The organism is Litchfieldella qijiaojingensis, assembly GCF_014651875.1.
Classification (GTDB): Bacteria; Pseudomonadota; Gammaproteobacteria; order Pseudomonadales; family Halomonadaceae; genus Litchfieldella; species Litchfieldella qijiaojingensis.
Genome location: NZ_BMXS01000019.1, coordinates 1 through 83,976 on the forward strand (window position 1 = coordinate 1; position 83,976 = coordinate 83,976).

Consider the following 83,976-nt stretch of genomic DNA (forward strand, 5'->3'; position numbering starts at 1 on the left):
GGCGACCTACGACGAAGTGGCGACGCAGATCACGCTGCTGACCCATTCGGCCCCGGACGCCGCCGTGGACGCGGGAGGCTCCATCACCGAAGACCTCTACGAAGCCCTGATCCGGCGCGGCTACAGCCTCGAGGACGCCACGGCCATTCTCGCTGACGAAGCGTTCCAGGATCAGGTGCTGGCCAGCATGAAGACCATCGCCGAGGTGAGCGGCCCGCTCATGGACAGCGAGACACCCCCGGAAGCGGACGCGTCAGCGCCTGAGGACGCCGCCCCATCCGACGTTTATTACGATGACCAGGGCCTGCCGGTGGTGGAGCTAAAGACCATTGTCGTGATCGGCGAGCGGTCTCCGGAGAAGACCCCGGCGCAAGTGGTGCTGCGGGGCGCTTCCGATATCAACGCCTACCTGGAGGCACACCCGGCGCAGCGGCAGATCGTTGAGATTGGTCTGGCGGTGGCCCAGGGGCCGAAGGGCGTGATCGAGCTGCTGGTGAGCAAGGCGATAGAGCATTCCTCATTTGGAAAGAAGATTGCCGAGGCAACCTATGAAGGCGGAAAGTTGCTTGCCGAATGGGTGGAAGACCGCTATCTGTCGGTCGACCGCTTCGAAGATGATCGCCACCTGATTGGCGGTGGCGTCTTCGCGGCGGGTATTGTCGCGGGTGGAATCACCCCCGGTGGGAAGAGAGGGGGCGGAGAGCACGCAGGGGGGCATGCCCCGGATATAGGAGCGCCTCATCTCAGGAACCCGGATTCACCTTACTACGTGAGAATTGACCCGGCTCATCCAGGTCAACCCGATCCAGCATATTCGGTTGATACTTCCACGTTTGCGAGTGGAGCCACGACTGCAAACGGTGGTATCAGAAACAGCCGCGCGTTTTGGAATGCCTGGGCTGAGAAGCCAAATGCTGCTCTGAGCCAATCAAACAAGGATTTGATTGCTAGCGGTCGATCTCCTAAAGTTGACAATGACTGGATCCGCGCTTTTCCGGAACATGCTCCTTACAAGGATCAAACTTTGGTTCATCACCACATGGACTATGGGAAACATGCTATTCCGTTACCAAGCCAAGTCCATGCAAATTCACCGGGGTTTGGCGTTTGGCATCCACCAAATTGAGAACCAACATGCTGAAAAATATTCACGAGGTCCTTGAGTATTATCGGGCCCTAGCAAACCGTCCATCTGGGTTTCCGGCCACTCTACTTGAATCGAGAGCGGAACCTTTGGATTTGCAGTCATCGGGCTTGGGGCTGCCGGAGAGTTACATAGATTTTGTGCAGCGATACAAGGTTGAGGAAGTCTCGGTGGGGATGTTGGAGCTTATGCCAATTCCCTCTGACGATATAATCGAGACAATTCGACAGCTGAATGGCGATCAAAAAAGCCCTTATGTTAGTGAGCAGTATGTTCATGTCGCCAACTTCGAAGGTGATCTAGTGTTGCTCGTGAAGGGCGAAGACTATCATGATGATGGAAGGGTTTTTTTTCGCGACATCTCGTCTGGATATTTTCGTGAACCCGTTTGTCTCGCAAATGGATTTGAAGATTTTATCGTCATAGCTGCCAATCTTGATCAGCGGTCACTTGAAGGCCTTGATGCAGAAGCCGAGGTTTTTACTGATATCGCAAAGATTGTTAACCCCGCTTTGTCTGACGATGGGCAAAAATGCTGGGGCCGAATTTGCGAAATGTTCACCTGATATTGTGACCCTTTGCTATAGGGAAAATGCGGATTCTGCATCTGGCGGTGCCGCTGATGGTCACCTGAACCCGTGAGATTGGTGCCATTAATCCTGGTGGCCTCAATGACCAAGTGCAACACCTGACCCATCAGGTATCGTGCCGCCATGACGCATTGCAATCGCGACCTCACCGCGATCTTTAACAATTGATTCGTTTGTATCTTACCGAGACCCGCAGCCGTCAGAGCAGCCTGTCGGCTACGGATTCTCGGTGCGATGCACAAAAGCGTGCAAGACACCAGCGACGCCGCCATCATGCGGGCCGGCGATGATCTGCCCATCATCGAAGCCACGGAGCAGAGTACCAGCGATCACGAGGAAACCCACGGCAAGGCCGAGGCCACCCTGGTAGCCTAGCAGGCTGCGGCCGGGGCGGCCTCGGCTTCGAGCTATGCCTTCGGCTTCAATGCCGGCATCCAGGCCGATATTCAGGCCAGCCAGTCGACCACCGAAGCGCACGAGACCCGCTCGGTCGGCTCCACGACATCGACATCCTGGCCAGCCGGGACAGCGCCACCCAGCGCACCGACACCGAAAGCGGCGAACTGACCGCCGCGGTGACACTGTTCGGCGCCACCAGCGGCGCCACCCTGAACCTCTCCTACGAGCGCGACCGGGCCCGTGACCGGGCGGTGAACTACACCAACAGCGAAGTGCATGCCGACCGGTTGACCATCGACTCGGTGGGCGACACCAACCTCATCGGTGGCACGGTCCGGGCGGAGCAGGACCTGCAAGCCCGGATCGGCGGTGACCTTGTCATCGCCTCGCGCCAGAACCGCAGCAGTGGCGGCAGCGCCGGGTATGGCGTCAGTGCAGGGATCAGTCTGGGCCAGTCCGAAGGCGGTGAAGCCGACGCGCTGTCGGATCCCAATGGAAACAGCAGCAGTGCCCGGCACGACCCCGGCGACCTCGACACGGTCACGGGCGTCAGCGGCGGGGCGAGCCAGCATCGCGGCAGCTACGTCAACAGCGACACCGTGGTCAGCAGCCTGACCTCCGGCGGCACGGCGGACATCGATGTCGAGGGCAACACCCATCTGTCCGGCAGTACTCTGGCGACGGTGGACGAGCAAGGCAATGACCTGGGCCAGCTCAATCTCACCACCGGCTCGCTGAGCTACGACCACCTGACAATACGCACCACAGCCGGCAGAGCAGCGCAGGCGTATCCACCAACGTGGGGCTTGGTGCCACGCCCTCGGAGTCCGGCGTGCAGGAGGGGGCCGACGGCCCGAGCATCAATACCAGCCGGATCACCACCACCTACGGCAGCAGCGACCAGCGAAGCGTGACCCTGGCCACCCTGGGGCAGGGCGATATCCAAATCGCCGACCCCGAGGCCGGCGACGACCCGAGTGGCCTCAACCGCGACACCACCCACGACTGGGGCGACAACCCCGACCGCCCGTGGGCGAGGGAGCGCGTCGATGAGCGCACCACCACCCAGGTCGGCAGCCAACTGAGCAGCGGCGGTGACACCGACCTCGGCGCCGGACGCGACGTGCGCCTGACCGCCAGCGAGATCGACAGTGGCGCCGGCCTGGCCATCGAGGCGGGCAACGACATCGTCCTCGGCGCCGCCGAGAACATCAGCCAAACCCAGACGCGTACCGGGCCATTCCGCCGCTCGCAAACCCGCACCGTCGAACAAGCCGGCAGCGAACTGAAGGCCAGGGAAGACGTCGCCCTCCAGGCGCAGCGTCACATCACCGCCATCGCCAGCCGCGCCGAGGCGGCCGGCAACCTGGCGCTCGACGCCGGTGGCGACCTCACCCTGGCCTCGGCGGCCAACGTTCGCCACCACGAATCCCACACCGCCACCACCGACTGGATCAGCCGCCGGGTGCGCCAGCAGGGCAGCGAACTGCTGGCCGGCAAGAACCTCACGATGCGCAGCGGGCGCGATCTGCGCCTGATCGCCAGCGAGGCCAAGGCCGGCGACGACGCCTTCCTGATCGCCGGTCGCGACGTCGAACTGCTCGCCGCCAACGACCAGGACTACTCCCTCTACGAAAAGGAAGAGAGCGGCCTGTTCAGCAGCAGTTACCGGCGCGACGAGATCAACGACATTCGCGCCGTGGGCAGCCACCTCGAGAGCGGTAATGATCTCACCGTGGCCAGCGGCGTCGATCAACGCTACCAAGGCGCTCGCCTCGAAGCCGGCAACGACCTGACCCTGGCCAGCGGCGGTGCCATTCACTTCGAAGCCGCCAGCGACGTCCACACCGAATCCCACGAAGAGCGCAGCGGCAATTTCGCCTGGCAATCGTCGCGGGGCGAAGGGCGCACCGACGAAACCCTGCGCCAGAGCCAACTGATCGCCAAGGGCAACCTCGTCATCCAGGCCGCCGACGGCATCGTCGCCGAGGTGCCCGAGATCAACGCACAAACCGTCAGCCAGACCATCGACGCCATGGTCGAAGCCGACCCCGACCTCGCCTGGCTCAAGGAGATGGAGGAACGCGGCGACATCGACTGGCGGCGGGTCAAGGAAATCCACGACAGCTGGGAGTACGAGCAATCCGGGCTCGGCGCCGGTGCCATATTGGTCATCGCGATCGTCGCCTCGGTATTCGTGGGACCGGCCGCCGCCGGCATGCTCGGGGCCACCGGTGCCACGGGCGCGGCGGTCAGTGCCGCGGTGTCCTCACTGGCCACCACCGCCACTGTGAGCGCGGTCAACAACCGCGGCGATCTGGGCGATGTGTTCGACGACACCTTCTCCAGCGACAGCCTGCGCGGCGCGGCCACCGCCGCCGTCAGCGCCGGGGTCACCAAGGGCGTGATGGGCGATACCACCAACACCGCCGGCCTGGACCTCGGTAACGCCGGCGACATCGCCCGCTTCGCCGGCCAGCGCGCCTCGCAAATGGCCATCAACGCCAGCGTCAGCACCGCCATCGAAGGCGGCAGCCTGAGCGACAACCTCGAGGCCGGCCTCGACGGCGTACTGACCGAAGTGGTCGCCGCCGTACTGTTCGACGCCATAGGCGACTATGCCCATGAGCAAGAATGGGCGGAGGGAGACCTCGAGAAAATCGCCCTGCACGCCCTGGCCGGTGGCGCCGTCGCCGAAGCCACGGGCAGCGACTTCCGAACCGGCGCCCTGGCCGCCGGCGCCAACGAAGCGCTGGTGGACCACCTGGCCGAACTGGTCGACAACGACCCGCAACTGCTGGTCGCCGCCTCGCAGATCACCGGCATCATCGCCGCCGAACTGACGGACGGCGATGTGAATCAAGGTGCCGAAATCGCGGGGTATTCGACGCAGTACAACCGCCAAGCGCACGCCCATGAGAAAGAGGTCGCTCAAAAACTTGCTGAGCAAAGTGATGGTGAATACACAGCTGAAGAAATTGAGCAAGCTCTGCGCGGAATGTTTAACGATGAGCTGGGAGAGTCGCCGGGGTCTAACGTCGTGGTGGATCTGCACGACCTTGATGCCATTGATGCCAGCTACTATGACTTCGGCGGTGAATGGCTCGCCACCCCTGGGGGCGACGGTAACACCCGTTATCTCGTCCAGATGGTACCGGCAGATACGCCGCCGGAACTGGTTGCCTACATCATCGAGCAGACAGGGGGAGAATCGTCTCCCTATCGTGCGATGGTAGCTCCTACTCCGAGCCCTCGTCCCGAGCCCAAACTGCGCTTCCCGGGCAGTATCGCCATGGCGGCAGGGCTACCCTACAACCTCAATCAGACCGATAGCCGGCCATGGGCGGAGATCAAACAAGGCCAGGAAGCACTCACCCGTGGTATCGCCAGCCTGGCGTCACTCCCGGTGACGGGTGGTTATGCGGCAGCCACCCTGACGGCTCGTGCAGCGGCAGGGCTGTTTGCCACTGGCGCCGGTTTCGACGCATTGGGCCAGTATGCGCAAGGAGGTGAATACCGCCCCGGCCAGACGCTGATGGCCGGCATCACCGCCATGGGTTATGGACCACTGGCAGGTGGGGGGATACTGGGCAATGCCGCTGTGGGTGCTGTTGCAGGGGGGACGAGCACCGCTGCTAATAACTGGGTGTATGACGAGGATAAGTCTGTTCGCTGGGGAGCAACTGTCGGCGCGGTAGCTGGTGGGGCTGGTACGTGGTTCGGTGATCGCATTAAAGGGGTGGCATCATATATACCGTCCCAAGTCAGCGTGCCGTATTTCCAAACCCCGGCAACATTCAGTGTACCCCTGCCATCGGCTGATACTATTGGTAACACGGCACAAGCTGTAATCAGTAACGCACCTGCCTTGTTGCCAGGTGTCGACAATGAGGAGCGACAATAATGGCGGCACGAGATATGACGTGGCCGGGTTTTTTTAAGCGCCAAGCTAAATATACGTTGGGCATTTGTGCAGTTTTCCTTTTTTTCTGGAATAGCGTGGCTATTGGAGAGTGGGTGTATGCCCTGTTCGGCGGCGAGCTGAGAGGTTATGGCCCAGGACAGCAGCGCTGGCATCGTGTATGGGCTGTGGGATTCGTGGGTATGTATCTATTCGGATCCCTGCTTGACTTTATCGGCGTTTGGTATTGGCAAAAATATCCAGAAAAGAGGCGTCAACTGGAAGAGGGTGACAAGCAGAGGCAAGAAGAGCGGAAAGATGAGAAGACCTATGAGGCCCAAAATTCACCAATGCGCGCCTCCTTTATCGAACCAACTGCTGCAGGCGATATCGTGCATCGCGCTGAGTTGAGTAAGACGGAGCAGGGTTATACGTTGCAGCTGAGCCAAGCGGGGCAGGATGTTCAGCAGGGTGACCGCATAGAGAAGTATGAGTCTGAGCAGGCGGTGAAGCAGTATCTTGAGCAAAATACCCCGTTTCGATGGGGCGATTTTGTTACTCCAGTCGCTATTGAGCAGAACCGCCAGGCGAATGAAGAAATACCACCGATCGGTTTGCTGATGGATAAGCTTGGGCTCTCCGGGATCTTCGGGTCGTTATTGAGCACTATCTTAGTGATCAAACTCGTGCCCGCATTAACAGAAGACGGGATGAATGATGTGTTGAGAAGTTTTGTCATCGTGCTCGCTGCGGTGTTTGGCTGGTGGGTAGGAAGGCAATGTTCACGGCTGTTCAAGCAGAAGTGAACGGTAAGGCAATGGAAGGCAGCCTAGCCAGCGGCGGCGACCTGACCCTGGCCAGCGGCGGCGCCATCCACTTCGAAGCCGCCAGCATTTCCACACCGAAGCCCACGAGAAGAGCAGCGGCAACTTTGCCTTGCAATCGTCACGAGTCGAGAGGCGTACCGACGAGACCCGTCGGTAGCATGGGATGTTGATCAGCTTCAAGTTGAGAAGTAAATATTGCAGCCGTCTCATGGGAGAGATCTGAAAGATAGGAGTTGATTTGTTGGAGTATCAAAGGAGATGATGAATTCTGGTTGGGGGGTTGCATCATGGCTATTGAGGGATGATATGAAGCAGGTGATAAGACGTATTAATGTCTCGGGCAATGACCCAAGAATCGAATTTGGCTGAAAATTTGCTGATTGCAATTTTTCTCAAGGATGTAGGTTGTGATCAATAATTTAAAGCATCCTTACTGGCGGGTGGTTATTGGCTTCACGCTTTGCCCCGCTGTTGTGGTACTATTCATGATGAGTTCTGTAATGTTTCTTGGGCTGCTGTTTGAACAGGACTTGCGTGATGGCTGGTGGGAGACTTTTGGTGGACTGCCAGTGATCCTGGCTATCGCCTCATTGACAGCGCTTTATCTCTTTGGTGTGCCAGCCTTTCTCCTTTCACTACTATATGCTTTGATTAAGCTCAGGAAATCTCTTCAGGCTTATCTAATCACTTTTATTGCTGGCGGCTCTGGAGCTCAAATATGGACTTTGTTGCCTGTCACGACAGCGAGCATTGATGAGGGATTATTTAGATTTCCTGGTACATTCTTCATGGGAGCTGTTTCTTCATTGGTTATGGCTTTTGTCGTCTTGCCAAAGCGTTTTCAAAAGAACTTGACCAAAGGGTAAATTGCTGGTTTGTGGGGCCCATTTTTCTTGCTGATCATGGTTTTTCTCATTCTTAAAAAGTGCTACTTCATGGGTGAGAGTTCATTTTAGAGTAGCCCGGCTGTGGGAAGAGCAAACGCATCGCTTCACACTGGTTTTTAACAACTGCATTTCTTTGTCTTGCATCAGTAATTGTGGATATCGCTTTGTAGTCCAGATATCGAAGGTCCCGGGTCTGATCATCCTAATAGTCAGGCCTCATCGATGGAGCTTGGAGCATCACAACCGGCCCACCGGCGGCCTGCGCGGCAACCTTAAGTCAGACCTGGGGGAAGTCGAGAAATAGCTTATGTAACGGCGTCTTTTCTCATGGATGTGCCGGATTGTCAGTTTATGTAATAGTAGCTTTGCCAATATTTTATTGATGCTTGGCCGCAGAAACTGAGTGCAACACCTTACCGGATTGGTCAGGTGTTGCCCGGTAGCCTCAGACGGGGAAGCCGTGGTGGGTACCGTCAGGCAGTTCTACATCCAGACGGACTTTCCCGCCGATGGCCTCAACGTAACGCTTGATGGAGCTCAAGCGCAGGTCTTGACCGCCTTTCTCCATACCGGCAACGGTCGGTTGCCTGACGCCCATGGCCTCAGCCATCTCCGCTTGCGTCATCTCGACCAGATGGCGAATTTCCGAGAGGCGGAGATCCAACAACATCGCATCGGCTTTCGCCTTGGCGCGATTGACGAGTTCAGGGTTCTCATTGGCGATGAGTTGGTCCAGTGTGCGAGCCATAGCTTTCACCTCATTTCAGTGATTCCAGGTGGGCAGCGTATTCCCGGTCTGCCACTGGGATCATGTCATCATAGAAACGCTTGTTGCCTGTCTTGTCGCCGGCACACAGTAGGATACCTGTCCGCCGAGGATCGAATGCGAAGAAGGCCCTCAGAGGCCGGCCCTGACTCTGAATCCTCAACTCCTTCATGTTGCGATACTGCGAGTCATTCACGGTATCAGCATGAGGGCGAGGCAACATTGGCCCTCTTTCCTGAAGCATCAAGATCGCCGCAAGTACGTTTTCTCGGTCAATCTCCTCCAATGAGAAGTACCACTCTTCAAAAGTCTCGGTCTGTTCTATCGACCACATTGGATCATCCTTGGATTATAGGCTAAAGCCTATATAGGTCAAGCCCTATTGTCAAGCCTTGAGTAGTCACCAAGCTGAAGCCGGTGGCTCGCTGATATTGGTGGGGTGCGGCGAGGCTTATTCCCTCGCCTCCAGTCCTTCCTGAACCGCCCATACCGCCGCTTCGACCCGCGAGCGTAGGTTGAGCTTCTTGAGCAGGTGCTTGACGTGCACCTTGACGGTGCCTTCGGTGATATCGAGCTTGCGGGCAATCAGTTTGTTGGAGAGCCCCGCCGCGAGTTCGCGGAGGATCTCGCGTTCACGTTGGGTCAGGCTGTGAATGTCCGGCGCTGCCGGCGCCGAGCGTTGCTGGCGCAGAGCTTCGGCGAGCAGTGCGGTGAGGTTCTCGCTGATCACCATGCGGCCCAGGGCGGCCTGGCGCAGTTGGCGCACCATGTCGTCGGGCTCCATGTCCTTGAGCAGATAGCCATCGGCACCGGCTTGCAGGGCGGCGACCACGTCCTCTTCGTTGTCGGAGACGGTGAACATCACGATGCGACCGGCGAAGTTGGCCTCGCGCAGCCGCTTGAGGGTCTCGATGCCGTCGATGCCCGGCATGTTGAGGTCGAGCAGCACCAGGTCGGGTTCGAGCTCTGCCGCCAGGCGAATCCCCACCTCGGGTTCGCCGGCTTCGCCCACCAGTACGAGGTCGTCTTCCAGCTCCAGCAACTGTTTGACGCCACGGCGCAGCAGCGGGTGGTCGTCGATGATCAGGATGCTTGCCGGCGTATCTCGCTCTGATATGGCCATGGGTCAGGTCCTGTTCCCTTCGGTGATGGTCACGGGCTTTTCTTCCGCCTGCGTGATGGGTTGCTGGGCGATCAGGCGCGCGGTCTGCGGCACGAAGGTTAGCGCCACTCGAGTGCCGCCGACCTCGCGGTTGCCCACCTGGAGTTCGCCGCCCAGGGTGTGGGCGCGGTCGCGCATGATCACCAGGCCATAATGCTGCGGCGGCGAGTGGCCGTTGGCAAGGCCAATACCGTCGTCCTCGATGCGTACCTGTAGCCGGGCATCGGCGAAACGTACCGTGACCGCCGCCCAGTGAGCCTGGGCGTGCTTGTGGGTGTTGGCCAGTGCCTCGCGCACGATCTGCAGCACATGGATCTCTTCGTTGGGGTTGAGCAGATGTGGTGGCACGTCGTAGTCGAGCTCTACCGGAGTCGTCATGCGTTCGGCGAACTCCTCGGTAGTCTGACGTAGTGCCGCCTGCAGGCCCGGCGTCTCGAGTTTGAGACGGAAGGTGGTCAGCAGTTCGCGTAGCTGGCGATAGGCACTATTGAGCCCGGTACGCAGCTCATCGAGCACCTCGGCCTGGGTCTCGTGGGGAATCTGCTTGGCCTGCATGCGCTCGAGCCGTGCCACTTGCATCTTCAGGTAGGAGAGCGATTGCGCCAGGGAGTCGTGCAACTCGCGGGCGATGATGGTGCGCTCGTTCATCAACGACACCTGCTGCTGCTCCTCGATGCGCCGTTGCAGGTAGATCGCCGTAGCCAACTGGTCGGATAGCGCGTTGAGCAGCCGTCGTGTGCTGTCGCTGAGGCCCTTGGCCTTGGAATAACGGATTTCCAGGGTGCCGAGCAGTTCGTCACCGACGCTTACCGGCAGCAGCAGGCACTCTGCGTCGGGACCTTGTTCGATCTGGAGCGGCCGGGGATCGATCAGGCAGGCGTAACAATCGTGGTCGCGGCAGTATTCAGGACGGGTTGCCGAGTGGGTGGCGAGGATCGGGATTTGGCGTTCGTCCTGAGGGTCGTTGAGCGACAGCCGGATGGGGCCGATATCCAGCAACGATTCCAGGTCGCGCAGCATGGGCGCCGCACTGGCGCACAGGTCGTTGCCGCCGCCATACAGGGTGCGGCTGCCGTCATGGAGAATCTGCATCGCTCGGTTGCTGCGTTCGAGCTCCTGCTTCTTGCGCGATACGCGCTCTTCGAGCTCGGCATAGCTGGTGGCCAGCTCCTCGGCCATGGTGTCGAAGGTGCGCCCCAGCAGCGCCAGTTCGTCGCTGCCCTGCATGCGGGTGCGATGATGAAAGTTGCGGTGCGCCGCCTCGCGAGCCAGTACCACCAGTTGGCGCAGTGGGGCGACCAGGTTGTGGCGGATATCGTAGAGCACGATGGCCACCACCACCGCAGTCAGCGCCAGGAACAGTATCTGTAGCAGGCTGAGCAGGCGGATCTTCGATTCGCTGTTTTGCTCCAGTAGCGTCACCAGCGCATCGATGTCGCCGACCAGGCTGTCCAGGGTGGCGCTGAGAGTCGCGGTCCGTACATCGTCTCCCTCGATGGCCGCATTGACCTGCGGGGCCAGCTCCTCGTCCCATCGGCCATGAATCAGCCGGTATTGGCGCTGCAGGGCATGATCTTCGGCCCCGGGAATGCTGGCGGTCAGTTCGGGGCTATCGAGACGCTGGGTGAAGCGCTCGGCCAGGCGCATGACCTGGTCGCGCTGTTCGTTGCCGGGTTGCTGCTCGTAACGTTGCAGTGCGGCAACGATCTGGTAGGTGTTCATGCGCAGCGAGCCGGCCATGTTGATGGCGGCGGCATCGCCACGACTGCCACTGGCCACTGCCATGGTCACCACGATGCTGACCAGCGCCATCAGACTGATGGCCAGCAGCGACGCGGTGATACGCGCGACCAGGGAACGTTGCAGGAGTTTCATCGAGCCTGGAGGCCCCTCCGGGGGCGGATATTATGAAGCGTTTGACTATAGCCTAGGCCGGAAGTAGCGGATGTACCTCGAAGGTAATACCCCCGATGCCCTTTTGACGGCATTGACCCCGCAATCGAGAATTTCTCAGGAAACGCTGAAGAAATCGACGAGCGGCATCAAGCACAAGGCGCCCGGCGCACAGGAACCGGAGCATATGGGGGTATATGTGAGGATTCCGCGCACCGCGCAACGCAGTGATTGAGTCGCGCAGGCATTTATTCAGTGTTTTCCCTGTAATTGTCTCACGAGATTTATTTGCCATGATCCCCACTTCGGGAGCCGCCTTGCCCGCTCCGAGCCTTGGTTATCGGCCATTGGTGGTCATCCTGTTGTCACCACTGGCTTTCGCACTGGTATTCGCCTGCTGGACCATCTTCGCCGTGCTCGGGGTCGAACTGCGTAGCACCTTGGGCCTCGGTGAGCTGGCCTTTGCCGGGTTGCTGGCGAGTCCTATGCTCAGCGGTGCCTTGGTCAGCTTGCTTGCAGCACGGCTGGCCGAGCGTGTGGGCGGGCGCCGGGTGATGATCGCCTGTCTGTGGCTGGTGTGCCCCTTCCTGTGGTGGATCGGTCAGGCTCAGCATTATATCGAGTTCCTGCTGGCCGGGGCTGGCCTGGGGCTGGGTGCTGGCACGCTGGTGGCGGGCCTGGTGCGGGTGGCGACCTGGGGGCCGTCACGGCATGCCGGCCTGGCGCTCGGGCTGTATGGTGCCGGGATGCTGGGTGCCGGATTGAGCTACCTGCTGTTGCCCTTGGTCAGTCAGGCCTATGGCTGGCGCCTGGCCCCTACGCTCTATCTATTGCTCATCGTGATAGTGGCGTTGCTGCTATGGCTGTTCGCCGACGATTCGCCATCCATGGCGCCATCCCGTGAGCTAAGCCCACGTCACCGACAATGGATGCCACCCCGTTGGGCAGCCTGGCGGTTGGCTTTCTATTACAGCTTCTTCTTCGGTGCCTTCGTGGCGTTGGCGCTGTGGCTGCCGGGCTATCTCTCCGCGCAATACCACCTGCCGCTGGCCAGTGCCGCGCTATGGTCGCTGGCTTTCACCCTGTCCGGCGGGCTCGGCCAGATCGTTGGAGGAGCACTGGCCGACTGGCGCGACTTCCGCAGCCTGCGCTGGTGGGTCGGGCTGTGGGTGCTGGCTTGCCTGTTCTGGCTCTCCTACCCCAGCTTCTCGATCAATATCCAGGGTGTGAAGGACGATCTGGCCTTCAGCTTCCATATGCCGCTGTGGGGGTTCGTCGCCCTGCTGGTGAGCATGGGACTGGCCATGGGGATCGGCAAGGGCAGCCTGATGCGCATGATCCATCGCGAGCATGCCGACGACATGGCCCGCGTAGGCGGGCTGGCGCTGGCTCTGGGCGGGCTGTTCGCCGCCATGCTGCCGTTGATGTTCGCCCTTGGCGACACCTGGGTCGGCATCCGTACCGCCGGTTTCATGTTCCTCTATGCGGCGCTTGGCGTGTGCCTGCTGGTGATGCTATGGGAGCAACTCTACGCGATGGACTCGCACAGCACCTGAAGAGGTATATTCCCTCGTAACAGGGGGCTCTATCCCCTTGGTGGTAGACCCCGGGTATATGGAGGTAACCGGGCAGTAATTCGCCGATCGATCTCCCAGAATCCTCATCAGGAGCCGCCTCGAGCGGTCGCCCATTTGATGAGGAGCCTGGAGATCGACCATGAGTCATTTCATTGACCGGCTGAATTTCTTTCGCAAGACCCGCGAGCCATTCGCCAACGATCATGGTGAGGTTCGTGATGAATCCCGTGCCTGGGAAGACGGCTACCGTGCACGTTGGCAACACGACAAGATCGTGCGCAGCACCCACGGGGTGAACTGTACCGGCTCGTGCAGCTGGAAGATCTACGTCAAGAACGGCCTGGTCACCTGGGAAACCCAGCAGACCGACTACCCGCGTACCCGCCCCGACCTGCCCAACCATGAGCCGCGTGGTTGCCCACGAGGGGCCAGCTATTCCTGGTACCTGTACAGCGCCAACCGCTTAAAGCATCCGATGATCCGCAAGCCGCTGCTGGCGCTGTGGCGCGAGGCAATCAAGGCCAACCCGGACCCGGTGGACGCCTGGGCGTCGATCGTCGAGGACCCGACCAAGACCAAGCAGTACAAGCGTGCCCGCGGCATGGGCGGCTTCGTGCGAGCCGACTGGGACGAGCTCAACGAGCTGATCGCCGCTTCCAACGTCTATACCGCCAAGCAGTATGGCCCCGATCGCATCATCGGCTTCTCGCCGATTCCGGCCATGTCGATGGTGAGCTACGCCGCCGGTAGCCGCTACCTGTCGCTGATCGGCGGTGTGTGCATGAGTTTCTACGACTGGTACTGCGATCTGCCGCCGGCCTCACCGATGACCTGGGGCGAGCAGACCGACGTGCCTGAATCCGCCGATTGGTATAACTCCGGCTACATCATCGCCTGGGGCTCCAACGTGCCCCAGACCCGCACCCCCGACGCGCACTTCTTCACTGAAGTGCGCTACAAGGGCACCAAAACGGTGTCCGTGACTCCGGACTATGCCGAGGTCTCCAAGCTGACCGACGAATGGCTCTCCGCCAAGCAGGGCACCGATGCCGCGCTGGCCATGGCCATGGGCCACGTCATTCTCAAGCAGTTCCACCTAGAGGCGCCCAGCGCTTACTTCACCGACTACGTGCGGCGCTATACCGACATGCCGTTTCTGGTCGAGCTCGAGAGGCGCGACGACGGCAGCTTCGTCCCCGGCAAGCAACTGCGTGCCAGCGACTTCGCAGCGAGCCTCGGTCAGGACAACAACCCCGAGTGGAAGACCGTCGCCTGGGACGAGACCCGTGATCAACTGGTGGTACCGCGTGGCTCGATCGGTTTCCGTTGGGGTGAAAAGAGCGGTGAGGAGGGCAAGTGGAACCTCGAGCCGCGCGACGCTGACGGTGAGGAAATCAAGCCGCTGCTGACCCTGGCCGGGAAGCATGACGACGTGGCCAAGGTGGCTTTCCCCTATTTCGGTGGCATTGCCCACGAGCACTTCGATCATGTGGCGGGAGACGAGCTGCTGTACCACAGCCTGCCCGCCAAGCGCTTGACCAAGGCCGATGGCAGTGAGGTGCTGGCGGTCACCGTGTTTGACCTGATGTGCGCTAACTACGGCATCGACCGTGGCTTCGGTGAAGAGGGTGAGGACGACGGCGCCACTTCCTTCGACCAGATCCGCCCGTATACCCCGGCCTGGCAGGAGAAGATCACCGGCGTGCCCGCCGAGCAGTGCATCCGTATCGCCCGCGAGTTTGCCGACAACGCCGACAAGACTCGCGGTCGCAGCATGATCATCGTCGGTGCCGGCATGAACCACTGGTACCACATGGACATGAACTACCGTGGCCTGATCAACATGCTGGTGATGTGCGGCTGCATCGGCCAGAGCGGTGGTGGCTGGGCCCACTACGTGGGCCAGGAGAAGCTGCGCCCGCAGACCGGCTGGCAACCGCTGGCATTCGGTCTTGACTGGACGCGTCCGCCGCGTCACATGAACTCCACCTCGTTCTTCTACAACCACTCCAGCCAGTGGCGCTACGAGAAGTTGGATATCAAGGAGATCCTCTCGCCGCTGGCCAATCCAGCCGACTACAGCGGTAGCCTGATCGATTTCAACGTGCGTTCCGAGCGCATGGGCTGGCTGCCATCCGCGCCGCAGCTCGGCACCAATCCGCTGCGCCTGGCCAAGGCCGCCGAGGCGGCCAACATGACCACCGCCGATTACGTGGTTGCCCAACTCAAGAGCGGTGAATTGCGCTTTGCCGCGGAAGATCCGGACAACCCGCGGAACTTCCCGCGCAACATGTTCATCTGGCGTTCCAACCTGCTGGGCAGCTCCGGCAAGGGCCACGAGTACATGCTCAAGTACCTGCTGGGCACCCGTCACGGCATCCAGGGTAAGGACCTGGGCGTCGAGGGCGGTCGAAAGCCGGAGGAGGTGGTGTGGCACGACGACGCGCCAGAAGGCAAGTTGGATCTGCTGGTGACCCTGGACTTCCGCATGTCCACCACCTGCCTCTACTCGGACATCGTGCTGCCCACGGCGACCTGGTACGAGAAGGACGACCTCAACACCTCCGACATGCACCCCTTCATCCACCCGCTGACCGCTGCCACCGATCCGGCCTGGGAGTCGCGCAGCGACTGGGAGATCTACAAGGGCATCGCCAAGGCCTTCTCCGAGGTTTGCGTGGGGCACCTGGGCGAGGAGACCGACCTGGTCACCCTGCCGCATCAGCACGACTCGCCCGCCGAGCTGGCCCAGCCCGAGGTCAAGGACTGGAAGAAAGGCGAGTGCGAGCCGATCCCCGGCAAGACCATGCCGGCGCTGATCGAGATCAAGCGGGACTACCCGGCCACCTACGAGCGCTTCACTTCGCTCGGCCCGGCACTGGGCAAGCTCGGCAACGGTGGCAAGGGCATCAGTTGGAACACCGACAGCGAGATCGAGCTGCTCGGCAAGCTCAACTACGTCAAGCAGGAAGGTCCGGCCAAGGGCCGCCCGAAGATCGAGACGGCCATCGACGCCGCCGAGGTGATCCTGTCGCTGGCCCCGGAAACCAACGGTCAGGTAGCGGTCAAGGCGTGGGGCGCGCTGTCGAAGATCACCGGGCGCGACCACACCCACCTGGCCGTCAACAAGGAAGAGGAGAAGATCCGTTTCCGCGATGTGGTCGCCCAGCCGCGCAAGATCATCTCCAGCCCGACCTGGTCCGGCCTCGAGGACGAGCACGTCTCCTACAACGCTGGCTACACCAACGTCCACGAACTGATTCCGTGGCGCACGGTGAGTGGCCGCCAGCAGTTCTACCAGGACCATCCCTGGATGCGCGCCTTCGGTGAAAGCCTGCTGGTCTACCGTCCGCCCATCGACACCAAGGCGCTGGCCGGGGTGCAGGTGGAATCCAACGGTAACCCGGAGAAAGCCTTGAACTGGATTACCCCGCACCAGAAGTGGGGCATCCACTCCACCTACAGCGACAACCTGTTGATGCTGACCCTCAACCGCGGCGGTCCGGTGGTATGGCTCTCGGAGGACGACGCCGCCGAGATCGGCGTCGAGGACAACGACTGGATCGAGCTCTACAACGCCAACGGCGCCATTGCCGCCCGCGCGGTGGTCAGCCAGCGGGTCAAGAACGGCATGGCGATGATGTACCACGCCCAGGAGCGCAACGTAAATGTGCCCGGTTCTGAGATCTCCGGTACCCGTGGTGGTATCCACAACTCGGTGACGCGCGTGTGTCCCAAGCCGACCCACATGATCGGCGGCTATGCGCAACTCGCTTACAGCTTTAACTACTACGGAACGGTCGGCTCCAACCGCGACGAGTTCGTCATGGTGCGCAAGATGAAGCGTATCGACTGGCTGGACGGTGAGGGCAATGACACCGTACAGGAGGCCGTGAAATGAAGATCCGTTCACAGGTAGGCATGGTCCTCAATCTCGACAAGTGCATCGGTTGTCACACATGTTCGGTGACCTGCAAGAACGTCTGGACCAGTCGCGAGGGCGTGGAGTACGCCTGGTTCAACAACGTCGAGACCAAGCCTGGCGTCGGTTTCCCCAAAGAGTGGGAGAACCAGCAGAAGTGGAAGGGGGGCTGGTTGCGTCGCAAAGATGGCAAGATCGAGCCGCGCATCGGCGGCAAGTGGCGAGTGTTGGCGAACATCTTCGCCAACCCCGATCTGCCCGAGATCGACGACTACTACGAGCCGTTTGATTTCGACTACCAGCATCTGCACACCGCCAAACAAAGCGAGCATCAGCCGGTGGCGCGTCCGCGTTCGCTGATCTCCGGCCAGCGCATGAACAAGATCGAATGGGGCCCGAACTGGGAGGAGATCCTCGGCACCGAGTTCGCCAAGCGCCGCAAGGATGCCAACTTCGAACAGGTCCAGGCCGATATCTATGGCCAGTTCGAGAACACCTTCATGATGTACCTGCCGCGACTGTGCGAGCACTGCCTCAACCCGACGTGCGTGGCGTCGTGCCCGAGTGGCGCGATCTACAAGCGCGAAGAAGACGGCATCGTGCTGATCGACCAGGACAAGTGTCGTGGCTGGCGGATGTGCATCTCCGGCTGTCCGTACAAGAAGATCTACTACAACTGGAAGACCGGCAAATCCGAGAAGTGCATCTTCTGCTACCCGCGCATCGAGGCCGGTCAGCCGACCGTGTGCTCCGAGACCTGCGTGGGCCGCATCCGCTACCTCGGTGTGCTGCTCTACGACGCCGACCGTATCGAGGAAGTGGCCAGCTCCGCCGACGAGCGCGATCTCTATCACCGCCAATGCGAGATATTCCTCGATCCGCACGACCCGAAGGTGATCGCCCAAGCGAAGCAGAATGGCATCCCCGACAGCGTGATCAAGGCCGCTCAGGCGTCGCCAGTCTACAAAATGGCCATCGACTGGGGGCTGGCGCTGCCGCTGCATCCCGAATACCGCACCCTGCCGATGGTGTGGTACGTACCGCCGCTGTCACCGATCCAGTCCGCGGCGGAAGCCGGTCACGTCGAATATGACGGCGTGCTGCCCAAGATCGAATCGTTGCGTATCCCGGTGAAGTACCTGGCCAACCTGCTCACCGCCGGCGAGGAGGAGCCCGTGGTGCTGGCACTCAAGCGCCTGATGGCGATGCGCCTCTACATGCGCGGCAAGCACGTCGAAGGCCAGGCCGACACCAGCGTGCTGGAGGCCGTGGGCCTGAGCGAAGCCCAGGTGGAGGAAATGTACCGCTACCTGGCCATCGCCAACTACGAGGACCGCTTCGTGATTCCCACCAGTCATCGCGAGATGGCCACCGAAGCCTTCCCCGAGCGCGGCGGCTGCGGTTTCAGCTTCGGCAACGGCTGCCATGGCGGTGACAGCGAAGCGAGCCTGTTCGGTGGCCGCAAGCAGACCACCAGGCTGGTGCAGCCGGTCGACGTCTACGATCCCCATGCTAAGAGCGAGGTTCGGCGCGATAACGAGAGTGAGGAGGCGAATCATGGCTGAGGTGGCACTGCAAATCGAACCCGTCGGCATGCGCAGCCTGCGCGTGCTGGCCCGCCTGCTCGACTACCCGACACCTGAGCTGCAGGAAGCGGCGGGCGACATGATCGAGATCATCGATGCCGAGCGTCGCTGGTCCGCGGCACTGCGCACCGAGCTGATGGCCTGGTGCCAGCGCATCGCGGAAGCCGATCTGCTCGAGCTGCAGGCCACCTACGTGGCTCAGTTCGACAAGGGGCGAGCAACCTCGTTATTGCTGTTCGAGCACGTTCACGGCGAATCGCGCGATCGCGGCCAGGCCATGGTAGACCTGCTTGCCGAGTACGAGGGCGCCGGCTTCGAACTCGACGCTCGCGAACTGCCCGACTACCTGCCGCTGTTCCTGGAGTTCCTCTCCACCCGCTCGGAGACCGAGATCGCCCGCTGGCTGGGCGAGATCCGCCATATCCTGGCGTTGCTTGCCGCACGGCTGGAAGAGCGCGAGGCCGGGCATGCCCTGGTGCCGCTGGCCTTGCTGGCGCTGATCGGTGCCGAAGGCGATGTCGAGGCCCACCGTCCGCAGGTCAAGGAAGAGGCCCCGGACAATACCCCCGAGGCGCTGGATGCGGTGTGGGAAGAGGAGGCGGTGCGTTTCTCGGCCGCTTCCGACCAGGATTGCGCGCTGCAGTCCGCCGAGGGGCGGCGGCTGGCCGAGCGCAAACGGGCAACCCAGGGCGAAGCGGTGCGCATTCTCGAACCCGCCAGCTCCGCTCAGAACATTAACGGAGACCTGCCATGAACTACCTCAACTCACTACTGTTCGGGCTCTATCCCTATCTTGCCGGTAGTGTCTTCCTGATCGGCAGCCTGCTGCGCTTCGACCACGGCCAGTACGGCTGGAAGACCGGTTCCAGCCAGCTACTGTCGTCGAAACATATGCGCCTGGCCAGCAACCTGTTCCATATCGGTATCATCACCATCTTCTTCGGCCACCTGGTGGGGCTTCTGACGCCGCACTGGGTCTATGCACCGTTCATGAGCGCCGGTACCAAGCAAGTGATCGCCATCGTGGTTGGCGGCATCGCCGGGGTGATGTGCCTGATCGGTGGCGCCATGTTGTTCCACCGCCGCCTGACCAATGCCCGCGTGCGCGCCTCGTCCAGCCCCATGGATACCCTGATTATCGGCCTGCTGGTGGTACAGGTGACACTGGGCCTCGCGACCATCATTCCGGCGCTCGGTCACCTCGATGGTGGCGTGATGATCCGGCTCGCTCATTGGGCCCAGTCCATCGTGTTCTTCCAGGGCGGCGCCGCAGCGCATCTGGAAGGCATCGGCTGGATCTACAAGCTGCACATCCTGGTCGGCCTGACCATCGTGCTGGTGTTCCCGTTCACCCGCCTGGTGCATGTGTGGAGCGTGCCGCTTGGTTATGTGACGCGTCGTTATCAAATTGTCCGCCGCCGGGCCTGAAACTGGGCAGCAAGGGGCAACGGGCTTTTCCGGCGACAGGTCTACGAGGGGGCGCTGTGAACCCCTCCATGGGCGCTACTTTTGCCATCCATGGCAAAAGACCCCCTCTGCGACCTGTCTCCGGCGCCCTTACGAGTCAGCACATGCGCGCCAAGGAGCCATCACTATGCAAATGATCGATATCGAGCAGATCCCGGCGGGCATCACCCCTCCGCCCATCCGGGTCGGCGATAGCACAATCGCTGAGGAAGCCATCGCCCGCGAGATGCAGTATCACCCGGCGGACAGTGCCGGCAACGCCCAGCTCAAGGCGGCCCGCGCGTTGGTGGTGCGCGAACTGTTGCGCCAGCGCGCCACAGAGCTCGGTCTCGACGTGACGGGAGAGGAGGAAACCGACCTGGCGATCGCCGCGCTGCTCGAAAGGGAGCTGGACGTTCCTGAGCCTAGCGACGACGACTGCCGCCGTTTCCATGCCGCCGCGCCGACCCGTTTCAGTGAGCCTGACCGGATACGAGTACGTCATGTACTGCTGGCCGCCGCTCCTGACGATGCTGAGGCTCGCGACGCCCAGTATCGGCTTGGCCAGGAACTGATCGAGGCGCTCAGGACGGCGCCCGAGCGTTTTACCGAATTCGCCCAACGCCATAGCGCCTGCCCATCGAAGGACGAGGGTGGTGAGCTGGGCTGGCTGACACCGGGCCAGACCGTCGCCGAACTCGATCGTGCACTTCAGCATCTGTCCGAAGGCCTGCACGAGCGGCCATTGGCATCCCGCTACGGCTGGCATGTGGTCATCATCGACGAGCGCCGCGAGGTGCATGAACTGCCCTTCGAACAGGTTGCCGAGCGAGTTCGCCATACCCTGCGTGAACAGGCCACTCGCCGCGCCCTGCGCCACTATCTGCTGGCGCTCGAGGCCCGAATTGGTGTCGACGGTATCGTTCTCGATGAAGATGCCGATGGCTCACTCATGCAATAGGACATCCCTATGGCCCATGTTCATGCAGACGCACCCTTCGTGCCGCTCGGTATCGCCGTGCTGACCGTTTCCGACACTCGCGGTTTCGACGAGGACGGGCAGCGGTGATCTGCTTGCAGCGCGGCTGATCGAGGCGGCCACGCCGGTCGAGGGAGTGCAGTGTTGCGCAATGCATTCCTGCCCAATGCCCAGTTCGGCGGTTGAACCGACTCATCCATCTCAAGGGAGGCAAGATGCCCAGTAAGCCGAATGAGATCGATAAACGTCAGCACCGCAAGCCACGCACCCTGGTGTATTCCTGCTCGGGGTGCTCCGATGTCGCGCAACTGGCCAATGAAGTGGCACTGCGCCTCGATCATGGCGGTGTCGCCGAGATGTCGTGCATCACCGGGGTGGGCGGTGGCGTTCCCGGCCTGGTGCGCTTGGCGCGCTCAGGGCGCCCGATTGTCGCCATCGACGGCTGCCAGATGCACTGTGCCAGCCATTGCCTGGCCAACGCCGGCGTCACCCCCACTGAACACGTCAAGCTTTACGAACAGGGCCTGCGCAAGCGCAAGGGCAGGCTGTACGACGAGGTGACCATCGAAACGGTCACCAAGGGTGTCGGTGAACTGATCGCGCGGCTGCCCATCGATACGGACGTCGAGATCGAGTGAATGCGCTCATCGGCGCCATGGACCATAAGCCCGAGCGCCATCACTTCACCACCGACGGCGACGTGCAGGTGGTTCGATTCATGAACTGACGGGAGGCTAGGTAACAAACGGTCTAGCATCCTCTTGTGTCGTTGACGTTGCCGAGTTGTATCGCTAAAGTATGAACCAACAACACCCCCCACGCTTCCCGTAAGATCAGCGCACCATGGGGGGTTACTTTTTGTGTGGCCTATGAAATACGACAAACCTGCTCTGACCTATGTTGAACAACTTGCCCGGCTCAAGCAGCGTGGTATGCAAGTGGGCGACGAGCCCAGAGCCCTTCATTATCTCGCTCATTTGAATTACTACCGGCTCGCTGCGTATTGGCTCCCCTTTGAAGAAGATCATGATAGCCATCGGTTCAGGCAAGGCGCGTGTTTCGAAACCATACTCGACCACTACCTATTCGACCGGGAGCTGAGGTTACTGTTACTCGATGCCATTGAGCGAGTCGAAGTCTCGGTGCGCGGTCATTTTGCATATCAAATCGGTCGTCGACACGGCGCCCACTCACTGTTGCAAAGTAATCTCTTCAAGGACAGCGGGAGATGGTGTTACCGCAATGGACTTGCTGGGCTATTACGTGACGTGCAAAACAATCGCGAAATCTTCATCAAACATTTTCGCGATCAATATGAAGAGCCGTTGCCGCCTATCTGGGCTGTCGTTGAAATCATGAGCTTCGGTCAACTCTCCAAATGGATGGATCATTTGGCACACCGAGAAGACCGTAATGCCATTTCGCGGGTTTATGGCCTGGATGAGCGGTTGCTGATCTCCTTTCTGCATCACCTCAGTGTCGTGCGTAACCACTGTGCTCACCATGCTCGGTTGTGGAATCGGGAGTTGGCGGTCAAATTTGTGTTGCCACGTGATCCCAAGGAACTCGGAGAAAGCCTGGTTTCCTTGCCTGGTGAATCCCGTCAGCGGCGGCTCTATAACACCTTGACGATGCTGGCCTATCTACTTGATTGCATTAGCAGAAACCATCACTTTCGGCAACGATTGGCAGAGCTCATGGAGCGTTATGCCATAGATGTTGGCTGGATGGGTTTCCCTGAAGATTGGCAGAACCGGCCGCTTTGGAGCCATTGACGTCGAATCCTGTCCGTTGCTTGGCGATAATGTCGTGTCTATATGGATAAGGAAATCACGATGCTCAACCAACGCGCCCTGGCGTACCTGGGCGAAGTGATTCGGCGCGGGTCGCTGCGCAAGGCGGCGGCCTATCTGGACATCGATGCGTCGGCGGTCAGCCGGCAATTGAAGGGTCTCGAGGAGTGCCTTGGGGTAGCCGTGCTCGAGCGTCATGGCAATGGCGTGCGCGCGACGCAGGCGGGCCGGCTGCTGGTCGAGCACTACCATGCCCAGCGCACCGCCGAGGAAGCCGTGCTGTCGCAGCTCATGGCCTTGCAGGGGCTGGAGCGTGGCGAGGTGCGCATTGCGGTGGGTGAGGGCTTCATCGCCGATCTCATCTCCGCGCCGTTGCAGTCGTTCATGGCCGCCTTTCCGGGCATCGAGCTCGAGGTGCTGATGGCTGGTGTCAACGAGGCGATATCGCTGGTCAAGGATAGCGAAGTCGACTTGGCCTTGTTGTACGCTCCGCCGGTCGACCCTCTGCTGCATCCCCATGTCGAGACCCGCCAGCCGCTGGATCTGATCGTACCGCCCGAGCATCCGCTACTGGCGCTCGGGCGACCGGTGACGTTGGCCGACCTGACGACCTGGCCACTGGGACTGATGGATAACTGCTTCGGCATGCGCCAGATGGTCAACCTTGTGGCCCAACAGGAGCGGGTGCATCTCCAGGCCCGGCTGCGCACCAACTCGGTGGCGGTGCTCAAGAACTTTGTGCGCTCTGGAATCGGCGTGACCTTCATGCCTGAGTTGACGGTGATGGAGGAGATCCGCCAGGGAGATATTCGCGTGTTGCCCATGGCACACCAGGCCTTGAATGGCGCACGGGCGCAAATCGTGAGTCGCGGAGGGCGTGAGCTGACGGTGGCGGCCCAGGCTTGCGTCGATCATCTGCGCCGGGGCATGCGTTTCTTCAACGCCGACTCGCCGCGTCTGCTGGATGCTCAGGGTGTTGCATTAAAGGCAACATAAGTGGGATTGCATAGTCAACGGCGCAATAGTTAGCCTGCTTGCTGCAAAGTCCTAATGAGTAGCGGAGATCTCCGCACCACGGGTCGACAACAATAAGGAGTTCCTATCCATGTCACCGACTTCCCGTTTTCCACTCAAGACACTGGCGTCGGCGTGCCTGCTGAGTGCCGTCTCCCTGGCCGGCACCTCCCAGGCGGCGACCACCGTCAACCTTAGTTACAATGGGGCGCCCGATCCCGACAAGAACGCCGTGCATGTCTTCGCTACCAACCTCAAGGAACTGGTGGAGGAGAAGACCGGCGGCGAGATCGAGCTGAAGCTTTATCCCAACAGCATGCTGGGCGAGGAACAGGAGCGCATGGAGCAGACCATGAACTCCCCGAGCCTCAACGTGGCGTCTTTCGCCGGGATGTCGCCGCTGGTGCCCGAGGTTTTCGTCAGCGCCATTCCGTTCCTGTTCGAGGACTTCGAGGATGCGCGTGAGTTCTTCGACGAAGGCGAGTATTGGCAGGAGGTCGAGAATGCCCTGCGCGAACGCACCGGCATCGAACTGCTGGCGGTAGTCGAGGAAGGCGGCTTCCTGGCCTTCACCAACAACCAGAAGCCGATCCATTCGCCGACCGACTTCGAAGGCTTGCGCTTCCGCGCCATGGACCCCAGCCAGGTAGCGCTCTACGAGGCCTTCGGCGCCTCGGGTACACCGATCCCCTGGACCGAGGTCTACATGGCACTGCGCACCGGGGTGGCCGATGGCCAGATGAACCCGCCGATGTACATCATCCTCGGCAGCCTTTACGAAGTGCAGGACTACCTGACCCTGGCCAACATCCAGTACTCCGACCAGTTCCTGGTCGGCAACGGCATGATGATCGACGGCTGGGACGAGGACACTCGCGAAGCCTTCCTGGAGGCGGTCGCCGAGGCCAACGTCATGGCCCGTGAGCACAATGAGGCGAAGGTGGACGAACGCATTGCCTATCTCGAAGAGCAGGGCATGGAAGTCATCCGCCCCTCCGGCGAGGACTTGACGGCGTTCCGAGAGCAAGGCCAGCCAGCCTATCTCGACTGGCTCACCGAGGAGCAGGGCATCGACCAGCGTTGGATCGACATGGCGCTGCAGGATGCCGGTATGGTGCAGCTGGCTGAGTGATTCCTAATATCGGCAGGGGTTCTCCCTGCCGAGTTTCCGATGATTTCGTGGATGCCGATATGAGTTCGCTTCGCTCGCGGGTGCTGGCGGTTAGCCGTCCTGTGTCGCTGTTCGTCGCCAGTGCACTGCTGCTGATCAATCTGGCCGTGATCCTGTACGGCGTGTTCATGCGCTACCTGGCGGGTGGCGCGCCGATCTGGACGGATGAACTGGCACGCTTCCTGATCATCGGCAGCGTGATGCTCGCGGCAGGCGCGGTATGGGTGGAAGGCGGCCATATGCGCGTTGCCTTGATCGAGCGCCTGTTGCCCACTCCATTGTGCCGGCTGCTCCGTCTCTACCAGTGGCTGCTGACGCTGTGCCTGGTCATCGCCGGGGCGATCTTCAGTTATCGCTATGCCCAATCGGTGTCGATGTTCACTACGTCGGGGCTGGGCATCAGCCGCACCTTGCCGATGCTGTCGCTACCAGTCGGCTTCGGTCTTCTGGCCTGGCAGGCGCTATGGTACGGGCCGGCGCCGCTGCCGTCCCAGGCGGAGGAGGCCGTATGACGTTGACCATGCTCGCGGTCTTTCTCGCGCACGTACTGCTGGGGTTGCCGCTATTCCTGGCCTTGTTGGTCACGGCGGCGGTCGGCTTTCTGTTCGTCGATTTGGCGATGCTGCCGCGCATGATGCCGCAGCAGTTCTTTGGCGGCATCAATGTGTTCTCGCTGATGGCGATTCCGCTGTTCATTCTGGCCGGCAACCTGATGAACGCCAGTGGCCTGACCGAGCGACTGATGGGCCTGGCGCGGTTGATGGTGGGGCACCTGCGTGGCGGCATGGGGCATGTCAACGTGGTATCGAGCGTATTCTTCGCCGGGGTCAACGGCTCGGCGGTAGCCGATACCTCGGCGCTGGGCTCGTTACTGGTACCCTCGATGCGCAAGGAGGGCTATTCGACAGCCTTCGCAGCCGGGCTGACGGCTGGCAGTTCGCTGATCGGGCCGATCATCCCGCCGAGCATCTTCATGATCCTGTATGCCTCGCTGACCAATACTTCGGTCGGCGACCTGTTCCTGGGGGGCGTGATCCCGGGCCTGATCCTGGGGCTTGCATTCATGGCCATGAATGCCTGGTATGCCTGGCGCAAGGGGATGGCGACACGCGGGCAATGGCCCTCCCTCGGCGAACTGGGCATGGCTGTAGTCGGGGCGTTACCGGCGCTGATCGCGCCGTTCATCATCGTCGCTGGCATCGTGATGGGTTTTGTCACGCCGACCGAGTCGGGGGCGCTGACCGCGCTCTATGTCGCCCTGTGCGGTGTGCTGCTGGGTCAGTTGCGGCTGGCGGACTTCTGGGAGGCGGTCATCGTCACCACGCGGCTGACGTCGGCGATCTTCCTGATCATGGCCGCCGCGGCGACGATCAGTTGGCTACTCTCTTATGCCCAGGTGCCGACACAGTTCGTATCGCTGCTTGCGCCGTATGTCGAGCAGCCGGTACTGGTCCTGCTGCTACTGAGTGCCATCACCTTCGTCACTGGCATGTTCATGGAAGAGGTCTCGGCGCTGATGCTGTTGACACCGATCTTCTCGCCGGTGGCGATGATGGCCGGCATCGACCCGGTGCACCTCGGCATCATCATCACCCTCAATATCACCATTGCCCTGATTACGCCGCCGATGGGTGCCTGCGTGTTCGTCGCCGCGGCAGTCAGCCGGCTCGAGATCACGGCGCTGTTCCGCACCATCTGGCCGTTCGTGCTGATGGCGTTGCTGGTGCTATTTCTGCTGATCCTGTTTCCCGGCCTGACGCTGTGGTTGCCCACGGTGCTCGGCTAGGCTCTATGTACGACTGCCTTGGAATTCCCGCATGACCTTGTCCGACTCTCATCTTGGCGCTTGGGCCAAGACATCGATCCCCCACCTCGCCGAGCCGTGCTGGGACGATCTGAGCCGCCTGCCGATCGAGCCCAGCGACGAGCCGCTGGTGCCGATGAGCCTGGCACCGGAACCGGTCAAGGTGTTTCCCGCCTATGCCCGGCTGGGCATCCCCGGCGCGGTACCGGAGTGCTACGTTCGCGAAAGCGTCTACCGGCGCTTGCTGGCGGTGGCCCGGGCGCTACCGGATGGCATTGGTCTGGTGGTGCTGGATGGATGGCGCCCTTGGCGGGTGCAGCAGTACCTGTTCGATACCCTGTACGAGACCATCCACACCCACCGCCCCGAATTCGACGAGGAAACGCTTCTCGAGCGTACCCGCGAATTCGTCTCGGTGCCCAGCCGCGATCCGTTGGCGCCGAGCCCGCACCTCACCGGTGGGGCGGTGGACGTGACGCTATGCGACGCAGACGGTCTGATGCTGGATATGGGTTCATTGTTCGACGAGGCGAGCCCCGCCTCGCACAGCGACTATCTCGAGCGGTTGGAGAACCTCGACGAACACCAGCGTCATGCTCGCGACCATCGCCGGCTGCTCTATAACGCCATGCATGCCGAAGGCTTCACCAACCTGCCCAGCGAGTGGTGGCACTACGACTACGGCGATCAGCTGTGGGCCTATTATGGTGGCCATGACCGGGCGCTTTACGGGCCCACCGAGCTCGACACTATCGAAAGCCGCTGGCGGCGACAGTTGTAGTGGTCAATCAAGCCGATGTCAGAGTCTATCTCTGCATTCATGCAAAGTAGGCTTTCACATGTTGCCAATGTTTCTTCATCGGTGAACAGGCTACAGTCACAGACATGTAGCAAGGCAAGGGTGTGAAGGCACTCACTTTGCCGCTGCGAATCGGGCAACTGCGCATCGGGGAGGTGCACCATGTTCTATACAGGAGACCCTGATCTACAGGCGATTGAACGGAGCAACCTGCAATTGCGTGCCAAGGCGTTCGCTAGTCTGTTGCCTTGGTTGGCACGTAATACCGCCGCGTTGATGAGGTGGTTGTCCCATGTCACGGCGAGGTCGCTCGCACTACCTACCGCAATGGGTCAAGCAGCGGTTCCAACCCGTTATGGTCGATCTCGTGCATTAGTTGCAGTAGTTGGCCGATCTCGCCGGGCGGGAAGCCTTCCCGGGCGAACCAGTTGAGGTAGGATCCGGGCAGATCAGCGATCAGCCGGCCTTCGTATTTGCCGAACGGCATCTTGCGGGTGACCAGCTTCTTCAAGTCTTCGGGGGCCATGTGCCGCGCTCCTTTGCCGTGTTGTTCCATGGTGTCATCGCACCTGTCTTGGTCGCCATTACTCTACGGTGCCAGGCTGCGAACCGGCAACTCTGTTAATGTGATGTGATCGGGTAGCGAAGGAGAGCCGACATGGGCAAGACGTCACATAATGGGGCGCTGGATGAGGCGGACGATCCCTACTTGTGGCTCGAGGAGGTTAACGGCGAGCAGGCGCTGGAGTGGGTCAAGGCACGAAATGCGGTGGCCCAGACTCGACTGGAAGCCGCCGCCGATTTCGAGTCGCTACGCAGCGACCTGCTAGCCATCCTTGATTCCGATGATAGGATCCCCTTCGTCGCCAAACGCGGCGAGTACTACTACAACTTCTGGCAGGACAAGGATCATCCACGAGGCCTGTGGCGGCGCACCACACCGGACGAGTACCGCAAGCCGCAGCCTGAGTGGGAAACCTTGATCGACCTCGATGCCCTCAATGCCGCCGAGGGTGAGAATTGGGTGTGGCACGGTGCTCATTGCCTCAAGCCACGAGACCCGGACGAGCCCTACCGGCACTGCCTGATTTCATTATCGCGGGGTGGTGCCGACGCCGACGTGACCCGAGAGTTCGATCTCGTCGACAAGCGCTGGGTCGACGACGGCTTCTTCCGCGCCGAGGCCAAGGGAGCGCTGAGCTGGATCGACAAGGACACCGTTTATGTCTATACCGATTTCGGCGAGGGCTCGCTGACCGCGTCGGGTTATCCGCGCATCGTCAAGGAGTGGCGGCGCGGCACACCGTTGAGTGCGGCGACCACGGTCTACACGGGCGAGCCGGATGACATGTCCATCGGCGCCATGCGCGATCACACCCGTGGCTACGAGCGAGACTTCGTCGTTCGTTCACGGGCCTTCTACGACAATGAACTCTACCTGCGCGCCGAGGATGACACACTACTCAAGATCGAGGTGCCCAACTCGGCCCGCAAGCAGGTGCATCGGCACTGGCTGATCCTGGAATTGCGCGAGCCCTGGAGTGTCACGGGCGAGACCTATCCTGCCGGGGCGCTGCTGGCGGCAGATTTCGATGCCTTCATGGCTGGTGAGCGTGAGTTCCGGGTGCTGTTCGAGCCCAGCGAGACCACCTCGCTGGCGGCCACCACCTGGACTCGAAATCATTTCATCCTCAACGTCCTGGATAACGTCAAGAACCGGCTGTATGTGCTTACCCCTGGAGATGGGGAGTGGGCGCAAGAGCCGCTTGCCGGTGCTCCCGGGATCGGAACGGTGAGTGTGAGTGCGGTGGATGACGAGGAATCCGACGACTATTTCATGATCGTCACCGACTATCTCACGCCGACCACACTGTTTTATGGGAGGGTCGGCGAAGCACCGCATAAGCTCAAGTCGGCCCCGGCGTTCTTCGAGGCCGAGGGACTGGCTGTCAGCCAGCATTTCGCCACCAGCCGGGATGGTACTCGTGTGCCGTACTTCATGGTGGCCAGAAAAGACATCAAGGCCGATGGCAAGAACCCGACGCTGCTTTATGGCTATGGTGGCTTCGAGATCTCGCTGACGCCCGGCTACAGCGGTGGGGTCGGTCGGGGCTGGCTCAGCCAGGGTGGCGTCTATGTGGTCGCCAATATCCGCGGCGGCGGCGAATATGGCCCGCGTTGGCACCGCGCCGCGCTCAAGGCCGAGCGCCACAAGGCCTACGAGGACTTCGCCGCGGTCGCCGAGGACCTGATCGCGCGCGGCATCACCTCGCCCAGGCATTTGGGCATCCAGGGCGGCTCCAACGGCGGTTTGCTGGTGGGCAACATGCTGGTGACTTATCCACAACTGTTCGGTGCCGTGGTCTGCCAGGTGCCGCTACTCGATATGCGCCGCTACCACCGCTTGCTGGCCGGTGCCTCGTGGATGGCCGAATACGGCGATCCCGACAGCGACGACTGGCATTTCCTGAGCCACTATTCGCCCTATCACAATCTCTATGCCGAAGCGGATTATCCACCGCTACTGCTGCTGACCAGCACGCGCGACGACCGCGTCCACCCCGGCCATGCACGCAAGATGATGGCGCGCATGAGCGAGCAGGGGCATCGGGTGCTCTATTACGAGAACATCGAGGGTGGCCACGGCGGGGCGGCCGACAACCGCCAGCAGGCTTACATGCAGGCGCTGGCCTATACCTTCCTCAGGCAGGCACTGTTCCCGCGACGCCCTATTCGTAGGTGACCACCAGGAAGGCCAGTAGCTCGTCATCGCTGTCGTTCTCGATGGTGTGTTCCTGGTCTGCGTGATAGTGCGCCGAATCCCCCGCGGCCAAGTGGCATGCGTTGTCGCCGGCAATGATCCGGGCACTGCCCCGGCTAATGGTCAATAATTCTCGAGTACCCTCGAAATGCGGCGCACTGTGCAGGCTGGCATGAGGCGCGATGCGCAGTTCGTAGAACTCGACATGCTTCTCGAGGTGAAGCGGCGAAAGGGTGCGGATGCGGCACTCGTGATCATCGCGGAACAGGTGAGTGGTGTCGTTGCCGCGTATCACCTCGATGCTGGAGGTGGTCCAGGGCTGGTCGACCAAGTCGCCAATGCTCAGTCCGAAGGCCTGGGCTATGCGCAAGGTCACCGCGAGGGTGGGATTGGCACGTCCCCGTTCGATCTGGCTAAGCATCGAGCGGCTGACCCCGCAGGCGGACGCCAGCTGGTCCAGGGTCAGGCCCCGTTTCTTGCGCAGCTCGATAACGCGATCGCACAGCAACTGACCGCCGCCATCCTCCTGTCTCGATGGTGTCTTGGTCACTCGGGCCCCTCCGTTAAAATCCAATATAGTGGATAAATTTCCTGCATAGGGGATTTTCTACTATGCTGGAATTTCTTCCTTTATGGTAAACGCCCAGGCAGGGATTACCAGCGAAGAGGCCATTCACAAATTCAAGGAGGCGGCAGATGAAGGCACTGGTCAAGCGAGAGGCAGCACCGGGGCTGTGGCTGGAAGAGGTACCCATGCCAGAGGTCGGCATCAACGACGTATTGGTGCGCGTGAAACGCACGGCCATCTGCGGTACCGACGTGCACATTTATAACTGGGATCACTGGGCGCAGAAGACCATTCCCGTGCCCATGGTGGTGGGCCACGAGTTCGTCGGCGAGATCGTCGAGGTCGGCGCCAACGTCAACGACTTCCACCCGGGCCAGATCGTCTCAGGCGAGGGCCATGTGGTATGCGGGCGCTGCCGCAACTGCCTGGCCGGGCGCCGCCACCTGTGCGCCCACACTAGCGGCGTGGGTGTCAACCGTCCCGGGGCCTTCGCCGAATACGTGGCCCTGCCCATGTCCAATGTGTGGGAGCACAAGCCGGGCATCGATCTCGACGTGGCCGCGCTGTTCGACCCCCTGGGCAACGCCGTGCACACCGCCTTGCAGTACGACCTGCTCGGCGAGGACGTGCTGATCACTGGCGCCGGGCCGATTGGCGCCATGGCCGCGGCGGTGTGCCGCCACGCTGGCGCGCGCCACGTGGTGGTCACCGACCTCAACCCGCAACGTCTCGAACTGGCCCAGCGCCTGGGTGCCACCCGCACCGTGGACGTGCGCCACGAGAAGCTCTCCGACGTGCAGCATGAGCTTGGCCTCGCCGAGGGCTTCGACGTGGGGCTGGAGATGTCCGGCAGCCCCGCCGCCTTCCGCGACATGCTGGCCAACATGTGCCACGGCGGCAAGGTGGCAATACTGGGTATTCCCACCGAGGAGATGGCCATCGACTGGAACACGGTGATCTTCAACATGCTGACGCTGAAGGGCATCTACGGCCGCGAGATGTACGAGACCTGGTACAAGATGTCGGTGATGGTCGAGTCCGGTCTCGATATTTCGCCGGTGATCACCCATCGTTTGCCCTATACCGAGTTTCAGCGCGGCTTCGATGCCATGCTGAGCGGAGAAGCGAGCAAGGTCGTTCTCAACTGGGAGTCATGACATGTACGGAGCCTTTCAGCAGCACCTTCGCGACGAGCTAGAGGCCATCGAGAATGCCGGCCTGTTCAAGCGGGAACGCGAACTGGCCACGCCCCAGGGCGCCCATGTGGGCGTGGCGCGGGATGGCGAGGTACTGAACCTCTGCGCCAACAACTACCTGGGGCTCGCCCAGCACCCGGCGGTCAAGGCGGCGGCCCGGGCCGGCCTGGAGGAGTGGGGATACGGGCTAGCCTCGGTGCGCTTCATCTGCGGCACCCAGACCCTTCACAAGCAGCTCGAGGCGAGGCTTAGCGAATTCCTCGGCACCGAGGACACCATCCTCTATCCGTCCTGTTTCGATGCCAACGGGGGCCTGTTCGAGACGCTGCTCGGCCCCGAGGATGCGGTGATCTCCGACGAGCTCAACCACGCCAGCATCATCGACGGGGTGCGCCTGTGCAAGGCCAACCGCTATCGCTACCGCAATAGTGACATGGCCGACCTGGAAGCCCAGCTGCAGGCAGCCGACAAGGCAGGCGCGCGCTTCAAGCTGATCACCACCGATGGCGTGTTCTCGATGGATGGCTACATCGCCAAGCTGGACGAGATCTGTGACCTGGCCGAGCGCTACCACGCCCTGGTGCATGTCGACGACTGCCATGCCACCGGCTTCCTCGGCGAGGGCGGGCGCGGCACCCACGAGTACCGGAATTGCCTGGACCGGGTGGACATCCTCACCGGGACGCTGGGCAAGGCCTTGGGCGGCGCCAGTGGGGGCTACACCAGTGGCCGCCGGGAAATAGTGGCACTGCTGCGCCAGCGATCGCGTCCCTACCTGTTCTCCAACACCGTGGCGCCGCCGGTGGTCGCTGGGGCGCTCAAGGCCATAGAGCTGGCAGGGGAATCCAGCGAGCTGCGGGACCGACTCAAGGAGAACACCGCCTTCTTCCGCCAAGGACTCGAGGTTCTGGGCTTCGAGTTGCTCCCGGGAGAACATCCCATCGTGCCGGTGATGCTGCATGATGCCGCTTTGGCCGTGCGCTTCGCCGAGGCGATGCTGGAGGAGGGCGTCTACGTGATCGCCTTCTCTTACCCCGTGGTTCCCAAGGGCAAGGCGCGTATCCGCACCCAGGTGTCGGCGGCCCTGACGCGTGACGATCTGGAGTTCGCCCTGGCGGCCTTCGGCCGGGTGAAGGAGCGCCTGGGTCTGAGTGGTGACATTTAGTTCTTGGCGGTGCCCGGGCGGGTGTTCCCTTTCGCCGTCAGCCGAAAGGGAACACAGACTTGCTCGCGCCGGCGTTTCAATAGCCGTGGCTACGATCAGCCAGTCCAATCAAGGGCTTGCCCTCGCCAACCAGGCACAGGGATGACTATGATGGGACACCACCACTACTCTATGGTGAGCTTTTCTCCTGCCGCCCGACGAGGATTCCCATGCCGTCAGTCTTTTCTCGCTTGAAGGAAGTGGCCTCTCCCACCATCGGCTTGGGCTGCATGAACCTTTCTCATGGTTATGGCAGCCCGGTACCCGAGTCCGAGGCGCTGCGCGCCCTCGATGAGGCATTCGACATCGGCTATCGCCACTTCGATACCGCGACCCTGTACGGGGCGACGGCCAACGAACGGTTGGTGGGCAAGGCGCTAGAGGGCAAGCGCGACCAGATCCTGCTGGCCAGCAAGTGCGGCATGGCCATCGATCCACAGCTCGGCAAACGTGTGATCGACGGGCGTCCCAAGACGATCCGGCAGCAGTGCGAGGCGAGTCTCAAACGCCTGCGCACTGACCATCTGGACCTGTACTACCTTCATCGCCTGGATCGCCAGGTGCCCATCGAGGAGAGCGTCGGCGCACTGGGGCGGCTGGTGGAGGAAGGCAAGATACGGGGAGTCGGGCTGTCGGAGGTCTCCGCCACCACTTTGCACCGCGCCAGGGCCGAGTATCCCATCGCGGCGGTGCAGTCCGAATATTCCATGTGGACCCGCAACCCCGAGATCGCGCTGATCGCGGCGTGTCGGGAGGCGAACACGGCGCTGGTGGCCTTCAGCCCCCTGGGGAGAGGCTTCCTGGCTGGGGCCGTCAAGGATCCTGCAAGCCTTGAGGAGAGCGACATGCGCCGCAACATGCCGCGCTTCAGTGCCGAGAACTACCCCAGGAACCTGAGCCTGTTGGGAGACTTCATGACCGTGGCAAGCGAACTGGGCGTGACACCCAGCCAGCTGGCGCTAGCCTGGCTCAAGGCACAGGGGGATGACGTCATTCCAATCCCTGGGTCCCGCTCCGTCGAGCATATGCGCGAGAACCTCGCGGCTGAAACCCTCAGATTGGATGCAGCGACCGTCACTCGACTGAACGCCATGATGACACCGGAGCAGGTGGCAGGCGCCCGCTACAGCGAGGCGCAACAGGCGGATATCGACACCGAAGAGTTTGCATAATCGAAAAAGTCGACAAGCTGATGAGCTTCCGCAACTAACTCAAGAGCTGCCTGGGCGAGGCCGGCAAGACCCGAGCCCGGCTGGCCGAGTCGGTAGTAGAACAAGTAGATCAGCGTTACATGCCGGTAGTAACGGAGCAAAGAGAACGATCACGGATCCGCCCACATCCGCAGCAGATTGGCCAGGCTCTTCGTCAGCATGTCGAAGGTGCGGGTCTTGCCGCTCTCCTCGAATACCTGGCGCCGTGTGGTATCGAGATCGAAAAGAATCTCACGCTGCTGGGGATCGCGAACCTGGCTCTGGGCCCAACCGACAGCGGCCAGTCGCTGGCCACGGGTCACCGGCTCGACCCGGTGCAGGGTCGAGGAGGGATAGAGGATCAGGGCACCGGCGGGCAGCTTGTAGGTCTGCTCGCCGGCAGTGGAGTCGATGAGCAGTTCTCCACCGTCGTAGCTATCGGGGTCGTTGAGGAAGAGAGTGAAGGACAGGTCCGAGCGCATGGCGCCTTGTGGCGTGCCCATCACCGCATCATCGACATGGTTGCCATAGCTCATGCCTTCCTCGTAGCGGCTGAACATCAATGGCTTCATGCGCTTGGGCCGGGCGGCCATATGGAAGAGTGGGTGGCGTTGCAGCTCGGTGGCGATCTCCTGGCGCAGGGCGGCCACTTCGGGCTGACGGCCGTCGGCCTGCTGGTTGAGTTTGACTGTCCGTGCGTGCCATCCCGCCGTTTCGCGACCATCGCGGAAGGGGACGTCGGCCAGGGTGGCTTGCACCCGCTGCAGCAGTTCGGTCGGGATGACCTGGTCGATGCATAGGATCACGGTAGGCGCTCCACTCGAACGAAATGCCGTTAATTATAAACAAGTGTGAATGGTTTGCATTAAACTTACGCAGCCGGCACCCTCTATGCTGGCAGTCGAACCGGCCTTCACGGCCGAGCGCCATGGCAAACGCAATGAATAAGGAAATCCCCATGTCCAACAACACTCGTACCAAGCTCTGGGTCGGCGTCGGCACATGCGTCCTGCTGGGCACCAGTACGGCCAGCTGGGCGGAGACCGAACTCTCGCCCGAGTTCACCCAAGGCCCCGATACTCTGATGCTCGCCCACAACGACCAAGGCGGTGAAGGCGGTGAAGGTGGCGAGGGCGGTGAAGCCGGTCACCACGAAGAAGGCGGCGAAGGTGGTGAAGGTGGCGAGGGCGGTGAAGCCGGTCACCACGAAGAAGGCGGCGAAGGTGGTGAAGGTGGCGAGGGCGGTGAAGCCGGCCACCACGAAGAAGGCGGCGAAGGTGGTGAAGGTGGCGAGGGCGGCGAAGCCGGCCATGCCGAGGGCCCTGACCCGTTCGCGGTCTTTGCTTACTTGAACGCTTCCGCCGGTGGTGAAGGCGGCGAAGGTGGCGAAGGTGGTGAAGGTGGCGAAGGTGGCGAAGGTGGCGAAGCCGGCCATCATATCGATGCCAGTAACCCCGGCGTCTATTACACCACCCTTGCCATGATGCAAGGCCACCTCGAGGTCGCTCGCGAGCTCTACCAGGAGGGTGAGCAAACCGCATCACAGCCGCACTTCGGGCATCCCATCGATGAGCACTACGAAGGTCTGGAGCCTGCCTTCGAGCAACGCGGTGTCGAGGGCTTGGAAGACACCTTGCAGGCTTTGGTCGATGAGGCCCGTGAAGGTGGCGAATGGGGTGAGCATGAAGATGCCTACGACGCGGCGGTTAGTGCGATCGAGTCCGCCATGCAGGACGTCGACGGTGAGCTGCGCGAGGATGTGACCTTCCAGAGCCGCGTTCAGTTGGCACTGTTGCGCCAGGCCATGCACGAGTACGAAGAAGCGGTCGACGATGGCCAGTTCGTCAACGTTGTCGAGTACCAGGATGGTCGTGGCTTCATGCTCGTCGCCAGGTCCCTGCTCGATGCCCAGGCCGAGCTCTTCCAGGCCAGCGATGCCGAGGCCTTCGATGAGTTGGTGTCGGCCTATGACGAAGCCTTGAAGGCATGGCCGTCAGCCGAGGCACCTGAATCACCGGTGATGAGCTACGGTGAACTCTCGGCCACCATGTTCAAGCTCGAATCACAGCTCGGACAGTACTAAGGGCCGTTCTGATGAGAGCGGACATCGTCCGCTCTCTTGATCGAGGCCTGAGCTCGGGTGACCACCCAATGTGGCGCCTGGGCCGGGCCTTTCTCATGTCTAGGCCGTGAAAAATCGGCCGCCTGGATATTTCATCATCGATCATGGCGGGGAATGCCGATCCTCCTCCCGGCCAGGGGTGGCCATTCTCCATCGGCGGGGCGTGGCAGGACGGCAATGCGCTCAGCTACGGCCTCGGGAAAGGCCCCGGGCCGGCCGCTTTCGGTACTCATGCCCATCAACATCTGTTCGCTGGTGGCCAGTTCTCGGTCTTCGCCATCACGCATCGTAAAGAACACGTGCAAGCGCTTGGCATCGTGATCGAGCAGCATCAGGTCAACCGTCAACGGCTCGTCTTCCTGGGCCTCGCTGCGATAACAAAGGTGCGTTTCCAGCGTGTAGATCGTATAGGCATGACGGGCGCGCCCTTCGGCATCGAGGCCGATGTGCTCCATCAGTGCCTCGACCGCCAGTGAGAAGACCCGTGCATACTCAGCGTCGTTCATATGGCCGTTGTAGTCGACCCATTCGGGGGCTACACGGGTTTCCAGCAGTGTCATCGGGTGCATCTCTCCGTGCCCTCGGTTTCCGGCCAGTATTGGGGTATCAGGAGCAGCGGTTCAACCTGGTGGTTTCCACTCGAGTCGACGTCAATCGTCGAAGAAGTCTTCGGGAACTTCCTTCTCCCCTTCGTCCTCGCTGGGAAGAGATTCCCGGCACATCCGGGCGGCGCGGTCGAGGGCGGCGGAAGCGCCGGCCAGGTGGAAGCCCAGGTACCAGGGCTCCTCGTCGTTGTCCATTTTCAGGCGCAACACGTCGCCGACTCGCATCTCGTGCAGCAGGCGATAGATATCGGAAGTCTGGAAGCTGGCATAGCCACCGCTGTCGCCGCGTTCGCGGGTCAGCGTCACCTCGCTGTCGTGTCTGGGGGCACGATCGACACGCATTGCCCCTTGGCTGGCCTCGATGGTTTCGTTACGGGCGGAGACTTCGCCCATTTCGACCCTCAGTTCCAACTGCGGGCGGCAATCATCGGGAACGAAGAAAACGGAAAAGGCGGTATCCGGGTAATCGCTCAAGTTGCTGGCCCGGAAGTAGCGCTCTTCGCCAAGCGAGAGTTCCATGGAAGTCCAGTAGCCGCTGTCCTGGATACGGCTCTGGTTGAACATCAATGCCGAGGATTGACTAACCAGGCCGAGGGTGAGTAGTCCCGCCAGGGCAGAGGGCATCAGGGATTTCATAGTCTTATCTTCCGGCAACACAAAATCGCAAGGGTACCCTATGAAAGGCTCGGTGCGGGAGATGAGACCATGGCTTTTCTCGCCGATGATCTTGCCGTTCCGCACCTCGCCAGCCATTCTGATGCTGCTTGTGGTTATGAAGATCGATAGAAGTCTTGCGAGCCGTGTGCTCCAAGGAGGCTATTCATGCGCGCCTTGAGCGGCATGCTTGCCGTGTCATTGTTACTGGTCTTGTCGGGGTGCGCTTCCACGGTTGACCCGCGGGATCGGGCCATCGAGCTGACGGCGGGACAGGCGCAACATGGCTTTCTGGGACCGGGTACCGATATCTATGTATTCACTCTGGACGAGCCATCCTATGTCGTGCTCGAAAGCCGGGTGGCGATTGCCAGCAGTATGTCGGTAGATCCCCATGCGGAGCTGTACGATGCCGAGGGACGGGTCGTGATGCGTGACTGGCGTAGTGGCGAGTGGGACAACTTTCGTATTGCCACTTCCTTGCCGGCCGGTACCTGGTATCTGCATGTCCATGACAGTCAGGGTTGCTTTTCGATGATGGACGACGACTGCTTGGAGGGGGATCGCAGCTACGAAGTGAGCCTCGAAGTCACTACGCCACCCCCCTGAGGCCATCGGAGCGCTGCTGGCGTCGGCGCGAAACGCACTCCCACGCTTTCTCGTGGAAGAAATAAGCCACGGTATTTACGGTGGGCTCGAGCATTGCGATCAATCCGCCAAGCACCCAGCTTCCGGTCAGCAGACAGGTGACACTAAAGGCCACACTGAAGTGCACGACAGCAAAAGTGGCGGTCTTGATCATCTGGCATATACCCCTGTTTCTTTTCCCCAAGGTAAGCCAAGGACAGAAATCGCCACAGTCAATTGGTTTTATTGAATCAATAGTCTTGCTTCATTCTCCGTTCAACCGCGTAATGCCCGGCTGACCCGTATCCACTCGGCGATCAGGGTATCGAGAATCTGCGAGCGTTGGTCGTCGATGAGCTCGCCTTGGGCATCGAAGGCCTCGGCGGCATGCGGCACGCTGAGCTGCTGAGGCAATACGTGCACGCCGATGTTGCCCAGCATCATGCGCAATGCCACCAGTCCTCGCTGCCCGCCGGTGGCACCGCCCGACGCCGCGCACAACGCCGCTACCTTGCCACGGTAGGCGCTCAGCCTTGGTTCGTCCGGGTGTTCGCGTCGCGATATCCAGTCCAGCGTGTTCTTGAGCAGTGGCGTAAGACTGCTGTTGTATTCCGGCGCGGCAATCAGGAAACCGTCGCAGTCACAAAAGAGACCTTTGAGTGTTCTGGCCGCTTCCGGCAGGCCCTCGCGAGCTTCCAGGTCACCATGATAGAGCGGCATGGGGTAGTCGGCGAGATCGAGAAAACTGACGTCGGCGTCATACTGTCTGGCGCGAGAAGCGGCGAGTCTGGCCAGGCGCTTGTTGAGGGAGTCTTGCCGGGCGCTGCCGGCGAAACACAGCAGGCGAGGCTGGTCGTTCATGCGGTGTCTCCTGTCATGCCACGAAGCGGCGAAGTTTTCACCATAGCGTCCGGTGGCGAAAACCCCAAGATATTGCCTCCGCGAAGTGCTAATCAAAGTGAAGAAGGGTTGGACAGCGTGGCGTTCATGGGCATACTTTCTTATATAGAGCAGGGTAATTAGGGTAACGTAGGGAACGTTGAGGGATAACAATAATGATGCCCGGGATATGCAGCGGAACGCGGCGCTTCATGGTGCTGTCAGTGGTGTTTCTGGCACTTTTCGCGTTGACACTTTCTTCTTCGGTTCGCGCCAATCCACGTTATGCGTCGATCGTCGTCGATATCGCCAGCGGCGAGGTGCTGCATGCGGCGAATGCCGATGCTACCCGTTACCCCGCATCGCTGACCAAGATGATGACGCTCTACTTGCTGTTCGAGGCCCTGGAAAACGGGCGGGTGACGCTGGATCAGCCTCTCCCGGTGTCGCGTCATGCCGCGTCCATGCCGGCTTCCAAGCTGTGGCTGAAGGCGGGAAGCAGCATCAAGGTACGCGACGCGATTCCGGCCCTGATCATCCGCTCGGCCAATGATGTGGCGGCAGTGGTTGCCGAGGCCTTGGGGGGGACCGAATCCGCATTCGCCCGGTTAATGACCGACAAGGCGCGGGAGATGGGCATGAATGCGACCCGCTTCCGCAATGCATCAGGCTTGCCGGACGATGGCCAGGTTTCCACGGCTCGTGACATGGCGATGCTGTCGATGCGACTAATGAACGACTTCCCCCAGTATTACCACCACTTCTCGCGACCCCGTTTCACATATCGTGGCCAGACGATCAAGGGCCATAATCGCCTGCTCACCAACTACGATGGTGCCGATGGGCTCAAGACCGGTTATATCCGAGCCTCCGGCTTCAATGTTGCCACCTCGGCGGTACGCGATGGCCGCCGCATCGTAGCTGTGGTCATGGGCGGTTTCACTGCGCAATCGCGGGATGCCCACATGGCCGATCTGCTCGATCGCGGTTTCGTGCGTGCCTCCCTGCTCAGTGGAAGGGACTGGATTGCCAGCGCCGATATCTCGGGCAATGTCGAGCCGATATCCGCATCGTCGCCGCCTTCGGTGGCGCAGCAGGATCGTATCGCCGAGCTGGCGAGCAGCCGCCAGACATCGGTTCAGCCAACCGGCTCCACCGTTTCCACGCCTGCGACACGCATCGAGAGTTCATTCCTGGCCGCGACCCAGGTCGTGTCGAGCGCCGAGCCGTTGCGTATTTCCATGAGCGACGCTATCGACACCATGCCTTCTGACGATCCCATCATGGCGCTGGTCAACCGGGTCGAACATGGCCAGGGAAGTGACTACGAGTACGACCAGGGAAACGACTACGAGATGGGGGGTGATTGGGCGGTGCAGGTAGGGGCCTTCCAGGATGCCGACATGGCGCAGGACCTGGCAGCGCGCGCTGCCGGCTACCTGCAAGATGAGCGGATGCGGGCGCGAGTCGCCGTCACCGAGGCGCCGGAGCGCCAAGTCTTCCGTGCCCGGCTGGTCGATCTGGAAGAGCAGCAGGCGCGCAACGCTTGCGATCAACTGGCACGGCAGGGCATGGAGTGCCTGGTGGTGAGGTAGAGATGCCGCCTGGCCAAGATACGCCCGTCGCTTCGAAACTCGATTACCAAGAGTGGCCCTCACCGTGCGAGCCAACGGCGAGGGCACCCAACTACCGGCTTACGACTCGATAGGCGCGCGCCAGTCGTCGGACCCGGAGGTGCCGGCGACGGTGTGTTCCCAATCGATCTTGCGGTAGGCCAGTGAGACATCCATCAACTGGGTGAACTCGGCCTTGGTGGCGTCCTGGGCATGCGGCATGCGCAGGTTGATGTCGACGATGGTGGCGTCGGTCAGGGTGGTGGTGAAGAAGTGCTCCTGCTTGCCTTCCACCGAGGTGCGGTACCATTTCAGCGTGACGGTGGGCAGCATTTCTCCGGAAGCCAGGGCGTTGTACATCAGCGGTACGGCCTTGTTCAGCGCCACGGTGAAGATGAACGGCCGGTGAGCGCGCTGACCGGACGGCTGGCCGGATTGCGGGTCGGTGGGCACGGTGACGATGTGCTTGAACTCCTGTACCAGCATCTCGTCCTCGTGGCCCTCGACGTAGATATTGCCCACGGAGTCCGGGGTGAAGGCACCAGCGGTGATGTTGCCCTGGGTCTGGCCTTCGATGCTGATATAACAAGGGGTTGGCATGAGTCTGCTCCTTGACGGAATGAGTGATGAGATGTCCGTTTGGACACCCTGTTAAGGGCAGATTGCGTGCCAGCTTAATCTAATATAAGAATAATCAAACGCTTGCCGATATCGCTTTTCGGGAATTAATTATGTTTAGGCAAGAAGTTGCCTGGATTCAGGCAAGAAGTTGCCCGGCGGGCAATATCTTGCCCGGTTATTTTGGTGTTATGTTAAATCTCTGGGTTTTGATCTAGCGCATCCCTGGCGCAACTGACGACCAAAAAAGAGGTGGCCGAAGCCACCTCAAGCGGGGGGTAGAGGCTACCCAACGGCTATGGCGACAAGCTCGCCTCCGCGGCGGTGTCGGTTATGGCAGCGGGCGATTTGGTGTCGGTATCGCCCAGCGTCAGGCGCCGGTCGCAGAGCCGTTCGATCAACGCCGGGTCGTGGCTGACCAGCATCACGCCGCAGTGACGTTCACGGGCCAGTTCCACCAGCAGTGACAGCGTTTCCTGCTGGGTGATGGGGTCGAGGCGCGAGGTGGGTTCGTCGGCGAACAGGAAGCAGGGCTCGAGCAGCAGCACCCGCAGGATGGCAAAGCGTTGCAGCTCGCCACCGGAGATCTCGCCAGAGCGGCGGTCGAGCAGTGCGGGGTCCAGGTTCAGGTGTACCATCAAGGGCACGATCGCGGCCGGGTCCAGGCGATGTCGACGTATCAGGTCGTCGAGCAGGCGTCGTAATGTCCAGTGTGGAGAGAAGGCCGCCGGCGGGTCCTGGTAAAGCTTCTGGAAGCCCAGCCGCGATTGGCTCGGTTCCCGTATGACTTCGCCCTTGTCGGCCTTGGCCACGCCCAGCAGCACGTCGCCCAAGGTGCTCTTGCCGCAACCGGAAGGGCCGCTGATACCGACGATTTCGCCCGGAGCGATATTCAGCGACAGATCCTCGAACAAGGTCTTGCCTCCGCGCGCCATGGCGAGCTGGCGGGCTTCGATCACCGACTTCCCCGCCTTGCAGGTCAGTGGGCGTGGCACCGGCCAGCGGCTGGGATCGGCGGCCATCAAGCGCTGGCCGTAGTCGCTTTGCGGGCTGGTCAGTACCCGCTTGGCCGGGCCGCGCTCCACCACTTGCCCTTGCCGCAGAATCGCCACCTCGCCACCCAGGCGACGGGCTACCTCGATATCATGGGTGATGGTCAGCAAAGAGCCGCCGTCGTCGGATGTGCGCGCCAGCAGGGCCACCACCGCATCGCGACGGGTGGCGTCGAGCCCCTTGGTCGGTTCGTCGGCGATCACGATATGGGCGCCGCCGGCGCTGGCCGCGGCGAAGGCCACACGCTGTGCCATGCCGCCGGAGAGCTCGGAGGGCAGCTTGTGTCCGGCATCCTGCAGGCCCAGCCCGGCAAGGTCGCGACGGGCGGCGGCGCCGGCCTCGCGGCGCGAACGTCCGGCCACGTGGCGGTGGCTCTCGGCGATCTGGCTGATGGCGCGCATGGTCGGGTCCAGCGCATGCCAGGGCTCTTGGGGCAGCAGCGCCAGGGTATGTCCCCATAGCTTGCGACGTGATGGGGTATCGTCGGCAGCAAAGGTTTGCCCGGCAATGTGCAAGCGGCCACGTGCGGCCAGACCCTTGGGCAAGGTGCCCATGATCGCCTGGGCGAGCAGGCTCTTGCCCGAGCCGGTTTCACCGAGCAGGGTCAGGCGTTGACCAGGGATGAGCGTCAACGAGAAAGGGGCAATGCTGACGCCATCGCCGTCGACCGCCAGGTCTTCGATGTGCAGCAGTGGCGCTTGTTGTGCCAACGTCATCGTGGGTCCCTCCCCGCCAGCAGGTTGAGGCTCAGTACCAGCACGAACAGCACCACGATGGGCTGGGCCATTGCCCAGGGCGCTTCATGGTAGTAGGGCAGCAGTTCGATCATCATCAGCCCCAGTTCGGCGGTGGGCGGGCGAAGGCCGACGCTGACGAAACCCAGAGCGGCCATGGCGAGAATCGCACTGGCAGCGCCGAAGGCGGCCAGGGTCAGCACCTGTGGGGCCAGTTCCGGCCACAGATGGCGACGGAACAGGTAGAGCGGACCGAAGCCCAGCAGCCGGCTGGCCTCGAGCTGCGGCGAGGCCGCCAATGCTCGGGTGCGGGCGCGCACCAGGCGGAAGTATTCGATCCACAGCACCAGTGCGATGCCAACGTAGAGCGCCCAGAAATTTCCCGGCGCGATGGCTGCCAGCAACAACACCAGCAGCAGACCAGGCAACGCCAGACAGGCATCGGCCAGGCTGCCCAGCACGCGGTCCAGCCAGCCGCCGCGCCAGCCGGCGATGATTCCCATCAATACACCGGGTACGGCGGCGGTGAGCACACTGAGCATCGCCATGCCCAGCGACAGGCGTATGGCGGCGGCCAACCTGGCCAGCAGGCTGCGGCCCAGGTGGTCGGTGCCCAGCGGTTCGGCCAGCGAAGGTAGTTGCAGAATGCGGGTGAGCTGTTGGCGTGCGGGATCGGCATCGGAAAGCCACGGTACCAGCCAGGCAAAGACCAGCAGCGATGCGAGCAACAGGCCGCCCAGGCGCTGGCGAGCGCTCAGGCGGGGCAGTGTGAGGAGAGGAGCGACGAGGGTGGTCATGCGTGGCGCCTCCGTGGGTCGAGCAGATGGCAAACGATATCCACTACGGTGTTGAGCAGCACGAACAGCAGGCCCATGATCAGGGCGGTGCCCTGGATCATCGGCACGTCGCGGGCAACGATGGCGTGTACCAGGGCGTGGCCGATACCGGGCCAAGCGAACAGCGTCTCGACCACCACCACACCCTCGATCAGATAGACGAACTGCACGCCAAGATAGGCGACGACCGGCACCGCGACGTTGCGCAGACCGTGGCGCATGAAGGTCAGGCGGTCGCTCAGGCCCTTGGTGCGCGAGAAGGCGTAATAGGCCGATTGCGAAACATCGGCCATGGCGTTGCGTGCCACGCGACTGGAGACCGCGGCCAGCCCCAACGCCAGGGTCAGCGCCGGCAGCACGCTATGTGCGGTGCGTCCATGGCCGGCGGCGGGCAGCCAGCCCAGACCGACGGCAAATACCAGGATCAGCACTAGGCCCACGGCGAAGGGCGGCAGGGCCCGCAATACACTGGCGACGACTTCGCTGAGGCGATCGAGCATACCGCGTGGACGCAACCCGGCGGCCAGTCCCAACGGTGGCCCGAGCAGCAACGACAGCGCCACGGCAACCGCCGCCAGGCCCAGCGAATGACCGAGTTGGTGCCACAGCTCGCGTACCACCGGCTCGCCGCTGACCAGCGAGCGGCCGAGGTCGAACTGCAGTAGATCCCAGAGCCAGCCAAAATAGGCGCTCGATGCCGGCTGGTTCAGCGCCAGCTCGGCGCGAACCGCCTCGGCGGCCGCCGTATCGACCATGTCGTGGCCGTAGCGGCCGGCGGCGATACGGTAAGCCATGTCACCAGGCAGGGTGCGGGTCAGCACGAAGGTCAGGGTGCCGACCATCCATGCCACCAATCCGGCCTGAAGCAGGCGCTGCAGAAGCAGTGCAGGCAATCCGCGGCCAAGACCTCGCGTCATTCGGCCCACCTCAGCTCATCGATCCGATAGCTACGCTCCAACGGGTCGATGGAGAAGCCTTCCAACTCGTCATTCACTGCGGCGGTCTGCTGATACCAGGCCACCGGAATCACCGGCAGCGCCTCATGCAGCCGGGTAGCGACCTCGGTCTCCATGCTGGCACGTTCCTCGGGGTCGGTCTCGCTGCGCAATTGATTCAGCCATTCTTCGAGCTCGGCATCCGACCATCCCATGGCACCCCAGTCACCACCCTCGGGCCCGAAGTCCTCGAGCACCGTGCCCAGTGGGTCGGGCACCAGGCCGTAGTTGCGGGCCGCCAGGCCCAGCTCGAGACTGCCGTCGCGGTGGCCGGAGGGAATCTCGCTGGCGTTGCCCACCGCGACCTCGAGATCGACACCCAGCTCGCGCCACTGGTCCTGCAGGGCGGTGGCTACCACCGGCAGTTCCGGGCGGTCGGAGAAGGTGCGCAGGGTCAGCCGGAAGGGCTCGCCGTCACGTTCGAGTAGGCCGTCACCATTCGCTTCCCAACCCAGCGTTGCCAGTTGCTCACGGGCTTGGTCGAGGTCGCGGGATTCTTCCGGCGAGATGGCCAGATGCCAGGCGCCGAGGCTCGCTGGGAACAGCTCGGGGGCGGCAGCCTCCGGTGCGCGCAGCAGACCGGCGGCGATACCAGTACGGTCGATGGCCTCGCTAAGCGCTTGGCGGGCACGCTGATCGTCGAGGAAGGGATGACCAGCGTTGACCTTGATCACGATGGTGCGCGGCAGCGGCACGGCATGCAGGGTCAGGTCCGGTTGGCGCGACATCCGTGTGCGGCTGGCCGGGTCGAGGGTAAAGACGATATCGGCATCCCCACTTTCGGCCATCAGCGCACGGGTCTCGCCGCGACTCACGGCCAGGTAGCTGGCACGTTCGATGGCTGGCGCCTCGCCCCAATAATCGTCGAAACGAGTGACCATGAGGCGCTGTGGCGGTTCCAGACTGTCGACTCGATAAGGGCCGCTGCCGATCACTGCCGTCACTTCACCGTTTTCGGCGTAGGAGGCGGGTGCCAGGATCTGGGTGCTGGAATGGGCCAGCAGTGCCGGCAGCGGGGCGAAGGAAGATTCGAGGTGGATTACCACCTCGTCGCCTTCGGCGTCGATGGTCGCGATCGGTGTCGAGTCGAGGATGCCTGGCTTGGTCAATGCATGCTCGAGGCTCGTGGCAACGGCCTCGGCAGTTACCGGCGTGCCGTCATGGAAGCGGGCACCGTCGCGGATCGTGAAGCGCCAGATCGTGGCATCGTCGTTCTGGGTCCAGGATGTGGCCAGGCCTGGAGCGAGGTTGCCGTCGGCATCGGTGTCGACCAGCGTCTCGGCGACTTGCATGCGGGCGAAGACATGGCCCGACTTCGATGGATCGGGACTGGTGATCTCCCAGGGCGCGACGATATCCAGGGTGCGCGGCTCGGCGTGCACAGCGGTTGAGGTCAATGCCAGGCCGAGGGCGGCCAGCAGGTAGCGGATGCGGGGCATCGTTCTTTCCTTGTGAAGAGTACCTGTGAAGATGGCTAAGAGATTCAGCCGGGATCCAGCGCCAGCAATAGGCGCTTCACGCCAGCCGGGGGGTGTGGGCTACGGTGCACTAGGCCGTGCCCTTCGTTGCCGATCCAACCCTCGCCCTTGAGCAGGGCCACCTCGCCGGTAGCGAGGTGGCGGATGGCCGCCGGGTCGCGCAGTGGATCGGGCTTTTGGGGACGCGGTGCACCCAGTCCAGCTCGATTCACGGCATGTTCCGGCAACCATTCACTGCCGGGGCCGGCATAGGTGGTCACAAGGCGCACCGCCAGGTTGTCGACGTGGAAGCGCGGGCACATGGCGCCATCGAGAATTCGCAAGCGCACGCCGACGGTGTCGGTGTCGAACAGGAAGGCCATGGCCTCGCTGACCCAGCGCACGTCCTCGAGCAGTGCTTCGCCATGCTCGGGCGCCGGCAGGTGCCGGGTCAGGTCGTCGATCAGGGCCTGGCCGGCCGCCCCGCGCCAGCGCCAGTCGAGCGGCTTGCCGGGAGCAAGCTGAGCGGCGATGCCGTCCCGGAGGTCGTCACTCAGTTGGCGTGTCATCACCGCCAGCGTGATGGCGTCCTCGAAGATCCGTGGCAGCACGCCGATGCCGTCGTCGATGGCCCAGTGACAGAAGGCTTCCGACTCAATGTACGAGTCGCGAGACGTGTCGGTGGCGCGAATCGCGGTAAGGGGCATGTTGGGACTCCGCACGAGCGTAAAAATGAGATTATATAACATAACGTTTCGTGCTTGCGCTGCCAAGATGGCAGCTTCGAATGCGAACGGTGCCGGAGATCATGGCGAAGCATTCCTGTGCTTTGTGGTATGGAGCCTGATCAGCAAACTGTCGTAAGGTCCAATGAGCAGCGACACGACATAACCTGCACCGACCACCAGTATGATGGCCGGCCCGGAAGGCAGCCCGGCGTGGTAGGACAGCAGTAACCCAGCCAGACTGGAAAATAGCGACCAGCCGATGGCGATGGCCATCAGGCCTTCCAGACGACGACTCCAGAAGCGGGCCATGGTGGCGGGAAGCAGCATCAGTCCGACGGCCATCAGTGTGCCCAAGGTCTGAAAGCCGATGACCAGGCTCAGCACCACCAGGCTCATGAACAGGCCATGGATCCAACTGGGGGAAGTGCCCTGCGAGGCGAGGAAGGCCGGATCGAGGGACTCCACGACCAGCGCTCGGAACATCGCCGCGAGTACGATCAGCACACCGCTGGTCACGGTTGCCAGGATCATCAGGCTGGCGGTGTCGACGGCCAGGATCGAGCCGAACAGCACATGCCCAAGGTCCAGCGCGGAGCCCCGCAGGGAAATTAGCAGCACGCCTATCGCCATGGCGGTCAAAAACAGGCTGGCCATGGCGGCGTCCTCCTTCAGACCGCTGACCAGGGTGATGCCGCTGGCCGAACCCACCGTCACCAAGCCTGCCACGATCCCGCCCAACATCATGGCGGACAACGAGAACCCCGACAGTAGAAAGGCGATGGCCACGCCAGGCATGATGGCGTGCGACAGCGGTTCGCTCATCAGGCTCATGCCGCGCAGGGTCAGCAGTACTCCCATGACCGGGGCAGTAAGCGATAGGGCGATGCACGCCACTAGGGCGCGGCGCATGAAGCCATAGTCGAGGGGAGCCAGGATCCAGTGGCTCAGCATGTCCAGCATGGGCACGTACTGATTCGATAGCTATTGTTATGTTATAACATATTTGTCAGGCGGAGAACGAGCTCCGATCCGCAATGCAAGTGACCCGAGCCTGACATCGCCACCGGCACGCGACTCAGTTATGTTAGAGGGCTGGCATATGGTCAGCGATAACGTCTTGCCATCACAGGGAGCCGCCGATGTCGTCGTCACTGCGGGGAATTCTATGGATGTGCGCCGGAGTGTTCTGCCTTTCCGTGGGCGATGCCATTTCCAAATGGCTGGGCGAGGTGCACTCGCCGATCCAGATCATCTTCTTTCGCACCCTGATCTCGCTGCCATTGATCGGGCTGATCGCGCGCTTCAATGGCGGGTTGCGCAAGCTCACCACACGACGCCCTGGCGTACACTTGGTTCGCGGTTTGATCGCTACCGGCACCATGTTGTGTTTCGTGTTCGGCCTGACGTTGTTGCCACTGGCCGAGACTACGGCCATCGCGTTTGCCGCTCCCTTGTTCGTCACCTTGTTGTCGGTGCCGCTGCTTGGCGAGAAGGTCGAGCGTCTGCCGCTGGCGGCGGCCATCATCGGCTTCCTGGGAGTGCTGATCGTGGTACGCCCGGGCGCGGCGGGCTTCCAACCCGGTGCCTTGGTGGTGGTGGGGGCGGCAATGTTCTATGCGCTGCTGATGATCACCGCGCGCCGTTACGGCTTGCGTGAGTATCTGTGGGCGATGGTGTTCTACGTCACCCTGGTGCCGCTCGTGGTCACCGCCGCGCTGCTGCCGTGGGTATGGCAGACGCCCTGGCCCGTGCACTGGCTGGGCTTCATCGGCGCCGGGATCTTTGGTGTCGGTGCCATGGCCTTTATCACTATGGCGTTCCGCTTCGCCCCCGCCGCTTTGGCGGCGCCCTTCGATTACACCGCCATGGTCTGGGCGGTACTGCTGGGTTGGTGGTTTTGGGGCGAGGTGCCGGACCTGTGGGTCTATGTCGGCACCCTGGTGATCATCGGTAGCGGCCTGGCGATCGCCTACCACGAACGGCGCATCACCCTGAAGCAGCGGCCGGCGTCATGAAGGTGCCTGTCGGCCACAACGGAGAATCGGCATGTCCTCCACGAACAGTTTTCACGCCTTGATCCGGCTGCTGCGCTACGCGCGTGGCTACCGTCGTCGGATCGTCGCCGCCAGTGTCTGTTCGATCATCAACAAGCTATTCGATATTGCCCCGGAGATCCTGATCGGCGTGGCCATCGACGTGGTGGTCAACCAGGAGCGGAGCTTCGTCGCCCGGCTGGGGTTCGAGTCCGCCCAGGAGCAGATCCTGATCCTGGGTGTGCTGACCTTCTTCATCTGGACCGGCGAGTCGCTGTTCGAATATCTCTACCAGATACTGTGGCGCAACCTGGCCCAGCGACTGCAGGCCGACCTGCGTCAGGACGCTTACGAACATGCCCAGCGCCTGGACATGGGCTTCTTCGAATCGAAGAGTTCGGGACAGCTGGTGGCGACCATGAACGACGACGTCAACCAGCTCGAGCGCTTCCTCGACGGCGGTGCCAACGCCATGATTCAGGTCGGAGTGACCGTGGTGGCGGTGGGCGCGGTGTTCTTCGTGCTCTCGCCGCTGATCGCGCTGCTCGCCTTCACGCCGATTCCGTTGATCGTGTGGGGCGCCTTCTTCTTCCAGCGCAAGGCTGGACCGCTCTACGCCGACGTGCGCGAGAAGGTCGGCGACCTGTCGAGCCGGTTGTCCAACAACCTGAGCGGTATCGCCACCATCAAGAGCTTCACCGCCGAGGCCCGTGAGGCCGAACGGCTACGCCAGGCCAGCGAGGCCTATGTGGAAGCCAACCGACGAGCGATCCGCATCAGTTCGGCGTTCATTCCGGTGATCCGCATGGCGATCCTCACCGGCTTCCTGGCGACCTTTACCGTGGGCGGCATGCTGGCGTTGAAGGGCGAGCTTAATGTGGGGGCCTACGGCGTACTGGTATTCCTCACCCAGCGGCTGCTGTGGCCACTGACCGGCCTGGCCCAGGTCATCGACCTGTTCGAGCGCGCCATGGCTAGCACCCGGCGCATCCTCGATCTGCTGGCCACGCCGATCCAGGTGCGCGACGACGGTGGCCGAGCCCTGGCCGAGCCGGTGCGCGGCGAAGTGAGCTTCGCGGGCGTGACCTTCCGCTATCCGAACAGCGGCGAGGGGGTGAGAGAGATCGACCTGACGGTTCCGGCGGGCAATACCCTGGCGCTGGTCGGTGCCACGGGGTCGGGCAAGTCGACCCTGATCAAGCTGTTGCTGCGCTTCCATGACTCTCAGGCCGGTGAGATCCGTATCGATGGCCAGCCGATTCGGGGATTGAGCCTGATCTCACTGCGCCGTGCCATCGGCCTGGTCAGCCAGGATGTCTATCTGTTCGAGGGCACGGTGCGCGACAACATCGCCTATGGCCGGCCCGAGGCCGACGAAAACGCGATTGTCGAGGCGGCCAGAACCGCCGAGGCATGGGACTTCATTCAGGCCTTGTCGCAGGGACTGGATACCCCGGTGGGCGAGCGCGGCGTGAGGCTCTCCGGCGGTCAGCGCCAGCGCCTCTCGCTGGCTCGGGCATTGCTCAAGGATCCGCCGATCCTGGTCCTGGACGAGGCCACCAGCGCCGTGGACAACGAGACCGAGGCCGCCATCCAGCGCTCGCTGGCGAAGATCGGCCACGGAAGAACGGTGATCATGATCGCCCACCGTCTGTCGACCATCGTGCATGCCGACGAGATCGCCGTGGTCGACGCTGGTCGGGTGGTGGAGCAAGGCACCCATGCCGAGCTGCTGGCCCGCGGTGGCCGCTATGCCGCCCAGTGGCGGGTGCAAACCGGCGCCCTGCAGGCGGAGGACGTGCCACTGGCCTGAGGAGGGAGACCTCAGGTGCGGATGTAGGCCCAGCCCTGGGCCTGCAGCACGACGCGCAGCGACATGGCGAATTCCTCCCGGTCAGGTGGCGGCCGCGGCGGGTCCCGGGCCGATAAGGTGTTCGATGGCCTGGACCCGGTTGGCGAACTCGGCGTGCTCGCGGCGGGCCGTCAGCGGCAGGTCGACCTCGACCACGTCGATGACACCGGCGGGCGTGTCGCCGCGTTTGCCGCCGAGCACCATGACGCGGTCGGCCAGCAACACGGCTTCCTCGATGTCATGGGTGACGAATACGATGGCTGCCTCGGTACGCTGGCGCAGGTCGGCCAGCTCGCCCTGCAGGTGGCGGCGGGTGATGGCGTCGAGCGCCGAGAAGGGCTCGTCCATGAACAGTACCTTGGGTTTGACCGCCAGGGCCCGGGCGATCCCCACGCGCTGTTGTTGGCCGCCGGAGAGCGTGCTTGGCCAGCGCTCGGCGAATTCTTCCAGGCCGACCAGGGCCAGCGGCTCCAGTGCGCGCCGGCGGCGCTCGGCGCGTGACAGCGCCAGCCCCTCCAGGCCCAGCTCGACATTGGCCCGCACGCGTCGCCAGGGAAACAGGCGCGGGGCCTGGAAGACCATCGACCAGGCACGGGTATCGGTGGCCTCGCCACGGGGAATCTCGACCTCGCCGCGCTGAGGGGGCAGCAGCCCGGTCAGGGCACGCAGCAGGGTCGACTTGCCGACGCCCGAGGCGCCGACCACGGCGACGAATTCCTGGGGACGAACCTCCAGGTCGACGCCGGCGAGGATGGTGTCGTCGCCGAAGCCGAGGCTGATGTCCCGGGCATGCAGCACTGCGGGAGCGGCGACACTTACGGTTGCCAACGAAGGATCCTCCGTTGTATCGCCATGAAGATGAAATCGAACAGCGCATAGAGTCCGGCGATGGTCAGCATGTAGACCACCACGATGTCGGTGGCCAGCAGCCCCGAGGCTTCCATCATGCGTTGACCGATGCCAGGGATACCGAACAGCTCGGCGGCGACGACCGTCATCCAGCCCTGGCCCAGTCCGGCGCGCAGGCCACCGAGGATACCCGGTGCCGCCGCCGGCAGGCTGACCTTGGTCAGCCGCGCCAGGAAGTGGCCCTGGCCGAAGGCGATGGCCACCTCGTTGTAGCCCGGGTCCACCGCGCGCACTGCGCTGTAGCTGGCGAAGTAGTTGATCCAGAATACCCCGATGCTGATGATGAAAGCCGCCGCCGAGGGGTTGACCCCGAACCAGATGATGGCGAAGGGGATCCACGCCAGCGGCGGGATCGGGCGCAGCAGTCGCGCCAGCCAGGCATGCAGGGCGTCGAAGCGCGGCACCAGGGCGGCGGCGACACCGACACTGATGCCCAGCAGCGAGCCAAGTGCCACCCCCACGCTGTAGTGGGAGAGGCTGGAGAGCACCACCTCGAACCAGATGCCGTCGATCAGCTCCGCCCAGAGCACACCGGGAATGCTCGACGGCAGTGGCACCAGGCTGCCGGGCAGCAGGCCGGCGCGCAGCGAGACTTCCCAAAGGATCAGGAAGCCGACGAGCCCTTGGGCACTGATCAGGCTGCGTCGCGAACGGGTCAACGGCTTCATGACGACGGCGTGGCGAGCGAGGCACTCACCTCGTCATACAGTCGGGTGTCGAAGAGCGCCTCGATGGCCACCGGTTGCTTCAGGGTGCCGATGCGCTCCTGGAAGTCGTGCATGACCCGGGTGGCCTCGATGATCTCGTGGGGGTCGCTCAGGTAGTTCGCCGAGGGCGACTGGAGCGCTGCCTCGACGGTCTCCAGCGGCACCAGGCGCTTGCCGACGAACTCCCGCACATGGGGCGCCGCGCGCTTGGGGTCCTCGACGAGCATCTCGGTGGCGCGGATATGCAGGGCCATCAACTTGCGCATTGCCTCCGGGTGCGCCTCGAGCACTGCCTCGCGGGCCGCCAGCACCGCACCGGGCTGGTCGGGCAGCATCTCGTCGGCACGGGCCACGACCCGGGCGCTGGGGTCACGCTGCTGCACTGTGGTCAGGATCGGCTCGAGGATCGAGGCGGCGTCCACGGCGCCGGCCAGCAGCGCCTGTTGGACCCGGTCGGCGCCCATCGCCACAATCTCGACGTCGCTCAGCTCCAGGCCCAGGCGCTCCAGCAGCCAGTAGCGCAGCACGGTATCCGGCACCGAGCCCTGGGGGAAGGTGGCGATCTTCGGCTTGCGGCCTTGCTCCTCGGTGAAGCGGCCGATGGCCTCGGCGTGATCGGCGCCGTCGAAATAGTCGGCGAAATCGCCACGCGCCACCAGGCCGATCTGCTCCTTGATGCTGGCGGCCAGCACCTTGATCGGTATGTCATTGGCGCGTGCCACCATTGCGGGCCCAATACCGAAATACATCACGTCCAACTCGCCCGAGGCCAGTGCCTGGACCATGGCCGGGCCGCTGGAGAAGCGGGTCAGCTCCAACTCGAGACCTTCTTCCGTGGTCCAGCCCTCGCCTTCCATGACGAACAACTGGGCGACCGGCAGGATCGGCATATAGCCGACCTCCAGGGTGGTGGGTGCGTCATCCTGAGCCTGGACCAGGGTCGGCAACCACCACAGCAGGGCGGCGAGGACGGCAAGGCGGCGTGTGATGCGCGACATGGAAGCGTCTCCGTAACACGGGGTTGGCCATCGATCATATCGGCTGTATTAGCGTGGCGGAAAGTTCTGGTTGGAAGAATCGGTTATGAACATATGCTTTATTGTCAAGGATCAAGCCGGGAAGGGCGCAGATAGCGGCGGGGGAGACCGCCGCTCAGCGTTCGGGCACCGCGAGAACGGAAAATAGTTCCGCAAGCTCTCGTTCCTCCCGCCTGGCCCGCAGGATCGTGGGGGCCACCACCGAGAAGCGTCCCGCGGTAGCCCGGAGGTACACCTTTCCGGAAGCTTCGTCGATGAAGTTGACCACCGGCACCTTGGCGATGCATTGCTTGAGGAACTCGCAGTTCCTGTGGAGCGCCAGGGTGTCGCCGCCGGGATAGACCTCCGCTGGGCATTTCGCCAAGGTGTTGATCTTCTTGTAACGATCGATGTTGACCAGCCCCGTGGGTTTCAGGACATTGAGCTCTTCCCGGGTTCCGTAGGCAATCGTCGCGGGCCTGGTGTGCTTGGGGACATCGTTGTCCAGGAAAAAGTACTTGAATCGCGGGTTCCGGCTATCCAGCCATTTGAAGAACAGCTTGGGCATGCCGTTATAGGCTTCCACACAATGTCCCAGGAAGTCCTCCACCGCCTTGTAACGTCCCCGCGTCAGCCCTCGGTTCCAGCCGCGCTCCACCGTCGCCTCCGGCGGGGTGACGATGAAGTAGATGTACATGGTGGCGACGTATCTCGCATAGGTGGCATCCAGGATCCGCGATACCTGTTCCGAGGAGAAGCTGTCGAAACGGAAACGATCGATCACCAGGTGCGGAATGGTCCGGTCCCGTTGTGCCTTGTCCCGGATGTAGCGATCCAGCTTGGCATCGATGAGCCTGACTTCCTTGCCGGACAGGTGGCCGGCGTACTTGTAGGCCTCCCCGAGGGATTCATAATCCAGCAATAGCCGGCGCCAGATGTCGGGAGTGATGGTGCCGTATTGATCCGGCTGGATACCCAGGTCCCTCAGGGTGTCTTTCAGGTAGAACCGCAAGGAGCTCTTGCCTGCCGCCGAGGCCCCTTTCAGGCTGATCAGGATCGGTTCCCTGGCGCAAGGAATCCGGCTGTAGCCCTCTTGCTGCATGGCCCGTTCGACATGGGGCGCCAGCTTCCGGCCGATGTGGCTGCTGCCGTAATCGTTGCAGACGTGGCGGGTGATCAGCGTCTTCAGCAGGCCTTGATCCAGGCCGATATAGCCCTGGGTGCTGGCGATCGAACTCAAGATGCGGTACGTGCTCTTGTATATGGCGCTATCCAGGTCATCGCGGGCTGCCAGCCCCTTGTCCTTGATGTCTTTGATCACGCCATAATGTCTTTCCTGAATGGATGGATGCCCCGTCCGTTGCCGCGTGGTCTTGCGCCTCGAAAAACAGCGCGAAAGGAAGGAGGGTCGTGTGGGCGCCGCCTCTTCCGCGGGCGGCTGGAAGGCCGCGGAGAGAATCTCGCCTACCCTGTCGTGAATCCTGTCGTACAGCTCGTCATACGCCTGTTGGAACGCGGGCAGCTCGGGCGCCAGGTAGTCGGACAGTATCTTGTGAGTGACTTGGCGGAAGTGCCAACCCAGGGCTTCTTCTTCTTCTCCTTCGGGCACAACGATATTGGCCGCCACCTGCACGATCAGCTCATGCAGCATCAAGCGCTCCACCCGAAACGCGACCAGTTCTTCCTCCGCTAGTCCGGTGAGTGTTTTCAACTCATGGATGTCGGCCAGGAAGGTATACACGTTCGCCGCTTGATGGATCGTTTCCAAGGCTTGATAGCGCTTGGGCAGCTCGGCTTCCAGGCCGGGATGCCACGCCGAAAACGCGGGCGGTTCTTGATCAGGCATAAAGGCGTTCTATGTTTTCTGTGTCGTGTTCAATGGGGCCTGGCCTGGCCGGGTCGGGCACGGGGCCTGGCCGGATCGGCTGCCGTCTCATCCCCGATCGGAGGTGATTGTCGGACCTCCAGGTTCGACATTGACCGACTTCGAGCCGTGAGGCAATGCCCGAGGACGAGCCATCGCCGGGACCCGGGGCGACCCTGTCGGCACCCAGCCGCGGTGGAGGTACCCGATCACCCGGTCGAGCTCCTCCTGGCCGCCCTGGTACCCTGACTCATCGCGCCTCGTCATGACCGTCCCTCTTCGCTGACCTCCGCCGCCATGGGTTGCTGGCCAGCGAGCCAGCGCAGCCACTCGGTGCCGAAACGCACGCCGAAGCCCTGCACATCCGTGGGGATGTGGCCGAGACCGCCCTTGTGGGTGCCCGCGGCCATGTCCACGTGTACCCAGCCGATGCCCTCCGCGACGAAGCGCCCGAGCAGGCGTGCCGCGTAGAGATGGTCCGCCGCGCCCTCGGTGCGGCACTGCATCAGGTCGGCGACCCTGGACTCGAGGTCCTCGTCGTAGTCCTCCGCGTAGGGCAGGGGCCAGATCCGCTCGCCACACCGCTCGCCGGCCTGGATGAGAGGTTCCACCCAGTCGCGACGATTGCTGATGGCGCCACTCATGCGCTGCCCGAGCGCGGCGACCACGGCTCCGGTCAGGGTGGCGTAATCGAGGATCGCTTGCGGCTGCTCGCGGCTGGCCAGCGCCAGGGTGTCGGCCAGCACCATGCGTCCCTCGGCATCGGTGTTGATGAGCTCGATGGTGGTGCCGTCTAGGGCGGTGATCACGTCATTGCACTTGGCCGCGGTCGGGCCGATGTGGTTCTCCGCCAGCGCCAGCCAGCAGTCCAGCGGCTGGGCGAAGCCGAGTCGCGTTAGCGCCAGCAGCGTGCCCAGGGCGACCGCGCTGCCCTGCATGTCACCATGCATGCCGAGCATGCCGGGGCCGACCTTCAGGTTGGTGCCGCCGGTGTCGAAGCAGATGCCCTTGCCCACCAGGGCGAATGGCCGCGCCGTTGCCTCCGCCGGCCGATAGCTCAGGTGGAGGATGCCGGCGTCCCGCTGGGGACTGGCCTGCACCACCGACAGGAAGGCCCCGGCGCCAAGCTCCTCCAGCCGGTCGCGGTCGAGAAACTCCACGTCCCAGCCCTCCCGCTCGGCGAGTTCCTCGGCGTAGCGGCGATAGCTGCCGGGGGTCAACACATTGCCCGGCAGGTGGGTCAGCCAGCGCGCGAGGTTGTTGCCCTCGGCCGTGGCTTCGGCGGTCGACAGGTCGGGCGTGCCGACGTTGCCGAACAGCTCGACCGCCTGAAGGGCCAGGGTGTCCTCCGGCTCGCGGGTGATCTTCGGCAGCCGGAACAGGCCGGCATGGACCGCGGCCACCAGCGCCTCGGCCATGGCGGACGCGGCGGCCGGCTCCTGGAGCAGCGAGACCACGCCTATCCGCGCCGGCCGCTCTTCGAGCAGGGGAGCCACCAGCTTGCGAGCCAGGGTCAGGGCTTGGAAGCCGCCAGAGCCGGTGGCCACGAATCCCACCGCCGTGCGCACCCCGTCGGGCGGGGAGAGCAGTACCGGGTTGGCCTTGTCCGGAAAGTCGGCCAGACGGCGACGGAGAAATTCCGCTCCGGGAAGCGGGGCCAGGGTCTCTCGCTGGCCCTCGGGCACCAGCAGGATCAGGCTCTCGAAACGCTGGTAGGCCTCGGACGTGGGGAGCTCGGGGTGCAGTTCGAGGGAGAGGCGGGGGAAGGTTGGCAGGACAGGTTTCATGGGCGTCACCATGCCCTCGGGGCTGGGGCATGTCGGACCTTCCACGCGGTCCGGTCCGGCAGGCTCGTGGGGTGGAGATTGGCGTCAGATGACGACGACCGGTGATCCGACCGGTGGACACCGGCCAGGTCCTAACAGCGTAGCTAATGGTGACGGGCGGCGGTAGCGCGACGCAGGAACGTCATGATACTTCCGGTAAGCGGGAGCGAGCGGTATTACGGCGCGCTGCAACTGGCACCGAAGCGGTAGCAACTGAAGCAGCGGTGATGGCGCAGCATCATGCGGGTTTCGACACTTTCGCGCAGGCTGGTGGCGGCACCGTAATCCGGGTCGTCATCGACCAGGGTGCAGGCGTAGACCTGCACTTGTCCGTTCTGCTTGACCAGCATGCGACTGTAGCTGCACATGAAGTGCGCCCGGCTCTCGGCGGTGGGGTATTTTTCCATGCAGGTTTCGGTGATTTCCGGGGTGTGGTCCTCTGAGCCCGGCGGGCCGAAATCGGGGAAGGCGGTGAAGGCCAGGTTCTCGGGCAGACCTTCGGCACGGAAGATGCGCCGAAACGCGTCCTCGACGGCTTCGCTGTCTTCGTCCGGGTCCATCTGCCGCGCAATGGAGACATTGAAGCCGTTGTCGTGCAGCCAGCGAATGCCTTCCAGGGCCTTGGCGAAGCTGCCCTCGCCGCGGTCGACATCGTGGCGCGCCGCGTCCGGGTAGTCGAGGCTGACGCGAAAGCGGATCGGGTAGGGCTGCTGCTTGAGTGGTAGCAATTGGTGACGGCGGCGCAGCAAAGGGTCGGTGGCATTGGTCAGCACGAAGCACTGGCGGCGCGTGCTGGCATCGGCGAGGATATCGATGAAGCCCTTGATCACGAACGGCTCGCCGCCGGTAAAGGAGAACTGCTCGACCCCGAGTTCCTCGGCCTCGTCGAAATAAGGGCGCAGGTCATCGAGCTTCATGGCATTGAGACGGTCGTCTCCAGGGTGCGAGCCCTCCAGGCAGAACGGGCAGGCTAGATTGCAGGCGGTGCCGGTATGGATCCACAGCTCCTTCAAACGCTGGAAGTCCACGTAGCCGCGTGGCTCGCCTGTCGACGTATGTGTCCAGGGGCCACGATAAGAGGCGCTCGACGTCAGTTCGGTAACGGGAATTCGCTGCAGCATCGAAGTCATCAGGGTATCCGTATGGGTCGGAAAGTTTAAGTCGAGTCAGATTAAGCCTAGGTCGTGTCGTTTCCGCCTTTCCTTACAGTAAGACCAGGCGTCAGGGCGCTGGTGCCGCGGCGCCGAGGAAGTGATCCTGCCAGTAGGCGATATCCAGCGGTACGCTGACTACCTCGCGACCCCGACCAGGTGCATGGATCATCTGCCGATCGCCTTGATAGATGCCCACATGGGTAGCCTTGCTGCGCGAACCGAAAAATAACAGGTCACCGGGACGGGCTTCATCAACCTTGGGCAACTGGCGGAACTGCTGCTCGGCGGTGCGCGGCACCCGAATCCCGGCGGCGCGATAGGTCATCTCCACCAGCCCCGAGCAGTCCAACCCTTCCGGGGTATTGCCGCCGAAGCGGTACGGCGTTCCCAGCGCCTGCTCGGCACTGGCGAGAATCAAGGCACGTTCGATGGACAGGTCGGTTTGGCCTGATACCGTATCGCGAGTCGCAATGCCCCGGCTGGCACAGCCAGCCAATACCATCAGGCACAGCCAGGTTGCCAGCAGAGCCAGGCAGCGAAAGGCCGGGTGGCGTGTGTCATCGTGCATCAGGCATCCTTGACGATAGCTCGTCTGAAGGGGCTTGAAAAACAGTGTAGTCAAATACACATAGCTCCTAATATGAACCGATGCTGTAACAACTTGCAATGGAGAAACCCATGAGCTTTCAAGGCGAACAGTATCCCGGCATCCAGGAACCGACCGCCGATTCCCAGGGGTTTCGGCTCAATCACACCATGCTGCGCGTCAAGGATCCGGAGAAGTCGTTGGCCTTCTACAGTCGGGTGTTCGGCATGCGTGTGATGCGCCGACTGGACTTCGAGGAGATGCAGTTCTCGCTGTACTTCCTGGCCAAGCTGGAAGAGGGCGATCAGGTGCCGGAAGACAAGGGCGAGCGCACCGTGTGGACCTTCAGCCAGAAGGGCCTGCTCGAGCTGACCCACAACTGGGGTACCGAGACCCGGGACGATTTCGCCTATCACGACGGCAACGCCGAACCCCAGGGCTTCGGTCACATCTGCTTCTCGGTGCCCGATCTGGACGCCGCCGTGGCCTGGTTCGACGCCAACCAGGTCGAATTCATCAAGCGCCCCGATCAGGGCAAGATGAAGGACGTGGTGTTCGTCAAGGACGTCGACGGCTACTGGATCGAGGTCGTCGAGGCGACGCGCCTGGCGAAGATTGGCGACTAAGTACAGGCTATCGAGCGCCGTCGGCCATCGAAAAGAACGCCGCCTTCCCATAGGAAGGCGGCGTTCGTGGTTTGGAGCCTGGGTTATGTCAGGCGAGGCGACGGCTGACGGTCAGGTTGCCGCTTCCCAGACCGGCCTGGACCAGCAGGGCGATGGCCCAGAACACCGGGAACTCCCAGCCGCCGCCTTGGTTGGAAAACACCCAGCCGTTGCCCAGGTGGACCCAGGCGGCGCCGAGCAGCACCGGGATCAGCGCCAGGCTCACCCAGCGGGTGTAGATCCCGAGGATCAGCGCCAGTCCGCCGCCGATTTCGGCAAGAATGGTCAGGTAGGCCAGGAAGCCCGGAAAGCCGATCGATTCGAAATAGCCGACGGTGCCGGGAATGGTGAACACGAACACCTTGAGCAGGCCGTGGGCCAGGGTCATGATGCCGAGGGAAAGGCGCAACAGGGTGGTGGCTTGAGATTGCATTGTCGTTATCTCCTTGTGAGATATCAGGGTATGGCGCCACTCTACCCTGTTCTCAGCGGGAGATAATCGTGGGGAATCGAAAAGGATCATTGCCGAAAAAGAAATAATCTCGTCCCGCAAGCTCAGACGAACTGAGTGAGGAAGCGCTGATCGGCCAGGAAATCACCCCACATTCGGCCAAATTGTCCGAATGTGGGTTTTTTCCATCAGTTGCCCGATGCGTTGCCGTAGCCGAAACAGGCCGCGACGGGCTGAGTGATTTCCGCGATCAGGGCGAGTTCCCGGTCGCTGAACCTGGGGCAGTAGTAGGTGGGAGCGTGAAGTCCCGCCGCTGCTTCCTTGATGGCCTGGGGTTCGATCGACAGTTGGCTGTGCACATGAAGGCGTGTCAGTGTCTCCTCGGGCTGGCTGCACAAGTCCTCGTAGCGCACCACCAGGCAGGCATCGCGTAGCGCCGGATCGGCATCGAGCACATCCGCCACATGGCGATAGATGTCGGCCCAATAGTAAGCCCAGCCTTCTACCTCATGTCCCGTTTCCCATAGCTCGGTGATCCTGGCCGTCATGGCGTCGTCGCCGACATTGATGGCTCGCCGGTCTAGGCCGAACTCGAAGTGGCCGACCCGGCGCATGTGCTCCAGCGCGCGCGGCTGATTGGTCTCGCCGGTGGCGAACAGCGCTTGCTGTTTCATCAACGAAGCGATGTGCCAGACCGGGTTGCGTATCACCACCAGGAAGCGCGCTCCGGGGTAGAGGCGATGCAGATAGCCAAGGCGCACCAGGTTGTAGTTGCCTTTGGCAACGTAGCGCTGGCGCTGGCGTACGGCCAGCAGCTTGCGCATGTGGTCGTCGTAGAAGCGTTCGAATGCCGGGTGCGATGCCTGTCGATCGAAAACGGCGCATCGGGTCGGGTCGTGGATGTGGGGGAAGAACGCCATCCATAGCATTTCCTCGAAGGCCTCGGGGCTTTGCGAAGTGACGGCGATACCGTCCTTGTGGGCACGCTCTTGGGCCACTTCCCGGGAATGCGGCACGAGCGACAGCCAGCGGTTCCACCAGTACGGTGTCAGCAGTGGCGGAAAATCGGCATAGCGGTGTGTGCCCACTTGCGGATGCTCGGCAAGGCACTCGAGCAGAATCGTGGTGCCCGAACGTGCCAGCCCCGCGACATACACCGGGCGGTCGACCGTAATGTCGGTGATGGCATCTTGCACGATGCGGGTCTCGAGATTCCCGAGCCTGATCCAGGTGCGTGGATGGCGATGCACCCAGCCACCCAGCAGGTGCATCCAGGTCGGCACCGTGAAGCCAGTATCGGGATTTGTCTCGTTGCGGGGATCTTGTGGGAAAGAGGTCGTCATTCTATACGCGCCCATCGATAGATGAGTAAGGAAACGATCAGCATTACCGCGCAGAACACCGTCATCCACGAACGCATCCACCCCGGTCCGACCGGCAGATAAGAGGACTTGGGCAGGTCGATTTCGACGCGCTCGATACCGCTTTCACTTGGCAGGTAGCCCAGAGGATTGGCGACCAGCCAATTCCACCAGTGGCGTTGTTCGATCACCGGCACCGGTGCCGAAAGCGTGAATTGGGCGTGCAGCACGTTGCCTTCGCGAACGTTGATTCTTGCCTCCTCGTCGTCGATGGACCATTCGGCATCGAAGTCATCGGGCCAGGCAACCACCTCGGGGATATCGCCGTCTTCGGGGAAGGAGTGGTGGTAAGTGGTGTCGAGCCATACCAGCAGTGCCAGCAGGGGAAGCATGGCAACCAGCGTGGCGGGCAACACCAGGCCGATATGCTTGAACGCAGCGACGAACTGGTCGCGAATGAAAGGGCCAGCGTCGGCCAGTTCCCCGTCGAACGCACTCAAGCGCCGTCGGGCATCGCGTGCCACGCGCTTGGCGTGGGCAATTTTCACCTGCGGCGATAGCAACCGGTACAGCCCCATCGTGACGGCCCCACCGATCACGGCCCAGATAGTCAGTCGGATGGTGGCGGGCAGCCCCATCGCCATGATCTGGTCCAGCGAGCCGAACAGTGGCGCGGGCAGATCCAACAATCCCATGTGGCCTCCTGACATTCCTTGTGGATATGCGTGAAGGGCGCATCATGGCGGACGGCGGGCCGTACCCACCGACCGCCAGGGGCGCTGTACGATCAGCTCCTGGGTGACTGTGAGGATTCCGTCTCGACGGACGACGTCCTGGTGTCGGTGTCCTGCTGGACCGATGGGGCGGCATTTTGGGCCGCTTGGGACGAGGTCTGGGAAGCTGCCGCTTGACTGGCTTTCTTCCTCCGCCATATGCGCCTGATAGGCCACATCACGATGAAGAAGACGGCGACCCCGATGGCCGCGATAAGCCCCCAAAGGGCAGTCAGCAAGCTCAGTCCCGCCCCTGGCCCGACATAAGCCTGCACGGTAACGGGAAGTGAGAGACCGGCGATGAGCATCCCCTTGGAGAAAGGGATGGAGTAGCGTTTGATTTGGCGCATCATGGCAATCTTCTCCTGGTAATGACGAGAGCATCACGGAAGTCTGCGTCGATATCTCCAAGAGCGATGCGTTGTCCTGATGAGACTACGGGGATGGACTGTTCCTCGTTACCCCCGCGAACCGGGTTGATGAATTCCCAAACGATTTCACCCGCCCGGGTGACTTCGAACAAGCGACCACCATCCGACTCGGTGACCAGACGATTGCCATTGGGCAGCGTCTCTGCCGCGCCGCGCAATCCACTGTCGAAGGGATGGTCGTCGTCTCCACTGTACCTCCAGACGATGGCGTTGTTCCTTGGGTTCACTTCCAGGATCCGGCTCTTGTTGTTCTCCTCGAAATTGGCGTAGTTGTCGAAGATCGTATAGTTGCCGTTCTTCAGGGCGCGACCATAGTGTTGACCCAGCCACGGGCCATGCTGGGCCCAAGTCATTTTACCGCTTTCCAGGTCGACCAAGCCGATTGCCCCAGGGTGGCGGAACGTCACCAGAACCTGGCCGGGATGGCCGCGGGCGGGGGAGAAAGCCTGTGTCGTGGCGTCGTCGAGAAACTGCACGCTGTTGGTATGCAATGGATCGGACAAGGCGAAGTGGGGAATCGCATACAGCAATTCCCGATAAGGCGAATCCTGAAAGGCCTGGATCAGCGACGTCTTGCTCAGTTCCTTGCCGCTCTCGCCGTCGAGTTCGACAAGGAAGTCGTCTAGCCAAGGGGTGTTCAATGCCGGAAAGAAGTTGGCTTTTTCGTCGATGAACTCGTTGGTCAAGGCGATGACACGTCCATCCGGCGTGATCGCAAAGTCGTGGTGGGTATTGGCGTGGTAGCTCCACATCAATCGCGAATCGCGGTCGATCTTGATGATGCCATAGCCCCACGGCGAGTCGTTGGCGGCGATATAAATGGCGATTAGATCGCCATTGGGCAGCATGCGCGCCTGACGCCAGAACATCAGCTCTTCCGGCTGGGGCGCGCGGCCTTGGGGAGACTTCTGCCAGACCTCGCTGTATGGCAGCGACCAACGGTGGACGACATTGCCCTCCATATCGATGAGGTTGGCATAGGTGCCATCGCCCGATGTATAGAGGGTCAGCCCTTCATAGACGTCATCTTGTTCGATGATCGTGACGCCCCGGGCATCGGTGCGTGCCTTGCGCCATTGATCCGTCTGGGTGTAGGGGGAGTCGACCGAGCGCTGTTCGATCAGTGCATGGGCCGCCTTGTAGGCGTCATTGAAATATTCGTAGGGGAATACCTTGGCCAGGACGACAAATGCCCCGCCCACGAAGGCAAGGAAAACGACTGCCAGGAAGAATAAGGCAAAACCAGTACGTTCCGTATTGTACATATCTCACGATTCCTTGAGCTTTGGAGTCTCCTTCGCTATACCCTCCCTGTCGTACCGGTTGTTTATGAGGCGGTTATTGTCGTTGCTTCATGTGGCGTAGCCGTAATGGGGTATCCTTACCGACACTCCCCCTATCGGGGAGTTCCGCGGCAGTAGGGAATCGCCCAAGCTGCCATTCATATCCGCTCAATAGCCGGTCATTTCCAGATAGCCGACCCCCGAGTGGCTACCCTTCACCACCACATCGCCTTCCCAGTAGGGGAAGGCGGTGTCCATCCAGCGATCCACGTGGCGTGCACTCACGGTCACGTCCAGCTCTTGGGACGGAAGACGCAGCCGCCAACGGGTGGGCACCTGGCGTCCGGCCACCGAACTGTGCGTCACGGGAGTCAAGCGCAGGTCATCGTCGGCAAGCGGGGTCTGTCGTCCGTCCGGATCGATCCAGCTTCCCGAGACATAGTCGCCGCCTTCCTCGCCACCGCCACGCAGGCGAAAGGCCATCAGCTTGGCGCCACCCGCCAGGTGCAGCGAGAACCAGTCCCAGCCGCGCTGGGTAGGGCCCAGCAACTGGCTGCTCCACTCGCGATCCAGCCAGGCTCGGCCGCTGACTTCGCGTGTCTCACCGTCGATCTCGACCTGCCCCTCGACCCGGTAAAACGGTTGGCTGTAGTAGAAGGAGCCTTGGCCGTCGGCGGACTTCTGGCTGAAGCCTGCCTCGCCGTGCAGCACTAGTGGGCCTTCGGCGCTCAGCGCGAGGCGGTAGCCGAAGTCGTGTCCATCGTCGCGTCCTTGTGCTCGAACCAGCAGGCGGTCCAAGGCGTCGCCGGCTGGGTCGGTCACCCGGCTTTCCAGGCGCCAATGATCCAGCCAGGCGGCGAAGGGCTCGGTTATGACCCCGGCCTGGCCGCGGCGGTCGGGCAGCGTCATGCCGCGCGCGAAGCGTTCGGCGACGAAATGGTCATCCGGCGTCGACAGGGCGGCGTGGGCCATCCATAGCTGACGGCTGGTCCAGGGCGAGTCGGCGCGTTCGGGGTCATTGTCACCGGGCGGGGCCAAGGCCTGGCGAAACAATGTCCACTGAATGCCCAGCGGTGTGCCATTGCCATCCACGAGGTTGGCGGTCAGGTACCACCACTCGATACGGTAGTCGGGATGGGTGCCATGGTCCTCGGGGAAGCGTAGCGAGGCTCCGGGACGCGCTTGGGTGTAGCCTTCGGCCTGCTCGCCCAGCCCGGCAAAGCTCTCGGGCGGCGGCTCGGCGCCGCGCTGCTGCAAGGCCAGCAGCGCGGCGAGCAGCGCCGTCAGCCCCAACGCGAGCCAGGCGCGAAAGCGTCTCGAGCGTTTGGCCGGGTTCATAGGGCATCGAACTCCGTCAATAGGGTACGTGGCGAGGTCCGCCATAGCCGCCAGGCGGGCAGCAGCGCGGCGAGCAGCGCCACACCTACGGCCAGCCCCAGGGTGGCGGCGATCTGACCCGGGAAGACATGTAGCGGCAGGCGCCAGCCGAAGGCCGCGACGTTGATCACCGCGACCAGGCACCAGGTCAGGGCCAGACCCAGGGGCACGGCCAGTGCCGCGGTGACAAGGGCCGCCCCGCCGAGTTGGGCAATGCTCGCGCCGACCAATGGCCCGCGCGAGACGCCCAAGGCCCATAGTGGGGCGAGCTGGCTGCGGCGCTGGCCGGTCTGGGCCAGCAGGCTCGACAGCAATGCCAGCCCCGCGACCCCAAGCGTCAGGGTATTCAGGGCCCGGGTGATGGCGAAGGTGCGCTCGAAGATCTCGGTCGAACGGCGCTGAATCTCGCGTTGGTCGATCAAGCTGTCGCCGCCGATGCCGAGGGTCTGGCTCAGGTCACGGCGCAAGGCCGCGATGGCCCCCGGCGCTACCTGCCGGTCCAGTACGATACCGATCGAGTCGGGGGCGGTCTGGAAGCGCTCGCTCAGGTGTGGGGCGGTCAACATCACTTCGCCTCGCGGATTGCCGTAGTCGGGGTAGATCGCGGCGATAGGCAGCTCCATCGGCCCCGTCGGGCTCGACAGGCGCAGCCATTGCCCCGGCGCCAGGCCGGTGGCCAAGGCGAGTTGCTCGTTGATCATCGCCGCGCCTCGTGCGAAGGCCTGCCAGGCCGATGCGTCATCCTCCTGACTGGCCAGCAGAGGCCAATGCTCGGTCAGCGCCGGGTGGGGCGTGACGCCATACACGTTCACCGGCCGGGGCTGGCGCTGCGAACTCGCGCTGCCGAGCAAGGTGGCCTCGGCTCGTGCCCGGGGCAGCAGGGTGGCGACTTCGTCGCGCGCTTCGAGCCAATCGACGGCAGCTTCGTACCGAGCGGGAGGCGGGCGCAGGTAGAGATCGGCGACCAGGCGCTGGTCCAGCCACTCGAGAAAGGTCAGCCGGAACCCGCCGACCATGCTGCCCACGCCAAGGTTGGCCGACAGCGCCAGCAGCAATGCCATCATCGCCACCGACAACCGCGGCAGTTGCAGCTGCAGATCGGCCAGTGCCCATTGGGCCAACGGACGCCGCCGCAGTAGACGTGCGAGCGCGGCGAGCAGCATGGCCAGTAGCGGCGGTAGCCACAGTGCGCTGCCCAGCAGCCCCGCCGCGATCATCACGAAGCCCGGAGTCAGCCCCTCCGCTGGTGGCTGGCGTTCGAGCCACGCCAGCAAGCCCCCGGCAATCAGCCACAGCAGGCCGCCGGCCAGTGCCATGCCGCGCAGCTGGCGCAGGAACTGTCCGCGCCAGGCCTGGGCCCGGCCCAGACCGAGCACGTCAAGTCGGGCTGCCCGCCACAACGTGCCCAGCCCGGCGGTCAAGAGCCCGCCCAAGGTGACCGCCAACCCGCCCAACCAGTAGTGCCAGGGGAGCGCGAGTTCGCTGCCCACGCGCTCGCCATACAGGGCCTGCAGGCTGGCGGCGACATCGGGCAGCAGCCACTGGGCCAGCCACACGCCGCTGAGGATACCCAGCGCGGCTCCCAGCACCCCCAACATCAGAAGTTCGCCCAGCAACAGGCTGACCAGTGCCCGGCCCGACACCCCCAGGGCACGCAGGGTACGCATCAGCCCCAGGCGTTGCTCGAGGGTCAGGCTGAGCGCCGCATGCACGATCAACAGCCCCACCACCAAGGCCAGCAGGGCCATGGCGGTCAAGTTGAGGTGGAAGCTGTCGGTCAACTGACCCGGCGCCGCCAGGTTCTCGGCGGCACTGCGCACCAGTGGCTGGGGCAGATCAAGTCGTGCCTCCGGAGCCACCAGCAGACGACTCAGGTCGTCGCGCTCGAGCAGTTCGAGAGCGGCGGCGATGTCCATTACCGCCACGCCCGGGGGCAGCTCCGGCGCCAGTTCCAGTGGCGGTAACTGGCGGCCATCGGCCAGCGGTGGGAGCGTATCATCTTCCTCCGTCAGCGATGCCAGCGTGTCGGGGGCCAGGCGGGTACGATAGGGTGGCTGCAGAAAATCGGCCAGTGTCGCGGTGCCGCCAGCGGTCCGAAAGCCGCTGCCTTCCGGCAAGGTCAGGGGGTCGATCCCCATCACCTCCAGACGGCTGCCGCCGGCAAGTTCGAGCTCGCCTGTCACCAGCGGCGATACCGGTGCGCCTGCCAGGCGCAGCGACAAGTAGTCGTCCAGAGTCAGCGGCAGGCCATCGCGGCGCTCGATGCGATCGAGCCCGGTGCTGAACAGTGCCTCGGCACGCGCATAGCTGTCGCGGGCCGAAGCGTTGATCGCCTGTACGCCGCTCCACAGTGCGCTGGCTACCCACAGCCCCACCAGCAGCATGGCAAGCTGGCCGGGATGGCGGCGATAGTGCGAGAACAGGGCGAGGAAGGCGGTTCGCTGTGACGCGGCATTCACGGCGATGCCTCCGCGATCCGGCCGTGGCTGAGCCTTAGGCAGCGGTCGAGCGGTGCCGCCACCCGTGGGCTGTGGGTGACCATCAGCAGCGCGCAACCGCTGTCTCCGACCAGCTCCAACAGCAAGGTCAGGACCTCGTCGGCGCTGGTCTCGTCGAGGTTGCCGGTGGGTTCGTCGGCGAGCAATAGGGCGGGGCGGGTCGCCAATGCGCGGCCGATCGCCAGGCGCTGTTGCTGGCCGCCGGAAAGCTGTTCCGGGTAGCGCCCGGCCATTGAGGCAAGCCCCAGGCGCTCGAGCAGTTCCCGGCTCCAGGCGGCATCCTCGCGACCGGCCAGCCGCGCCTGCAGGCGCAGGTTGTCGGCCACGTTGAGGCTTGGCACCAGGTGGTACTGCTGGAATACCAGACCCAGCCGCTCGCGACGCAGACGCGCCCGTGTGGGCTCGTCCAGTGCCGACAGCGGTCGGCCATCGAGGCGCACCTCGCCATCGTCGGGAGTGTCGAGTCCCGCGGCCAGATGCAGCAGGGTCGACTTGCCGCTGCCCGACTCGCCCATCAAGGCCAGGCTCTCGCCGACGGCCAGGCGCAAGTCGACACCCTGGAGTACACACAAGGGTCCCTGCGGCGTGGGATAGGACTTGCTGATGTGGCGAAGTTCGAGCATGACGCTCCTTGGCAACGGTCAGGCCCGATCATATTCCCACAAAAAAGGCGCCACCCGAAGGTGGCGCCCAATCCAGCCAATAAGCGGTTCTTCAGTGGCTATGGCCATGGTCATGATCATGCTCGTCGTGGCCATGATCATGGTCGTCATCGTGGCTGTGCTCTCGGTCATCGTCGTCGTGACCCGGCACGGCCAGGGCATCGTGCAGCACGCTGGCGTTGTGGCGCATCATGCCCAGGTAGGTGCTGGCCTCGCCTTCGCTGGCCAGGGCATCGGCGTATAGCGTGCCGGCGATGGGCAGGCCGGCTTCCTCGGCGAGCTGATCGATGGTGGAGGGATTGGTCATGCTCTCGTGGAACAGGGCTTGGATGCCCTGTTCGTGAATCACGTCGAGCAGCGCCGCCATATCCGCTGCCGAAGGGTCGACCTCGGTGGACAGTCCGGCCGGCGACAGGAAACGCACGCCATAGGCATTGGAGAAATAGCCGAAGGAGTCGTGGCCGGTCACCACACCGGTGTCATTCGGGATTTCGCCGATCAGGGCGCGGATTTCCGCGTCGGTGGCTTCGAGCTCGTTGATGTAGCGCTCGGCGTTTTGGCGATAGGCTTCGGCGTTGTCCGGGTCGGCCTCGATCAGCCCGTCGCGGATATTGGCGACGTAGAGCTTGCCCAGCGACAGGTTCTGCCAGGCATGCGGGTCCCGGTCGCCATGGTCGTGTTCGTCATGTTCATCGTCGTGGCCGTGATCATCATGATCTTCGTGGTCGTCATGTCCATGTTCATCGTCGTGCTCATCATGGCCATGCGCATAACCGTGTTCGTGGCCATGGTAGGCCAGGGTCTCGATACCGTCGGTGGCGATCACCAGCGGCCCCGCGTAGTCGCTGGAATCGATCAGACGTTCCATCCAGCCTTCGAACTGCAGCCCGTTGAACACCACCAGATCGGCCTCGGCCAGGGCGCGGGCATGGCTGGGGCTGGGCGAGAACACATGGGTATCGCTATCCGGGCCGACCAACGACGTCACCGCGACATGCTCGCCGCCCACGTTTTTGGCCATGTCCGCCAGGATACTGAAGCTGGCGACGACATCGATAGGTTCATCGGCGTAAGCCGGAGAGAGGGCGAAAGCGCTGGAAGTGCCCAGCAGGATCCCGAATGCGAGCGGTTTGTGCATTGATGACGTTCCTCGTCGATGGTTGTCGGTTGGCGGCGAGACTAGGCGGCACCGCCGGTTTCCAAGGGAGTGGCACGCCGGCGCAGCTTGCTCAGCAGGCTGTGATAGCGGCCCAGCAGAGCCGAGAAAACATACCCGACGCCGGCCAGCATGATGATGCTAGGCCCGGATGGCAGCGCCAGGTGATAGGAGAGCAGCAGCCCACCAGTGCTGGCGATCATCGCCCATACCACGGCGATCGCCATCAGGCCTTCCAGGCGCTTGCTCCAGAAGCGGGCGGTGGTGGCCGGCAACATCATCAGGCCGACCGCCATCAGGGTTCCCAGGGTCTGGAAGCCGGCGGTCAGGTTGAGCACTACCAGTGCCAGGAACAGGCCGTGCACCAGACCATGACGCACGCCCTGGCCGCGCAGGAACAACGGGTCCAGGCACTCCACCACCAAGGCGCGGAACATCAGCGCCATGGCCAGCACGATGACGCTGCTGATGCCGGCGATCAGCACCAGTGCGGTGGTATTGACGGCCAGGATCGAGCCGAACAGTACATGGGTCAGGTCGACGCTGCTGCCGCCCAGCGAGACCAACATCACCCCGGCGGCCAGTGAAATCAGGAAGAAGCTGGCCATGGCCGCATCCTCGCGGTGGCCGGTCATTTGCGACACGCTACCGGCCAGCCCCGCCACCAACAGCCCGGAAAGCATGCCGCCCAGGCTCATCACCGGCAGTGAGAAACCGGCCAGCAAGAAGCCCAGGGCGACCCCGGGGAGAATGGCATGGGCCATGGCGTCGCCGATCAGGCTCATGCCGCGCAGCATCAGGAACACGCCGAGCGGTGGCGCGGCCAACGACAGTGCCAACCCGGCGATCATGGCCCGGCGCATGAAGCCGTAGTCGAAAGGAGCGATGAACAGGGAATTCAATAGATCGAGCATGGCGGCTACTTGGGGAAGTCGAAGGACAGGATTGGCGCATGATGATGGCGCTGGGAGCCGCCATGGTGATTCTCGAGAATGGCCTGCGGGGTCGTCCATTGGCCGTGTCCACCCGCCAGCACCAGTACGTGATCGGCCAGCCGCGCGAGCTGTTCCAGGTCATGCAGGACCACGATGATGGTCGTGCCCCGGTCGGCCATATCGCGCAACACTTCGGTCAATACCTCGACGGTTTCCATGTCGACGTTGGAGAAGGGCTCGTCGAGCAGCAGCAGTTCGGCTTCCTGCATCAGGGTACGGCCCAGCAGGGCGCGCTGGCGCTGGCCGCCGGACAGTTCGCCCAGCGGGCGATGGGCAAGGTGCGAGATGCCCAGCCGAGCCATCACTTCGCGCGCCTTGCGGTAATGTGGGCCGCAATAGCCCAGTAGGGCACCATGGCTCGGCCAAGTACCGGTCATGATCAGCTCTTCCACGCTCATCGGGAAGGTCAGATCCAGCGCCAGTTGCTGCGGCAGCCAGGCACGACGCTCCTTGGGTACGTCGCATTCGACACTGCCGCCAATCGGTTTGAGCTCGCCCATGATCGCCTGGATCAGGGTGCTCTTGCCGGCTCCATTGGCGCCCACCAAGGCGGTCACGGCGCCTTCCTCGAAGGTGCCTTCGATATGCTCGAGCACCGTGCGCTCCCCTTGGGCCAGGTGCAGATCCTTGAGTCGCAGCCGCATCAGCCCCACCACCCCGCGGCCCAGGCCACCGCTAGCCACAGCCCGGCCAGGGGCACGGCCACGAGTAGCACTCTGCGGCCTGCCGCCAGCGACATCAGGGAAAAATGACAGGGGCCTTCCGGCCGATGATGATGACGGTGCGCCATGGGAGTTACCTCGAAACGACCGAGAAAGTTATAACATAACAATAGAAGAAAAGACCAGCGACGAAGCGTCGCGTCCATGTCCCGCATCGACAAATTGCGACGGGTCTGGATCGGCCACCTATGATAGTGGCCAGGGGAAAGGGAAAAAAGAGCGTCAGTGCTTCCCTAGTAGCGGATGTGCACCCCAACTTGATCGGGCGCCACCACCAGAGCGTACTCGTAGTCCAAGTGCAGGCCGCCCATCGACACTCGTGCCGGCTGGAAACGGTTCACGGCCAGGCCCGCCTGGTTGGGTTGGGTGAAGATCTGTAGTTCATTGACCAGCATGCCGGTGGCGAAACTGATGGCGCCATCGCGCGGGCGGTCGTCGCCGACGCCGATCACCAGCCCACCGACCGTATTCACGATCAGCGAGCCCAGGCGCGCCCGCAACGCCCGACGCTCGCGCTCCACCGCGGCGGTTTGCCGGATCAACGCCCGAGCGCGGGTGAGGTCGTCCTCCGCGTATAATTGCTCCATCTCGCGCCTGGCCTGGGGGTGCGGCTGGCGATCGAAAAACATCCCGCCTAGTGCCAGGGCCGACTTCACCGCACCGACCCGGGCATCGAAGCGGTCGTCGTTATCGCTCGCCTCGCTGGCCAGGTAGGCATTGGCCGCCAGGGTGGTGGCGTAGAAGCCCGTCCAGCCGTACTGCCAGTAGTTGGCATGACGTTCGCCACGCTCCAGCGCATCGCGATAGGCATCCCATTCCTGTTGGGCCGACTGGGCCATGGCGAAAGAGGGAAGGGCCAGCGTCAGGCTGGCGAGCAGGACGAACGGTACGGCACGGGAAGTGGACATGGACGCTCCCTGTCAGGCGGGGGGAATGGGGATAAAGGTAGCACCGGCGACAGTACTGGCACAGGGGCAGCCGATTCTGCATTCGGGCTAAACTGAATAGCATCAGCCACAGAAGGAGTGCGTCATGGCTACCGATGTCACGACCATCTCCAAGGCTCGTCGCAACCTCGAACGCTTGTGCGATGACGTCTGCAAGCGCCACGAACCGCTCATCATCACCCGCAAGAACGGTCGTCATGTAGTGTTGTTATCATTGGAAGATTTCCGCCACTTCACGGGCGAGCAAGAGCCGAGCTCCGACAACCTGGACAACCTCTACATCGACCTGGAGCGCGAGGAGGATGCTTGAGCATTAGTGGCTCTGAGACGTGGCTAAAGAGAAGCCTGTTTCACCGCCGGACAGAGAGGGTTACGCTAATGTGCCACATGGCCCCGATCAGTGGATCCGCCTTGCGGTGATTCAGGTGATGGGCGGCTGTTCGTTGCAGGCTAGGGATAGCACCATGATCGATCGAGAGGGTATCGAACAAGCCCCTGACCAGATTATCGATATCGCCGATTGGCCGGTATATAAGGACTACGATGTCTTCCCGGAAGGTGCCAGGGACAAGACGCTACGGGTCTGCCCCGAGCCTCCACTTTTCAGATTCTGTCTTCCTGGCCATCGCTACCTGTTCAAGGAGGCGATCAAGAGTGCCAAGAATCCAGGGCAGCCAAGACACCCTGATCAGTATTGGGCGGAAGTGATTGCCTTCCGCATCGGCCGACTCATGGGGCTGACGGTTCCTCCCGTGTTCGTCGCCATTAACTCGGCCACGAACGAGCCCGGGACCGTTAACGAGTGGTTCATGGACTACCCCGGGAGTGAGGATGAGCGCTATTTTCCGGGCGGCGACTATATGCAGCGTCTAATACCGGGATACGACCGCCACAAGGGTCGCGAGCACAATCTGACCACTATCATCATGCTCAGCAGGGCGTTGATGCGTAACAACCTACTGGCTCATGACTGGAAACCCTACTGGGGGCTATGTCTGTGCTTCGATGCCCTGATCGGCAACACTGACCGGCATCAGGAAAACTGGGGCCTGATCTGGAGTAACGATGGTCCAAGGGCACGCCTCGCGCCATACTTTGACAACGGCACTAGCCTGGGCCATGAGTTGCAGCCAAAGAAGATGCAGCGCATGATGCGTGACCCCAACGAGCTGAACGCCTATCTGCACAGAGGAGAGCATCAGATGCGTTGGGCAAAGGGGGATCCTCGACGCCTGCCACTAATAGAGGGCGTCGTACGGTATTGTGAGCACTACCCGGAAGTTCGGCCGATACTGATAGAGCGGCTGAGCCAGTGGCATGAAGAAGCGCTGGAGGCCATGCTGCTGAACCTGACCCGCTTCGATATGCCAGCTCCCTTCACACAAAGTCGCGCCGAATTCGTTGCCTTCCTGACCCTGACTAGGAGAGAGCGCCTGCTACAGGCTCTGGAGAACTGACATGAACCGCTTTATCGAACATCTGGTGGAACCGCGTCGGCTGCTGCTTTACTGGCAGGCCCGCGAGAGCAAGAAGCGCTCTCGTTACCGCGTGGGCCAGCTAGTGAAGCGGGGTGATCAGGTGGTACTGGAATATGACTTGGAAGGGCCCGATATGGCTGAGGCTCGTGAGATGGGGTTCCAGGGGTATCTAGCGTTTCCTCTAGAGCAGGCTGAGCACCATCATCAAGTGCTGGAGGCCTTCATGCGGCGCCTCCCGCCGCGTAGCCGTCGCGACTTTGGCCGTTATCTGGAGCTTCGGGCTATCCGTGTTGATGCTGAAATCAGCAACTTTGCTCTGCTGGGCTACAGCGGTGCCAAGCTGCCCAATGATGGCTTCGAGCTGGTACATCCGTTCGACGAACCACCCGAAATATTCGAGGTGCTGCTGGAGGTGGCCGGGTTCCGCCATGAGTCTCAGGTCGAGGTGGGAGAGCTCAAAGAGGGGGATACCATCCGCTTTGTGCCAGAGCCTGGGAACGCCTACGACTCACAAGCGATTCGCGTGGAGTGTCGCGGTCGGAAGCTTGGCTATGCTCCGCGTGGGCATCTCGATATGCTGCATCGCATGCTCCAGCAGGGAGCCCGCCTGGAAGGTGAGATCTTCCGCATCAATGGGACTAGCGAGCGGCCGTTGGTGTATATACTGACGCGCATAGCACAAGCCTGCCGCGAGCATGCTCACTCTTATACGGCGGTTAGCTATTAATCCAATCTACTAATCCCAGCGAATCCAGCGTTTCAGTTCCGGGGCATTGGCGATCTGGATCTGCTGGGCGCGCGGATCGGGCTCCGAGTGATTGGGATTCACGCCCAACTCGCGCAGGGCATAGAGCACCAGCGGCCCACGGCAATTCAGCACCAGCTCGCCATCCGTCATCCCGTAGTCGATCATGATCAAGCGCTGTTCCGCCGCCGGTAGACGCCGGTCGGGGATCAGCCGCACCTCGACCCTGGTCCGCCACTCCTGGTCGCGCTTTGCATCGTGCTCGCCCAGCATCTCTCCCATGGGCTCAGGCACGCCACGAAAGCGGCTCAGCACGAAATCGCGGTAATCGCGATGTTTCTCGCAGAAGGCCCGCACATGCCAGCGCCCGGCAGCGAACACCAAGGTATGCGGCACGATGATGCGATCCTCGCCCTCAGGGCTGGTGAAGGATGCGTAGGTCACTTCCAGGCGTAGCCCCTGGCGCGATGCCTTGACTAGCTCGCGTACCACCCGTGGCGACACCTTGCGGCTGGGCAACGGCAGCGACTCGGTATCCGCCGTGCCCAGGCCCAGCCCGGCGAAGGGCGAATCCAACCCCAGGTGAGAACCCAATAAATGCAGGTACTCCTCCACCTGGCCCCGGGTGAATTCTGCCTGGAAATTCGGGCTGGGAAGAAAACCCTTTCGCGACTCGTCATACACCAAGTTGTGAGGAAATAAATCACGATATTGTCGCAATATCTTCTGCGACTGTTGGCGCCCGATTCCGAATGCCTTGCCAAGCTGAGACGAGGCAACTCGCCCCTCCCATAACGCCAGAATTTCGATCAACCGATAGCGGGCCAACGTATCCCAGGGGAGCGGTGAGGGGGTTGGCATAGAGCCTCCTTGTCTAAGCCATTAATGCCAGGAGTGTGCCGGAAAAAGCGACTGGGATGAATAGTACCCTGGTTTGATGTACATCAGTGGCAGGACTGAGGGAGGGGTGCTTAGATGGATAGGGCGACTATAAACAACAGGCAGGGAATGCATGTACTACGCTCATTCCACATCGACAACCGATAAATCCGACTGGCAGACGCTGGAGAGCCACCTCAAGACAGTGGGCGTCTTGGCTGCTGAGCGGGCAAATCGTTTTGGTGCCGTTGAGTGGGGTGAGGCGGTTGGGCTACTCCACGATGTTGGTAAGTACACCGTTCCCTTTCAGCGGCGCTTGGAAGGCTCTCCTGAGCGAGTCGATCACTCCACGGCTGGCGCGCATATCGCCATCGAGAAGTACCCTCAAGTTGGCCATCTGCTGGCCTATCTGATCGCTGGCCACCATGCGGGGCTGGCCAATGGTCGGGATATCGGCGAACGCAGGCCGCTCAAGGACCGCCTGGAGGCAGAGCTGCCGTCGTTGGATCCGGTGTGGCAACGGGAGATTACGCTCCCCGGCACGCTACCACTTCCAGCGGGATTTACTCCCATACGCGACCGCAAGTTTTTCCAGGCAGCCTTCCTTGCACGGATGATCTTTTCCTGCCTAGTCGATGCCGATTTCATTGATACCGAGACCTTCTATGCCGTGCATGAGAAGGGCGTGCCGCATACGCGTGGTGGTGGGCCGCCGCTTGATCTATTGAGAGAGGCGCTGAATCAGCGCTTGGCCACCTTCAAGGCGGACAGCGACGTCAATCGCCTGCGTGGCGAGATACTCTCACACATGCGTGCCCAAGCTGAGCTGTCGCCTGGCAGGTTCACACTGACGGTACCAACCGGAGGCGGCAAGACATTGGCCTCCTTGGCATTCGCCCTCGACCACGCCATTACCCACGGCATGGATCGGGTGATCTATGTGATTCCGTTCACCAGCATCGTCGAGCAGAACGCTGCCGTGTTTCGCGATGCCTTGGGAGAGCATGGCGAGGCGGCGGTTTTGGAACACCATAGCGCCTTCGATGCTGGCGGCCAGCGCGACCGCCACAGTATCGACAAGCTGCGCCGCGATAGCGAGAACTGGGATGCGCCGATTGTTGTCACCACGTCCGTGCAGTTCTTCGAGAGCCTGTTCGCTGCCAAAACTTCACGTTGCCGCAAGCTGCACAATATCGCCAATAGTGTGGTGATCCTCGACGAGGCGCAGACCATGCCGCTGCCACTTCTGCGGCCCAGCGTCGCGGCATTGGATGAACTGGCACTTAACTATCGCGCCAGTATTGTGCTGTGTACGGCAACCCAGCCGGCGCTGGCCGAAACCGATGACCCCGAGAACAGCTTTGCCGGCGGTTTACGCGATCCCAAGGAGCTTGCGCCAGATCCTGATCGCCTGTACCGCCAACTGGAACGCGTCAGTGTGCGTCATATTGGAACGCTGGACGATGAAGCACTGCGCGACGAACTGCTCGCGACCGAGCAGGTGCTGTGCATCGTCAACAACCGACGTCATGCGCGGGCGCTGTTCGAGTCTATCGCCGACCGACCTGGTGCCTTTCACCTCACCACCGCCATGTGCGCTGTGCATCGTCGCCAGGTATTGGCCGAGATACGCGCGACTCTTGATGCTGGATTGCCTTGTCGGGTGGTATCCACGTCTTTGATTGAAGCGGGTGTCGATGTCGACTTCCCACGTGTATTGCGTGCCGAAGCGGGGTTGGATTCCATCGCTCAGGCGGCGGGGCGCTGTAACCGTGAAGGCAAGCGCCCAGCAGTGGAAAGCGATGTCGCCATCTTCGCCACGGCCAACGACGACTGGGCGCCGCCGCCTGAACTCAAGCAGTTCGCCCAGGCCACCGTCGAAGTGCTTAGGCACCATGGTGACGATCCCTTGTCGTTGGAAGCGATAGATGCCTACTTCCGGTTGCTTTACTGGCAGCAGGGATTGCAGCGGCTGGATCGTCATGGCCTGTTGAAACTGGTCGAGGATGGTCGCCTCGAAGGCATCCCCTTCGAAACTCTTGAGCAGAAGTTCCGCATGATCGAGAACAACCAGCGCGCCGTGATCATTCCCTTCGACGACAAGGCCCGCGCCGCGCTGAGGGAACTGGCGTATGCCGAGGGAGTGGGCGGTATCGCCCGAAAACTACAGCCCTATACGGTTCAGGTGCCGCAGCAGGGCTTCGCCGCACTGGAGCGGGTTGGTGCTATTGCGCCTGTCGAGCCTGATAAGTTTGGCGAGCAATTCATGGAGCTGGTCAACGAGGACCTCTATGACGAGCGGTTGGGACTGAACTGGAGCGATCCGACATTTCGTTCCGATGAGTCTAATATTTGGTGAAACCAATACTAATCATCAGGGAACAAGGAGCAGCAGATGACATATGGGGTTCGTCTGCATATCTGGGGGGAGCGGGCCTGCTTTACGCGGCCCGAGATGAAGGTCGAGCGTGTCTCCTACGATGTGATCACGCCTTCCGCGGCGCGCGGCATTCTGGAGGCCATTCACTGGAAGCCGGCGATTCGCTGGTGCGTGGATCGCATCCATGTGCTGAAACCGATCCGCTTCGAGTCGCTGCGGCGTAACGAAGTCGCGGGCAAGCTGCCCTCTTCGACCGTCTCCAAGGCGATGAAGGCGGGGCGTGTCGACGATGTGGCCTACTTCGTCGACCAGAATCGACAGCAGCGCGCCGCGACCATACTGCGTGACGTCGGCTATGTGATCGAGGCGCACTTCGAGTTCACGCCGCGCGCCGATGAAAGCGATACCCCCGGCAAGCATCTGGATATCTTCAATCGTCGCGCCCGGCAGGGACAATGCTTCCATATGCCGTGCCTGGGCACACGGGAGTTTCCCGCCAGCTTTGCACTGGTCGAAACCGATGCCGCCATACCTCCAGTGGACACTCAGTTGAGCGGTGAGCGCGACCTGGGCTACATGCTGCACGATATCGACTTTGCCAACGGCAAGACGCCACGCTTTTTTCGCGCCAGGATGCAGGATGGCGTGATCGAGGTGCCGCCTTTTGAGGAGGCCTTGGCATGATCCTCACCGCCCTCAACGATTACTACCAGCGACTAGCGGCAGAAGACAAGGTGCCGATGCCAGGCTTCAGCAGCGAGAAAGTCAGCTTTTGCCTGGTCTTTGCCCAAGACGGAAAGCCGCTACAGATCGTCGATCTGCGCGACACCTCTGGTAAGAAGCCACGGCCGAGCCCTTGTCAGGTGCCTGTCGACAAGAGGCGTACCTCGGGCATCCACGCCTATCCACTGTGGGACAAGACCGCCTATGCCCTCGGTGTCTCCGCCGGTGAAGGCAAGCGCCTGGCCGATGAGCATGCGGCGTTCAAGGCGCGTCAGTTCGAGCTTTTCGGTGAGAGCGATGATCCCGAGCTGAACGCCTTCCTGAGGCTGCTCGAACAATGGCGGCCGGATCAACTCACCGAGCTCCCTGGGTACAGCGAAGAGGTGTTGGATACCAACGTCATATTTCGGCTCGATGGCAAGCATCAGTATCTGCATGAGAATCGAGAAGCGCGCCGGCTATGGGGAACCGTGCTGGAAAGTGGTGAAGGGGAGTCGGGGCAGTGTTTGATCACCGGGGAGATCGCCCCCTTGGGTACCGACCACCCTGCGATCAGGGGCGTCAGGGATGCCCAGTCGTCAGGTGCATCTCTTGTGTCGTTCAACAGTGAGGCTTACAACTCCTATGGCAATAAGGGGCAGGCCAATGCCTCGATCTCCAAGGCGGCCATCTTCGGTTACTCCACGGCTCTCAATCATTTGCTTCGGGGAGATACCGACAACCGGCAACGCTTACAGATCGGCGATGCTACTGTCGTGTTCTGGGCCAAGGCGAGGGATGCGGCACATGCCACAGCCGCTGAAAATTTTTTCGCTCTGCTCAACGAACCGCCCACCGATGAGCAGCAAGCCGCCAAGTTGGGTACTTTGCTGACTGACATTGCCCAGGGGCGTCCTTTGAAAGAGCTGGATCCGATGCTGGAGCCGGATACCCAGTTCTTCGTGCTTGGGCTAGCCCCCAATGCTGCACGTCTATCAGTGCGTTTCTGGTATGTGGATACTCTGGAGCACCTGGCGCAGCACTATGCCCACCACCACCAAGACATGTCGCTAGAGCCTTCCCCTTGGAAAGGCATGATGCCGGGAGCGTGGCGATTAGCGCTGCAGACGGCGCCTATTCATGGCGATAGGCCGAAATCTGAGGATGTGCTGCCGCAGCTCGCAGGAGAGCTGATGCGCTCCATTCTGACTGGTTCACGTTACCCACGCTCTTTGCTCAACAATATCGTCATGCGTTTTCGCAATGACGGCAAGATCAGCGGCATTCGAGTCGCACTCTGCAAGGCTGTACTCGCACGCGAGGGCCGCCTCGCGGTGCATTCGAACTCAACCACTCAGGAGGTGCCCGTGAGTCTCGATCCACAATCCACCCACCCCGGCTACTTGCTGGGCAGGCTATTCGCCGAATTGGAAAATGCGCAGCGCAGCGCTCTCGGCAATGAAGTCAATGCCACCATCCGTGATCGTTACTACGGTGCCGCCTCGGCGACACCGGCTAGCGTTTTTCCCATGTTGTTGCGCAATGTTCAGCACCATCTGTCGAATATGCGCAAGAAGGACAAGGGGGGGCTGGCGCATAAGATTGAAACCGAGATAGGTACCATCATCGATGGGCTGGGCAATAGCTTCCCGAGAAGTCTACGCATCGAGGACCAAGGGCGTTTTGCGATCGGTTACTACCATCAGTCGCAAGCACGCTTTGCCAAGAAAGACAGCACCGCTAAAAACGCAGAAACTGAGCAGGGAGAGTCAGAATGAGTGCTATCGCCAATCGCTATGAATTTGTGCTGCTGTTCGATGTCACCAATGGCAATCCCAATGGTGACCCGGATGCTGGCAACCTGCCGAGGCTCGACCCGGAGACCAACCAGGGCCTGGTGACCGATGTCTGCCTCAAGCGCAAGATCCGCAACTATGTCGCTCTGGAGAAGGAAAAAGACGCCGGCTATGCCATCTATATGCAGGAAAAGTCGGTACTCAACAACCAGCACAAGAAGGCGTACGACGCACTTGATATCAAGCCAGAGGCCAAGAAGTTGCCAAAGGACGAGGCCAAGGCGCGCGAACTGACCGCCTGGATGTGCCAAAACTTTTACGACGTAAGGACCTTCGGCGCGGTGATGACCACCGAGGTCAATTCCGGGCAGGTGCGTGGCCCGGTACAGATGGCCTTTGCCAGCTCCATCGACCCGGTGGTGCCGATGGAGGTCTCCATCACCCGCATGGCGGTCACCAACGAGCGCGATCTCGAGAAGGAGCGCACCATGGGCCGCAAGCATATCATTCCCTATGGCCTCTATCGTGCCCATGGCTATGTGTCGGCGAAGTTGGCGGAACGCACCAGCTTCTCCGAGGATGATCTCGAGCTGCTCTGGCGCGCGCTGGTCAATATGTTCGAGCATGACCGCTCGGCGGCACGAGGTGAGATGTCGGCGCGCAAGCTGATCGTCTTCAAGCATGACCACCCGATGGGCAACGCACCTGCGCATCAACTATTCGATAGCGTGAAGGTAAAGCGTGTCGAAGGCGAGGAAGATACTCCGGCTCGCCACTATAGCGATTATCGTGTTTCCATCGACGCCGAAGCATTGCCGGCAGGTGTCAGTGTGATCGAGCGTCTGTAGGCAACACGGATGGAGGATGACGCTCGCCCGATCCCAATTTCGGCGCTTCAGCACCATCTGTTCTGTCCGCGCCAGTGTGCATTGATCCACCTTGAGCAGCAGTGGACAGAGAATCGCTACACGGCGGAAGGGCGCATCCTCCACGAACGTGCCGATCATCTGGGGCATGAGCGTCGACGTGGCATTCACACCACCATGGCGTTGCCACTAGCCAGCGAGACGCTTGGGTTGACCGGCGTTGCCGATGTGGTCGAGTTTGACGAAAGCCAGGAACCGGTGATCGTGAGGCCCATCGAGTACAAACGTGGTCGGCCCAAGGCCCATCGTGCCGATGAGGTCCAGCTCTGTGCACAGGCGCTTTGCCTGGAGGAGATGCTAAACGTCAGGGTCGAGCAGGGCGCGCTCTACTATGGCAAGACGCGGCGGCGCAAGATCGTCGCGTTCGACGATGAGTTGCGGGCATTGACCCTGCGCGTCATCGCTGAGACGCGTGCGCTCTTCGATAGCAACCGTACGCCATCCGCTACCTATGAGCCCAAGCGCTGCGATCGTTGCTCGCTGATCGATATCTGCCAGCCGCAGGTGATGGGCAAGCAGCGCTCGGCAAGCCGCTGGCTGGCGCGTCAAATTCAATCTCTGGATGAGTGAATCGTATGCGCCGTCAGCTCAATACGCTCTATATCACCACCGAAGGTGCCTGGCTCAAGAAAGACGGAGCCAACGTGGTCATGGATGTCGAAGGCAAGGAGCGGGCGCGGCTACCCATCCATATGCTCGAATCGCTGGTATGTTTCGGCAGGGTGCTGGTATCGCCACCGTTGATGGGGTTCTGTGCCGAACAAGGAGTGACCATCACTCACTTGTCGCCCAACGGTAAGTTCCTTGCGCGTATCGAAGGGCCGGTATCCGGCAACGTACTGCTGAGGCGCACCCAGTACCGTACCAGCGACGAGGAAATCGGCTGTGCCGCCATCGTCCGTGGAATGTTGATCGGCAAGGTGCACAATCAGCGCGCGGTGATCGCCAGGGGGCTGCGTGACTATGGCAGTAAGCTGGATCCGCCCGAACGCGAAGGGTTGGAAAAGGCGCGTACCCGCCTGGGCAGGATCGCATGCGACCTGTTGAGAGAGTCCACAACGAATGGATTGCGCGGCCTGGAAGGAGAAGCCGCGCAGGTCTATTTCAGTGTCTTCGATAGCCTCGTTCGCCATGATGGAGAAACTTTCCGCTTTACCGGACGCAACCGTCGTCCGCCCCGGGATCGTATCAATGCCTTGCTCTCATTTCTTTACACGCTGCTGACTCACGACTGTCGCTCGGCACTGGAGAGTGTGGGGCTCGATCCCGCGGTGGGGTTTCTGCATCGGGACCGGCCGGGACGGCCAAGCCTGGCGCTTGATCTCGCCGAGGAGTTCAGACCGTTGCTTGGCGATCGTTTGGCATTGACGTTGGTCAATCGTCGGCAGCTTCGGGAGAAGGATTTTACGGTTGCCGAAAGTGGCGGCGTAGTACTGACCGACGATGCCCGAAAGATAGTCCTTACCGCCTATCAGGAGCGTAAGCGCGAAGAGCTCAACCATGCCTTTATTGGCGAGAAGGCGCCAATTGGCATGTTGCCGATCCTGCAGGCGCAATTGCTGGCGCGCCATCTGCGTGGCGATCTGGATGCCTACCCACCCTTCCTGTGGAAATGACCTGTCAATGAGGAGAGCGCAGCGATGATGGTTCTGGTCAGCTACGATGTCAGCACCTCTTCCGAAGGTGGCGATGGGCGGCTACGTCGTGTGGCGAAAGCCTGCCGTGACGTGGGGCAGCGCGTACAATTTTCGGTCTTCGAGATAGAAGTCGAACCCGATCAATGGGTAATGCTTCGTCAGCGGTTGATCGACTTGATCGACGATGAAGTTGATAGCCTGCGTTTCTATTTCCTGGGCCGGAACTGGAAAAACCGCATCGAACATATCGGTGCCAAGCCTGCCATGGACATGAACGGCCCCCTCGTTTTCTAGCTATCCTGTTGCTCTGCGAACCACAAGTGTCCTGCGTTTCTCTGGCAGGTTCGCAGCTCTTTAACAATCTGTTTTTCTGAATGTTCTTAAGTTTTATTTTGTGTGTTGGGGAATTAGAGCCTTCTGAAAGACCTCTTTCGCTGATATGCGGGTATTTCGCTCGTCTTATCAAAGCGTTATAAAGGAACAGTCGCGGCCCGCCCGGGCCGCGCGGATAGAAACTGGGAGTGGCTGGACTCCAGAACCGCCACGTCCAGGTCGCGGCCCGCCCGGGCCGCGCGGATAGAAACCAGCACCGGGGCAGGCCCGGCAATCGAGGTCACGTCGCGGCCCGCCCGGGCCGCGCGGATAGAAACACTGCCAGTAGCAGG

80 protein-coding genes are annotated in these 83,976 nt (G+C 62.2%); 41 read left to right on the forward strand and 39 right to left on the reverse strand.

The window, feature by feature from the left end; all coding sequences use genetic code 11:
- The 7 genes from IE093_RS16140 to IE093_RS16170 all read left to right on the forward strand — a co-directional run.
- Positions 1-1,126, forward strand: a 1,126-nt coding sequence (locus IE093_RS16140) for a hypothetical protein (protein WP_229803656.1), incomplete at its 5' end; no start/stop codon positions are given.
- 8 nt (positions 1,127-1,134) lie between these two features.
- Positions 1,135-1,710 carry an SMI1/KNR4 family protein gene (locus IE093_RS16145; RefSeq protein ID WP_189470974.1) on the forward strand — a complete coding sequence of 192 codons (576 nt, stop codon included), beginning with the start codon at positions 1,135-1,137 and terminating at the stop codon, positions 1,708-1,710.
- A gap of 258 nt (positions 1,711-1,968) precedes the next feature.
- On the forward strand, positions 1,969-2,109 hold the full coding sequence (locus IE093_RS16150) for a hypothetical protein (RefSeq protein WP_189470976.1): 141 nt from the start codon (positions 1,969-1,971) through the stop codon (positions 2,107-2,109).
- Positions 2,110-2,246: 137 nt separating this feature from the next.
- Complete coding sequence (locus IE093_RS22935) at positions 2,247-3,047, forward strand: hemagglutinin repeat-containing protein (RefSeq protein WP_422730991.1); 801 nt, start codon at positions 2,247-2,249, stop codon at positions 3,045-3,047.
- Complete coding sequence (locus IE093_RS16160) at positions 2,966-6,037, forward strand: DUF637 domain-containing protein (protein WP_189470978.1); 3,072 nt, start codon at positions 2,966-2,968, stop codon at positions 6,035-6,037. The genes IE093_RS22935 and IE093_RS16160 overlap by 82 nt, the downstream gene beginning before the upstream one ends.
- Complete coding sequence (locus IE093_RS16165; protein ID WP_189470980.1) at positions 6,037-6,840, forward strand: hypothetical protein; 804 nt, start codon at positions 6,037-6,039, stop codon at positions 6,838-6,840. Before IE093_RS16160 ends, IE093_RS16165 begins: the two co-directional genes overlap by 1 nt.
- 428 nt (positions 6,841-7,268) lie before the next feature.
- Positions 7,269-7,727: a hypothetical protein gene (locus tag IE093_RS16170; protein WP_189470981.1), complete on the forward strand. Its 459-nt coding sequence runs from the start codon at positions 7,269-7,271 to the stop codon at positions 7,725-7,727.
- Positions 7,728-8,193: 466 nt separating this feature from the next.
- Here the strand turns inward: IE093_RS16170 and IE093_RS16175 are convergent, their stop codons facing one another.
- From IE093_RS16175 to IE093_RS16190, 4 genes are all read right to left on the reverse strand, one after another.
- The gene (locus IE093_RS16175; RefSeq protein ID WP_189470982.1) at positions 8,194-8,496 is read right to left on the reverse strand and encodes a helix-turn-helix domain-containing protein; all 303 of its coding nucleotides are present in this window, start codon (positions 8,494-8,496) and stop codon (positions 8,194-8,196) included.
- 10 nt (positions 8,497-8,506) lie between these two features.
- The gene (locus IE093_RS16180; RefSeq protein WP_189470983.1) at positions 8,507-8,848 is read right to left on the reverse strand and encodes a type II toxin-antitoxin system RelE/ParE family toxin; all 342 of its coding nucleotides are present in this window, start codon (positions 8,846-8,848) and stop codon (positions 8,507-8,509) included.
- A 117-nt stretch (positions 8,849-8,965) separates the two neighbouring features.
- The gene (gene narL, locus IE093_RS16185; protein ID WP_189470984.1) at positions 8,966-9,637 is read right to left on the reverse strand and encodes a two-component system response regulator NarL; all 672 of its coding nucleotides are present in this window, start codon (positions 9,635-9,637) and stop codon (positions 8,966-8,968) included.
- Between the two features lie 3 nt (positions 9,638-9,640).
- On the reverse strand, positions 9,641-11,551 hold the full coding sequence (locus IE093_RS16190) for a type IV pili methyl-accepting chemotaxis transducer N-terminal domain-containing protein (protein WP_189470985.1): 1,911 nt from the start codon (positions 11,549-11,551) through the stop codon (positions 9,641-9,643).
- 70 nt (positions 11,552-11,621) lie between these two features.
- Here IE093_RS16190 and IE093_RS16195 point away from each other — a divergent pair, with 70 nt between their 5' ends.
- The 14 genes from IE093_RS16195 (at position 11,622) to IE093_RS16265 (ending at position 27,642) form a co-directional block, all read left to right on the forward strand.
- Positions 11,622-11,804, forward strand: coding sequence for a hypothetical protein (locus IE093_RS16195; RefSeq protein WP_189470987.1), 183 nt, complete (start codon positions 11,622-11,624; stop codon positions 11,802-11,804).
- A gap of 58 nt (positions 11,805-11,862) precedes the next feature.
- Entirely contained in the window at positions 11,863-13,125 is a 1,263-nt protein-coding gene (locus IE093_RS16200) for an MFS transporter (RefSeq protein ID WP_189470989.1), read from the forward strand.
- A gap of 160 nt (positions 13,126-13,285) precedes the next feature.
- A complete protein-coding gene (locus IE093_RS16205) occupies positions 13,286-17,047 on the forward strand; it encodes a nitrate reductase subunit alpha (protein WP_189470991.1) in 3,762 nt (1,253 codons plus the stop codon).
- Positions 17,044-18,633, forward strand: a complete 1,590-nt coding sequence (gene narH / locus IE093_RS16210) for a nitrate reductase subunit beta (RefSeq protein ID WP_189470993.1) — start codon at positions 17,044-17,046, stop codon at positions 18,631-18,633. The genes IE093_RS16205 and narH overlap by 4 nt, the downstream gene beginning before the upstream one ends.
- Entirely contained in the window at positions 18,626-19,408 is a 783-nt protein-coding gene (narJ, locus tag IE093_RS16215; protein ID WP_189470995.1) for a nitrate reductase molybdenum cofactor assembly chaperone, read from the forward strand. The genes narH and narJ overlap by 8 nt, the downstream gene beginning before the upstream one ends.
- Complete coding sequence (gene narI / locus IE093_RS16220; protein WP_189470997.1) at positions 19,405-20,082, forward strand: respiratory nitrate reductase subunit gamma; 678 nt, start codon at positions 19,405-19,407, stop codon at positions 20,080-20,082. Before narJ ends, narI begins: the two co-directional genes overlap by 4 nt.
- A 166-nt stretch (positions 20,083-20,248) precedes the next feature.
- Positions 20,249-21,061, forward strand: coding sequence for a peptidylprolyl isomerase (locus IE093_RS16225; protein ID WP_189470999.1), 813 nt, complete (start codon positions 20,249-20,251; stop codon positions 21,059-21,061).
- Between the two features lie 233 nt (positions 21,062-21,294).
- Entirely contained in the window at positions 21,295-21,717 is a 423-nt protein-coding gene (locus tag IE093_RS16235) for a putative zinc-binding protein (protein WP_189471001.1), read from the forward strand.
- 231 nt (positions 21,718-21,948) lie between these two features.
- Positions 21,949-22,854: an Abi family protein gene (locus IE093_RS16240; RefSeq protein WP_189471002.1), complete on the forward strand. Its 906-nt coding sequence runs from the start codon at positions 21,949-21,951 to the stop codon at positions 22,852-22,854.
- A gap of 60 nt (positions 22,855-22,914) precedes the next feature.
- On the forward strand, positions 22,915-23,868 hold the full coding sequence (locus IE093_RS16245; RefSeq protein WP_189471004.1) for a LysR family transcriptional regulator: 954 nt from the start codon (positions 22,915-22,917) through the stop codon (positions 23,866-23,868).
- Positions 23,869-23,977: 109 nt separating this feature from the next.
- Entirely contained in the window at positions 23,978-25,018 is a 1,041-nt protein-coding gene (dctP, locus tag IE093_RS16250) for a TRAP transporter substrate-binding protein DctP (protein ID WP_189471006.1), read from the forward strand.
- A gap of 59 nt (positions 25,019-25,077) precedes the next feature.
- Positions 25,078-25,569, forward strand: coding sequence for a TRAP transporter small permease (locus IE093_RS16255; RefSeq protein WP_189471008.1), 492 nt, complete (start codon positions 25,078-25,080; stop codon positions 25,567-25,569).
- Positions 25,566-26,843 carry a TRAP transporter large permease gene (locus tag IE093_RS16260; RefSeq protein ID WP_189471010.1) on the forward strand — a complete coding sequence of 426 codons (1,278 nt, stop codon included), beginning with the start codon at positions 25,566-25,568 and terminating at the stop codon, positions 26,841-26,843. The genes IE093_RS16255 and IE093_RS16260 overlap by 4 nt, the downstream gene beginning before the upstream one ends.
- 31 nt (positions 26,844-26,874) lie before the next feature.
- Complete coding sequence (locus IE093_RS16265) at positions 26,875-27,642, forward strand: M15 family metallopeptidase (protein ID WP_189471012.1); 768 nt, start codon at positions 26,875-26,877, stop codon at positions 27,640-27,642.
- A gap of 337 nt (positions 27,643-27,979) precedes the next feature.
- On the opposite strand, the gene IE093_RS16270 is transcribed toward IE093_RS16265, so the two are convergent.
- Positions 27,980-28,186, reverse strand: coding sequence for a DUF3820 family protein (locus IE093_RS16270; protein WP_189471014.1), 207 nt, complete (start codon positions 28,184-28,186; stop codon positions 27,980-27,982).
- A gap of 132 nt (positions 28,187-28,318) precedes the next feature.
- Between IE093_RS16270 and IE093_RS16275 the strand changes: the two genes are divergently transcribed.
- Positions 28,319-30,403, forward strand: a complete 2,085-nt coding sequence (locus IE093_RS16275; protein ID WP_189471016.1) for a prolyl oligopeptidase family serine peptidase — start codon at positions 28,319-28,321, stop codon at positions 30,401-30,403.
- Here IE093_RS16275 and IE093_RS16280 read toward each other — a convergent pair.
- The gene (locus IE093_RS16280; RefSeq protein WP_229803660.1) at positions 30,390-30,971 is read right to left on the reverse strand and encodes a helix-turn-helix domain-containing protein; all 582 of its coding nucleotides are present in this window, start codon (positions 30,969-30,971) and stop codon (positions 30,390-30,392) included. The genes IE093_RS16275 and IE093_RS16280 overlap by 14 nt on opposite strands.
- Before the next feature lie 146 nt (positions 30,972-31,117).
- Between IE093_RS16280 and tdh the strand changes: the two genes are divergently transcribed.
- From tdh to IE093_RS16295, 3 genes are all read left to right on the forward strand, one after another.
- Positions 31,118-32,146, forward strand: a complete 1,029-nt coding sequence (gene tdh, locus IE093_RS16285; RefSeq protein WP_189471018.1) for an L-threonine 3-dehydrogenase — start codon at positions 31,118-31,120, stop codon at positions 32,144-32,146.
- Position 32,147: 1 nt separating this feature from the next.
- Entirely contained in the window at positions 32,148-33,350 is a 1,203-nt protein-coding gene (gene kbl, locus IE093_RS16290; RefSeq protein WP_189471020.1) for a glycine C-acetyltransferase, read from the forward strand.
- Between the two features lie 209 nt (positions 33,351-33,559).
- On the forward strand, positions 33,560-34,561 hold the full coding sequence (locus IE093_RS16295; protein WP_189471022.1) for an aldo/keto reductase: 1,002 nt from the start codon (positions 33,560-33,562) through the stop codon (positions 34,559-34,561).
- A 149-nt stretch (positions 34,562-34,710) separates the two neighbouring features.
- Here the strand turns inward: IE093_RS16295 and IE093_RS16300 are convergent, their stop codons facing one another.
- Positions 34,711-35,385 (reverse strand): Fe2+-dependent dioxygenase, encoded by a 675-nt coding sequence (locus IE093_RS16300; protein ID WP_189471024.1) that lies wholly within the window; start codon positions 35,383-35,385, stop codon positions 34,711-34,713.
- Between the two features lie 152 nt (positions 35,386-35,537).
- On the opposite strand from IE093_RS16300, the gene IE093_RS22680 reads away from it, so the two are divergent.
- On the forward strand, positions 35,538-36,662 hold the full coding sequence (locus IE093_RS22680) for a hypothetical protein (protein ID WP_189471025.1): 1,125 nt from the start codon (positions 35,538-35,540) through the stop codon (positions 36,660-36,662).
- A 134-nt stretch (positions 36,663-36,796) separates the two neighbouring features.
- On the opposite strand, the gene IE093_RS16310 is transcribed toward IE093_RS22680, so the two are convergent.
- Complete coding sequence (locus IE093_RS16310; protein ID WP_189471027.1) at positions 36,797-37,261, reverse strand: thioesterase family protein; 465 nt, start codon at positions 37,259-37,261, stop codon at positions 36,797-36,799.
- Between the two features lie 90 nt (positions 37,262-37,351).
- Positions 37,352-37,942 (reverse strand): hypothetical protein, encoded by a 591-nt coding sequence (locus IE093_RS16315; protein WP_189471029.1) that lies wholly within the window; start codon positions 37,940-37,942, stop codon positions 37,352-37,354.
- Between the two features lie 186 nt (positions 37,943-38,128).
- On the opposite strand from IE093_RS16315, the gene IE093_RS16320 reads away from it, so the two are divergent.
- Complete coding sequence (locus IE093_RS16320; protein WP_189471031.1) at positions 38,129-38,569, forward strand: hypothetical protein; 441 nt, start codon at positions 38,129-38,131, stop codon at positions 38,567-38,569.
- Here IE093_RS16320 and IE093_RS16325 read toward each other — a convergent pair.
- Together IE093_RS16325 and IE093_RS16330 are read right to left on the reverse strand one after the other, a co-directional pair.
- Entirely contained in the window at positions 38,553-38,762 is a 210-nt protein-coding gene (locus IE093_RS16325) for a DUF2061 domain-containing protein (protein ID WP_189471033.1), read from the reverse strand. The genes IE093_RS16320 and IE093_RS16325 overlap by 17 nt on opposite strands.
- Before the next feature lie 101 nt (positions 38,763-38,863).
- On the reverse strand, positions 38,864-39,448 hold the full coding sequence (locus IE093_RS16330; RefSeq protein ID WP_189471035.1) for an NADPH-dependent FMN reductase: 585 nt from the start codon (positions 39,446-39,448) through the stop codon (positions 38,864-38,866).
- Between the two features lie 194 nt (positions 39,449-39,642).
- Between IE093_RS16330 and IE093_RS16335 the strand changes: the two genes are divergently transcribed.
- Positions 39,643-41,061 (forward strand): D-alanyl-D-alanine carboxypeptidase, encoded by a 1,419-nt coding sequence (locus IE093_RS16335; protein WP_189471037.1) that lies wholly within the window; start codon positions 39,643-39,645, stop codon positions 41,059-41,061.
- Between the two features lie 99 nt (positions 41,062-41,160).
- Here the strand turns inward: IE093_RS16335 and IE093_RS16340 are convergent, their stop codons facing one another.
- The 7 genes from IE093_RS16340 to IE093_RS16370 all read right to left on the reverse strand — a co-directional run bounded on the left by IE093_RS16340 (position 41,161) and on the right by IE093_RS16370 (position 48,460).
- A complete protein-coding gene (locus IE093_RS16340; protein ID WP_189471039.1) occupies positions 41,161-41,679 on the reverse strand; it encodes an Hcp family type VI secretion system effector in 519 nt (172 codons plus the stop codon).
- A gap of 314 nt (positions 41,680-41,993) precedes the next feature.
- The gene (locus IE093_RS16345) at positions 41,994-43,466 is read right to left on the reverse strand and encodes an ABC transporter ATP-binding protein (RefSeq protein WP_189471041.1); all 1,473 of its coding nucleotides are present in this window, start codon (positions 43,464-43,466) and stop codon (positions 41,994-41,996) included.
- Positions 43,463-44,281: an ABC transporter permease gene (locus IE093_RS16350; RefSeq protein WP_189471043.1), complete on the reverse strand. Its 819-nt coding sequence runs from the start codon at positions 44,279-44,281 to the stop codon at positions 43,463-43,465. Before IE093_RS16350 ends, IE093_RS16345 begins: the two co-directional genes overlap by 4 nt.
- The gene (locus IE093_RS16355; protein ID WP_229803662.1) at positions 44,278-45,237 is read right to left on the reverse strand and encodes an ABC transporter permease; all 960 of its coding nucleotides are present in this window, start codon (positions 45,235-45,237) and stop codon (positions 44,278-44,280) included. The genes IE093_RS16350 and IE093_RS16355 overlap by 4 nt, the downstream gene beginning before the upstream one ends.
- Positions 45,234-46,754 (reverse strand): ABC transporter substrate-binding protein, encoded by a 1,521-nt coding sequence (locus tag IE093_RS16360; protein WP_189471044.1) that lies wholly within the window; start codon positions 46,752-46,754, stop codon positions 45,234-45,236. Before IE093_RS16360 ends, IE093_RS16355 begins: the two co-directional genes overlap by 4 nt.
- A 44-nt stretch (positions 46,755-46,798) precedes the next feature.
- On the reverse strand, positions 46,799-47,479 hold the full coding sequence (locus IE093_RS16365; RefSeq protein WP_189471046.1) for a DUF1826 domain-containing protein: 681 nt from the start codon (positions 47,477-47,479) through the stop codon (positions 46,799-46,801).
- A gap of 99 nt (positions 47,480-47,578) precedes the next feature.
- Complete coding sequence (locus tag IE093_RS16370) at positions 47,579-48,460, reverse strand: metal ABC transporter permease (RefSeq protein WP_189471121.1); 882 nt, start codon at positions 48,458-48,460, stop codon at positions 47,579-47,581.
- A gap of 179 nt (positions 48,461-48,639) precedes the next feature.
- Between IE093_RS16370 and IE093_RS16375 the strand changes: the two genes are divergently transcribed.
- Both IE093_RS16375 and IE093_RS16380 read left to right on the forward strand, forming a co-directional pair.
- Positions 48,640-49,515, forward strand: a complete 876-nt coding sequence (locus tag IE093_RS16375) for a DMT family transporter (protein ID WP_189471055.1) — start codon at positions 48,640-48,642, stop codon at positions 49,513-49,515.
- Between the two features lie 31 nt (positions 49,516-49,546).
- Positions 49,547-51,346: an ABC transporter ATP-binding protein gene (locus IE093_RS16380; protein ID WP_189471057.1), complete on the forward strand. Its 1,800-nt coding sequence runs from the start codon at positions 49,547-49,549 to the stop codon at positions 51,344-51,346.
- 81 nt (positions 51,347-51,427) lie between these two features.
- Here the strand turns inward: IE093_RS16380 and IE093_RS16385 are convergent, their stop codons facing one another.
- The 7 genes from IE093_RS16385 to IE093_RS16415 all read right to left on the reverse strand — a co-directional run bounded on the left by IE093_RS16385 (position 51,428) and on the right by IE093_RS16415 (position 59,429).
- A complete protein-coding gene (locus tag IE093_RS16385; RefSeq protein ID WP_189471059.1) occupies positions 51,428-52,213 on the reverse strand; it encodes an ABC transporter ATP-binding protein in 786 nt (261 codons plus the stop codon).
- Entirely contained in the window at positions 52,201-52,962 is a 762-nt protein-coding gene (locus IE093_RS16390) for an ABC transporter permease (protein WP_189471061.1), read from the reverse strand. Before IE093_RS16390 ends, IE093_RS16385 begins: the two co-directional genes overlap by 13 nt.
- Complete coding sequence (locus IE093_RS16395; RefSeq protein ID WP_189471062.1) at positions 52,959-53,999, reverse strand: ABC transporter substrate-binding protein; 1,041 nt, start codon at positions 53,997-53,999, stop codon at positions 52,959-52,961. The genes IE093_RS16390 and IE093_RS16395 overlap by 4 nt, the downstream gene beginning before the upstream one ends.
- 154 nt (positions 54,000-54,153) lie before the next feature.
- On the reverse strand, positions 54,154-55,863 hold the full coding sequence (locus tag IE093_RS16400; protein ID WP_189471064.1) for a DEAD/DEAH box helicase family protein: 1,710 nt from the start codon (positions 55,861-55,863) through the stop codon (positions 54,154-54,156).
- A 281-nt stretch (positions 55,864-56,144) separates the two neighbouring features.
- Entirely contained in the window at positions 56,145-57,668 is a 1,524-nt protein-coding gene (locus IE093_RS16405; protein ID WP_189471066.1) for a M17 family metallopeptidase, read from the reverse strand.
- A gap of 215 nt (positions 57,669-57,883) precedes the next feature.
- The gene (locus tag IE093_RS16410) at positions 57,884-58,837 is read right to left on the reverse strand and encodes a radical SAM protein (protein WP_189471068.1); all 954 of its coding nucleotides are present in this window, start codon (positions 58,835-58,837) and stop codon (positions 57,884-57,886) included.
- 91 nt (positions 58,838-58,928) lie between these two features.
- The gene (locus IE093_RS16415) at positions 58,929-59,429 is read right to left on the reverse strand and encodes a C40 family peptidase (RefSeq protein ID WP_189471070.1); all 501 of its coding nucleotides are present in this window, start codon (positions 59,427-59,429) and stop codon (positions 58,929-58,931) included.
- Positions 59,430-59,539: 110 nt separating this feature from the next.
- Between IE093_RS16415 and gloA the strand changes: the two genes are divergently transcribed.
- Positions 59,540-60,073, forward strand: coding sequence for a lactoylglutathione lyase (gene gloA / locus IE093_RS16420; RefSeq protein WP_189471072.1), 534 nt, complete (start codon positions 59,540-59,542; stop codon positions 60,071-60,073).
- A gap of 88 nt (positions 60,074-60,161) precedes the next feature.
- Here gloA and IE093_RS16425 read toward each other — a convergent pair whose 3' ends face one another.
- The 13 genes from IE093_RS16425 to IE093_RS16485 all read right to left on the reverse strand — a co-directional run bounded on the left by IE093_RS16425 (position 60,162) and on the right by IE093_RS16485 (position 72,729).
- Entirely contained in the window at positions 60,162-60,545 is a 384-nt protein-coding gene (locus IE093_RS16425) for a DoxX family protein (RefSeq protein WP_189471074.1), read from the reverse strand.
- Positions 60,546-60,751: 206 nt separating this feature from the next.
- Positions 60,752-61,906, reverse strand: coding sequence for a sulfotransferase family protein (locus IE093_RS16430; RefSeq protein ID WP_229803664.1), 1,155 nt, complete (start codon positions 61,904-61,906; stop codon positions 60,752-60,754).
- Complete coding sequence (locus IE093_RS16435; protein ID WP_189471076.1) at positions 61,903-62,619, reverse strand: hypothetical protein; 717 nt, start codon at positions 62,617-62,619, stop codon at positions 61,903-61,905. Before IE093_RS16435 ends, IE093_RS16430 begins: the two co-directional genes overlap by 4 nt.
- Positions 62,620-62,711: 92 nt before the next feature.
- On the reverse strand, positions 62,712-63,050 hold the full coding sequence (locus IE093_RS16440; RefSeq protein WP_189471078.1) for a hypothetical protein: 339 nt from the start codon (positions 63,048-63,050) through the stop codon (positions 62,712-62,714).
- Positions 63,047-64,393 (reverse strand): arylsulfotransferase family protein, encoded by a 1,347-nt coding sequence (locus IE093_RS16445; protein ID WP_189471080.1) that lies wholly within the window; start codon positions 64,391-64,393, stop codon positions 63,047-63,049. The genes IE093_RS16440 and IE093_RS16445 overlap by 4 nt, the downstream gene beginning before the upstream one ends.
- Positions 64,394-64,579: 186 nt before the next feature.
- Entirely contained in the window at positions 64,580-65,749 is a 1,170-nt protein-coding gene (locus IE093_RS16450) for a lipocalin-like domain-containing protein (RefSeq protein ID WP_189471082.1), read from the reverse strand.
- The gene (locus IE093_RS16455) at positions 65,746-68,247 is read right to left on the reverse strand and encodes an FtsX-like permease family protein (protein WP_189471084.1); all 2,502 of its coding nucleotides are present in this window, start codon (positions 68,245-68,247) and stop codon (positions 65,746-65,748) included. The genes IE093_RS16450 and IE093_RS16455 overlap by 4 nt, the downstream gene beginning before the upstream one ends.
- Positions 68,244-68,909 carry an ABC transporter ATP-binding protein gene (locus tag IE093_RS16460; protein WP_189471086.1) on the reverse strand — a complete coding sequence of 222 codons (666 nt, stop codon included), beginning with the start codon at positions 68,907-68,909 and terminating at the stop codon, positions 68,244-68,246. The genes IE093_RS16455 and IE093_RS16460 overlap by 4 nt, the downstream gene beginning before the upstream one ends.
- 91 nt (positions 68,910-69,000) lie before the next feature.
- Complete coding sequence (locus IE093_RS16465) at positions 69,001-70,086, reverse strand: metal ABC transporter solute-binding protein, Zn/Mn family (RefSeq protein ID WP_189471088.1); 1,086 nt, start codon at positions 70,084-70,086, stop codon at positions 69,001-69,003.
- Between the two features lie 41 nt (positions 70,087-70,127).
- On the reverse strand, positions 70,128-71,018 hold the full coding sequence (locus IE093_RS16470; protein WP_189471090.1) for a metal ABC transporter permease: 891 nt from the start codon (positions 71,016-71,018) through the stop codon (positions 70,128-70,130).
- Between the two features lie 5 nt (positions 71,019-71,023).
- Positions 71,024-71,743, reverse strand: coding sequence for a metal ABC transporter ATP-binding protein (locus IE093_RS16475; protein WP_189471092.1), 720 nt, complete (start codon positions 71,741-71,743; stop codon positions 71,024-71,026).
- A complete protein-coding gene (locus IE093_RS16480) occupies positions 71,743-71,889 on the reverse strand; it encodes a hypothetical protein (protein ID WP_189471093.1) in 147 nt (48 codons plus the stop codon). The genes IE093_RS16475 and IE093_RS16480 overlap by 1 nt, the downstream gene beginning before the upstream one ends.
- A gap of 165 nt (positions 71,890-72,054) precedes the next feature.
- Positions 72,055-72,729: a hypothetical protein gene (locus tag IE093_RS16485; RefSeq protein ID WP_189471095.1), complete on the reverse strand. Its 675-nt coding sequence runs from the start codon at positions 72,727-72,729 to the stop codon at positions 72,055-72,057.
- Between the two features lie 124 nt (positions 72,730-72,853).
- Here IE093_RS16485 and IE093_RS16490 point away from each other — a divergent pair, with 124 nt between their 5' ends.
- The 3 genes from IE093_RS16490 to IE093_RS16500 all read left to right on the forward strand — a co-directional run bounded on the left by IE093_RS16490 (position 72,854) and on the right by IE093_RS16500 (position 74,973).
- The gene (locus IE093_RS16490; RefSeq protein ID WP_189471097.1) at positions 72,854-73,078 is read left to right on the forward strand and encodes a type II toxin-antitoxin system Phd/YefM family antitoxin; all 225 of its coding nucleotides are present in this window, start codon (positions 72,854-72,856) and stop codon (positions 73,076-73,078) included.
- 154 nt (positions 73,079-73,232) lie between these two features.
- Positions 73,233-74,225, forward strand: a complete 993-nt coding sequence (locus IE093_RS16495; protein WP_189471099.1) for a HipA domain-containing protein — start codon at positions 73,233-73,235, stop codon at positions 74,223-74,225.
- Between the two features lies 1 nt (position 74,226).
- Complete coding sequence (locus tag IE093_RS16500; RefSeq protein ID WP_189471101.1) at positions 74,227-74,973, forward strand: HIRAN domain-containing protein; 747 nt, start codon at positions 74,227-74,229, stop codon at positions 74,971-74,973.
- Between the two features lie 9 nt (positions 74,974-74,982).
- Here the strand turns inward: IE093_RS16500 and IE093_RS16505 are convergent, their stop codons facing one another.
- Complete coding sequence (locus tag IE093_RS16505; protein WP_189471103.1) at positions 74,983-75,852, reverse strand: WYL domain-containing protein; 870 nt, start codon at positions 75,850-75,852, stop codon at positions 74,983-74,985.
- 151 nt (positions 75,853-76,003) lie between these two features.
- Between IE093_RS16505 and IE093_RS16510 the strand changes: the two genes are divergently transcribed.
- The 7 genes from IE093_RS16510 to cas2 are packed head-to-tail and all read left to right on the forward strand — an operon-like array spanning position 76,004 to position 83,605.
- A complete protein-coding gene (locus IE093_RS16510) occupies positions 76,004-78,229 on the forward strand; it encodes a CRISPR-associated endonuclease Cas3'' (protein WP_189471105.1) in 2,226 nt (741 codons plus the stop codon).
- 36 nt (positions 78,230-78,265) lie between these two features.
- Positions 78,266-78,934 carry a type I-C CRISPR-associated protein Cas5c gene (cas5c, locus tag IE093_RS16515; RefSeq protein WP_189471106.1) on the forward strand — a complete coding sequence of 223 codons (669 nt, stop codon included), beginning with the start codon at positions 78,266-78,268 and terminating at the stop codon, positions 78,932-78,934.
- The gene (cas8c, locus tag IE093_RS16520) at positions 78,931-80,730 is read left to right on the forward strand and encodes a type I-C CRISPR-associated protein Cas8c/Csd1 (RefSeq protein ID WP_189471107.1); all 1,800 of its coding nucleotides are present in this window, start codon (positions 78,931-78,933) and stop codon (positions 80,728-80,730) included. The genes cas5c and cas8c overlap by 4 nt, the downstream gene beginning before the upstream one ends.
- Positions 80,727-81,596: a type I-C CRISPR-associated protein Cas7/Csd2 gene (gene cas7c, locus IE093_RS16525; protein ID WP_189471108.1), complete on the forward strand. Its 870-nt coding sequence runs from the start codon at positions 80,727-80,729 to the stop codon at positions 81,594-81,596. Before cas8c ends, cas7c begins: the two co-directional genes overlap by 4 nt.
- A 9-nt stretch (positions 81,597-81,605) precedes the next feature.
- Positions 81,606-82,244 (forward strand): CRISPR-associated protein Cas4, encoded by a 639-nt coding sequence (gene cas4, locus IE093_RS16530; protein ID WP_189471109.1) that lies wholly within the window; start codon positions 81,606-81,608, stop codon positions 82,242-82,244.
- A gap of 5 nt (positions 82,245-82,249) precedes the next feature.
- Complete coding sequence (cas1c, locus tag IE093_RS16535) at positions 82,250-83,290, forward strand: type I-C CRISPR-associated endonuclease Cas1c (protein WP_189471110.1); 1,041 nt, start codon at positions 82,250-82,252, stop codon at positions 83,288-83,290.
- A gap of 24 nt (positions 83,291-83,314) precedes the next feature.
- Positions 83,315-83,605 (forward strand): CRISPR-associated endonuclease Cas2, encoded by a 291-nt coding sequence (gene cas2 / locus IE093_RS16540; RefSeq protein WP_189471111.1) that lies wholly within the window; start codon positions 83,315-83,317, stop codon positions 83,603-83,605.
- Positions 83,606-83,976: the final 371 nt, after the last annotated feature.

What these genes read in the sequence shown, in the direction of transcription:
- IE093_RS16145 (WP_189470974.1), top strand. Translation starts at nt 1,135, where the DNA reads ATGCTGAAAAATATTCACGAGGTCCTTGAGTATTATCGGGCCCTAGCA.
- IE093_RS16150 (WP_189470976.1), top strand. Translation starts at nt 1,969, where the DNA reads ATGCACAAAAGCGTGCAAGACACCAGCGACGCCGCCATCATGCGGGCC.
- IE093_RS16165 (WP_189470980.1), top strand. Translation starts at nt 6,037, where the DNA reads ATGGCGGCACGAGATATGACGTGGCCGGGTTTTTTTAAGCGCCAAGCT.
- IE093_RS16175 (WP_189470982.1), bottom strand. Translation starts at nt 8,496, where the DNA reads ATGGCTCGCACACTGGACCAACTCATCGCCAATGAGAACCCTGAACTC.
- IE093_RS16180 (WP_189470983.1), bottom strand. Translation starts at nt 8,848, where the DNA reads ATGTGGTCGATAGAACAGACCGAGACTTTTGAAGAGTGGTACTTCTCA.
- narL (WP_189470984.1), bottom strand. Translation starts at nt 9,637, where the DNA reads ATGGCCATATCAGAGCGAGATACGCCGGCAAGCATCCTGATCATCGAC.
- IE093_RS16190 (WP_189470985.1), bottom strand. Translation starts at nt 11,551, where the DNA reads ATGAAACTCCTGCAACGTTCCCTGGTCGCGCGTATCACCGCGTCGCTG.
- IE093_RS16195 (WP_189470987.1), top strand. Translation starts at nt 11,622, where the DNA reads ATGTACCTCGAAGGTAATACCCCCGATGCCCTTTTGACGGCATTGACC.
- IE093_RS16200 (WP_189470989.1), top strand. Translation starts at nt 11,863, where the DNA reads ATGATCCCCACTTCGGGAGCCGCCTTGCCCGCTCCGAGCCTTGGTTAT.
- IE093_RS16205 (WP_189470991.1), top strand. Translation starts at nt 13,286, where the DNA reads ATGAGTCATTTCATTGACCGGCTGAATTTCTTTCGCAAGACCCGCGAG.
- narH (WP_189470993.1), top strand. Translation starts at nt 17,044, where the DNA reads ATGAAGATCCGTTCACAGGTAGGCATGGTCCTCAATCTCGACAAGTGC.
- narJ (WP_189470995.1), top strand. Translation starts at nt 18,626, where the DNA reads ATGGCTGAGGTGGCACTGCAAATCGAACCCGTCGGCATGCGCAGCCTG.
- narI (WP_189470997.1), top strand. Translation starts at nt 19,405, where the DNA reads ATGAACTACCTCAACTCACTACTGTTCGGGCTCTATCCCTATCTTGCC.
- IE093_RS16225 (WP_189470999.1), top strand. Translation starts at nt 20,249, where the DNA reads ATGCAAATGATCGATATCGAGCAGATCCCGGCGGGCATCACCCCTCCG.
- IE093_RS16235 (WP_189471001.1), top strand. Translation starts at nt 21,295, where the DNA reads ATGCCCAGTAAGCCGAATGAGATCGATAAACGTCAGCACCGCAAGCCA.
- IE093_RS16240 (WP_189471002.1), top strand. Translation starts at nt 21,949, where the DNA reads ATGAAATACGACAAACCTGCTCTGACCTATGTTGAACAACTTGCCCGG.
- IE093_RS16245 (WP_189471004.1), top strand. Translation starts at nt 22,915, where the DNA reads ATGCTCAACCAACGCGCCCTGGCGTACCTGGGCGAAGTGATTCGGCGC.
- dctP (WP_189471006.1), top strand. Translation starts at nt 23,978, where the DNA reads ATGTCACCGACTTCCCGTTTTCCACTCAAGACACTGGCGTCGGCGTGC.
- IE093_RS16255 (WP_189471008.1), top strand. Translation starts at nt 25,078, where the DNA reads ATGAGTTCGCTTCGCTCGCGGGTGCTGGCGGTTAGCCGTCCTGTGTCG.
- IE093_RS16260 (WP_189471010.1), top strand. Translation starts at nt 25,566, where the DNA reads ATGACGTTGACCATGCTCGCGGTCTTTCTCGCGCACGTACTGCTGGGG.
- IE093_RS16265 (WP_189471012.1), top strand. Translation starts at nt 26,875, where the DNA reads ATGACCTTGTCCGACTCTCATCTTGGCGCTTGGGCCAAGACATCGATC.
- IE093_RS16270 (WP_189471014.1), bottom strand. Translation starts at nt 28,186, where the DNA reads ATGGCCCCCGAAGACTTGAAGAAGCTGGTCACCCGCAAGATGCCGTTC.
- IE093_RS16275 (WP_189471016.1), top strand. Translation starts at nt 28,319, where the DNA reads ATGGGCAAGACGTCACATAATGGGGCGCTGGATGAGGCGGACGATCCC.
- tdh (WP_189471018.1), top strand. Translation starts at nt 31,118, where the DNA reads ATGAAGGCACTGGTCAAGCGAGAGGCAGCACCGGGGCTGTGGCTGGAA.
- kbl (WP_189471020.1), top strand. Translation starts at nt 32,148, where the DNA reads ATGTACGGAGCCTTTCAGCAGCACCTTCGCGACGAGCTAGAGGCCATC.
- IE093_RS16295 (WP_189471022.1), top strand. Translation starts at nt 33,560, where the DNA reads ATGCCGTCAGTCTTTTCTCGCTTGAAGGAAGTGGCCTCTCCCACCATC.
- IE093_RS22680 (WP_189471025.1), top strand. Translation starts at nt 35,538, where the DNA reads ATGTCCAACAACACTCGTACCAAGCTCTGGGTCGGCGTCGGCACATGC.
- IE093_RS16310 (WP_189471027.1), bottom strand. Translation starts at nt 37,261, where the DNA reads ATGACACTGCTGGAAACCCGTGTAGCCCCCGAATGGGTCGACTACAAC.
- IE093_RS16315 (WP_189471029.1), bottom strand. Translation starts at nt 37,942, where the DNA reads ATGAAATCCCTGATGCCCTCTGCCCTGGCGGGACTACTCACCCTCGGC.
- IE093_RS16320 (WP_189471031.1), top strand. Translation starts at nt 38,129, where the DNA reads ATGCGCGCCTTGAGCGGCATGCTTGCCGTGTCATTGTTACTGGTCTTG.
- IE093_RS16325 (WP_189471033.1), bottom strand. Translation starts at nt 38,762, where the DNA reads ATGATCAAGACCGCCACTTTTGCTGTCGTGCACTTCAGTGTGGCCTTT.
- IE093_RS16330 (WP_189471035.1), bottom strand. Translation starts at nt 39,448, where the DNA reads ATGAACGACCAGCCTCGCCTGCTGTGTTTCGCCGGCAGCGCCCGGCAA.
- IE093_RS16335 (WP_189471037.1), top strand. Translation starts at nt 39,643, where the DNA reads ATGATGCCCGGGATATGCAGCGGAACGCGGCGCTTCATGGTGCTGTCA.
- IE093_RS16340 (WP_189471039.1), bottom strand. Translation starts at nt 41,679, where the DNA reads ATGCCAACCCCTTGTTATATCAGCATCGAAGGCCAGACCCAGGGCAAC.
- IE093_RS16345 (WP_189471041.1), bottom strand. Translation starts at nt 43,466, where the DNA reads ATGACGTTGGCACAACAAGCGCCACTGCTGCACATCGAAGACCTGGCG.
- IE093_RS16350 (WP_189471043.1), bottom strand. Translation starts at nt 44,281, where the DNA reads ATGACCACCCTCGTCGCTCCTCTCCTCACACTGCCCCGCCTGAGCGCT.
- IE093_RS16355 (WP_229803662.1), bottom strand. Translation starts at nt 45,237, where the DNA reads ATGACGCGAGGTCTTGGCCGCGGATTGCCTGCACTGCTTCTGCAGCGC.
- IE093_RS16360 (WP_189471044.1), bottom strand. Translation starts at nt 46,754, where the DNA reads ATGCCCCGCATCCGCTACCTGCTGGCCGCCCTCGGCCTGGCATTGACC.
- IE093_RS16365 (WP_189471046.1), bottom strand. Translation starts at nt 47,479, where the DNA reads ATGCCCCTTACCGCGATTCGCGCCACCGACACGTCTCGCGACTCGTAC.
- IE093_RS16370 (WP_189471121.1), bottom strand. Translation starts at nt 48,460, where the DNA reads ATGCTGGACATGCTGAGCCACTGGATCCTGGCTCCCCTCGACTATGGC.
- IE093_RS16375 (WP_189471055.1), top strand. Translation starts at nt 48,640, where the DNA reads ATGTCGTCGTCACTGCGGGGAATTCTATGGATGTGCGCCGGAGTGTTC.
- IE093_RS16380 (WP_189471057.1), top strand. Translation starts at nt 49,547, where the DNA reads ATGTCCTCCACGAACAGTTTTCACGCCTTGATCCGGCTGCTGCGCTAC.
- IE093_RS16390 (WP_189471061.1), bottom strand. Translation starts at nt 52,962, where the DNA reads ATGAAGCCGTTGACCCGTTCGCGACGCAGCCTGATCAGTGCCCAAGGG.
- IE093_RS16395 (WP_189471062.1), bottom strand. Translation starts at nt 53,999, where the DNA reads ATGTCGCGCATCACACGCCGCCTTGCCGTCCTCGCCGCCCTGCTGTGG.
- IE093_RS16400 (WP_189471064.1), bottom strand. Translation starts at nt 55,863, where the DNA reads ATGCCTGATCAAGAACCGCCCGCGTTTTCGGCGTGGCATCCCGGCCTG.
- IE093_RS16405 (WP_189471066.1), bottom strand. Translation starts at nt 57,668, where the DNA reads ATGAAACCTGTCCTGCCAACCTTCCCCCGCCTCTCCCTCGAACTGCAC.
- IE093_RS16410 (WP_189471068.1), bottom strand. Translation starts at nt 58,837, where the DNA reads ATGACTTCGATGCTGCAGCGAATTCCCGTTACCGAACTGACGTCGAGC.
- IE093_RS16415 (WP_189471070.1), bottom strand. Translation starts at nt 59,429, where the DNA reads ATGCACGATGACACACGCCACCCGGCCTTTCGCTGCCTGGCTCTGCTG.
- gloA (WP_189471072.1), top strand. Translation starts at nt 59,540, where the DNA reads ATGAGCTTTCAAGGCGAACAGTATCCCGGCATCCAGGAACCGACCGCC.
- IE093_RS16425 (WP_189471074.1), bottom strand. Translation starts at nt 60,545, where the DNA reads ATGCAATCTCAAGCCACCACCCTGTTGCGCCTTTCCCTCGGCATCATG.
- IE093_RS16430 (WP_229803664.1), bottom strand. Translation starts at nt 61,906, where the DNA reads ATGACGACCTCTTTCCCACAAGATCCCCGCAACGAGACAAATCCCGAT.
- IE093_RS16435 (WP_189471076.1), bottom strand. Translation starts at nt 62,619, where the DNA reads ATGGGATTGTTGGATCTGCCCGCGCCACTGTTCGGCTCGCTGGACCAG.
- IE093_RS16440 (WP_189471078.1), bottom strand. Translation starts at nt 63,050, where the DNA reads ATGATGCGCCAAATCAAACGCTACTCCATCCCTTTCTCCAAGGGGATG.
- IE093_RS16445 (WP_189471080.1), bottom strand. Translation starts at nt 64,393, where the DNA reads ATGTACAATACGGAACGTACTGGTTTTGCCTTATTCTTCCTGGCAGTC.
- IE093_RS16450 (WP_189471082.1), bottom strand. Translation starts at nt 65,749, where the DNA reads ATGAACCCGGCCAAACGCTCGAGACGCTTTCGCGCCTGGCTCGCGTTG.
- IE093_RS16460 (WP_189471086.1), bottom strand. Translation starts at nt 68,909, where the DNA reads ATGCTCGAACTTCGCCACATCAGCAAGTCCTATCCCACGCCGCAGGGA.
- IE093_RS16465 (WP_189471088.1), bottom strand. Translation starts at nt 70,086, where the DNA reads ATGCACAAACCGCTCGCATTCGGGATCCTGCTGGGCACTTCCAGCGCT.
- IE093_RS16470 (WP_189471090.1), bottom strand. Translation starts at nt 71,018, where the DNA reads ATGCTCGATCTATTGAATTCCCTGTTCATCGCTCCTTTCGACTACGGC.
- IE093_RS16475 (WP_189471092.1), bottom strand. Translation starts at nt 71,743, where the DNA reads ATGCGGCTGCGACTCAAGGATCTGCACCTGGCCCAAGGGGAGCGCACG.
- IE093_RS16480 (WP_189471093.1), bottom strand. Translation starts at nt 71,889, where the DNA reads ATGGCGCACCGTCATCATCATCGGCCGGAAGGCCCCTGTCATTTTTCC.
- IE093_RS16485 (WP_189471095.1), bottom strand. Translation starts at nt 72,729, where the DNA reads ATGTCCACTTCCCGTGCCGTACCGTTCGTCCTGCTCGCCAGCCTGACG.
- IE093_RS16490 (WP_189471097.1), top strand. Translation starts at nt 72,854, where the DNA reads ATGGCTACCGATGTCACGACCATCTCCAAGGCTCGTCGCAACCTCGAA.
- IE093_RS16495 (WP_189471099.1), top strand. Translation starts at nt 73,233, where the DNA reads ATGATCGATCGAGAGGGTATCGAACAAGCCCCTGACCAGATTATCGAT.
- IE093_RS16500 (WP_189471101.1), top strand. Translation starts at nt 74,227, where the DNA reads ATGAACCGCTTTATCGAACATCTGGTGGAACCGCGTCGGCTGCTGCTT.
- IE093_RS16505 (WP_189471103.1), bottom strand. Translation starts at nt 75,852, where the DNA reads ATGCCAACCCCCTCACCGCTCCCCTGGGATACGTTGGCCCGCTATCGG.
- IE093_RS16510 (WP_189471105.1), top strand. Translation starts at nt 76,004, where the DNA reads ATGTACTACGCTCATTCCACATCGACAACCGATAAATCCGACTGGCAG.
- cas5c (WP_189471106.1), top strand. Translation starts at nt 78,266, where the DNA reads ATGACATATGGGGTTCGTCTGCATATCTGGGGGGAGCGGGCCTGCTTT.
- cas8c (WP_189471107.1), top strand. Translation starts at nt 78,931, where the DNA reads ATGATCCTCACCGCCCTCAACGATTACTACCAGCGACTAGCGGCAGAA.
- cas7c (WP_189471108.1), top strand. Translation starts at nt 80,727, where the DNA reads ATGAGTGCTATCGCCAATCGCTATGAATTTGTGCTGCTGTTCGATGTC.
- cas4 (WP_189471109.1), top strand. Translation starts at nt 81,606, where the DNA reads ATGGAGGATGACGCTCGCCCGATCCCAATTTCGGCGCTTCAGCACCAT.
- cas1c (WP_189471110.1), top strand. Translation starts at nt 82,250, where the DNA reads ATGCGCCGTCAGCTCAATACGCTCTATATCACCACCGAAGGTGCCTGG.
- cas2 (WP_189471111.1), top strand. Translation starts at nt 83,315, where the DNA reads ATGATGGTTCTGGTCAGCTACGATGTCAGCACCTCTTCCGAAGGTGGC.